The sequence below is a fragment of the Thermophagus xiamenensis genome (genome assembly GCF_900112795.1).
GTDB lineage: Bacteria > Bacteroidota > Bacteroidia > Bacteroidales > Marinilabiliaceae > Thermophagus > Thermophagus xiamenensis.
In genome coordinates this window covers 57,672-173,014 of sequence record NZ_FONA01000004.1, presented here as the reverse complement: position 1 = coordinate 173,014, position 115,343 = coordinate 57,672, and the positions used below count along the sequence as shown (strand labels likewise).

Genomic DNA, 115,343 nt, shown 5'->3' with positions numbered 1-115,343 from the left:
TAATATTGGATTTTATCTCCAATTCAATGGTGGTCAATAGTCCGTCCAGGGCCATTAAATAGTCCGTGTTATTAATGGATGTCAATCGCTCTTTTGTACCACTAAATGTAATCTCTAAACCACCCAAATAGTTTGGGCTTTCAATAAAATGTGATAAAGATTGAATATGGGGAAAATATTTTGTTAAATTATCGAATCGATAAAATTGATTTTGAGATAAGGCAAAGCGTATAATGTGATTCGGAATATCTTTTATTGAAATATCCTTTTGTTCAAAATTTCCTGTTGGCTCATAAACTTCATCTTGTGCAAGAATGCCGGTCATTTTCCCATGGCCAGAGGAGAGGGTGTGATTGTAATTTTTTTTCTTTACACCCAAGTCGGCAAATGAACTTACATTGTTATAGCCCTTTCTGACTTTTTTGTTAAATATTACCTTCCCGGTCTTGTAAAATTCTGTTGCCTTGAACGAAGATTTTAATTCCAGGTTAACAGTTAAACTGTTTTCTTCGTCTTCATATATTCCTGTATCTAGAAGAGCCTGTTTGAGTTCAGAGATGTATCGGCTATCTTCTTTGGTATGATAATAAAGCTCTTCTAGAATTTTTAGGTCATTGGACACATCTTCATCAAATTTTCTTGTATACGGATCTTGGCCTTCTTCTACCGAAAAAGGAAAATATCTGGCACCCCGACCAATTAATTGAGCTTCGGATATGGTGGTTTTGCCCGGTTTGCCGAAACGTCCGTCTCTTCCTTCGTATAATCGAACAATATCAAAAAGGTTCAGGACATCCCAGCCTTCATCAAGCTTTTTCACGGCAAAGACGGCTCTAACAGGGTTGTTCTCATCTTCCAAAGTGTTGAGCAATATTTGATTGGTCTCTGCTTCTGTATCATTGTTGGCGCTTATGCAGTTCTCCTTTTTGAAATTAGCTTTTATTCGTTGGGCTATATCGTTGAAGAAAAGACCCTTTGTTTCAAAAAACTGAAATGCCTTTTGCACTATTGGAACGGTAGAGGTTGCCCGGATTTTTTCAACCATTTCAGCTGACAACTCTTCAATCAGTTTGTGAAAATTAGCTTGGTTTTTCTTGGATTCGGCTATAGAACGTTTCGCTTTAAATAAAATGACTGGCTTTAAATTAATATTATGTGACGTGGCAAGTTCCTGACGATATAAATTTAAAATTAGTGCCTGGATAATTCGCTCTTTATCTTCATAATTTGAACGTATCAGGTTTATTTCTTTGGAATATTTATCTAAACGAAATTGGGCCAGGTCATATTTATAAATGACTTTGTTTTTGTATTTCTCGGCTAATTCCTGGCTTTCGTAATCTAAGGTAGCAGTAAATTCCAGCAGTAAATTATTAAGGTTTGAATTTAAAATTTTTAAAACAGTATCTTCCCAGTTACCAAACAAGATGCCACTTTTGGTTCCTGAGCTTAAATGATGAGCTTCATCGGCTATAAGTACCAGCGAGCGGTTTTCAAAATCTTCGTAGGTTACGCTATTTTCTTTGGTATTGTTTAGGTCAAGGTGCAGCTGCTGAATTGTGGTAAACTTAATGTTAATATTTTCTGAATCGGCTTCTTCAAAGCTTTTAATTTCCTTAATAACTACCTCGCGACCATCAATTACGATTTTGTTTTTGAACAGGTATTTGCTGGCTTGCGGATTAAGAAAGTTGTCCTTAGTCTTTTTTATTATGTTGTTACTGTTTACAAAGAATAAGAAGTTTCGGTATCCTTTTTGGAAAAGATATAGCATTAATCCGGCCATAATTAGCGTTTTCCCACTCCCGGTAGCCATATTGTAAAGAAGATGTATTGGTTTCGTCGGTTTAGGGTCGAAATCTTCACTATCTAAATATATGAAACGCTTAAATGCCTCCTGCTGATAGGGGCGTTGCTTAAATTTCAGATTATCGCTTATCCAGTCGGGTATTTTTATTTTTGCTAAAACTTGTCGTGCTATGGGATTTTCAAATATTTCGTACAAGTATGCCATTAAATAAATCCTTTTTGTGATATTATTAACTCGTTTCCCCAAAGTTTAACCAAATATGCAATATCTATCGGTACAAATGTGGATGAACCATCTCTATTGTACTTTACCGGACAAATTAATTTTCCATCCCGAATTTTACAGGTCATTTGTCCATTATCTTCTATTATTATTTGGTTGTTTTTTATTTTGTCGTAAACATTGCTTAAATCGATAACCGCAAATTTCACAAAATCGGTACACTCTCTATAGCGGATTTTGTAACAATTTGTTATGCCATAGGTGAAATAATCGGCTTTTATTTTGTAAAATTCTGAGGCACGTCGATTAATGTGGGCATTGTTATCACGTCGATATCTTATTGTGAAATCGGTATATTGCTGATAGGTTACATCTCTAAAGCACTCTTGAACTGTTTTTATTTGTCCATATTGGTCTCTAAAGATGTAATCAATCCCTTTATTAATATCGATAGTGGAAGCTAAAGTTTTGTTTAGACGAATTTGCTTCCATCTCCATGGAGTATAAATTTTAGGAAGGGCAAGATTCCTGTGAATGAAATCGGTAAAGGCTCTGTCAAATTCATGGGATGTCATTGGTTATAAATTGTAAAAATTTTTCGTTACCTCAATTTCGTTTGTAGTACATTTAAAATCCTTATCGTATAAAGATGATAGATTGACGTAAAGTTGATTTTTATCTAAAATTTCGAACAAAAATTGTTTCTGCTCGGCAAGGGATAAGGCTGTGAAGTCTTGTATTGCCGCATCCTGCCTCTGGATGTCAACATTATAATTGAGGAACGACCGCTCTTTCATTTGGTTCCATATTTTTAGCAACTCCTCGGTCGAGGTACTGCTTGCAATAGATTCAATAAAATTCTGATTGTATTTTTTGAGTTCCAGATAGGTAAATGAACCACCTCCTTGCCAATTAATTGTTTTTGAAATACCTGTGGGGTCGCCATTTATGACTTTTTGAAGTCTGACCACACTGTCGTTTTCCTTGTAATCCAACTGTTCAACGCCTATATATTGGCGATTCATTTTGTGGGCAACGGCAGCCGTGGTTCCGCTCCCTAAATGGTAATCGAGAACAATATCGTTTTCGTTCGTCGTTAATTCCATAATCCTTTTCAAAAGTTTTTCCGGTTTTTTCCCGCCAGGTAAATTAACACCTCCTTCATTTTGATTGGTCTGAAATATTTCATCATCCCACATATCTGAGATGAGCGTCCCAAAATAATACTTACCGTTATCTTTTACTAACCGTTCTTTTAATGGAATAAAGACACCCTTTTTATATATCAGTACTTTCTGATTGAAATTGTTGGTATATTCTATAACATCGTCAATATCTTGCGACTGACGGATAACTGCTTTGATTTTTTCACCCGCTTTTTTATTGTTTTTCTCGAGTGAATAAATGTTTTCCGGATTTTTTAATACGTATTCCTCTAATTCGGCATCGCTTTTAAACACCTTTTTTAAGTCTTTGACATGGTACTTGTTATTGACCTTTTTAACCTCGTACCGATAGTTTTTATTAAAGTTACTCTTAACATATATGGGTTTAAAACGATAGGTTGGATTTTTAGAATAAAACAATAAATATTCCTTTACTTTAAACAGCCGTTCTCCTCGCTTAACATTTACAGCGTTAACACCACTGGGCGTGCTGGTCTTAACAACAATGGTTTCTCTGTAATTCTCTTTACCAAAAACTTCATCCATCAATACCTTTAAATAAGCTTGTTCATGATCATCACATTGAACAAAGATCGCCCCATCATTATGAAGAAGGGCTTTAGCTACCTCTAACCGATTTTTCATAAAGGTAAGCCACGTAGATTGGTTAAAGGAATCGTTGTAATTAAAGCCATCGTTGCCTGTATTATAGGGAGGGTCAATATAAATCAGTTTAACCTTTGCAGCAAATACTTTTATTAACGAGTGGAGGGCCAGCAAATTATTGCCTTTAATTATTAAGTTGTCTGTGATGGTATCTAGAGGTAGTTCTCTTTTTCGGTTGAGCGCTGCATCCCTGGTGAAGGATTTAAACCTGTGTTCCCCCTCTATATCGTAAACTTTAGCATTGGTCAATACTTTGGGTTCCAATAGTTGAGTGATTTCATCTTGTGCCAATAGTTCATTAAAAAAAATTTCGTCTTTCTTTTGTTCTTCGCGTGATTGTCCACCCTCCAATAAGCAGTCTTTAAATGGCCATACCAACGCTACTTCATTATTTTGATTCAAAAATTTGTGGTTAATGATAAAGCCTACCTTATTTTTGTATTTTGTATAGCTATCGTTTAGGTAATTCTTCATCTCCAAAAAGGAGATGAATTTTTCTTGTTTAAAAACCAAAATGCCATCAACTTCTACAAAAAAGGCTTCTTTTAGTTGGGGGTGGTCCACTAGCAGTTTTAATAGTTCCGGGTCGTAATTTCTGGCCAGGTCTATTATGACCCATTTTTTTAATTCGCCATTGTCAGCTACCAATTGGGGGGCCTTTTTTAGCTGATGAACCACTATTTCGTATAACTTCATTTGTTCAGCTTATTTTCTTAAATTTCAAAATTGGAACCCAAAATTAGGAAAATTATATTTTGAAGGGAATGTTCTTGCTGTTGATTATGGTTGTATTTAGTAATATTACAGTTTAAAATCTGATTCTTATTGGGCTATATTGTGTAGAAGGTAGAATTGATTTGTCATGTCATCAAAATAGAAATCAAAAAGGATGGTGCTATACAACAAGAAGTAACTTTTTAGTCAATACATTTCTATGAGGTTTAATCCCAATATTCTAATCTTGGGAAAAGCATTTCAATTATAAATAATTTACCTATTACAGCCATTTGACTGCATAAGTATTTAATGATTAAATTGTGCTTCCTGACTAAAGAATTACATACATAAGTATTGCTTATATGCGCCTTTATTTAATCGCAGAATGGTAAGCTTCAATTTTCAAAACCTCTTAACTAAATTGATTGAAATTATTGATTTGATTGTTTGTTGAATAAGAAGTATTTAATAGAATTTACCTGTTACCCTTCAATCCAAGAATAGATTGCAAAAAAAAAATCAACTAAGTAGTTGATTAATAGAAAAATAAAGAAAGATCTATTGTGCCCAGAACAGGACTCGAACCTGCACGGCCTTTAACGGCCACCAGCCCCTCAAGCTGGCGTGTCTACCAATTCCACCATCTGGGCTAAATTTGCCTACTTAGCTTGAGCGGAAAACGGGACTCGAACCCGCGACCCCGACCTTGGCAAGGTCGTGCTCTACCAACTGAGCTATTTCCGCATGTCTTTTTCCTACTTCCTCACAAACCCTTTCCCTTAGCGCTTGCAAAGGTAAAAAAATTTTGTTTTCTCAAAACCTTTTTGCGTTCAAAAAATAACCCATTCTTTTTCTAAAATTTCTAGTTCCTTCATTTTCATCCGTATAAAATTTATCTAAGTTATTGGCCGGATGGATCTCGCATGGCTTAAGTTTATACATGTTCTTATTGTGACAAACTTTCCTGGTCATGCTCGTTTCATCCGTATAAAATGTACTTACTTCATTGATATATTGATTCTTAAAAGTAGTCAATGGTGGTTAGTTGTTAGTCACTAATTATTTAACACTAACCACTTGTTGACTAATGACTTCTTCTGCCTTCTGCCTGTGCACTTCTGCCTTTGTCTTTTATACATGTTCTTTTGTGGCGAAAGCCGCCATGCTCGTTTCATTCGTATAAATTTAGATTATGCAAAAAAAGGGATGACCCTCACAGTTGTGCGGATCATCCCTTCAATAGGGTGCCGCACCAGTTTGGATTATTTAAACTCCTGACGACAGGATTTGAGTACACCCGTTAAGCGGGGATCCTCCGTGTCCGAAGACAACCCGAAGGTTGAGGCCTGCCCTTTTAACGGATAGTTTAACTCGGTATGTTTGTAGTGTTGAGTTTAACAATCAAAAATCCGGTGCGGCATATTTTTTATGCTCTTCTCTTACTTGTCAATGATCTTCTATTGCAAAAATAGGCTAATCCGTCGTTGTATGCAAGACTTTGGGGCCTTTTTAATCATTATTTTTTCAATACATTTGCACCCATGGTTAAACCTCCCAGATATTCAGTTATTGACGTGGAAACTACCGGTGGAAAACCCGGGATAGGTCGCATTACAGAAATTGCTATTTTTCGGATGGAAGGAACCGAAATTGTTGACCATTTCACCTCACTTGTTAATCCGGAAATTACTATTCCTTATTATATAAGTAGGCTTACGGGTATTACTAACGAAATGGTGAAAGATGCACCCCGTTTTTATGAAATTGCCAAACGCATTGTTGAACTAACCGAAAATACCATTTTTGTTGCGCACAATGTTTCTTTCGATTATCATTTCATTCAAAAAGAGTTTGAATCGCTTGGTTATAAATATGAAAGGGACCAGTTATGTACAGTCAGATTGTCAAGAAAAATTTTGCCCGGTCGACCTTCTTATAGTCTTGGAAATTTGTGTCAAGAACTGAATATCCCTTTATCCGACAGACATCGTGCGGGAGGAGATGCACATGCAACAGCGTTGCTTTTAAAATACTTAATCGAGAAAAAGGGGGATTTTATATTCCCGCCTCAAGCCTTCGACACCTCTCACTTGCATCCCAATTTTGATTCTAACCAAGCCAAAAGCCTCCCTGAAAAAACCGGAATTTACATTTTCTTTAATGATAACGGAGAGGTAATTTATGTTGGCAAAAGCTGTAACATCAAAAAAAGAGTTTTATCTCATTTGCGTGTAAGAGATAAATCTAAACGTCAAATGGTTCAACAGCTGGTCGATGTTGAGGCCATTGTTACAGGCTCGGAATTAATCGCATTATTGATGGAGGCAGAGCAAATTCAAAAACATAAACCACCTTTTAATAAGGCACTTAAAAAGAATAATTTCGCTTGGGGTATTTATTACTATATCGACAGAAAAGGTTACATCCGTTTTTTTGTAGAACGTACTACAAAAATGACTAGTACCCCTGTAGCATCCTTTTCTTCCAAGTCGAATGCATGTAAATATTTGGCACAGTGGGTACAAAAAAACAGGTTGTGCCGTTTTTTGTCCGGATTAGAAGATACTTCAAACGGTTGCTTTGATTTTCAATTAAATCAATGTTCCGGGGCTTGCCAGGGCATCGAAAAACCTGAGGATTATAATCTAAGAGCTCTCAACCTGCTGAAGCAACAGAACTTGCCACATCACAATTTTGTGATTGTGGATAAAGGACGTCAATTACAAGAAAAATCTTTTGTTTGGGTCGATAAGGGCGAGGTAAGAGGTTATGGGTGGATAAACAATGAGGTTACAATAACCTCCCCTTACATGTTGGAAGATTTTCTGGTCGGCGGAAAGGATGACCGCCATGCTCGCATCATTATTCGGTCTTGGCTGTCGGCCAAAAAAGACCATGTGCAGCTTTTGACCTATTGATTTATTTTCCTTTTCTGCGTGGGAAATTACCACTGGTTCTGGCCAAACTTTTTACCGGAAAAACCCCTTGATTCGCAAATCGTACATCTTCAATGATATAAAAAGCTTTTGGATTATATTCTTTTATCAGGCTGGTGGCTTCCTTAAATCCTGAGCGTTTGATAACACAATATATTACTGTTACTTCACCTCGGGAACCATGGGCTTCATGCCAGGTAACTCCAAAGCCTTGACTTGCCAATTTTTTTGCTAATTCTTCGCCGGGGTTTTGCGTGATTATTTGCAAGTTAACATACCCTAATGCAAGTTTTTCTTCTATCTTGAGACCTATGTAATTTCCTGTTGCAAATCCGCCTGAATAGGCAATGAAATAAAACCAATTATCCAGATTTTGAAAGATTTTGGTCATCGCTATCAGCCAGATAAATATCTCAAAAAATCCCAATAGCGGTGCCAGCATCTTCAACCCTTTTGAGATGAAAACTATCCTGACGGTTCCAATGGTTACATCCGCTACCCTGGCTAAAAATATCATTGCCGGTATTAATACCCAGCTGTACCAAAAACTTTCTGTAATCATAAAATTTTAATCTAAATGATGTTATTTAATATGCTTTTATATAGGCTGTTATTCGATTTTTAGTTATCCTTTTGAAGTATTGCTGTATCTTGTTAGGATAAATGCCCCATCTTTTGTAATTATTTATTCCATTTATTACTTCAAAAGATTAAAATTCTGAAGTAAAATGAAAGCGGATGTTTTTATAGTTTTCTCGGGCCATGTCTAACATATATGCTGAATCGGCTAAAAATACATCCCGACCAAATTTGTCTTTGGCCATATATTGATGTTTTCGTTTTTTGAAATCCTCTAACTCCGCTGAATCCTGAGATTCTATCCAGCACGCTTTGTATAGATTAATAGGTTCGTACCGACAAGAAGCACCATATTCATGTAATAATCGATACTGGATAACCTCAAACTGCAGAGCACCGACAGTCCCAATTATCTTTCGACCATTAAACTGACTAACAAACAATTGCGCCACACCTTCATCCATAAGTTGGTCGATACCTTTGGCCAGCTGTTTCGATTTCATCGGATCGGCATTTTCTATATAGCGAAATAATTCGGGCGAAAAGCTGGGTAATCCTTTAAAATTCAGATTTTCTCCTTCGCTAAGACTGTCGCCAATTTTAAAATTACCGGAATCCGGAATACCAATTATATCACCAGGGAAGGCCTCGTCAATAATCGACTTTTTTTCTGCCATAAAAGCCGTTGGGCTGCTAAACTTCATCAGTTTTCCTAAACGAACATGTTTGTAGTTGGTATTTCGTTTAAAATGGCCTGAACAAATTTTTACAAAGGCAATTCTATTTCGGTGATTAGGATCCATATTTGCATGAATCTTAAAAACAAAACCGCTGAATTTCTCTTCATCGGGTTTCACTTCCCGCTCCTCAGCATGCGAAGGTCGAGGCGAGGGAGCTATCTCTAAAAAACAATGTAATAGTTCTCGAACACCAAAATTATTTAAAGCACTTCCAAAAAATACAGGCGCTAGCTTTCCTGCCAGGTATTCGTCTTTTCGAAATTCGGGATATACCCCTGTAACTAATTCTAATTCTTCGCGTAGTGTGCCGGCCAAACTTTCACCAATCTCTTCTTCCAGCTTACTGTCAGATAGTTTCAGACTTATACCTTCTTCAATTGTTTGTTTATTGGGATGAAATAAGTATAAGTTTTCTTCATGTAAATTATATACGCCCTTAAAATCAGTACCGTTTCCAATCGGCCAACTTAGTGGACGAACTTCTATTTTAAGCTCTTCCTCTATTTCGTCAAGAATATCAAAAGGGTCTCGTGAAGGTCGATCCATCTTGTTAACAAAAACTATTACCGGTGTATTCCGCATCCGGCATACTTCCATCAGTTTTCTTGTTTGGGCTTCTACACCTTTGGCCGCATCTATTACAATAATGACACTATCTACCGCAGTTAAAGTCCGATAGGTATCTTCGGCAAAATCCTGGTGACCGGGTGTATCTAAAATATTTATTTTGTATCCATTATATTCAAAGCCCATTACCGAAGTGGCAACAGAGATTCCACGTTGTTTCTCTATTTCCATAAAATCAGAGGTGGCTGTCTTTTTTATCTTATTTGACTTAACAGCCCCGGCTACATGAATGGCACCACCGTAAAGCAATAATTTCTCGGTAAGGGTAGTCTTCCCGGCATCGGGGTGACTTATGATGCCAAAAGTTCTACGCCTTTGTATTTCCTCTTTAAATGTCATTTTGTCTTTTTTTTCAGGCTGCAAAATTAGTCATTGTTATTAAACCCCAAAGCTATTTGAGCGCTTTTAATTTCAGTGGCATCAATTTGGAAAACCGTTCATGTGTAGCCCGGGATTAACCCCTTGCTTTCGCTGTCTGTAGAAATTTTTATAAAAAATAGGGAAAAATGAAAACTTATGACCGTGCTTTTAAAATTTTGCCAGCAAACTTATATTTGTTAAAACAATGTTTGGTAAATCTTTTAAATTGTAACATTTGTCATATATTCTTCGGTTTTTTTCTAAATTTGCTTTTTTCGATTTATTAATTCGTTTTTATAATTTCACTTTTGATTGGTCCAATCAAAATAAATTAACTAATACTTTAAATTAATAAAATATAATACTGTAAATTAATATTTTAAACTTTTAATGTAGTTTTAAAAGGTAGTAATTTCCTAAATAAAAAATCTATAATCAAAAAACAGGCAATTATCTGATGAAGGTATTAAAATTTGGAGGAACATCTGTCGGCACTGCCGAAAACATTAAAAAAGTTAAAGAAATTGTAGAGGGTCAAAAAGGCCAAATAGTAGTCGTCGTTTCTGCTTTTGGAGGAATAACTGACCGCTTGATACGTGCAGCTCATAAAGCTGCCGAGGGAAATCCTGTTTATGCTACAGATATTGATAATATTATTGATGATCATCTACAGATCATTGATACATTATTTCCTGATATAGCTGCCAATACAGCTATCCGAAATGGGGTAGAACCAATTTTTGATGAACTTAAATCTATCAACAAAGGGGTATTTTTAATACGCGAACTTAGCGAAAAGAGTCTCGCCAGTATTTCGGGAATAGGCGAGAGACTGTCTTCCAAAATCATAGCAGCCTATTTGGGCGCTCGCTGGTTCGACAGTCGATTATATATTAAGACATTTGTAGAATATGGCCGAGTTCATGCTGACCTCGTCTATACCTATAAACATTTAAGAGAAATACAACCACAGTTGGCTGATCTATCGCTTTTCCCAGGGTTTATTAGTAGTAATGCAAGAGGAGAGAATACAACCCTTGGGCGAGGTGGTTCCGACTATACTGCCTCTATCTTAGCTTCGGCTTTTGATGCTGAAATGCTTGAAATATGGACCGATGTGGATGGTTTTATGACGGCTGATCCAAAGGTAATTAGTCGGGCTTATTGTATCGAGCATTTAAGTTATGCCGAAGCTATGGAACTCTCGCATTTTGGTGCTAAAGTGATTTATCCGCCTACTATTTTACCTGTATACCAAAAGAATATACCTATTACTATAAAAAATACCTTTAATCCCTCGGCACCCGGTACTTTAATAAACGGTAGGCAAGAAACTGCAGGTCAAAGACAAATAAAGGGGATTTCTTCTATTAAGAGCGTATCACTTCTTACAATTCAGGGAATAGGGATGGTAGGCGTTTCAGGCATCTCTATGCGTTTGTTTGCGTCGCTTGCCGCGAAAAATATCAATGTTATACTTATCTCTCAGGCTTCTTCTGAAAACAGCATTAGTATAGTTATCGATAGTAGCCAAACTGAATTGGCTAAAATGGCTATTGAGCAAGAATTTAAGAGAGAGCTTTCAGAACGGCATATAAGTAATATTATCATTGACAATGAAATGGCAGTGGTAGCTATTGTTGGTGAAAACATGAAGCATACCACAGGTATTGCCGGATTACTTTTTAATAGCGTTGGAAAAAACGGCGTCAACGTTTATGCTATTGCTCAGGGAGCATCAGAGCTTAATATATCTTTTGTCATTAAAGAAAAAGATATCAAAAAGGCCTTAAATGTTATCCACGAGGCTTTCTTCCTTTCAGATTACTCACGTCTTAACCTGTTTTTGGTTGGTAAAGGAACAGTTGGTAGCCGATTAATACATAAAATTGCCACCCAAAGAGATAAACTCATAAAAAATAATAGTCTCAAAATTAGGTTGGTTGGTCTGGCAGGACGTAATTCAATGATTTTTGACAAAGAGGGACTTGACCCCAATACTGCTATTGAAAAATTGGAGAAAGAGGGTACGCCTGGCGATGTATCTCAATTTCGAGATAAAATTATTGAGATGAATATGGCAAATAGCGTTTTTGTAGATTGCAGTGCCAGTGATGAAGTTGCCAGCCTTTATCTCTCTCTGCTCGAAGCTAATGTGTCGGTTGTAACCGCTAATAAGATTGCTAGTTCTTCTTCCTATGAGACTTATCGCAAACTGAAAGAAACTGCACGTAAAAAAGGAGTGAAATTTTTCTATGAAACCAATGTAGGAGCAGGGTTGCCAATAATTGCACCTATAAATGATTTAGTGCGTAGCGGCGAAAAAATTTTGAAAATGGAAGCTGTACTTTCTGGTACGCTCAATTATATTGTTAATTCGGTATCTGAGAAAAAGCCTCTTTCTCAAGTAATCATAGAAGCCAAAGAGAAGGGGTATAGTGAGCCTGACCCAAGGATTGACCTCAGTGGTACCGATGTGGTCCGAAAAGCCCTTATTTTGGCTCGTGAAGCCGGTTATCCTCTTGAATCATCGGGTGTGGAAGTTGAACCATTTGTGCCGCAACAATATCTGGATTTGCCCTCGCTCGATTTATTTCTCGAAAAAATTGCCGAGCTTGACATTACTTTTGAAAAACGACGCCAAAAGGCACTTGCTGAAAATAAAAAATTACGGTATGCTGCGCATATGACGGCGAATGGTAAAGCAAAAGTAGGACTTATTGAAGTTGACCATAAGCATCCATTCTTTGATTTGGAAGGAAGTAATAATATAGTTTTAATTTGGTCAGAACATTATTTCGAACATCCTATGCAAATTAAAGGATATGGTGCGGGTGCTGATGTTACGGCAGCCGGGGTTTTAGCCGATATTATCAAAGTGGCCAATGTATAGCTCTTGATACCCCATAAAACAAAAAAAGCTGTCGAAATAGGACAGCTTTTTTTGTGAGCGGAAAACGGGACTCGAACCCGCGACCCTCAGCTTGGGAAGCTGATGCTCTACCAACTGAGCTATTTCCGCGTGATTGCTTTTTTTTATCACCTGCAAAAATAAAAAATTTTTCTTTTCGAATTTGTTTTGGGTATCCAATTTTTGGTTGATTTTTATATTTCAATCTTTTGCGCATTCTGTATTTGGCCCTTTTCACACTGTTTCAGCCATTTCTATCGAACTTTTTGAAAAATGTTTTATAAAATGATTTAATGTTTGAACAAAACAGGCTAAATTGTGGTTTTGATGAAAACCAAATGAACAACAACGATTTATTTTTATTTGGATTTGTTTTAAATAGATTAAATTTCTAATTTTGCAATTTGTATATTACAAAAATTAAACTCAATTGATATGTCAACATTTGAAATACTGATGCCCAAAATGGGTGAAAGCGTCGAAGAAGCTACCATTACCAAATGGTTTGTTAAAGTAGGCGATAAAGTAGAAGAAGACGACCCATTACTTGAAATTGCGACCGATAAGGTAGATTCTGAAATTCCTTCACCAGTATCTGGGACTATTAAAGAAATTAAATTTGATGTTGATGCCGTTGTTCCTGTGGGAACTGTTGTCGCGGTAGTTGCCTTAGAAGGTGAAGATTCAGATGTAGAGGAAATAACCACGGAAACGGCTGACAGTAAACCTGAAACACCAATCACAGAGGTTAAGGATAAACCGGTGGCAGCGGTTGCAGCTTCCCAAAAGCCTCTTAACAAGGAAGAAGAAACCATTAAAAGTGACCGTTTTTATTCGCCTTTGGTTAAGAGCATTGCAAAGGAGGAAGGTATTCCGCTGTCTGAGCTCGACAAAATTCCTGGCAGTGGGAAAGATGGTCGAGTTACCAAAGAAGACATGTTGAATTATTTGAAAACACGAAACGCGGAAGGTGTACGTCCATCCAAAGAAATTGTTGGAGCAACCACCGATAAACCTGTGACTTCTATTCAAGCTCCCAAAGTTTCTGCTGGTGCAGGGGATGAAATTGTTGAGATGGATCGCATGAGAAAGCTTATTGCCGACCATATGGTAATGTCTAAGCACGTTTCTCCCCATGTTACTTCTGTGGTTGAAGCTGATGTTACTAACCTGGTAATATGGAGAAATAAAGTTAAAAATCAGTTCCAGGAAAAATATGGCGAAAAATTAACTTTTATGCCGATGTTTGCTGAGGCGGTAGCAAAAGCTCTCAGAGATTTTCCCGGCATTAATGTTTCTGTTGATGGGTATAACATCATCAAACGAAAAAATGTCAATATAGGTATTGCTGTAGCTTTGCCTTCAGGCAACCTTATTGTTCCCGTTGTAAAACAAGCCGACCAAAAAAATATTGTGGGACTTGCTTCCGAAATTAATCGTTTGGCCGAAGCTGCCAGAAACAATAAGTTATCGAGTGATGATATTCAAGGAGGAACATTTACTATTACCAACTTTGGTTCATTTAAAAATACTATAGGTACACCTATTATCAATCAACCACAAGTGGCTATACTGGCTACAGGTACTATTGAGAAAAAACCGGCGGTAATTGAAACGCCTACAGGTGACGCTATTGCTATCCGGCATAAAATGTTTCTATCTCTCTCATACGACCATCGCGTTGTTGATGGTGCTTTAGGTGGTATGTTTTTACGGAAAATTGCCGACTATTTGGAAAATGCTGATGTAAACAGGGAAATTTAATCCCTGTTATTTATTTTTCGTAAAATTTCCGGGGATTACGGGTATGGACTTAAATTTAAATAGAAAAGTCAGGTTTATTTTTTAGAAAATCCTTAAAAATCTGGAACTTAAAATTTTGTTTTAATTTATGGGGTTTTATTTAAACCCGGGTCTAAAAGAAAACTATTGGTGCTTGCAGCAATAGTTAAAGTAATTGATTTTAAGTCTGTTTTTGTAGTGTTAATAAACAGGTTTAAATGAGATAATTTAAAAGTAAAGGAATCGTATGAAAAGTAATGTTCAAGAAAAATATTCGGTAAAAAAAACCGATAAAGAAACCCTGCTTAAGTGGTATTATTTATTATTCCTGGGACGCACGCTCGACGAACGTGCCCCTAATTATTTAAAACAGGCCATAGGGTGGTCATATCACGCACCGGCAGCAGGACACGATGGTATTCAGCTGGCTATCGGCCAGAAATTCCGTAAAAATAAAGACCATTTATTCCCATATTACCGGGACCTTCAAACTTGCGTGTCGGCAGGAATGACTGCTGAAGAAATAATCTTTAATGGTATTTCTAAAGATGCCGATGTTGCAGGGGGCGGACGACACATGTCAAACCACTTTGCCAAACCATCCTGGAATATTCATAACGTAAGCTCAGCTACGGGAAATCACACCCTTCATGCTGTAGGACTTGGACGAGCATTAAAAACCTATAATGTTACAGATGCTGTTGTCATAAGCTCACAAGGTGAAAGCTCTGTTTCCGAAGGTTATGTTTATGAGGCAATAAATGGTGCTTCTCGTGAAAAATTACCTGTGGTTTTTGTTTTTCAAGACAATGGGTATGGCATATCTGTGCCTAAAGAAGATCAAACTGCCAACAGAAAGGTGGCTCGCAATTTTGAGGGATTTAAACATTTAAGAATTATTTACTGTAATGGTAAGGATGTGTTTGATTCCATGAATGCCATGGAAGAGGCTGTTAATTGGGCCATGACACAGCAATCCCCTGTTGTAGTTCATGCCAATTGTGTACGGATTGGTTCTCACTCCAATTCCGATAGACATGAACTTTACCGGGACCAAAACGAATTAAATTATGTTAAAGAATATGACCCTTTGGCTAAATACCGTAGAATGCTTCTTCGTTACGGTAGAGCAACTGAAGAGGAGTTGAAAGAGATTGAAGAAAGGGTTGTCAAGGAGGTTAAAGAGGCCCACAAAAAGGCAATGAAAGCTCCGGATCCAAAGCCCGAATCAATTCATGATTTTGTTATCCCGGAACCGTATGTAAGCCAAAAATATCCCGACGGGACACATAATGCCGAAGGACAACCCATTAAACTAATACAAGCTTTAAATGAGACGCTTAAAGCAGAATTCCGTCTTAATCCCGATACTTTCATTTGGGGGCAGGATATCGCAAATAAAGATAAAGGCGGGGTATTTAACGTTACTAAAGGAATGCAGCAAGAATTCGGGAAAAAGCGGGTTTTTAATGCTCCTATAGCAGAAGATTTTATTCTGGGAACTGCAAACGGAATGTCGCGTTTTAACAAAAAAATAAGAATTGTTGTAGAAGGTGCGGAATTTGCCGATTATTTTTGGCCAGCCATGGAACAATATGTTGAAACAACGCATGAATATTGGCGTACCAAAGGTCAGTTCTCGCCCAATATAACCATTCGATTAGCTTCCGGTGGATATATAGGAGGTGGTTTATACCATTCTCAAACTACTGAAGGGGCATTGGCTACTTTCCCGGGAGTAAGAGTTGTTTATCCATCATTTGCCGACGATGCAGCCGGTCTGCTGCGCACATCTATTCGTTCAGAAGGTCTGACACTTTTCCTTGAACCTAAGGCGCTTTATAACTCACCTAAAGCGGCAACTGTGGTCCCGGATGATTTTGAAGTTCCGTTTGGGAAAGCCCGAATTAGAAGAGAGGGTAAACATATGACTATGATCACCTACGGAAATACCACGCATATGTGCCTTGAAGCCGCAGAGAAACTCAGTAAAGAAGATGGCATTGAAGTTGAAGTTATTGATATCCGTTCGTTAATTCCTTTGGATAAAGAAACTATTTTTAAATCCTTGAAAAAAACTTCCAGAGCGCTGATTGTTCACGAAGATAAAGTATTTGGTGGTTTTGGTGGCGAATTGGCAGCTACTATTGCCGAAGAAGCTTTTACATTTCTTGATGCACCCGTTAAACGCGTGGGAGCTGAATTTACCCCTATTGGATTTAACCGTATTTTAGAGGCAGCTATTTTACCCAATACAGATAAAATCCTCAATGCGGCGCGTGATCTGGCCAAATTTTAATTTACTATACTAGAATTACTGATAATTTCAATAACAATTGTTATGAAGAAAATAGGTATTTTTTATAACTTCCAGTCACATAAAACCAAACAACAAGTCAAGAAGATCATTAAGCTACTTGATGAAAAATCGGTAGAGGAAGTTGATGTTAATACTGCAACACATAAAGATTTTGAAAAATTTGAGAACTATATTTTTGCCGTTCCTACTTGGTTTGATGGTGAACTCCCTTATTATTGGGATGAGTTTTTACCAACAATAGAAGAGGACAATCTTAAAGGCAAAAAATTTGCTTTATTCGGAGGCGGCGACCAGGTACGATACCCCGATAATTTTGTAGACGGTTTGGGAATTATGGCCGAATTTATTGAACAACGTGGTGGCGAAATAGTTGGATATACCTCTGTCGAAGGTTATTCTTTCGATTATTCGAGAGCTCAAAGAGGTGACCAATTTGTGGGGCTTGCAATCGATATTGAAAACCAAGCGGCTTTAACTGATCAGCGGATTGAAAAATGGGTAGCTGATGTTAAGAAAGCTTTTATGGGGAAATAGCTGATATTCTACTTTTTTCTTTTTAATTTATAGGCCATGAAGGTTACTTTTCTCATTTTTATATTAAAACAGCTTTATCTGTTGCTAAACATTGCTTGAAATTTATTTTTATTTAACAGTATATAAACCTTTCCCTTAAAATGATTAATAATCATCAAGGGAAGAATGAGAAGATGGAAAGCCTTATCAGAATATAATCTGATAAGGCTTTTTTATTGATTATTTAAGGCCTTTTTCGATTGGATTATTAGAAAGTATTAAATCCTAAGATATTGTTTAAAAATGAGTGTCCGGACTGGAAAAAAGTCTTCAAAGCGTAGTTTTACAAACGAAATAAAATAAAAGCTTTAAAAAAGAGAAGACCTTATGGATTTTAAAAAGGAACAATTAACAGAGTTAATAAGCAATCATTTAACAAAAAGGAAAGGGCTACACGAGCTTCTGGAATTGATATTAGAAAACCTGATGGGTTCCGAACGTCTGAAATTTTTGGAAAATTTATAGCTGACACCTTGAACCTCAGTTTTTCGCTATATCGATACCAATACTTCTCTTTAGCAATCCTATTTACAATTGTAAATCAACTTAAATTGTTGTGCGTGATTTGTAAAAGCGTTATTGTTTTTGTTTTATAAATCACATTTTCAGAAACTTAAAGATGTTACTTAAATTATTGGAATAGATCAAAAAGGGGAATTATTGAATATTTATTCATTTTGACGATTTTCAGAACAAAAATTTGTACTTATATATTTAAAAAACAGTTTTTTAATTGATTTATTTAAAGTTTAATTTAAAGATTGCTTTTTTTCAAATTATTCTTCTTGATTATCAGAGGTAAATAGTTATTCTCTTTTCCTGCTTTAGCAGGTTATAATGAGTTCCAAGCGCTTTATTATAAAGCTTGGGTCATTTTTTAATATATTGTGTATAAAGCATGTATTTATTATTATATTATCTTTAATTAGGGGTAACACAAAATGGATTGATTGTGCAATTATGTATTTTCCGTAGTGTTTACATTTGAAAATCCAAAAAATTTAAAGTTGTAAACTGCCAAGCAATTACATATGTTTGAAATAATTATTACATTTGTAAATGTCTTGAGAGATTTTAAGTCTATTTAAACCAGAAAACTTATTTGATGGATTTGTATATTGATTTTAAGAAAATATTTGTGCAGGTTTCTTTTGATAATTTTTAAAACAATCATTTTCATTTATTCAATTTCAGGTCGGCTAATTTCAGGCGAATTAAAGTTTAGATAAATTTATTGTTACCAATGAAGGATCGATTGCAGAAAATTTTAAAACAAGAACATCTTACTCCTGCTCGTTTTGCTGAGTTGGTTGGAGTTCAACGTTCAAGTGTAAGCCATATTTTGTCTGGTCGCAACAATCCCAGTCTTGAATTTTTGCAAAAAATATTGGCTTCTTTTGAGCATATTAATCCCGATTGGCTTATTACTGGAAATGGGCCCTATAAACGTTCGGATTTGTTTCTTGACAATACAATTAACGATAAAAATGCTGAATCTAATGGCCAAATTCATTTTCCTGTAAGTGAACCTGTAAAGGATGAAAAGCAAAGTGAATACATGCGTAAAAAGTCTGGTTCTGTTCCAAGTCTAAAATCCGATAAGCCAGAAAATGGTAAATTTCCTGTAATTAATTCTTCAGATAGTAAACCGCGAAAAAAAATCATTAAGACTATCCTTATTTATGATGACAATACTTTTGATATTTTTTTCCCGGCTTAATTAAGTGGTAATGTTTTTAGATATCAAGTAATATTTCTACTGCATGTTTTCTTTATAATTGAATTAGTATTGTCTACTATTGCTTTTGTCCCTAAGAATGCAAAAAATTCAGCAGGATTCATATATTTGTACCGTCAAACTTATTATTATTGCTTTGTTTAAGTAGTTTACAATTGTAAATTTAAATTTTATCTTTAATCGATGCCGAAAAAATTTATAGAGGATTTTGTAATTCTCGAGAATAAGCGTCAAACATCAGAATTTGTTATTCTCACTTTACAACATCCCACGAATCTCCCAAAAATTTATCCTGGGCAATTTGCTGAAATTAAAGTGGAAGGCTCTCCAAACACTTTTTTACGTCGCCCTCTATCTATTCACGATGTAGATTATCAAAATAACACCATTAAATTATTGGTTCAAGAAGTAGGTGAGGGAACTCGACGTTTGGCGGCTATGAAACCTGGCGAATCTCTTAATTTAATTTATCCTCTCGGAACCTATTATTCTCTTCCTTCAAGTAATAAAGTCCTATTAGTAGGAGGTGGTTGTGGTGTAGCACCGCTTCTTTTTTTGGGCAGATTTTTACATGAAAATGGCATTAAGCCTCGTTTTCTGATCGGTGCTAAATCTTCTGCACAGTTGGTAGAGCTGGATGAATATCGAAAATTGGGCGAAGTTTTTATTACAACTGAAGACGGATCAGCCGGGACCAAAGGATTTGTTATTCACCATCCTATTATGAAAACTTATAAGCCTGATTTCGATTGGATTTATACTTGCGGTCCTGAAGCCATGATGAAAGTTATTGCCAAGTATGCTCTGAAAAGAAATTTGAATTGCGAAGTGTCACTCGAAAACATGATGGCTTGTGGTATTGGGGCTTGCCTATGTTGCATTACTCCAACTATTGAGGGTAATAAATGTACCTGTACAGATGGTCCTGTTTTTAATTCAAAATATTTAAAATGGTAGATTTATCGGTTAATATTGGTGATTTGAATCTTAAAAATCCCGTAATGACTGCATCCGGAACTTTTGGTTATGGTGTAGAATACCAGGATTTTATCGATATTAATTCTCTTGGTGGAATTATTGTTAAAGGTACTACTGGAAGTCCCAGAGAGGGAAATCCCTATCCGCGGATGGCTGAAACCCCACAAGGAATGCTTAATGCAGTAGGACTACAGAATAAAGGTGTGGACGCTTTTATTAATGAAATATGGCCTAAAATCAGGACGTTTGATACGAATATTATTGTTAATGTTTCTGGTTCTACTATTGAAGAATATGTGGAAACTGCTGAAAAATTGGCCTTAGTTCCTGATATTGTGGGAATTGAACTGAATATTTCTTGTCCGAATGTAAAAGAAGGTGGTATGGCTTTTGGAACCAGCTGTTCCTCTGCCAGACAGGTTACTCGGGCTGTCCGAAATGTTTTCCCTCGGCACCTGATGGTTAAATTATCGCCCAATGTCACGGATATTGTTGAAATTGCAAAAGAAGTTGAAGATGCGGGGGCCGATTCAATTTCTTTGGTAAATACATTTTTGGGGATGGCCATTGATGCAGAAACAAGGCGGCCATTATTATCTACCATAACAGGAGGATTATCAGGGCCTTGTATTAAGCCCATTGCTCTTAGGATGGTTTGGCAAGTTGCTGATGCGGTAAAGGTGCCTGTGGTGGGAATGGGCGGAATTTCTTCGGCATCTGATGCCATAGAATTCCTTCTGGCAGGTGCTTCGGCCATACAAGTTGGTACAGCTAATTTTATAAATCCCTCTATTTCTCAAGAGATTGTTAACGGTATTGCCGATTATTTGGTGCGACACAATTTTAATAGTGTTACTGAACTTATTGGCGCATTGGAATTGGATTGATTATTGTGAACGACTGGTTAATTTTATTATTTACAATTATAACCAACCATGATTTGCTTGTTAAAAATGAAGTTTACAAAACTGAATTTCTTAAGATTTAATGTTGTAACCCTGTCTTCTGAGTTTGTTTTCATTTGGAAAGTGTCTTGTATTTCTTTGTTGTTGCTTTATTTATTGCCCAATCAATTTTACGGTCAATCCATTCCTCAATTATCTGAACAAGCTTCTATTTCTGTGTTAACATGTGCTCCAGGCGATGAATTATATTCTCTTTTTGGGCATACGGCAATACTTGTGTCTGATCCTGAAAATAAAATTGATTATACCTTTAATTATGGAACCTTTGACTTTAACACACCATTTTTTTATCTGAAATTTAGTCAAGGAAATTTAGATTATTTGTTGTCTGTTACCTCTTTTAAGAATTTCCTTAAGGAATATTTTATTTCAGGAAGATCGGTATGGCAACAGGAACTAAATTTATCTTATGAACAAAAAAACGAGCTTTTTAAGGCCCTTATTATTAATGCTCGTCCCGAAAACAGAGCTTACAGATACGATTTTTTTTACGACAATTGCGCTACCCGCGTTGGCAATATTATTTTGGAACATATTCCGGGCGAGGTGGTTTTCAAAAATTCTCCGGATTCAATAAAGAATATAACATTTAGAGAGGCCATTCATCCTTATCTTAATAGAAAACCATGGATTAAACTCGGCATCGATTTGGTTTTGGGGGCTAAAGCAGATTTATTAACTGACTCGGTTTCTATTATGTTTCTTCCTGATCATCTTATGAGTCAAATTGCTGGGCTAAAATTTACTGATAGTTCGGGAAGATCACAGGATTTAGTAAAAACTCAGTCCTTAGTCTTAGATTTTTCAGATAGGAAGGTTATAGAGCCTAATTCAGTTTCTACGTCTTTATTTTTTTGGCTGTTTTTGTTTTTGTTATTACTTCTTTCATTTGGTGAGGTTTTGGGCGCAATTAACCTAAAATTATTTGACTTTTTTCTTTATTTGATTATTGGCATTACCGGTTTAGTTGTTTTCTATCTTGCTTTTGTTTCATTTCATATTGTAACCGGTTCTAATTGGAATTTACTGTGGGCTAATCCGTTGTGGCTCATTGCCGTTTTCTTGAGAAACAGAAAATTTACATCGGTAATCAGAGTTATTCTTCAATGCTTACTTTTGTTATTTTTTGTTTCTCTGCTTTTTACACCGCAGTATATTCCCAATGAATTTGTGGCAGTCAGCTTATTACTTTTTATTCGAATTAGTCCTGTTATTAATTTGATTTTATACAAAAAGGTTAAGCGCTAAATAATCCTTGGATCCCTGTGAATTCCCAATCAATCTATTGTTGTATTTCATTCTCCTTGCCTTAATTATGATAACTCAAGACTGAATCAAATTGAGGAAAACAACAATTCCCATAACTTTAAACAATCTTTCTTTGACCATAACGTTTCATTTTAATAAAAACGCTATTTTTGTAAAAAACAAGTTCTCAGGGAATTTTTTGATTTATATCCAAAATTATTAATTTATCCTTACAGATAATTTTGGATAAGGATTTTATATTGATTATGAAAAAATTTAGAGTAGTCTTCATAATATTCATTGGCGTTTTGTCAGGGTTACTCCTTAAATATTTAACAGGACCTTCTATTCAATCATTTGGAACTGATTTTACACCGCCCACACCAGTAGTATCATCTTTACGAATATCCGGTTTCTTTTCAGATGATCCGGCATTCTCTCAAATCGACCGATCCGTGGAACGGTTTCTCCAAGTAAATGAAATGGTTGGAGCATCGGTAGCTATTGCCAAGGATGGAAATTTAGTTTTTACTAAAGGATATGGTTGGGCTGATAAAGAAAACCGTATTCGAACCGAACCATATCATCTTTTTAGAGTTGCCAGTGTTTCTAAACTAATTACAGCAGCCGGTATAATGATTTTGGTGGAAGAGGGGAAACTAAATCTTGATGATTATGTATTTGGTCCTAAAGGAATTTTAAATGAATATCCATTCGATTCTTACCGTGACAAAAATGTCGAGAAAATCAAAGTAATACACTTGTTGAACCATTCTGGAGGTTGGACTAATCGTTGGGGAGATCCAATGTTTATGCCTCAAGTGGTAGCCCATGCTCTTAATAAAGATACTCCTGTGGATGTTACTGATATTATAAGATTTATGCTAGGAAAACGATTGCATTTTAAACCTGGCACACGCTCCTCATATTCGAATTTGGGATACGCCATTTTGGGGAAAATAATAGAACAAGTTAGTGGTGAAGATTATGAGTCTTTTATCAAAACAAATTTATTGTATCCCTTAGGGATTTTTGATATGCAAATTGGTGGTAGCTATTTGTCTGAAAGGGCTGAACTTGAAGTAAAATATTATGAACCTTCTGACTCTTATCTGGTAAGAGATTTTAGAAATGAAAATATTATGGTGCCTCGTTCATATGGCGGAAATGATATTAAAACATTAGGTGCTGCCGGAGGTTGGATTGCTTCATCGACTGATCTCCTTAAATTTATGTTGGCTATTGATGGAATGAATATCCCGCAAGACATTCTTTCCCGGGAATCTATTGAAAGAATGACAACACCTATGAAACCTTATTTGGATCCAATTGGATGGAGAGGAATCAATTCAAACTCTTGGTATAGAACCGGGACTTTGGCAGGAACTTCAGCTTTAATGGTTCGACGAAACGATGGAATTTCTTATGTGATTTTATTTAATAGTAGTACATGGAAAGGTCCTATGTTGGCTTCTGATATTCGCCGAATGATGGATTATGCTATCCGAAAAACCTCCGACTGGCCGCAATATAATTTATTTGAGTTAGCTAGTAATTGGAACTAATAATTTTTTTTCCAATCTTTTTATCTTCTTGTAACAGCACATCTAAAATTGGCGTCAGAATTATTTGTTCTTTGAGCAAATCCAAAAAACACCCTTGTCTTATAATTGACATTATGTTTAAAAAAATATTTTTAAGAAAAGCCGGACCATTTTGTCCGGCCTATCCTAATATTCTTTCCAAATTATTAGTTTCCTCTAATAGAATTTAATTTCGCAGTAACCTCATCATATTTATCGTTCATTTCAAATCGATAATACAAACTTTTCAAACTTTCAAGAACTGCAGTATCTTCAGGTCTTAATGATGAAGCCTTTTCCATAAATGGCAATGCTGATTTAAATAAACTATCTGCTTTAGCTTTCTTTTCCTTAAATTTAGCATGATCAGTTTCAGCATTGGCAATATTCATTTGCTCAACGCCTTTATTATAATAAATCACACCTAAATTATATAAAGGCTCAAAATAATCTTCTTTTAGCTCTAGAGCTTTTTTGTAGTCTGCAATGGCTTTATCGAACTCTTTGCTTTGATCTAGCAATACTCCTCTTGCATATAAGAAAGTTGCATTATTCGGATCCTTTTCTATGGCCTGATTCAAATATTCCAATGCCTGTTCATTTTGCCTTGTTTCCAGATAATAGTTTATCAATTGTGTTAATAGACGATCATCTTCCGGATACATTTCAAAACCATTTTTTAGGTTGGATGCCATATCCGTAGAATCACCCATATTTGAATAAACCTGATGCAATAATAAAACGGCATCTCCACCTCCATATTTATAGCTTATCGCCTTTTTTAAATAATCTGCTGCTTTTTCCCAATTTTTAGCATTATATGCAGCCAAGGCAGTATTGTAAATTATAGCGGTATCAACAGTTGGATTTTCTGCTTGAAATAACTCCAAGTCATTAATCTTCAGTACGTTTTCGAAGGCTATCATGGCATTTTCATATTTTTGCTCGTTAAAACCTTCGATACCTGCATTGGTCAAATCACTAACAAATAAGGTTAATGCAATTTTTATTTCATTTTCAAACCTTCCTTTATTTGCTTTATCAAGTTCCAATGCTTTTAAGTAATAATCAACTGCATTTTTTAGTAACTGAATGTCTTTACTTTTCTTGTATTTGGCAGTAGCTAGCTTGGCACTTACAATGTAGGTCTTGGGCCAATCTTTTGATTTTGGATGCTCCATAGCCGCATTGAGCCGGACCTCAGCTGCCTCGATATCTCCATTATCAAGATATGCTTCAGCAGCATTTACTTTTCCCTTTTGTGCGTATATTCCACCTGTTAAAAATAAGGCTAACGCAATAAATAAAAGCTTTTTCATCTTTATTTTCTGTTTTTAAATGATTTATAAATTAATGTACCTCTTATAAACTTGTACCGTTATCATTATCATCCTCTGATTGTTTTTCCAAAATTCCCGATTCCATAAGGTCTTCTTCTTGCATTTTAGATTCTGATATAACTTTTGTTACAGAGGCTATCATATCATGCTTTTTGCTTAAATTTATCAACTTTACTCCCTGGGTGGTTCGCCCTGTTACTCTAATATCCGATACTGCCACACGAATAGTTACACCAGATCTATTGATGATCATCAAATCATTATCGTCTGTAACATTTTTTATGCTAATTAAGTCACCGGTTTTTTCGGATATTTTCATGGTTTTAACGCCTTTCCCGCCCCGGTTGGTTATTCTGTAATCCTCTAGGCTGGACCTTTTACCAAAACCTTTTTCAGAGACCACCAATATGTCCTCATTCTTATTCTTAACACAAATTATGCCGATAACTTCATCTTTGTCCGAATCTAGTGTTATTCCTCTGACCCCTTGTCCGGTTCGGCCAATACATCTTACATTGGATTCATTAAATCTAATAGCGCGCCCAGACCGTGTGGCCATTAAAACATCATTTTTCCCATTGGTCAATCGAGCTTGAATAAGCTCATCGTCTTCTCTTATTCCAATGGCTATAACCCCTGATTGTCGAGGACGGGAATAATCGGCCAACAAGGATTTTTTAATGACGCCCTTTTTGGTTCCCATTAAAATATAATGAGAATTAATAAATTCCTCATTATTCAGGTGCTTAACTCTAATAAAAGCTTTAACTGCATCATCCGGATCAATCTGGAGCAAATTCTGGATAGCTCGCCCTTTGGAATTTTTGCTTCCCTCGGGAATTTCATAAACTTTTAACCAAAAACAGCGACCTTTCTTGGTGAAAAAGAGCATTGTATTATGCATGGATGCTGGATAGATATGCTCTATAAAATCTTCATCGCGAGTGGTACTTCCTTTTGAGCCTACTCCTCCCCTGTGTTGGGTTTTAAACTCAGTCAATGGAGTTCTTTTGATATATCCCATATGGGATATGGTTATAATCATTTCTTCGTCGGCATAAAAATCTTCCGGATTGAACTCCTCCGAAGAATATATTATATCGGTACGCCTGCTGTCATTATATTTTTGTTTAATCTCCAGCAATTCATTTTTTATTATTTCCATCTTTAAAGACTCATGCGCAAGTATATTCTTGAGCCGGTCAATCTCTTTCAAAAGAGAATCATATTCTTCTCTCAGCTTGTCCTGTTCGAGTCCGGTTAATTGACGCAACCTCATATCAACAATGGCACGAGATTGCACATCAGTTAAGTTAAAGCGATCAATCAACTTTTGGCGAGCTTCGTCCGGGCTTTGTGCTCCCCGTATTATTTTAATAACTTCATCAATGTTATCACTTGCAATAATTAGTCCCTCTAAAATGTGGGCTCTTTTCTCTGCCTGGTCAAGCTCAAACTGGGTGCGACGTGTGACAACATCATGCCTGTGTTCTACGTAATATTTAATTAGACCTTTTAAGTTGAGCAATTGAGGACGCCCATGCACCAAAGCAATACAATTGACTCCAAAAGAAGATTGCAATGCCGTATTTTTATATAAATGGTTTAAAACAACATTGGCAATTGCATCTTTTTTGAGGTCAATTACAATCCGCATCCCTTCACGGTCCGACTCATCATTTATATTTGAAATCCCTTCTATTTTCTTTTCATTAACCAAATCGGCTATCCTTACAATCAATTCGGCCTTGTTAACCATATAAGGAATTTCGGTTATAACGATTCTTTCCCTGCCATCCTTATCCGATTCAATCTCAGTTTTAGCACGTATGACAATACGGCCGCGCCCGGTTTCATAGGCCTCTTTTACCCCTTGATATCCGTAAATTATTCCTCCTGTCGGAAAATCAGGGGCCTGAATGGTCTTTATTAGCTCATCTATGGCAATGTCAGGATTATCAATATATGCCACAATGGCATCTACCGCATTTCCCAAATTGTGAGGCGGAATATTGGTGGCCATTCCCACCGCTATACCGGAGGAGCCATTTACCAACAAGGCCGGAATCTTCGTAGGTAAAACCGTTGGTTCCTGCAAAGAATCATCAAAGTTAGGCTGAAAATCAACCGTATTTTTTTCAATATCAGCCAGCATCTCTTCTGACAAGCGGTTCATCCGTGCCTCAGTATAACGCATAGCCGCAGGGCTATCTCCATCTATTGAGCCCATGTTTCCTTGGCCATCAATTAACAAATACCTCATTGACCAGGGTTGTGCCATCCGAACCATTGCATTATACACCGATGAATCGCCATGTGGGTGGTATTTTCCCAATACCTCTCCTACAATCCTTGCAGATTTTTTATACGGTTTATTGGGGGTCATCCCCAAATCATGCATTCCATATAATACCCGTCGATGAACTGGTTTTAACCCATCTCGAACGTCAGGTAAAGCCCTGGATACAATCACTGACATCGAATAATCGATGTATGCCGATTGCATCTCCTCTTCAATGTTAATTTTTATTATTCTTTCTCCATCAGCCATTTATATAATAATTTAGATGTGTCTGAAATAAAATAAATAAGGCCTTTTCGTGGCCCATTTTTGCCGCCCTAAATTAATCATTTCCGTCCGAACCAGAAAGCAACTGTTCCTTTTTTATTCTCTTTTGGAAGTTGGGAGATTTAGGCTTTTTATCGTATTTTTGAATCATAGTAATTTTAGTGGATCGATTAAAGTGATTTGCCTATAAATAAGATTAAATATTTTAATAAAACAAGTCCAGAGGTTTTCAAAAATTTATATGATTTAATTTTTTTGCCACAGGTTTTCTCCGAGAAGGGCGTTAAATTCAAAAAAAGATGGTTAATATTTTTCTTTTTAATCACATGAATTAATTATGGTTTTAATTGCTCATGATTGGTAGGTATATGAATTTTATTTTTCTGATCTTAAATTGATTTATTATTCCCATGTTTTCATTTAAATATTGCCAATAAAAATAAATATATCAACAATTTTATTTGAGTATAACTAATTCTCTGCTATATTGGCATAAATTAATTTGTTGCATAGTTTTTGTAAAAACCATACAACTGTTGTAGACGAAATATTATTTTTAAAATATGGATTTAAATTTTTCACCTAAGATAAAAGAAGTACTGACCTATAGCCGTCAGGAAGCCAGTAGGCTGGGAAATCCGTTTCTTGCACCGGAGCATTTGATGTTAGGTTTACTTAACAACCCTGATACTAAGGCAGCAAAGATTTTAAGCAAATTTAATGTAGACTTTGACTATGTTAGAGATTCTATTGAGCAAAGAATTAAAGAGAAAGTTCCATTGAACCAAAATGATCATTTACCTCTTTTAAAATCAACGGAACAAATTTTAAAGCTTGTTCATTTGGAAGCCAGGGCATTGAAAAGTGAAACCGTTAATACGCTGCATCTTTTACTAGCCCTGCTAAAAGACAGCAGCAATATAATTTCAGAGATTATGAAAGATTATAACGTTCAATACGATCAGATTAGAGCATTGGTTGAGAAAGCCTCGTTCGAAAGCAAGGCACAATTGCCTGACGATGATGACTCAGACTCTCCTTTTTCTTCTCAAGGAGGCGGTGGTGGTAGTCACGAAAGTGCTAAAGGGCCAAGTAAACCTGGTTCAGATACCCCCGTACTGGATAATTTTGGCATTGACATAACACGTGCCGCAGAAGAAGGCCGACTGGACCCTATTGTGGGAAGAGAAAGAGAAATTGAAAGATTGGCTCAAATTCTGAGTCGTAGGAAAAAAAATAATCCTGTTCTTATTGGGGAGCCTGGTGTGGGGAAATCAGCCATTGCAGAAGGACTAGCTCTTAGAATAATAGAAAAAAAAGTTTCCAGGGTTTTATTTGACAAGCGGGTAGTAACGCTTGACCTTGCCTCAATAGTTGCCGGCACAAAATACAGAGGGCAGTTTGAGGAACGTATTAAGGCAATCTTAAATGAATTGTCGAAAAACCCCAATATTATTTTGTTTATTGATGAAATCCATACCATTGTTGGTGCCGGCGGTGCGACAGGGTCGCTTGATGCGGCCAATATGCTAAAGCCGGCGTTGGCCAGAGGTGAAATTCAATGTATTGGTGCTACTACATTAGACGAATATCGCCAACATATTGAAAAGGATGGCGCTTTGGAACGTCGGTTCCAAAAGGTGATGATAGAACCTACTTCGGTAGATGAAACCATTGAAATTCTTAATAATATTAAGGAAAAATATGAAGACCACCACAATGTTTATTATACTCCCGAAGCTATTGAGGCCTGTGTTAAATTAACAGAAAGATATATCTCTGACAGACATTTACCGGATAAAGCTATTGATGCAATGGACGAAGCCGGGTCGAGAGTGCATATAAGCAACATTGTTGTTCCCGATGTTATTCTTGAATTAGAAAGAAAAATAGAAGAAACCAAAGAAAATAAAATAAAGGCCGTTAAACTTCAAAACTTTGAGCTGGCTGCCAGTTTTAGAGACAAAGAAAAATCACTACTAGATGAATTGGAGCAGTCTAAAGCCAAATGGGAAGAAGAACTTCAAAAACATCGTGAAACGGTAGATGCAGAGAAGGTGGCTGAAGTAGTGGCCATGATGACCGGAATTCCCGTCCAAAGAGTGGCACAAGCTGAAGGTGCACGATTAATGAAAATGGGAGAACAATTGAAAGAAAAAGTAATTGGGCAAGATGAAGCCATCACCAAAATAGTAAAAGCCATACAACGAAACCGTGCAGGACTTAAAGATCCGAACCGACCTATTGGCTCTTTTGTTTTTCTTGGTCCTACCGGCGTTGGAAAAACTCATCTTGCAAAAGTTCTGGCCCAATATATGTTCGATACAACGGATGCATTGATTCGTATTGACATGAGTGAATACATGGAGAAATTCAGCGTATCCCGTCTGGTTGGAGCCCCTCCAGGATATATCGGCTACGAAGAAGGAGGACAACTTACTGAAAAAGTCAGACGTCGTCCCTACTCTGTGGTATTGCTGGATGAAATTGAGAAAGCCCACCCTGACGTGTTTAATATTTTATTGCAAGTTCTTGATGAAGGAAGATTGACTGATAGTCTGGGACGTAGAGTTGACTTTAAGAATACAGTTATTATTATGACCTCTAATATTGGGACCCGCGAATTAAAGGATTTTGGTCGAGGTATTGGTTTTACGTCAGGAACTCAGAAAAACAACTCTGATTATGCTAAAAGCGTTATTGAAAAAGCACTAAAAAAAGCTTTTGCGCCCGAATTCTTAAATCGTATTGATGATGTTATCATCTTCAATAATTTAGGAAAGGAAGAAATAAGAAAAATCATCGATATTGAAATGAAGAGTCTTTATCAGAGAGTAGAATCGCTCGGTTACAAGATTGAACTCTCTGAAAAAGCCAAAGATTTTATTGTTTCAAAAGGTTATGATGCCCAATACGGAGCCAGACCGCTAAAACGGGCCATTCAAAAATACCTGGAGGATGAAATGGCTGAAGTTATTATTCAGGCTTCCATCAGTGAAGGGGATACAATTAAGGTTGACTTTGATGAAACAAATCAAAAGATAACCACTAATATTCAGCAAACTCACAAGGCAACATCCCCACCGCAAAAGGTTGATAGTGAATCGCCCCTTAACGATGTGAATAATAACGAAACAGATCAGAAAAATAAGCAAGAAAACAATTCTTAACCAACTACTTAATAAATGCGGGCTGTCCAGAAAATAAAGGACAGCCCGAATTTTTTCAATACAATTAAATCATAATATTTTTTGCGTGAATTCCTAAAATTTGGACATTAGCACCAAGTTTTTATCTTGCATCAGTAAATACAATGAATAAATGGTATAATTTCAATATAAGGAGTTTTGAGAATTTATTGGATATTCAATCTCTTTTAAGTTTTTCAACTCTCCATTTAACTTATTTGCAATTAAGCAAAGGTTAGGTTACAAACTCTACAATTCTACTAAATTAAGTCTCTTTTTTAACTATCATTGGATTCATATCCTCTAAAGGATTAAGTTCATACATACAGAATTATCAATGCCATATCCTCTAAAGGATTAAGTTCTTGCATACAGAATTATTAATATCATATCCTCTAAAGGATTAAGTGCTTGCATACAGAATTATCAATATCATATCCTCTAAAGGATTAATCTTTCACATGGGTTTAATTAGAGTTATATAAAATATTCTCGAATCATCATTCTTTTATTCGCATAAACGTATTGCTAAATAATTGGTGGAATGTAATATGCATAGTTTAACTTTATCTCTGTTCTACTTGCAGTATACCTTCTTGCCATACAAGCTAGTTTTATTTTCGGATTAACCCTGAAAAAATCATCTCGAATTGTAAAGAGGAAATAGTTGATTATTTGTCTTCTGTATAAAATTAGGATTTTAATTTACCCCGAAACTTTTTCCTTTCACATTGGCTTTGGCATTGAAGTTTTTTGAAAGGATACATTCGAAATCATATCCACTTTTTAATTTGGTAGCATAAGAAAAGGCTGCCCTATTTGGACAGCCCCTTTCAATGAAAATTTATAAGCCTTTTTATTGTAAACTTTTCAATTACCTTTTAAGGTAACCAAAACAACAGTTAATTATTTCTTATTTACTCATTTAATCTACTTTCAACCTCTTTTAGTGATTCTTTAGCACTTGAATTATTGGGGTCATATTTTAATACTTTTTCAAACCAAGGTTTAGCTTTTGCAAAAGATTCATTAGCCCTTTTCTTTATTTCGTCATATTGAGAAGGATCTGCATTTTGAGCTGATGCTAATATTTGCGAAGCTTCATTAAATGGTTCGGCGCCTTTTTTCAAATAATAAGTTACCAGCATTTTTTTCATATGCCCAAGATATTTGCTGGTTTTATATTTATCAATGGCTTTAACAAGCACCTTTTCCATATCTTCTTCTTTATCTTGCTTTTTATAGCTATAAGCAATGTAATATGATGCAATATCCCCTCTAAATCCCTTTTCTTCACACATCGTATAATATTTTATAGCTTTGTCATAATTTTCTATTCTTCGGGCGCAGGTAGCCATATTATAAATCATCGCATCATCTACAGGCTCTTCATCACCCCAATTGGCCAGAGCTTTCTCGTACAATTCCAAGGCAGACTTATAATCTTTATTCCTAAGTGCATCATTGCCCTCATTTTTAAATTCTGCTGCGGTTTTTTCCTGTGCTATAATGCTTCCTACACATACAAACAACACAATGCTAAGTGATAACAAATGCTTCATAATCCAATTAAATTTTAATGTTTTTATTTTTGTTTTCAATATTACTTTTCGAGGCCATAAAAATAGCCTTTTTAAAAAAATTAAGAAACAAAAAATAAGCCAAACCTTAAAAATTGTGATATTTTAATTTTTATTACACTTCTAATAATTTCTCTTTTAGTACATTATATGAAACAGGCATACTTTTCAATATGTTATTTGGAACTTTATCCGCTCCAAATTCTTTTATTAATCGTTCAGATTCTTGAGGAAGCACTTTTTCAATAATTTCTACAAATTTTACCGGATGTGCCGTAGAAATAAAAAAGCCCTTTTCATCATCATGTAACGATTGGTTTAAACAAAGAAACCCTGTAGATGAATGGGGATCAAGCAAATAATCGTATTGTTGCTTTACGGACTGAATTGTTTCAAGTATTTGTTTATCAGTAATCGAAATAGCCGAAAATATTTGCCGAAGTTTATCTAAATCCTTGTTAAACAAATGAAATAATCTGGGAAAATTATTAGGATTTCCCACGTCCATGGCATTAGCATAAGTTTCAATTGTTTGACGAGGGTCATAAATACCATCGTTCAAATATCTCGGAACCACATCATTAACATTAGTGGCTGCTACAAAACGTTTCACCGGCAATCCCATCCTAAAAGCCATTACTGCTGCTGTAATATTGCCAAAATTACCACTTGGGACACATATTACCGGATTAATGCCGGGCATTTTTTTTCTAAGAGCCGCAACACCCCAAAAATAATAAACCATTTGAGGTAGCAACCGACCAAGATTAATCGAATTTGCAGAAGTAATCATTACCTCCTTGCGCAATTCCCCATCATTAAAAGCGCGTTTTACCAAATTCTGACAGTCATCAAAAACCCCTTCTACAGCTATAGCATGAATATTATGCCCAAGACTTGTCATCTGATTTTCCTGATACGGACTTATTTTCCCTTTAGGATATAAAATGACCACTTCAATACCCGGTACTTTATAAAAACCATGTGCCACTGCCCCACCGGTATCGCCGGAAGTAGCCGTTAAAACAACCATTTTCCGTTTTTTTACCGGATGAAGATGACTCATTAGTCGCGATAGAAAACGCGCACCAACATCTTTAAAAGCTTGGGTCGGACCATGAAATAACTCTAATGAATAAATTGGTCCACAAATATTTTCCAATGGAATGGGAAATGAAAAGGTTTCTTGAACTATTTTCTTTAAAGCATCCCCATTCAACTCATCTTCAACATACGGCAACAATACATTATAGGCTATTTCCTGCAGCGACAAATCTGTAAATCGATTATAAAAGGAAGGGTCTAGAATAGGAATTTCTTCAGGCATAAAAAGACTTCCGTCATCTGCTAAACCTTTAAAGATGCCTTCCGATAGTGTAACAATTTGTTTGTCTTTTCCCAGGCTTATATATTTCATGCAATTTAGTATTAAATTTAACTGGAATCTATAGTTGTTTTCTAATCAACTACAATCAATTCTTATGAAAATATTTTTTGAAGCAGTTCACCATTCTTAAGTAAACCTAATACGCCATTTCGTACCGAAAATTCATCAAAAGATTTAACTTCATCCGGTGTTTCTCCGGGTTTTATAAGAAGAAAAGGTACCGGGTCAGCAGTATGGGTACGCAAAGCACATGGGGTTGGATGATCTGGTAATAATGCCAAAGTTACTTCTTCATCCATTTTTTGAATGCCATCCCATAAAGGCTTTAACAATCTGCTATCAAAGTCCTCAACGACCTTCTTTTTCAATTCTTTATCTCCTTCATGTCCGGCTTCGTCAGCAGCTTCTACGTGTAAAAAAACGAAATCTGATTTTTTTAATGCAGTTAACGCAGCAGCAGCTTTCCCTTCATAATTGGTATCGAATAAACCTGTTGCTCCTTCAACATAAATATTTTCCAATCCGGCCAAACTTCCAATTCCATGTATTAAATCAACCGCAGATATAACCGCACCGGATTCAATGCCCCATCTTTCTTGAAACGAAGGGAAGCCACCCGGTTTTCCCGGCGACCATGGCCAAATGGCATTAGCAGGTGATAGCCCTCTATCTCGCCTCTTTTGGTTTACAGGATGTGCATCTAATAACTGAATAGACCTTTTAATTAATGATGTTAATACTTTAGAAGTTTGATTGTCTCCATCGTTCCCGTGGGGCAATATAGTGTCCATTTTTTCACCCGGATGGTCGTGAGGGGGATGACAAACTATGTTGTTCCTCCCATTTTCAAGCATCATTAAATTTCGGTAGCTAACCCCTTGATAAAATCTAACCCCCTCATTTTTTAGGGAAGCATTTAAAAACTTAATTAATTCACCGGCTTCTTCATTTGATATATGCCCGGCCGAATGATTGATAAGCCTGTCATTTTCTACCGTAACAAGATTACAGCGAAAAACTAAATCGTCCGGTTTGATAGGAATATTTAAAGCAGCAGCCTCCAGGACTCCTCTTCCCGGAAAATATTGTTTAGGGTCAAACCCAAGAATATTCATATTTGCAATTTCACTCCCCGGGTGCATCCCCTCGGGTACCGATTGTAGCAAACCAGTTTGGGCTTGAGCACATAAATGATCCATAACCGGTTTATTGGCTACCATCAAGGGGGTTTTATTATTCCATTCCGGAATTGGTAAATCAGCCATCCCATCGGCTAAAATAACGAGATATTTCATGTTATTTTAATTATAGATAATTTTATGCTATAATCTCCACTATATCTTATAATTCAATATATATCTAATAGTTCTGGGTTATCTCTCTATCAGTAAAATTGAAAACAAGATAAAGTAAAAAATTAATATCCAATTAAATTATGAATTAATTAAACTAGTGGAATATTGTTTTCACTGCAAATACGTCTCATTTCATCAGACCAGATACTGGCCTGAATTTCCCCAATATGCGCTTTTCGAAGAAAATACATGCATAAACGTGATTGACCAATCCCTCCTCCTATACTTAATGGAAATTCACCATTAAGAAGACGACGATGAAAAAGCAATTCCTTTCGGTGTAAACAATTTTTAATCTTTAATTGTCGCATTAAGGCCTCTGCATCTACTCTGATACCCATTGAAGATATTTCAAAGGCTCTTTCCAGAACAGGATTCCATAGCAAAATATCTCCATTTAAACCAGGTAGCCCTGCTTCAGAAATTGTACTCCAGTCATCATAATCTGGTGCTCTGCCGTCATGTGGCTCACCATTGGATAGCGCCCCTCCAATTCCAATCAAAAAAACTGCACCATACTCTTTGCATATTAAGTCTTCCCTTTCTTTAGGTGATAATTGCGGATAACGCTGCAGCAATTCCTCGCTATGAATAAAGTGAATTTGAGACGGTAATAATGGAGTTAGTTGAGGATATTTTTCATAAAGGATAAATTCGGTTCGTTTTAATACCTCATAAATCCTTTTCACTATCTTTTTTAGAAACTTTAAATTCCTATCTTCTTCAGTTATAGATCGTTCCCAGTCCCACTGATCAACGTAAATGGAATGAGTATTATCTAAAATTTCATCAGGACGAATGGCATTCATATCCGTATATATACCATAACCTGGTTCTATATCGTAATCAGTAAGAACCATTCTTTTCCATTTGGCCAGGCTATGAACTATTTCTGCTTCCTGGTCACCTAAATCTTTGACCGGGAAAGTTACAGGCCTTTCTGTTCCATTTAAATCATCATTGATCCCTGTGCCCTTTAACACAAACAAAGGTGCTGTAACCCTTCTAAGACGCAATTCGGATGATAGCCCTGCTTGAAATGAATCTTTAATTACGGTAATAGCATGTTCGGTTTGCTTTAAATCCAGCAATGGTCGATATCCTTTAGGAATTACAAGATTATTTATCATAACAATTGAAATACACAATAAATGGTTGTTCAACTCGCAAAATTACGCAGCCAAATTACAATTAAAAAATTTTTAATCACAATTTTCTTCATTTTATTACAGGATCATCTTGTTTATTTATTAATTGAAACGTCTTTAGTGGATTTAATGTTACTTCATATTCCATAGAATAGATAGGTTCTTAACGAAGAAGAACATATCAATTTCATTATTAGCGGATTGATAGGTGTTTCCTTTGGATTACGTTCATACCAAACCTTCAGGCTCCGTTATGAACTTTGTCAAATTAGAATCAGAAAAGTAAAAATTGGTTGCATTAATTTTATATACACCATACACCAGGTTGATTGAAAAAAAGCACGAGGACAAAAGAAAGATTGTTTTAACAATTTCATCTTTGGATAAGAGATTCTTAAAAAAACTGGACCTTTACCAACAAAAAAATGCTGATCAATAGGTGTTTAAGGGTTAACATAAATTATTTATAGTTGCAATAAATACTAACTTAAAATACTTTGATTTCGAGCCCATCGTAGGCTAAGGCAATATTTTGAGGAAGAATTTTCGATACCTGGTTGTGAAATCCTAAATGGTGGCTAATATGTGTTAGATAAGCTTTTCGAGGTTGTAGTTTTTCAATTATATCGACAGCTTGCTCCAGATTAAAATGAGAAATATGTTTTTGAATTCTTAATGCATTAATAACCAAAACCTCACACCCTAGCAACTGTTCCATGCTCTCCTCAGGAATAAGGCTGGCATCTGTAACATAACCAAAATTACCTATTCGGAAGCCCAAAATGGGCATTCTATAATGATAAACCCTAATTGGTATTACCTTAATCCCAAAGACTGAAAAGACCTTATTTTCTTGAATTTCATTTAAAATCAATTCAGGCACGCCAGGATATTTCTTTTCTTCAAAAGCATAAGAAAATTCCTTTTTTAAGGCTTCCAAAGTACGTTTTTCAGCGAATAAATTTGTTGGTTGGTTATTGATCCAATTGAAAGCCCTAACATCATCCAACCCGGCTGTGTGGTCCTTATGTTCGTGAGTATATAAAATGGCGTCAAGAGACTTCGTATGGGAATCCAACATTTGCTGACGAAAATCAGGGCCGGAATCTATAACCAAAATATGCCCATCAATCTCTACCTTCACTGAAGATCGCTTTCGTTTATCCCTGGGATCTGATGAATGACATACATCACACGGACAAGCGATCATGGGAATACCCATAGAAGTACCTGTTCCTAAAAAAGTTATTTTCAAAATTCAAATGATTTGATTATACAATTATTGTGGCTTTACAATTTAACAAACTAAATAATGCTGCAAAATTAGTATTCATTATAGTTTCGTCAACATATTTTTTAATGAAACGAGCATGAACAACAATGGTTGCCACTACAAGATCATGGATAAATAGTGCTGAGGAAGAAGAAATTTTTAATGATTAATAAACTTTCGTTAGTGGTGGTTTTATCAGAGACTATAGACCAAAAACTAAAAAGTGACTTTAATTTCCGTCCTTCCACTTAGTTATTAAATTTTGTACAAAAAATCTTTATAGCTGTCTTCATAACTATTGGTAAAGCACAATTGCAATATCACGAAGTAATTTTCTATTTTTACCGTAATAAATAAAGAATCTCTTTTAATCAATATGTCGCATTTAAAAATTTATCGAGCATCTGCAGGGTCGGGTAAAACATACACTTTAACGCGTGAGTACATTCGCCTTCTATTCGCTGATCCAACGAATTACTCCCATATATTGGCTGTAACATTTACTAATAAGGCCACTACCGAAATGCGCCAACGCATTTTAAAAAAAATTCATGAGCTGGGATACAAGACTACCGGCAAACCAGATTATATGGATGAGTTGATGTCCGAAACAGGTTTGTCAGAAACTCAGATCCGGGGAAGGGCTAAGCTTTTATTAAGGTTATTATTGCATGACTTTTCTAGGTTTTCGGTAAATACTATTGATAGTTTTTTTCAGCAAATAATACGTGCCTTTGCACGGGATGCAGGCTTGCAGTTGGGGTATAAAACGGAACTGGACCACCAATCGATAATGATGCAGGCCATTGATAGAGTGGTGTTGGAAATAGATATGAAAGGACATGAAACATTAAAGCGCTGGTTACTTGATTTTGCCGAAAGAAAAATTTCAGAAGGAAAAAGTTGGAATATTAACCGAGAAATTAGTTTCCTTTCTGAAGAAATATTTAAAGAAGCTTTTCAGGCAGTTGCCGATTCTTTATCAAAAAAATTGGCTGATCGACGGTTTATGCACGATTATCGAGCCCGCTTACAGCATATCATTGATGACTATGAAAAGCATCTTCAAAAATTTGGTGCAAAAGGTCTCCAAATGATTCATGATCATCACCTGAATATCAGCAAAGACTTTAATTACGGCAGTAGAAGTAAAATACTGATATTTAAAAAACTGGCCGAAAACAAACCTTTTAATGAAGAACATCTTAATGCCCTTTATAATGATCTTTCATCATGGAAAAGAAAAAACAATCCGGATCACATCAATAATAACATTGAACGTTTATATCACGATGGATTGAACGACCTTCTGGGGGAAATAATAAATTTCATTAAAGAAAAAAAAGCCGATTACTTTACTGCGAAGGTTATCCTTAAGAATTTTTATGCGTTGGGAATTATCAATGATGTTAATCAAAAAATACAGGAAATATCCAGAGAACAAAATGTATTTCTTTTGGCTAGTGCCAATCATTTGCTTTCCCGGATCATTCATGAGGATGAAGCACCTTTTATTTATGAGAGAACAGGTACCAAATATTTTCACTATATGATTGATGAGTTCCAGGACACCTCGGCGCTTCAATATGGTAATTTTAAACCTCTTCTTATTGATTGCTTATCCCAAGATAAATTTGCCTTGTTGGTAGGAGATATAAAACAATCAATTTACCGGTGGCGTAATTCCGACTGGTCTCTTCTAGCCGACAAGGTGGAACAAGATTTTAAAACTTTTGGATCGGAGATCAAATCCCTTGACACAAATTGGAGAAGTAGCACCAATGTTATAGCGTTTAATAACCATTTTTTTAAACATGCAGCTAAAACTTTGCAAGCCAACATTCTTCAAAAGGCTTCAAATGGGATTGAGCTTGAACAATCACAATTAGAAATTGAAAATAGGATAATTAAAGCCTATCAGGATGTAGAACAAAAAACGCCATTAAAAAACCCTTCAGACAATGGCCATGTTTCTTTTTCATTTCTTTTAGCTGAAAAAAATGATGATTTTCAAAGTAAAGCAATTAAAGAAACCGTTTTACATATTTTTAATTTATTAAATAATGGATTTTCCTTGTCCGACATTTGCATACTGGTACGTAAAAAAAGCGAAGGAACAGCAATTACAAAAGCTTTACTTTCCGGTGAATACCATCCTCAAAACAAACCTTTACCGGTTATTAGTAATGAAACGCTTCAACTAAGTAGTTCCCCTGCAGTTTTATTTATCATTAATCATCTAAAATTTATCCAAAATCCAGATGACAAAGTACTTGAAGCTTTCATTCGTCTCCACTGGGAAAAATATCAATACCAAAATGAAAATAATTGGGTCAACGCTGCAGATGTTTTTCACGACCCTGATAAATCAACAATGTGGGAAAATTATCTTTCCGAATTGAGCAAAAAGCAGCCATTCCCTTTGTATGACCTAGCTGATGAATTAGTGCGTTTGATACCTCCTATTATTCGGGAAGAACAAGGTATATATATTCAAACTTTACTTAACAGAATTAATCAATTTTCATCGCATGAAACTTCAGATCTTGCACTTTTCCTTGAAGAGTGGGATAAAAACATTTGTAATGAATCGGTAACCCTACCTGAAAATCAGGAAGCCATTAGAGTGATGACGATTCATAAATCTAAAGGGCTTGAATTTAATGCCGTTATAATGCCGTTTTGCAACTGGGAACTGGATTCAGCACACCAACAAAATCTGCTTTGGTGTAGGCCGCTGAAACCGCCTTTTAACGATTTGGATTTAGTCCCGGTTAATTACGAAAAAAACTTAATTCAGTCTCATTTTGCAAAGGAGTATCTTCAAGAACTCACAGATCAGTATATCGACAATTTAAATTTACTTTATGTAGCGTTTACCAGAGCCCGGCAATCACTTACGGCTTTTTGTAAGCGTTCCCCAAAAATACCATCAGATTTAATAACTGTGTCGGACCTTCTATGGTTTCATTTTTCGAAGGATAATAATCGAATTGATCTGCCGGGATTATGGGATGAAGAAAATTTTCAATATACCCTTGGGGAACCTTCCACTGCATATTCCCAAATTGAAGAAGATAAAAAGAGTGAAGATTTACACAGACCTTTTGAAACATGTGAACTAAAAGCAGTTGAAACATATTCCTTTCGGGACCGAATATCTATTCATAAAGAAAGTGAAGATTTTTTTGATGATGACACTTTGGAACAAAGTATTTCTTTTGGAAAGATTATGCATCATTTGTTTGAAATGATAAAAACTCATGATGACGTTGAAAACGCCTTAAAATCCTTATGGTTTGAAGGGAAAATTGATGAAAATGAATTCGAAATTATTTATAACCAAATTAATGAATGGCTTAAACATCCTAAAGTAAAAAAATGGTTCGATGGCTCTTATAAAGTATTATCTGAAGTGTCCCTTCTTGATAATGATGTTCGACGTCCAGACCGAGTAATGTTAGGACAGGGAGAAATAATAATAGTAGATTATAAATTTGGGAAATTAGATATAAAGCAACACCAGACTCAGGTACGACAATATATGGATAGTGTAAAAAAAATGGGACATCCAAATGTTAAAGGATATATTTGGTATGTCCCATATAATGATGTTGTGGAAGTGGATGCAGACGTTGTTCAGGGAAAACTGTTTTAAAAACTAAAACAATTTTTTAAGCTTATCTTTTAATTCATCCACCTTTTCTTTTACTTCTTCATCTTCCAAAAGCTTGTTTACAGCTTTTTCAGCCTCTTTTTTTAACTCTTTCTTGGCCTGATCCTTAAATTCTTCATCCAATTTGAACTGGAGTTTGGGATCTTGCACAGATCCCTTCACTAATATGTCCACCATTACATTATCGACTGAAGAAGGAATAGATGCCCCAAAAAGTCCGGCTACATTATTTAATTCACTTCGGCTAACAGGCATTTTTATTGTATAATCAAGTGTTTGGTCTAATCCCTGAATGCCAGAAACAGTTATTTTTTTACCGAATAAATTAGTTGTAAAAGGCTTAACAATAACGTTTCCGTTTTGTAAAGCAAAATTTATAGATAAATCTTCGGCCCTGGCTTTTCGATATTTGTCGTCTTTAAGCATTGTTGCCAATGCATTTTGCACTTTGGCTCCAGAGATTTCTACTCCTTTAGATTTCAGTAATCCTCCTCCATTAATAGAGTTTAAAACCGGTGACATGTCCTGGCCTAACAGACTATTAAATTTCAAAGTTGTTGAAACCGTTCCAATCGCTTTTTTTGCTATTGGCATCATCGAATCAACAAGGCTGAAAGAATTTGCTGCCTGATGTATATCGATACTTTCTAAAGACATATCGAAATTTACAAATGGGCGAAGAGTATCTGATGTATTATATTCGCCTGAAACGAGCATCGCCCCGTTTAACATGTTAGATCTCAAACCATCCAGCACAATTTTGCCATCAATAATGCGAATAGAACCATTCACATCATTCATGACGAGTTTGTCGTATATCAACTCCTCAATATTACTTTTAAGCGTAAAATTCAGATTTTTAGGAACCACAACCAACTCAAAAGAGGTTGTATCCTCACTAACAGCGCTGGTGTCAGTGCTGGCTAATTGCATTAGCTGGTTGGTGTTTATAAAGCTTGAATTATGTTCTAGAACACCACGTAAGGTACCATCTTTTAAAACATAAGAAAGGTAGTTCTCTACTCTTCCTTTTAGTTTAAAATCGCTTTGGCCCAAAGAACTATCGAACGATTTCAATTCCATAAATTTAGGAGAAATGGACAAATTAGCCTGAGAGATGGTAAATCCTGCCGGCCAGTCAGTTGTTTTAAAGAAAAAATCTTTTAACTGAACCGTCCCGTTTGCCTTAATATTTTCGTATTGTTCATTTTCGACCATCTTATAATCACCATCTATAGCCACGTCCACAGTTATTAATCCTTTTAAATCCAAACTATCAAATGGAATAGCATCGCTCAATGAGGCCAAATCAATGGTCCCTTTCATTTTTCCTTTATAGGTGGCATTTGATACCGGCGTTTTAACAGAAAGCGATGCATCAAAAGGATTATTGCCCAGCTTAAAATAAAATTTACTGATATTGGTAATAGTTTGGTCTGCAGAACCTCCGGGATTTTCAACCAATGCGTTAATTTGAATATTCTCAATCGATTTGGGTAAATCAGGGTATTGAATACGTCCATCGGAAACATTCAAGGCCAAATCAAAAGCAGGCAAATGGTCAGAATCAGTATAGTGTCCAATGATATTGGCTTCTAAAGTCAAATTTCCATCAGTTTGTAAAGTTTCAAAATCTTTCAGATAGGCTTCGGGAACCATTGACAAAAGTGTTTTAAAGCTCGTTTCTTTAGTCGATAGTTTCAAATCCAAATCATAGCCTGTTTCCTTTACTCCTATTGAACCGTTAAAGCCTAAAACCAATTCATTAAAGCGGAATTCATTTTCTCCAAACGTGAACACCATGTTTTCCATGTCAGCGCCAATAAGTGCATCAAGTGACATGGTGGCATTATTAATATATTTGGTTTGGTCCATTTGAAGATTAAACCGGTCTATTTCGGCTAAAAAATCCAAATTGGTAGAAGCTTGCGATAAATCGCCCTTTAAATTCAGGTCAAAATCTTCAATGGAAGTTGCTAACGCCATCGTTTTGTCGTTATAATAAACATTAGCATCAACAATTTTAAACATTTTCAGGCTTACCTTAAAATCAGAAGAAGACAATGAATCTTCTACTTCTTCAGTGGATTCAGAAACAGGCATAACGTCCCAGTTGGTTATTGAATCCTGATTTACTTTTAACCATATATTGGGTTGATCTAAAATTATTGAGTTTACCTGAATTCCTTCCCCACTAACGGCACTCCATAAATCGACACTGGCTGTGAACGACCTAATATAAAGCAGCGTATCTCCTTCAAAAGGCTCTTTATTAGTAATTGTAAGCCCTTTTAACCCCATAGATAAATTGGGGAAATAACGGAACATGGAAAGATTAAATTTGTCAAATGATACAGTTGCTGAAATATTATTATTTATAGTTTCGGTAACTTTTTGTTCAATTTTACCCTTGAATAAAGAGGGGATTATTAATAAAAGCAAGATAATAAGTATAAAAATACCTGCTATTATTTGAAAGAACCGTTTCATAAAACCATCTGTTTTAAATTGTTCAAAATATTTTTTTAATCATTCGATATCAAATTTAAAAAAAGGAAAGAGATTTGAGGTATTTAATCGATTAAAGTTTAAATTAAACTTCAAAATTATCGTTATCTATATGACCATAAAGATCATATTCTTCGGCATCTGTAATACGAACATTATAAAATTGTCCTATTTCTACTTCTTCAGAAGCAGAAATTAAAACTTCGGGATCCACTTCGGGTGAATCGAAGGCTGTACGACCAACAAAATACCCATTTTCCTGGCGGTCGATAATAACTTTAAAAGTATTTCCTATTTTTTGTTGATTAAGATTAAAGCTAATCTCTTTTTGCAATTCCATTATTTCATCAGCTCTCTCCTTCTTGATTTCATCCGGAACATTATCATGATAATGTTTCCAGGCATAAGTATTTTCTTCATGCGAATAGGGGAAAACGCCCAATCTTTCAAATTTTGTACGCTTTACAAAGTCATATAGTTCATTAAAATCCTTTTCCGTTTCGCCCGGATGCCCGGTGATCAAAGTGGTTCTTAAATGAATCCCCGGCACTTTTGTCCTTATTTCCTTGATCAGACGGATGGTTTCATCCTTTGTGACATTTCGTCTCATTAATTTTAACATACGATCAGAAATATGTTGCAATGCCATATCCAAATAGGAACAAACTTTTGGATTTTGTGCCATAACATCCAACACATCTTTGGGAAAGCCGGCAGGATAAGCATAATGCAACCGAATCCATTCAATACCATCCACTTTTGAAAGTTCATCCACCAATGAAGCGAGCATTGGTTTTTTATAGATATCTTTACCATAATAAGATAAATCCTGAGCAATAATTTGCAACTCTTTCACCCCTTTTTGAGCTAAATTCCTTGTTTCTTCCAATAAATCATCCATTGGTTTTGAACGATGAATGCCGGTAATCAATGGGATGGCACAATAAGAACATGTGCGGTTGCAACCTTCAGATATTTTCAGGTAGGCAAAATGACCAGGAGTGGTTAGGGTTCTCTCATTGTCCAAATCCCACCTATAATTATTGCCTAAATCAGAAATTAGTTCCTTCCAGTTAAACTTTCCATAAAATTTATCGACTTCAGGAATCTCCTGCTGCAGCTGGGTTTGGTAGCGTTCCGATAAACACCCCATTACAAATAATTTTTGAATTTTCCCCTGTTTTCTCGCTTCAGCAAAATCTAAAATAGTGTCAATACTTTCTTCCTTTGCATCGCCAATAAATCCGCATGTATTAATAACAACAATCTCACCCTTGGGATCGGAAGGATCATGCTCTACTTTATATCCCTCTGCTTCAAACTGTTGAATTAGCCGCTCAGAATCTACCAGATTTTTAGAACATCCCATTGTTATTACATCTATTTTCTTCATCGGTTTTGGTTGCTATTTTTTAAACTTTATTAATAATGTTTTTTGAATTAATAAATCTTGGGCGGAAGTGAAATAAAAGAAAGAAAAAATATGAAGCAATAACTCTGAAAAAAATTATTTTAAAATCCTCAAAAAAATTAATGAGCTAAAGCTTATAGCAATTAATGAATAAAACCATATAATTTTGAAACCATTAACTAGCAATGACTAATTAATGAGGTCATGCTTGTTTTATTCATGCAAGTATTTAATAAATGGCCTACCCTTTCATCAATCTATTCTTCCCTAAACCTTATGAACCTTGTTGAATAAAAGAATTACCTAAAACTGGTAATCACTAAACTAGTGAAATAACTTTCTAAACGAAACAACATTATTCTTAATGGCAAAAGACGCTAACTTTGTTTTATTCGAAAAAAAACTTGTTCCTAAATTAAATAGACCAATAAATTTAAGGTTGTTAAATTATTATAATTAACAACAAATTGTTAATCACCAAATAATGAATCAACAAAGGCTTTTCTGTCAAAAACCTGTAAATCATCCACACCTTCACCAATTCCAATGTACTTAACAGGAATTTTAAATTGGTCTGACACTCCTATCACCACACCGCCTTTGGCTGTTCCATCCAATTTCGTTATGGCTAAGGCTGTTACTTCGGTAGCTTTAGAAAACTGTTTGGCTTGTTCAAAGGCATTTTGCCCGGTAGAACCATCCAAAACCAATAAAATTTCGTGTGGGGCACCCGGAATAATTTTATCCATCACTTTTTTTACCTTGGTCAGTTCATTCATCAAATTAACCTTATTATGCAATCTACCGGCAGTATCAATGATAACGACATCGGCGCCCTTGGATTTTGCCGATGACAATGTGTCGAAGGCTACCGAAGCGGGATCGGCACCCATTTTTTGCTTAATCAAAGGTACTTCTACCCTATTGGCCCATATTTCAAGTTGTTCGATTGCTGCAGCTCTGAAAGTATCTGCGGCCCCAAGAACCACACTTTTGCCCGCGCTTTTATATTTATGTGCCAGTTTTCCAATGGTGGTGGTTTTCCCCACCCCATTTACGCCAACAACCATTATTACATAAGGTTTTTTATCAGATGGCAATTCAAAATTTCCTGTTTCGCCATATTCATTTTCAGCTAAAAGAGCTACAATTTCTTCCCGAAGAATAGTGTTAAGCTCACTGGTATTAATATATCTGTCGCGGGCAACTCTATCTTCGATACGCTCTATAATACGAATAGTAGTATCGACTCCGACATCCGAAGTTATTAAAACCTCTTCTAAATTATCCAACACATCATCATCGACCTTTTTTTTGCCTACAACGGCCCTGGTCATTTTTTTTAAGACGCTTTCTTTGGTTTTGGCTAATCCTTTATCCAGAACTTCTTTTTTGTCTTTATTTACACTGCTAAATATTCCCATACAAAATTATTTTACACAACGGAAGATAATTTTCTCTGCTTGTATTTCAATTTTAAGGCCAAAGATAATCATTACTATTAATATAAATAATAAAGAACCTGTCAACAAACACAAAACAGTGCTGAAGACAGGTTCCTGATTTTCCAATTCGGAAACCTATGGTATAATCAAGTCAATTTATCCAAGAATTGAGATAAGCACTCCGGCTGCCACAGCCGAACCAATAACTCCTGAAATATTGGATGCCATACAATATTGCAACAAATGATTGCTGCTATCATACTTCAATCCCATTTCATTGGCAACGCGCGATGCCATGGGGACGGCACTTAACCCAGTGGCTCCAACTAAGGGATTGATTTTTTTCTTAGAAAACAAATTGTATACTTTTACCGCCAATATTCCACCTGCTATAGAGATTGAAAAAGCAAGAAATCCTCCCACAACAATACCAATAGTCTTTAAATCCAGGAATACATCAGCAGTCATGGTTGCCCCCACAGCAAGCCCAAGAAATATGGTTGCGGTATTCATAATGGGCCCTGTAGCGGCATCCGCCAATCGCTGGGTAGATGTTCCAATCTCTTTTACCAAATTACCAAATAATAACATTCCTAATAGTGGTACCGATGAGGGAACAATAAAAGCAATAATTACCCCCAACACAATAGGAAAAATGATTTTTACCGTTTTTAAATTTTTAATCTGGTATTTGGGTGGATAAAGTTTATCCTGCTTTTTCATGTTGATATGAAATTCTTTTTTCGTCATCAACAAGTTAGCAACAAACGGAATAATCACCGGCACCAAGGCCATATAGGAATAGGCCGCAATAGCAATGGGTCCTAATAAATGGGGCGCCAAAAGAATTGTGGTATAAATGGCTGTAGGCCCATCAGCTCCGCCAATTATTCCTAAAGAACCGGCTTCCTGGGGTGTAAAGCCCAGGGCTATGGCAGCAAAAAACACGCAAAAAATACCTAGCTGAGCTGCTGCACCAAAAAATGCCAATCTTAAATTCCTCAACATAGGTCCAAAATCAGTCAAAGCTCCAACACCCATAAAAATAATGGGCGGTAAAAAACCGGTTTTAATAAGGGAATAATATAGATAATTCATTATTCCATATTCATGGGCTATCTCAAAAAGATTCATATACCGGTGTTCAGGAAGCTCAATCATTTCGGCTGGAACTACTCCCATATTTCCACCCGGAAGGTTTGCCAAAATAATGCCAAATCCTATTGGGACCAATAGTAATGGTTCATATTTTTTGGCAATCCCCAGGTATAACAGAACAGCTCCTATTACTATCATTAACAACACACCGGGGCTTTCAGCTATTTGCCCCAGTGCTGTCATTTCATATAGTTGATTTATTATTTTCATAACAATATTTACCTAACGGAAGGAAAAAATGATTAAAACTAACTCACTGATTTTAACCAAGAATTACCAGTTCGTCATCTTCCTCCACATCACTACCGTTTTCTTTAAGTATTTGTTTGACAACTCCGCCTTTGTCAAAACGAATGGCATTGTAGGTTTTCATAGCCTCGACATATCCCAGGATATCTCCTTCTTTTACCGTATCTCCCACTTTAATTGCTTTTTCGGAGGAATCTTTCGTCAAATAAAATTTTCCTTCCAGGGGCGAAACAACTACAGTACCATTGGTATCGGGTTTTTCGCTTGAAGCATTTGGTGTAACGTTCTTAGAACCACTTTCTTTTTGCTGTTCATTTTCACCATAAGAAATCGTCACATCAAATTTTTCACCATTAACTTCCACAACCATTTTTGAAGGAGAAGTGTTTATGGGAGTAACGGATGAAGCAGTGGATGAGCCTTTTGAAACAGCCGTTTTTTCGGCTTTTTTCTTTTCCAGATCAGCTTCAAAAGCTTTCTTTGCCTTACCTGATTTATAATCCCTGTATTGTTCGGGATGCATAGCCAATTCAAACAACTCTTCGTCATCCTGGCCGTAATCCCAGCCATTCTCGTCCATTTCTTTTCTGAATTTATCCAGTGCATCAGGATAAGGCTCCTGAGGATGCCCTGTGAAAAATTCTTTTCCTTCCTTTTGTGCAAGCTCAATGATTTCAGGTGCTAACGGACCAGGTAATTTACCACTCTTACCCAGAATCATATCCCAGATATTATCTGCAATCATACTCCACCGTTGTCCACCCTTTTCTAATTGAATAACATTCATCAAAGCCAAGTTCTTAACATATTGACTAAAGGGTGTTACCAATGGCGGATATCCCAATTTGGGCCAGATGAACTCAACTTCTTCAAAAAGTTTAATTAGTAACTCATCCTGAGTAAGTTCTGGCTGGTTATGTTTTTTCTTCCACTTATTAAGGCTGGCTAAATTTTTTTCCAAGTCAGCCATTAAACTTCCCATCATGCCACCCGGCAGTCCTGAACCTATCAACAAGGAATTCATCAGACGGTTTTTGGGATTAATATAATACCCCAGAAAATCATCGATAAATTCCTGCGTAAGCTTTCTGACTTCCATATAGGCAGTCATGTTAATATCAGGAACCTCAAAGCCGGCATCTTTCAACATGGCCTGAACGGTCAAAACATCAGCATGACCTGTACCCCAGGATAACGGTTCCATTGCCACATCCACGTAATCAACACCGGCACGCGCCACTTCCAGAATAGTAGCTACCGAAAATCCAGGGCCAGAATGTCCGTGGTATTCAATAGGAATATCTTTATATTTTTTGCGAATACCTTTAACAATTTTCCCCAGCCAGGCAGGGCGGGCAATACCAGCCATGTCTTTAAGACAAATCTCATCGGCTCCGGCTTTAATTAACTGATCGGCCAGATCAATATAATAGTCAACCGTGTGAACCTCAGAATAAGTCAAACTCATGGCTGCCTGGGCAATCATTCCGCCTTCTTTGGCATATTTAATTGAATCTATGATGTTTCTTGGGTCATTTAATCCATCAAAAGAGCGGGCAATATCAGTCCCCTGTTTCTTTTTTACTTTAAACATTAACTTACGCACGTCAGCGGGGACAGGAGACATACGTATACCATTCAAGGCTCTTTCAAGCATGTGCGTTTGAATCCCTGCTTCATTAAATGGTTTAGTCCAGGCCCTCACCGCCTGATTGGGGTTTTCACCAAAAAGCAGATTTATTTGTTCAAATCCACCACCATTTGTTTCTACACGATCAAAACATCCCATATCAATAATGGCAGGGGCAACACGCACCAATTGATCTTTGCGAGGCACATACTTCCCCGATGATTGCCACATATCGCGATATAAGAGAGAAAATCCAATTCTTTTTCCCATAGCTCTATATTTTATTATTGTTTTTTCTTAATGTCTACTACATTTCCTCTTCCCCCGGTAATATGATTGACAGCCGCCGTAATAACAGCAATTTTTGAGGGTTCAATACCTCCCCTATAATTGGGGATATTTTCTTTTTGAGGCTGACCGGGGAAAAAACGATTGACCAAAAAAATAATTGAATTACCAATTAGGACTACTAAAAATAACACGGCAAAAACCGTTACCATTCCTACTCCCAGAAGCAGCCAAGCCTGTTCGAAATGTGCATTCATGTTACAATTTCGTTTTCAAATTAAAACTTTATTATTTTCTTTTTATCGAAAATGATGCAATTATAGTGGATTTTTATACATATTTATAAAATATCAATTGCGGAAATGTTTTATTTTTACATTTTAATCTTATCTAATAATTTAATTATCTGCTCAATAAAAATATTCTTAAAAAAGGTAAACATTTAAAGCATTATTTCTTTAATATTTTTTTGAGAGAAATTCATTTTTCTTAACAAACAACAGGGAAGGATTCGAATATTCTATGTACTTGTTTTCGGCCTATACAGTCATTTATTCCTTTCATGAATTTCATTATTTTAGCAATTAAATTTTAACCATAATAATCACAGGAAAAAATTAAGAGAAACAAAATGAAACCAACCCGAGAAGAGGCTCTAAAATTATTTAAAGAGTATAATCAAAGCCAAAGTTTATTTAAACATGCACTGGCTGTTGAGGCAGTAATGAAGACATTTGCCTTAAAATATGATGAAGATCCTGAAAAATGGGGAGTTATTGGATTAGTTCATGATTTGGATTATGAAAAATTTCCGGATCAACATTGTATTATGACTCGTAAAATTTTGGAAGAAAATGGTTGGCCAGAAGATTATATCAGAGCGATTGAAAGCCATGGATGGGGAATCTGCACCGATACAAAGCCGGAACATATCATGGAAAAGGTGTTGTATGCAACCGATGAATTGACCGGACTAATTGTAACTTCTACCTTGGTACGTCCCGACAAAAACCTTCATGAACTTAAAGTAAAATCGGTTTTAAAAAAATGGAAAGACAAACGCTTTGCCGCAGGGGTAGATCGAGATGTCATCCAAAAAGGAGCTAATATGATTGGCATAGAATTACCAGATTTGATAGCCGAATGTATCGAGGCAATGAAAAGCGTTGCCTCTGAATTGGAATTAGATGGAAATCGATAATACAAGGCCATTTAGGACCACCAGGCCTTACTTAAGCAATTAGGCTGCTAAATCACCATGCCAGTAGGCTACCAGGTCCTTAGACTTTTTATACCAACTTATATCCCTTTAAAATTTCTAGCTTTCTTAATCTGACATCTGGTTTCTAACATATGGCCGCTAACTATGGCGCTCCGAAACATCCCCTTTAAAGAACCAATAGGTAAATAATGGCTTTATCGGCGACTTGAGTTCTTTTGTTGGATTTTCTGCCTTTGCACTTTGAAATATATTTTTAAAGTGACAAAACCTCTTTCTTCTGCTATTTTTATCGTTTAAATTCTTTCACCGCCTCATACATAGCCAACACATTTTCGACTGGTGTTTCAACTTTTAATTTATGGGATGGCCCTAAAATAAAACCACCACCGGGAGCCATAATATTAAGTAATTCTTTTACCCCCTCCTTAACCCTATGTGGTGTTCCTTTTCGTAGAAGCAATTCTTCATCCAGTCCGCCAGAAAAAGTAATCATATTGCCGAAATCTTTTTTTAAGCCTTCGGGTGCCATTCCCGCAGCTCTGGTTTGTATGGGATCCAGCACATCGGCCCCTAACGAAATAAAGTCTGGAACCAGTTTTCGGACCCCTCCGCAACTATGCATGTAGAATTTAACACCTAATTCGGAAGGAAACTTTGTAAATTGTTCTATAGCTGGTTTACAATAGTTTTCCCAAGTATCTTGACTAATAATCAGGCCGCTTTGAGATCCAAAGTCATCCGCTATCCTGATCAAATCAACATTATTTCCGGTAACGGAAAAGAATTCATGGATAAATGCCAAATAAAAACTCTTGACTTTTTCCACTAAAACATTAAAAAAACGAGGATTATACATCATGGTTTCCAAAAAAGTATCTCTTCCAATCAATCGTTGTATAATGCGGAAGAGTCCTGGTGATGAATAACCAGGTGCGGTCATAATGGCATAATCTTTATATTTTTCGCATTGAGCTTTTAAAGAAGAAAAATCAAACAAATCAGTTGTTGGCCAGGGATAATCTTCTAAAACTTCCGGATCATTTATTCCTTGCAACGGATATTTATCCACCTCCCAATAACGTAGATCGCCGTGCCCTGCCAATTTATATTCTACCCCCCAAATGTCTTTTTTTATCCCTTCCTGGTAGTTCGTTAATGGCGGACCAACATATTGGGGTTCTACCCACCTAAAGTCAATATCCAAATATTCAAGTAACTCATCCATATTAGAGAAACCCAGTTGGGCAATCATTTTATTTGTGAATTCGGGAACAGCCCAATAAAAAACCGGCACCCGATCCGGCTCTTGGTGATTGAGAGCCGTTAATACTCTCTCTTTGTGGTTCATACTTATATTGTTTTCTGGTCCAATAATCCAACGACTAAAGCTTGCTTTTGGTCGCTATTTTAATCATTGTCCTTTGTGAGTATCTTAAAAGGTAGTCTTTTTGAGATATTTTGGGATAGCCTCTCCTGTTTTCAACGAACATTGCAAGTTAATTAAAATTATAATAGAATAATCAAAAATGGGTATCAAATTATACAATGCCAGTATTTATCCATTCCCATTTAATAAACGATTAGTACAAATATCTTTAATTTAAAGGATATATTTTATAACAACATCTAATTGTGGCTATTACAATGTTGTGAAATTAATGTTTCAAAGGTCTCTATTTTTTATCCGGTAAAATTTTACTTTTGCAGCTCGAAAAAACAAGAATATATAGGCAGAAGTGCACAGGCAGAAGGCAGAAGAAGTCATTAGTGATTAGTTAATTAGTCATTAGTTAATTAGTCATTAGTGTTGATTTACTAATTACTAACCACTAACGACTAACCACTAATGACTAATTTTAAGCACCAATAGTTCAATTAAATAAGTAAATTTTATTCGGATGAAAATAATTATCTGGCTCGACTATATAGGCACCATGGTTTTTGCTATAAGCGGAGTATTAACAGCCGGAAGTAAAAGGTTGGATTTGTTTGGTGCCCTTTTCATTGGGGTTGTAACAGCCATAGGCGGTGGAACAATAAGAGATCTGCTGTTAGGGGTTACACCGGTTACATGGTTACAAGGCTATGGCTATTTGATTGCCATAGGCACCGGTTTTTTGATTACCTTTTTATTTAAGAGGTGGGTTGCTAAATTACGGACAACGCTGTTTTTATTTGATACCATAGGGATAGGAATATTTACCATAATAGGCTTAGAAAAAGCTTTAAATTTAGGGGTTAATCCTGCCGTGGCAGTTATTATGGGGATGACATCAGCGGTTGTTGGTGGCGTTGTTAGAGATACGCTAACCAATGAAGTACCATTAATTTTTCACAAAGAAATTTATGCGACTGCATGCATAGCCGGGGCACTTTTTTATCTTGGTTTCCGATGGGTAGGACTTACTCAAAGCATTAATGAAATATTAACTGTTTGCATTATTATTGCCATTCGTTTATTGTCCATTCGTTATAACATATCACTTCCGGTATTTAAACATCCTGAGAGTTAATCTTTATCGTCAAGGTTCTCAGCTATATTCCAATATGTTTGAGCCTTATCCATTTCTCCGAGTCGTGCACAAACATCCCCCAACTTTTTATATATTTCTGGGTCAGCTTTCCGGAGTTTGGAGGCTTCAAGCAAATCTCTGTAGGCCCCGGTAAAATGGCGCAAGTGTATTCTTACCAATCCCCTTCCGTAAATAGCTTCGAAATGGGGTCGGGTAATTTTTAATACTCGGGTAAAATCTTTTTCGGCATTTTCCAGATCACCTGTCTTAGCTAACAAATTACCTCGACGGACCAATGCCTCCACAAACCTGGGATTCAGGCTAATGGCTTTATTCAGGTTAGCCAAAGCACTTCGTTGATCTTTAAATTTTACTTCACATTCATTAGCCATCAAAAAATATTCTCTGGCAAATTCTTTTACATCTTCTTGTTGGCGGCGTAGCTGATTTTCTAAGTCATCAATTCTTTTTTGCATTCGGTCTACGAAAGTCATTTGCCAGGCCATAAACCGCTGTATTTCTGGTCGGACAATAATTTCGGGACAATTTTCCACTGCTTGTCCTAGATGTTGGAAAGCATCCAACCATCTGCGCTGACGAAAATTTTTCAAAGCATTAATATAAGCTTCTTCTGCCTTGGCTTTGTTTAACTCTTTTTGTATAAGCTTTTGGTCATTTGCCGTTCGGGCAAACTTCTGCACTTGTGCGTTTACTATAATGTCGTTTAATGTAACCGGCGTTTTCAATATAATACCATTCAATGAACGACAACGGCTGAGGGCCACATAAAGTTGACCGCTGGCAAAGGCGCCACCATTAAAATCGAGTACTACCTTTTCAAAGGTTAATCCCTGACTTTTATGAATCGTTATGGCCCATGCCAATCGCAATGGATATTGTGTAAAAGAACCTATTTCTTCCTCTATAATCTTGTTATTTTCTTCATCATAACGATATCGAATATTTACCCACTTTTCCTTATTTACTAAATGTATCTGCTCATCCTCTGTTCTAACAAAAATACCATCTTCACTAATTTCTACAATCAGGCCCAATGAACCATTATACCACCGGTGATGCGGGTCATTTTTAACAAACATCACCTGGGCATTTTCTTTTAAAACTAGCTCTTTTAATGTAGGTAATGCCGATTCTTGAAACTCTCCCCGTATTTCGCCGACCAGTGTCACAGGATCGCCCAGCAATTCATTAAGTTTTTTTTCATTGATATAATCAACGGTATCCCGACGCGGGGCAAGGGTAATAAACATTTCATCTGCGGGTGGATCAAAGTTTCTGTTTAACCGTTCATTAATCAGCGAAATATCTTCGTAAGTGGCTTTATCAACCCTTATTTTATCAAGTATTTGAACAAATTTTTTATCCTTTTGCCGATATACTTTTTTTAACTCTATCTGGATTAATGGAATACGTTTAAAAACCCGTGCCGAGAAGAAATAAGGAGAGTCGTAAAAACGTTTTAAAATAGTCCAATCATCGGCTTTTACCACCGGTTCCAATTGAAAGGCATCACCAACCATTAAAATCTGCTTACCGCCAAATGGAAGTTTACTTTTCGTATATACCCTTAATACCTGGTCAATAAAATCCAAAGTATCGGCCCTAACCATCGACACTTCGTCAATGATAAGCAGCTCTGTTTCTTTAATCAGTTTAATTTTCTCCTTATTGTATCTCAGAAAATCATAAATCCGACCATCTTTTGTAGAAAGATCAGGATCATCTGGAAGTATGGGTCTAAAAGGAATCCGAAAAAATGAATGCATCGTTACCCCACCGGCATTAATTGCGGCAATACCTGTTGGGGCAACAACAATATATTTTTTATGTGTGTTTTTACAAATGTACTTTAGGAAAGTAGATTTTCCGGTACCGGCCCTACCAGTTAAAAACACCGATGTGTTCGTATGTTGAATCAATTGAAGGGCGTTAAGAAACTCCTCATTTTCAAGATCTATGTTTACTGGCAAACTACTCATCGTTCCTTTTCTTTTTCCAGATCAATTTCATATGAACCATACCGTTTGATAACGCTGTAGGCTTCAAAAACACCCAATTCACCAGCTTTACTAAGATCGAGGGTTCCTTCCGTTTTTTTGCCCTGATATATTCTGATCAACCCTCGGTTAAAATAAGCTTCTGCAAATTCATTATTTTCTTCGATAGCTTTGGTATAATTTTTTACAGCTTTATCAAAATTTTTAAGAAGGCTATTGAAATAACCTAGGTTAAACCACGCAAATTCAAAGTTGGGATTAATTTCTGCAACTTTTTGCAAGTCTGTTATAATCATTTCATAAGTCATGCGCGTTTGTTTACCCAACTCATCATTATCTTTATTGGTCATTATAAGAGATTGATCGGCTGCCTGTTTTTGTCTGTTTAACTCTTTTAACGTTTCCTCCATTCTAAAACGAGTAAAGGCTCTTGCAAAATAACCCAAAAAATAATTTGGACGTAGCTCTATTACTTGATTAAAATTATCAATAGCATTATTCAAATTTAGTACATCCAAATAAAGTAACCCTCGTTCCATTAAATAAATAATTTTTTCATCTATCGAAGACACCGAATCAATTTTTTTGTCTAAATCGGCAATGGTTTTAAAAATTTCAGCCGAGGTATCTCTGTCGGGTTCTATGGTAGCATTGGATATTTCCAGCGGATGCGAAAACAGGAAAGAGTTGCTCAATTCTTCAACCTCCTTTTTAAAATAGCGCACACGGTGTACCAAAGTGTCACCCGGGAAAAAGGTAATACCATAAGGTCTTTGAAGATCAATGGCAATGTTTCGATTTTGAATTTTACCCCGTAATGTATTGGGGGTTAATTGTTCCACCTGGTCGGTTCCAAAATCATCCAGTACAGCAATTTTATTATAATTCCGGATATTTCTGTCTCCTTCTTTTTTGGTAGCCTTTCGTTTTGGTATTTTTGATTTTTGTCCGGAATTATTTTGGTCATTAGCAGCCAAAGCATCTGCAGCATTTTGATCTATTTCGTTTCTTCGATCCATCTCAAGTTTCATGGCTGTATTATAGTCCAACTGAGCAGACTCGAATTGACCTAAAGCTTGTTTTACTTCGGCACGATTATAATATACCGGCGCAAAGTCGGGATAAGCATCGGCAACAATATTGAAATCGGATAATGCTTTTTCAAATTCTCCTTTTTCTTTATATAACATTGCCCGATAATAAAGGGTAGGAAGGTCGTCTTCGCGCAAGGCTAACACCCTTGAAAAATCCTCAATAGCTCCGTCTAAATCACCTATTTCGGCACGTAAAATACCGCGGTTATTATACCCCAACGCATTACGCGGCTCCATGGCTACAAATTTATCAAAATCGGCCATGGCTCCTCTCAAATCATCCAGTTGATATCGAATGATGGCTCTGTTCATATAAAAGGAAGATTCGTCGGGACGTAGTTTTATGGCCTCATTAATATCCGATAAAGCCCCTTCAAAATCGCTTTTATAATATTGAATCATGGAACGATTAACGTAACCATCAGGGATATAAGGATTAACATCTATGGCTTTGGAAAAATCCTCTAAAGCACCGGAAGTATCTTGGGCCGAAAATTTAGCAAGACCTCGATTTAAATAGGCTCTAATTAAGTTGGGAGATAATTTTAAAACATCGGAATAGGTTTCAATAGCCTTATCATATTGTTCGGTTTGAATATAGGCTATACCTAAATTAATCAACAAATTAACATTAAGAGGATCCACTTTCAAGCCTTGCTTAAAGTCGGTTACGGATGCTTCGGGCTTATTCAGTTTCTGATATAAAATACCTCTCAAATTATAAGCATCAACCAAGTAAGGATTTCGTTTCAAAGCCTCGTTGCAATCATTCAAGGCCCCATTAAAATCTTCCAGGTAATATTTACCTAATGCACGATAAAAATAGGGTTCTGCCAGAAAAGGCTTAGCTTTAATGATTTGATTAAAATATTGAATGGCAAGAATATAATCTTCAAAATAAAGCGCATTACGCCCTATTATTGTCATCCTGTCGGTATCAATCTGTGAACGAACACTTCCCACCCCCAACACCAGTAAAAATGAAATAATGTAGAATGTCTTTTGCATATTTATCAGTAGCTGAAATTGATTTCAATCTTGCTGTTATTACCTGCACCGTCCTCTGCTTCAAGAATCAACACATGGGCTTCTGTCTCAAGAAGCGGTATTTTTTCCAAATAGCCAATTAACAAATGTTTTTGGGCATCATATTCAAAAAGACTCCACCGCCCGTCAATGGTTGCTTTATAATGCGCAATACCTGAAAAATCATCTTTGAGTTGTACCAAAATTTTCTTTTTTTGTCTGTAATCCATTCTCGCCGGCGGATTTTTCAAGGAAATTTGCGGTGCTATTGTATCTCTTGTTATCAAATATTCTCCACATTCCCGTGTTTTTATAACAAAATACGTACCTTCAATGCTTCCTCCGGCATATTCCAATTTTTGGTTATCACCAATTTTAGCTCCACATAGTCCTTTCACACTGATTTGGCAGGTATCGATCGGAATTTTTATTACAAACGTTTTATGGACGGGAATGGTTTTATCTAATACCGATATTGCCGTTCCGGAAAGTGACACAAACGATTCTCTAACCGAAATATCACCATTAATATTCAGATAAAAACTTTCCGGTTCAAAGATAACTTTATGATTTTTATCTTCATAACTAAAAGGCAAAGAGGCATCAATCCGAAGTTTTGGAGTTTGTTTGGATGAAGACTGAACGGGTGACGCTTTTTCACCCATAATTCGAAAACTTAATTTAGATTCATTTCCCGAAACATCTTTTACGGTATATAAAAAATGTTTTTCCTCTCCCTCGAACATTTCCACCTCACCGCGTCGGTCATCAATCCGGTAAACGTCATTATGATTATAAGGGTCAACAAAACTTTTTTGAATAAGGCGACCACTTTTAATTTTTTCAGCATAGTCGATATGACTATTTAGGTAACGTGTATGGTGATAAAAAAAACGGTCGATTTTGTAGAAATATAGAGGTTGTCCGTTTACTTTAAGGTCAATACTATGTACGCCGCACTTTCGCCACGAGCCCGAATAATAATCAATCACATCAATACCTACACCAATTATACCTGAAGCAGTAATTCGTGGTTGATGTTTTAAATGAAAAGCCCCATCGTAAAACACCGCAGGATAATATTTTGCATTAGGTTTACCGTTAATTCGGGCATCCTCCGACAAAGGATAAATTTTAATGCCAGCAATATGAGGTCTTACATCATCCTTTACCGGATTGGGAAACAATAATGGATCCATCGGCCGTTGTTGTTCAGTCTCTCTGATTTCGAAGTGTAAATGAGGGCCACCCGAACTTCCCGTGTTTCCGGTATAGGCTACAACCTCCCCCCTGTTCACGGTTATTTCGCCGGGCTCAAAATAATGATTTATACTAAATGATTCCTTTTGATATTGAAGGGCCGTCACTACTGAATCTATATTCCCGGCAAAAGAGTTGAGATGGGCATATACCGATGTATATCCTGAAGGATGAGCTACGTACAAAGCTTTACCAAAACCATAAGGCGAAACAGATATTCGGGACACATAACCGGTATCAATGGCATATACAGGCAATCCAATTTTTCCTTGCGTCGAAAGATCAACCCCTGAGTGAAAATGATTGGTCCTTAGTTCTCCAAAACTACCGCTCACTACAATTTTATTGTCTAAGGGGAAAAGATAGTCCCAATGAAGCGTATCGGTTTGAGAAAAGGCATTTAAGCCACTCAAGATAATTAATACAATCAATGATAAGCGGATGACATAAACCCTGTACATGAACCTATGTTTTTCAAATTTTAAATCAACTATTTTTAAGAGATTGTGGATTAACCTTTGGTATTGATTATTTATTCTTATAAATTTTACTTACTTAATTGATATATTGGTTATTAAATTAGTCATTTAGTGTTTAGTCGTTAGTCACTAGTTATTTAACACTAACCACTTGTTGACTAATGACTAATCACTTTTTCTGCCTTCTGCCTGTGCACTTCTGCCTTTGTCTTTTCTACATGTCCTTTTGTGGCAAAAGCCGCCATGCTCGTTTCTTTTTATCCGGCTAAAATTAGGAAAATTTAAATGTTTGAAGCAAAATGAGGGAATTTAAACCCTTTATTAATGGGGAAAATAATTAATGTAACGCTCTATATCAAACAGTTAATAAAAAGTACATTTTTCTCATAAATTTACCCCCGTAAAACTATCAACCTGTTTGTGAACTGACCTATCGTTAAAGAGTGTTTTAAATTTTTTTCCTTGAAAAAAATCTCTGTTTTCAATAGACTCATGCAAACTTTTGAAAACCTTAATATTACTTTTAATTGGCCGAGGGGCGCCTAAAAAAATCAACATTTTTTTATGTCTTAGCTTTGGAAAACAACCAATATTTTCCATATCTTTGCAGCGCATTTGAGAAAAAGAGATACTCAAAGCACAAGGTTCCGTAGCTTAATTGGATAGAGCACCTGGTTACGGCCCAGGAGGTTGGGGGTTCGAGTCCCTCCGGAATCACAGATTAGAACCGCAATTCTTTCAAATACAGAGAATTGCGGTTTTCTTTTTGTTTAATTTGGCCGACATTTGGTACAACTTTTAAAAAAAGACAAGCCATCAAATCTGACGGATGGCCTTATCTTTAAAGTTATAACTTTCTCAAAAATACCCTGTCATAAATATTTTTCTACCCAAAATTAACTTAATCAATCTATTACAACCAGACCAGCCCTTGCAGTTGTCATGGGCATAATCGAATGGGAAACCATCCACCCGCAAATATGTGATCAGATGGCTATTTTCCTCTTCAGCCATCCCTTCTGTCTGTTTCTTTTTTATCGTGCAACCGATCCGCATTAAGTTGGTAATTTAACGTTTTCTTAAAAATCAATATTGACATATACACAAATTAATCAGTAATTTACAAACAATTCTATCAATCATGAAATGAAAGCTATCTGGAACGGGAAAATAATAGCCGAGAGCAACGATATTGTAAATGTGGAAGGCAATGCCTATTTCCCTATGGAATCGGTAAACCCAAAGTACTTAAAGAAAAGTAACACACATACCCAATGTCCCTGGAAGGGAACAGCCTCTTATTTTACCATTATGGTTGATGGCAAAGAAAATCCTGATGCAGCGTGGTATTACCCCTCGCCTTCCGGTTTGGCACAAAGCATTAAGGGAAGACTGGCTTTCTGGAAAGGGGTCCAAATAACCAAGGATTAACAATTAGATTTTGATGAAGTTATTGGATATCATCAAATAAGCCCATCATCCACCCTCAAAGAACACCTTTGCATTAATATCAAACAACTTAAAACCGCTGATTTTTATGATTCACGAAATCAATACAGCAGATTTATCCAGACTTTTAAAGGTGAAAAACGTAAAAATCATAGACGTTCGACCTACAGAAGCCTACAATGGATGGAAACTGGGCAGAGAAAAACGTAGAGGTCATATTGCCGGCGCCAAAAGCCTGCCCGCTAAATGGCTAAAATATATCGACTGGATTGAAATTGTTCGTCATAAAAATATTCTTCCGGTACATGACATCGTTGTTTACGGTTATTCGTCCCAGGAAACACTGGAAGTAGCCGACCGCTTTCAGAAATCGGGATATAAAAAAGTATTTGTTTATCATCATTTTGTAGATGAATGGACCTGTCATATTGGTTTGCCCATGCAAAACCTTACCCGGTATAAAAACCTGGTTTCTGCCGAGTGGGTAAACGAACTCATTAACGGAGGCAGACCTCAAGAATATGAAAATGATAAATTTGTTATTGTCCATTCCCATTATCGCAATCGCGATGCCTACCTGAGTGGTCATATTCCGGGCGCTATCGACATGGATACCCTGGCGCTGGAAGCACCCGAAACCTGGAACCGGCGCTCACCACAAGAGTTAAAAGCTGCTCTCGAAGCGCATGGTATTACCGCCGACACAACCGTAGTCCTATATGGAAAGTATATGTTTCCCGACAACAAGGATGCATTTCCGGGCAGCGCCGCAGGAGATATTGGTGCGGTACGAAACGCCCTCATCATGATGTATGCCGGAGTAAATGATGTGAGAATTTTAAATGGAGGCTTTCAATCGTGGCAGGACGCAGGATTTAAGATTGATTTCACAGATATTCCCAAAACACCGGTAAAGGATTTTGGAGTGGTTATTCCCCAAAAACCTGAGTTATTTGTCGATACGCCTCAGGCCAAAGAGATGCTGGTATCCCCCAAGGCCGAGCTGGTTTGCGTGCGCAGCTGGCCCGAGTACATCGGTGAAGTAAGTGGCTATAATTACATCGAGGCCAAAGGACGTATTCCCGGTGCCGTATTTGCCGATTGCGGCAGTGATGCCTATCACATGGAAAACTATCGCAACGTAGACCACACCACCCGAGAATATCATGAAATAGCCGATATATGGATGCTCAACGGCATTACACCCGACAAGCATCTGGCTTTCTATTGCGGTACCGGATGGCGCGGATCCGAAGCCTGGTTCAACGCCTGGTTGATGGGATGGCCTCATGTGTCGGTCTATGACGGTGGTTGGTTCGAATGGAGCAACGACCCCAAAAACCCAATAGAAACCGGCTTACCTAAAGAGCAACCACAATCTTTCAAATCTCTGACCCCACAAAAATAAATTCATTATGGAACCAAAGCTTCTGCTTTCTCAACTGGCTGCCGACACATTATCCGGGTTGTCTGCCTATCCTAAATATCTGCATTCCAAATATCTTTATGATCACCGTGGCAGTAAGATTTTTCAGGATATTATGGCCATGCCCGAATACTATCTCACCGATTGCGAACTGGAAATTTTTAATTCACATAAGGCCTCCATTATTGAGGCTTTTGGCCATCATAACCGGATGTTTAACATGATTGAGCTGGGCTCAGGAGATGGTTTGAAAACAAAAATCTTGCTCAGACAAATGGTAAAAAAACATATTAACTTTCAATATATTTCCATTGATATTAGCGCTAAAGCTAACAAAGAGCTAAAAACTCGTCTTAATGCAGACTTTCCAAACTTAAAAGTAGAGACCAAAACCGGCGATTTCTTTTTCACCCTAAAAAATCAAAATGGGTTCAATGCTTTGCCTAAAATCACATTATTTCTGGGATCAAACATCGGTAATTTTTCCGATAATGAAACACATGAGTTTCTTATGGATATCGCCTCTTTTTCTCAAAAAGGCGATAAAGTTCTCATTGGTTTTGATTTAAAAAAATCACCTCAAGTAATTATGAAGGCTTATAACGATCCGCACGGACATACTCGCCGGTTTAATCTCAACCTTTTGGAACGCCTCAATCGCGAGCTGAATGCCAACTTTAACATCGATAACTTTGAACAACATACCAGTTACGATCCCGCTTCCGGCGAAGTTAATAGTTTTCTGGTCTCTAAAATCCCGCAAACTGTTCATATAGGAGAACTCGAAAGGTCTTTTCAGTTCCATCAATGGGAAACCATATTTATGGAAAGATCCCGAAAATATGATATCCCCACCATCAATGAGATGGCTGCTCGGTACGGGTTTAAAGTGATGCATCATTTCACTGATAAACGCCGGTATTTTGTGGATTCACTGTGGGTTAAAGAATAGAACTTTTAGCTCGTTTTATGTATGGTATTCCCTCAAAAAAACAAAATCTTAGTTTATCGAATGCCTATATTTCAATTCTTATAAAAAATTAAAAATGGAAAAAACAGCCATAACGGCCGTGAGTGGTCAGCTGGGGAGAGCTATTGCGCAAAAATTTATTGCGACTCATGGGACAGAAAATCTAATCGGTATTGCCCGAACGCCGCAGAAAGCTAAAGATTTGGGAATTCCTGTCAGAAAAGCAGATTATAATAACCGACTGGAATTTGATGATGCCTTAAAAGGTATTGAAATTCTTCTTTTGGTTTCAAGTATGGACCAGCCACAAAACCGGATTCAACAACATCGGAATATTATCGAAGCTGCTAAGGCTAACGGTGTAAAAAAGATTGTCTATACCAGCATTATAGGCGACCCTGACAACAACGGCTTCAGTCCGGTAGTAAGAAGTAACCGACAAACCGAGGAAGATATCAAAAATTCCGGCCTTCAGTGGGTGATTGGCAGAAACGGACTCTACATCGACCCCGACCTGGATTATCTGGAACAATATATTGCCGACGGTGCCATCATCAATTCTGCCGGGGACGGCCTTTGCGCCTATACCAGTCGTAATGAACTGGCAGAGGCCTATGTTCATATGCTGACCGAGGAAGAACTCAACGGACAAATTTATAATCTGGTGGGTAATCCCATCTCTCAGTCTCAACTGGCCGAATATATCAATCGAGCCTTTAACACCCAACTGGAATATAAAGCCATTTCCGTCGAAGAGTTCCGGAACAATCGAATAAAGGATTTGGGAGAATTGCTGGGAACCATAATCGGCGGAATCTATGAAGGCATAAAAATGGGCGCTTTCAACGTTAAATCCGATTTTGAAAAGGCGGCTCATCGACCCCATAAATCGGTGCCGGAAATGATTGAGGAATATAAAAGGAATGGATGATAGATTATTAGATATGAGATTAATAGATGAAAGATTTTTAGATATATGATGAAAGATATTTAAGATGTAAACTAGAGATTAATGACGAAATATCAACCACTAATGACTGATCACTATCCACATAAATCTTTTTCAATATACACAATCTACCGAAGACAATAATATTCTGAATTTAACTTAAACAAATAATTCAATTAAAACCTACAATCATCATGAAAACAAAAACATTTATTTTATTAACGGGCTTATTTTTCCCCATATTAATTAATGCCCAGTTACCCGAAAAGGCAGAAGATATTTCACCTTTGCTGAATGGCGAAACAGTGCCGAATGCTATGCTTACATCACCCGATGGCAAAAAGTTCCAACTTAAGGAGATTGTCGGACAAAAGCCTACTGTTCTTTTGTTTTATCGTGGTGGATGGTGCCCCTTTTGCAATGCTCATCTGTTAGAGATTCAAGGTGTCCAAAACCAAGTGGTGAACCTTGGTTATCAAATCATTGCTATCAGTCCCGATTCACCTCAAAACCTTATTGCTACAGATGAGAAACAAGATTTGGCCTACAGCCTCTATTCCGATGCGGAAGGCAAATTAATAAAAGCCATGGGGCTGGCCTTCAAAGCACCCGAACGGTATTCCGGCATGCTATTGGAAAAATCGGGCGGACTGAACCCGGGATTTCTTCCTGTCCCTGCGGTTTTTGTGCTGGATACTTCCGGGAAAATTCTCTTTGAATATATCAATCCAGACTATAAAACCCGCCTGAAGGCTGACATGCTGATGGCTGTCCTTAAAAGCATCCAAAACAAGTAAATTATTGTAAGGCCCGGTAACTTTTTTTAAAATATTTGTTGACAACATTATTTCATAAACATTGCCATTACATTGACGTATAAATGAGATGATAGAACCGAATATCTTAACATTTAAATTTAACGAACCCGTAGGGTTCAAATATTTATAAAACAATAATACAAATTATACTTTCCTCTTAATGGTTTATAAAACCCATAGTTGCCGAAAAGAATAGCTTTTAAATGATTGCGGAAGGACTGAGATATTAAAGATAAAAAAACATAAAAAACATCATCTATCCGGACTATTTTTAAGTTTATCACAAAAATATAGTAAGGTTGCTCCGCCCCAATCCAATAAAAAATAGATTTTTATATATCCTTTCTTCTTCATGGTTGACAAACCCATTGTAGATGAAGAGGACGACTTTTGGATGATTGCCGAAGGTCTTAAGTTTACAAGCATGGGGCCTGTTTATTTCGACCTATACGTGACCAAGTTCGACAATGCCGGAAATGTTAAATGGACCTCCAGAATTAAGAAATTTACAATGATTCTCCCTGAACAATATTTTATAGGCTCATATAAAGCCCATCCTTTAAACGGAAAGCTAAATCTAACTTATATGGACGGTAGTTCCGATGAAAGAGATTTTGTTATCACCACCATTTCACCCGAAAACGATGTTCATCAAGAGGTGTTTGGTAATTTAAAAGATTATAAAACCCTTTTAAAAGTTAACAGTATGGGGACCTTTGGCAATAACTCCTTCTTTGTTTACGAAAGGGGGGGTATTTGAACAATAAACGTAAATTTATCAAGATAGACTTTAAATAACATATTTATTTAATTTGGTTTGCACTACGGTCAGTAAATAAATTGTTTATGCGCAATTAGTCTGCCCCAAAATATATTAATAAATGTATTTCAAATATTCATTACCCAATTCAAAACTGAAAATGCGTCAGTCGGCATCTTTAATGAGCGGCCCGAAACTGAAAATGTGTCAGCCTTCAACTTCAATGATTGACTTTAAACTGAAAATGCGTCAGCTTACGAGATCGTTGATTCAATTGAAACTGAAAATGTTTCAGTTATCGACTTCAATGATTGGTCTTAAACTGAAAATGCGTCAGTTTACAAGTTCAATGATTCACTTGAATCTGAAAATGTGTCAGTCGGCAACTTTAGTGAGCCGCCCAAAACCAAAAATGTGTCAGCCTTCAACTTCAATGACTGACTCACAACTATTAATGCGTCAGTCAAATTTTAAATAAGTTTTTAATAATCAACCAATAGTCACTGATTTTAACTGGACTAATGACTGATCACTATTCACTGAGAACCTCTTCTGTCTTCTGCCTGGGCTCTTGTGTCTGTGAAATATTTAAACATGCGCTATTGTAACAATCTTTCATTGGTCTCGTTGTATCATTCAGGAAAGCATCCCACTGCTGAAGATCATCCTCTTGATTTTCATTGGTTAATTGGAGAAAGTTGACCAACCCTTCCAGATTGGGATTGGGTCCTGTATTTAAGCCTTCCAGTTTAATATCTTTGACTTTCAGGATATCTTCTGCCCCTGCTTTTTGGAAGATATCTCTAAGGTTTTCAATATCGGAATCCTTCATGCCGTAAAAGGTGCTAAGGCGGTCTATGCGCCAATAGGCTAAATCCTGCTTTTGCATACCGGTAAGAGCTCTTAGCCTATCCCCTTCAGGTGTGCTTCCATGCGTAATAAAAAGGAACGTGCGGATAAGTAAAACATCTTTGACAATGGTAGCCATAAAGTATCCCATTTTAATGCGTCTGACCACAAAAGGGATTAAAATATATCCGCGGTAAAAAATGAAATTGGTCAATGGGGTAAGATTAATAAAAAATTGTAACGTCAAATAAAAGTTATCGAACAAATCAAGTCGGTGCACCATCCTAATAATGGCATGAGATTGAATGTAAACGGGCAATTCCTTTTTATTGCCTGAATAATAATTCTTGAGCTTTCGGGCGCTCACCTTTACCCAATCCATTCCATCTATTTTAGAGTATCCAAGACGATAGGCGGGACGGGCGTTACCATTAATTTTATAGGATACTTCCCGAACCGGATAGGCACTGAGCTTGATAATAAATTCTATGCGTGGTAATTTGCCGGCGCTAACTAAGAAATCCCGTTTCATGGAATAATAAATACGCACAGGATCATTATTTACTAATAGTCCCAAATAACAGGTGCGTGAAAATTCATCAATAATTTGCTGGAGCAGCAAAGAAGCAATATCCTTAATCAGTTTCACATACGGATCATCGTCGCCTCTTTTTTTTGAATAATAAAATTGTGTTCCCAAACAGAGGCTTAAAAAGAGACCTGCCTGATAAAAAGTGAGTTTACATCCCCCTACGTCGGTATGAGCATGTCGGTAATGATATTTTACCATAAACCCTACCCACTTTATATCTTTCGCAGAAATAAAGTCGTTACCTCGCTGGGGATTTTTTACGCGAAAAGATGATTCATAGCAAAAGCGTAATTGCTGTGGTGGCAGATCAAAGAGTTTATAGTCCAGCTTTAACAGCGCCAGGGTTTCCATCAGGTCCGAAACAAATTTTTTATATCCACCTTGCTGATTTGGCTGCGCTTTTTTCTTTTTTTTTGACTTGCCCATATAATGATTTAATATTTAATTATCAACTCATTATAAGAACAATCATTTAAAAACAACCATAAATTTATCCGGTCTTCTCAAAAATTACAAATCCGGAATTTTCAGATTCTGCCAGTCATTTTAAAATTATTTATTGGCCTTAAATAAACGAGCATAGTAACTTTGGCCACAAAGGGGCACGTAATAATGTCGAAACAAAAAGCAGAAAAAGTTTATAGTGATTAGGGAACTGTCATAAGTGTTAATGAACTAATAACAAATAAATAACCACCAACTTTTATATTCTATAAACCCAATAAACCTAATTTAATTTCACGAATAAAACGAAGCTGTCAAAATGTGGAAAAAAACCGCCCTTGCGGTACGGAAAACCGTAGCCTGACAAAGGGCGGTCTGCTCAAGCCAGCGAAACCATTTTCTGAAATATGTTACTACGTAAATAGCCCATAAAGCCAAATAGTAACAACGAATCCCACATAACACTGTTATTGATCAACAATAACCCTTGCCCGGGAATATTCATCATAGAAAACGGGGTCAGAGAGCTGATATCTGAGCATTAGTCCGTCCAGACTCTTTTTCAATAAATCACTGGTTTTGTCAAAGAGTTCATCCAAAGAGTTGATGGCGGCAAAGACACTGTTGCGGATTTCTCTGGGCTTACCAATTAAAGCTTTGAAATCATCGAGGGTGGTTTCCACCTCATTGATCATCTCTTCGGTAACCCCGTAATCGGCTAAATTTTCCAAATTGGAACGAACTTTTTCAATTAAAGGGGCAACGATGCTTTCCACATCAGCTTCACGGGCTTTAATAATATCGGTTTTGCTGATGTTTAAATTTTCGGGCAAGGGGGTATCTTCATTAAGCGCGTTATAGGCACGGATAATACCCGACAAAATAGCCACCTTAATGGCCAATTGTTCCAGAATCTGGTCTTTTTGAACAGTTACGACCTGGCTGTCGGCCACGGTTTCCTGGTCCAGGTTTTGTATTCTCTGGATTAATTCATCCAATTGGTTTTTCACCTGCACCATTACAGGTACTGTATTCCATTTATCCGTAAATTTATCCAATACCGACTGGGTATTAAGGAACATACGATAAAGTTGATTTTGTCTTGTATTCATAGCTCAATAGGATTAAGGGTTAAACAATCAACTTTTTTTTTAAGGGAATACAATTTCTGCTGTTGAAGCTCTAATTATTATAATAGTATCAATACCTGGTGAAAGTTACAGAGAATTGTGCTGCTTGAAAGGTGGAGGTTGAGCCAGATTCACCCGATAATAGGCCCACAATACATTATAAATATGTATCATTATCGAATTCATCATAGTATACCTCAATACCATAATGATTGCCCCTAAAATTAAAAAATTCATCTTTTTTAATCAACTTTAAATTAATTTTTCATGCAAATTTTTTTGTGCCTGTTTTGGAAGTACAAATTATTTTTCCTCCTGTTTTTCAGACTTTAATCATTGTTATACAACATATTAGTTCCCAATCTCGGTCAAAAGCAAAAATGAGGATAAATTATCACCTGCAAAGGGAAAGGGGAATTGAAAAAGAAAAATTCAAAAAGTAAATTTTATCAATTTTATTACCGTGGGATAAATAGTTATTACATAAATCCATACACAAAAGCTTTTTTTGGGGATGGCTAAGTTCATAGTAATTGGACAGTAATTCATTGTATAACCACTCATAAATACCTTAAAAGCAAAACATTAAATAAATTATTTGAGGATTGAATACCCGACCCTTGAAGTGCCATGAAAAATAATTTCAGAAAAAAACATCCGATTTATTTTTGACTTAATTAAAATCCATTTATATTTGTCCTGTTAATCCGACAACATTAATAGGGTTAATTAAAAAAGAAACAGCAACAATAATTAATTGCTAATTCACAAAGATTTATAAATTTAATATTAAAATTTAATTCATTTAAATTTAGTAGGAATTAAGCCATAACGTAACATAAAAGGAATAGCAATGAACCAACGACCTTCTGCAAATAAGATAATGGAAATGACATGTACCATGATGTGTATGTGTTGCGATTATCTATTGCAGAAGGGTAAACCAGATTAATTATTCGGACATCAACAATAAGTATTGCCCTCCCAAAAAGCCCTTCTGCAAAAGTAACGCGGAAGGGCTTTTTGTATGTTATGAAGTTTAAACACAACCCCGTCAAAAATGTTAACCATGCGAAAATCAACAGGAAAAAATTTTCTACCGATAGCTATAGATATTACAGGTGAGAAGATTTTGGTAATTGGTGGCGGTCAGTCGGCCTGGAATAAGATAAAAATACTGAAGCGGTTTGATGCCGATGTAGAAGTAATTGCACTGAAGGTATGCGATGAAATAAAGGAGAGTGGCATACCCTATCGGATAAAAGCTTATGAAAAGGCCGATTTGTCGGGTTTTTTAATGGTCTACTCATGTACCAACTATCCGGAAGTGGACCGGCAGATCGTCAGGGATGGACGCGAGGCCGGCGTTTTGGTAAATATTCATGACCAACCGGCACTCTGTCAGTTCATCTCACCGGCCATCTATCAAAAGGACCATTTGCGCATTGCGGTTACTTCTAACGGAACCGATGTTTACGGCACCATAGAAGCGCGTGACAGGATAAAGCATTATTTTGAAAACAACCAATAAAAAATCATTTACTATTAAAAAAGAGAAACAATGACCCTAAAATCATTGCCATTAAAAGAGCAGCAACAAAAAGCCCTGGAACAGTTAACACAAGGGATAACATCATCTGAGGCCTTGTGGTTAAGCGGCTATTTTTACGGGTTACATCAATCCCTGGCGACTGAAAGGACACAGCCTGGGCCCATTTCGGAAATACAAAACAACAGTTCTATCCCGCTAACAATTTTATACGGCACGCATACCGGTCGGAGTGCTGCCATTGCTCAGTCGTTGCATGAAAAGGCACTGAAGCTTAACATTAAAAGCTCAGTTTATCCTATGGACGAATATAACGTCCGGCAATTAAAAAACGAGAAAAACATACTGGTAATAGTAAGCACGCATGGTGAGGGCGATCCCCCTTTAATGGCAGAAGATTTTTATCAATACATTACCGGGAAGAGGTCCCCCAGGTTGGAAGGCGTCACATATTCGGTATTAGCCCTGGGCGATAAAAGTTATAAACACTTCTGCAAAACCGGCATCGATATTGACCGCGCTTTTTCCAGGGCCGGTGCATCGCCTATCCTACCGGTAGAAACCTGTGATGTGGATTACGAAGCCAAAGCCAATCAATGGATAGAAAAAACGTTGTCTATTCTAAACAAACAAAACTCTGTTTCCCAACCCATTGACACAACAACCGGGGACCAATCAGCAGATACACCCCCGGAATATAACCGCCACAACCCTTTTGAGGCAGAAATTCTGGATAAAGTGCGCATTACAGGGCGTGAATCGGATAAAGAAGTTTATCACCTGGAAATTTCCTTAGAAGGATCAGGCCTCACCTATGAACCCGGTGACGCATTAGGAGTCATTGCTCAAAACCCCCGGAGTCTGGTAGAGGATATTTTAAAGGAACTGAATTATCAAGGGTCCGAAAAAATTGAAACCCACGCCGGAAAAGTATCTTTACAAGAAGCATTGGAACATCATTACGAAATAACAGTTCTTACTCGAGATATACTTGAAAAATATGCAGCTCATACACAATTCGAACCATTGCAAGAGCTTTTAAATGATGAACAGGAACTTGAAAAATGGCTGTATGGGCATGACTTGTTGGATCTGCTCCACGAATTTCCTTTTCCTATAAAAGCGGAAAATCTCGTTCAATTGTTGAGGCCTCTTCCCCCGCGATTGTACAGTATATCCTCGAGCCAGGCGGCCGTGGGTGAAGAAGTACACATAACCGTATCAAAAGTTCAGTTCAATAACAAAGGCAGAACACGCGTAGGCGCTTGTTCCGGATTCCTGTCCGAAAACATAGAACCGGGCGATAAACTATTGGTTTACATAGAAAAAAATTACAATTTCCGACTTCCGGAGAATGGTGACCCCGTCATTATGATAGGTGCCGGAACCGGTATAGCCCCCTATCGCGCCTTTATGCAACACCGTAAAACTATGGGGCAAAAAGGAAATTCATGGCTTTTTTATGGCGACCGTAAGTTTTCTTCCGACTTCCTTTATCAAACAGAATGGCAGAAATACCTAAAAGAAGGGATTCTGGAAAAAATTGATCTGGCTTTTTCGCGCGACCAGGAACAAAAAGTTTACGTTCAGCATCGACTGCTGGAAAAACAGGAACAACTCTTTCAATGGATTAAAAAAGGGGCTTATATATACTTATGTGGCGACCGAAAAAAAATGGCTCCTGACGTAGAAAAAACCCTTACGGAAATCATCCAAAAACAAGGTGGAATGACCCCCGAAAAGGCCAAAGAATACCTTCATCAGCTTAAACGGCAAAAACGCTTTAAAATTGATGTTTACTGATTTTTAGTCGTTAGTGGTTAGTCGTTAGTGGTTAGTTATTGTGGTTAGTCATTTTAATTAAGTGGTATTGAGTATTTAGGCAAGCCAGAATAGAAACATTTATCAAACCTTTCGATGCTATCATGCAACAAAAAAACAATTATTAGCAACCAAAAACTCTGAACTAAAAAGCAAAATCATGAATCAACAAATTGACTGGAGCAAATTGTCTCAACTGGAAAAAATTAAATACGACAGCAATTATTTGCGCGGCACCCTCACCGATAGTTTAGGCGACCCTGTAACCGGTGCTATTGCCGATTCCGATACGCAAATATCTAAATTTCATGGCATCTATCAACAATTTGACCGCGACACGGAAAAAGAACGCAAACGGAGTAAGCTGGAACCCGCATTTTTCTTTTTGATACGTGTTCGTCTCCCTGGTGGCATAGCCACCCCGCAACAATGGCTGCAAATGGATGAGCTGGCCGACCGTTACGCCAACGGAACCCTAAAGCTCACGACGCGACAGGCGTTCCAGCTGCATGGTGTCATCAAGAAAAACCTGAAAACCACCATACAAGGCATCAACGAGGTGCTGCTGGATACCATCGCTGCCTGCGGAGATGTAAATCGTAATGTGATGTCGCATGCCAACCCGGCCGAATCGGCGCTACACGCGCAGGTGTATGAACTGGCAGGCGAAATATCCAGGCATCTTACGCCTCAAACGCCTGCTTATCATGAAATATGGCTTGATAAACAGCTGTTGGTATCTTCAAAAGAAGAAATTGAACCTATTTACGGGCGAACATATTTGCCACGGAAATTTAAAATTGGCATTGCCATCCCACCCTATAACGATGTGGATGTCTTTTCGCAGGATTTGGGATTTATAGCCATCGAAGAAAAAGGTGAATTGGCCGGTTTCAACGTTACAGCCGGCGGTGGCATGGGGTCTACCTTTGGGAATCCCAACACTTATCCCCGACTGGGCGATGTGATAGGATTTTGCCGCCCCGATCAGGTGCTGAAAGTTGCCGAAACCATCGTACTGATTCAGAAAGAGTATGGAAACCGTCAGGACCGCAAGCGAGCCCGTTTGAAATATACCATAGACGATCATGGCCTGGAATGGTTCAAACAGGAAGTGAACAAACGCCTGGGATTCGAGCTGGAATCGCCCCGTTCCTTTCGTTTTATCCGTAACGGCGACCGCTATGGTTGGAAACAAGGGACCGACGGGAAATGGAGTCTCAACCTGTTTGTGGAAGGCGGAAGGGTTAAGGATACACCTTCGCTTCGGTTGAAAACAGCGCTGCGCGAAGTAGCACAACAAGTTACGGATGCCAAATTTATTTTGACCGGTAACCAAAATTTAATAATTGCCAATACCGATAAAAAAGAAACAGTAGCCAAAATATTAAAGAAACATAATGTATGGCCAGCTACCCTATCAGGACTGCGGAAAAATTCCATTGCCTGTGTAGCGCTCAACACCTGCGGACTAGCCTTTGCCGAAGCCGAAAGGTATTTACCCGCATTGGTCGGAAAAATCGAATCTATTCTGAAAGAGTATGATTTGCTGAAAGAGGAAATCGTCATTCGCATGACCGGATGTCCGAATGGATGTGGTCGACCCTATCTGGCCGAAATAGGTCTTATCGGAAAATCTGTTGGCCACTACAACCTCTATCTTGGTGGCAACAAAAAAGGAACAAGGCTTAACACCCTATATCGTGAAACCCTTACCGAAGATGAAATACTGGAAACCCTTAAACCAATTTTTGCCGATTATGCCAAAAACAAAAAATCGGGAGAAGGTTTTGGGGATTTCGTAATCCGGAAAAAATATGTCAAAGAAACAGTGCAAGGAAAAGATTTCCGGCATTAAAAGACGTCTGAGTGGATTGGTAAGCCCCGTACCCAAATCAAAAGAAAAAAGTTTTATTGTGATTAAATCTTTATCGGGTATAGGAACGGGCTTACAAATCCCGAAAATAATGCGTTGCGGATTGAAAATCCACAACGACAGCGGGGTGCACCGGCAAACGACAGCAGAAATCAAAAACATCCGGCCTTAAATAATTATTAATAACCTAAAATCAGGAGCCATGAACAACTTAAAGCATCATCAACAGGAATATTTGCCCATATCGGTTAATATTACCGGGAAAAAAATTTTAGTAGTAGGAGGTGGCAATGCAGCCCTGTCAAAAGTTAAAAGTCTGCGTCGCTTTAATGTTTCGATCACCGTGGTCGGCATAAAAATCGATCCGGCGTTTTTGGAAATAGATAATATTCACATCATTCATAAAAGCTATGATCCTTCCGATTTGGATGGATTCTTCATGGTTTATGCCTGCACCGACAACCGCCATACCAACGAGATTATCCGCGAACATTGTCACGCCCGCAATATTCTGGTTAATTTGGCCGACAATCCGCGCCTTAGTGATTTTGTTTCACCTGCCATTTACCGTGAAGAAGACGTAACTGTAGCCGTAGGCTCTAATGGAAAAAACGTGAAACAGTCAATAATGATTCGTGATAATATAAAAAAAAACTCCGGGTCCGGCTTAGCCGGCTTGCCCGAACCCGAAAAACCGGGTATTAACGGCCAACCCAAGCCAACAGAAAATGTAAAAACAACGACTTATCCCAAAGTTGTTTTGGCAGGTTTTGGTCCAGGCGATCCCGAGTTAATCACACTAAAAACCCACAACTATTTGTTGGAAGCAGATATTATTTTTCATGATGCTTTGTTAGATGCTCAATTCCTGGAAAATTATCCTGCCCGTAAAGTTGCTGTCGGGAAACGTTGCGGGCGGCACCACATCGATCAGGAAGAAATCAATCAGTTATTGGTGGCGGCTGCATGGAATGGAAAAAAAGTGGTTCGTCTCAAAGGCGGAGACCCCCTCATTTTTGGTCGTGCCGGCGAAGAAATACAATTTCTTAACAGTCATAATATCGATGTGGAGATAGTACCGGGCATCACCAGTGCCTTTGCGGCGGCAGCACAATTTCAGATCCCACTAACCCATCGCGAAATAGGGTCTTCCGTCGCCTTTTGTGTGGGGCATAACCTGGCCGAACGGGAATTACCTCAGGCCAGTACTCTGGTCTTTTATATGGGGGCACGACAACAATGCGAAATTTCCAAGATACTGATAAAAAAAGGATGGAATAAAAATACCCCGGTTGCACTCATAAGTAATGTTTCCAATCCTCAATCAAAAGTAGTAATATCGCAACTCGACCAATTATGTCAACATCCGCTTTTACAAGAAACACCGCTATTGATAATAGTAGGACAGGTTGTAAAAAAGATGCCCGAATTTGAAGAGAGTAATCCTCCTAAAGAAAAAAAACGAGCATGACCAAATAGGTTTGTCACAATAAGAACATGTATAAAACTCTAAGGCAGAAGTGCACAGGCAGAAGAAGTGATTAGTCATTAGTCAACAGTCATTAGTGACAAGTGTTGATTAACTAACTACTAACCACTAACCACTAATGATTACTTTTAAGAACCAATATATCAATAAAGTAAGTAAATTTTATACAGATAAAACGAGAATGACTAAAAAGATTTGTCACAATAAGAACATGTATAAACTTTAAGTCATGCGAGTTCCATCCGACCAATGATTTAAGTAAATTTTATACGGATGAAAAAGAAACCTATTTTTGCGGTTTAACAATACAATTCCTATTTTTGAAATTCAATTTAGGGGTGCCTTACTTAACAGGCTGAGATCATACCCATTGAACCTGCACAGGATAATGCCTGCGAAGGGAAGAGATTTTATCGTATGCTCACCTTTATCAGTACCGCACTCCATAGATTTTTGATTGTCATCAAATGTCCAAGGCCCGGTGCGACCTCGACTGGGAAACTATGTACGAACTGGCCCTCGACCCCCAAATGGCCAGGAAACGAAAAAAAGAATCGGAAAGCAGCAATGAAGACCACTGCACCATGTGCGGGAACCTCTGTGCCGTAAAAAATGACAAGGCAGTTTGACAATTATTGGGGCATGAACTATATTATATAATAATCATTTTGCTTTATTCAGTTATTTTTTTTTTCTTTGTAAGTGCGGTCAACTTATCCACATAACCTCTTTTATGGAACAAATATCTTTAATGCAGATTACAGGGATTGTTTCATGCCAATTAAAAAAAAGATCACTTATTGCCGGCAAAAATATTCCTGACAGACGGATAAAAAAATTGCCGAAAAATGCATGTTCAATGCCATTTAGGCATTGCATGCTTTTTATCGTCATGCCCCTTCTGCTCTTCTCCTGGCCATTGCATTTATCTTTAGCCCAATCAACCCGGGATATTGATATCATACCAAAGCCGAATATAAACACACCTTTAAAATACCAACTTCCTTCGCTCACATTACAACAAGAAAACCAATTATTAAATCCTTATTTCGAATACAACGGTATCCGTCTCCAACGAAACTGGACTTTCGACAACAATTCTTTGGATTCCATTCCTCCAGCCGGGAAGATTTATTTTCAGAATACCGGAAGCATTATGCATTACCCTGCCTTCGGCGGTTACCAGCATTTCAAAAGCGATATCGTGTTTAAGCCGGTGAATAAGCTAACCGTTACTTTAGGCGGTAGCCTTCTTCGCATTGACACGCCCGAATCACCCCATCCGTCGCTTCAATATGGCATGCAGTCTTCGGTTCGGTATGCATTCAACTCTCACTTAAGTCTTTACCTATACGGACAAAGACTTTGGGACTTCAGCAAATCTCAAAAAAGCAGTTTTGCTATAATGAATCCATTATTTCCGCAAACGGAAGCAGGTGCCGGCCTGTCGGGGAACATGAAGAATATCCAAATAGATGTGGGCCCCAGGCTAATTTTTGATACAAAGTCCAATTTTCAAAAAATGAATTTAATAAACACAAATATTTCAATTGATTTTTAGGACAGAACTACATTCTTGCCGTTTTTTAAACTAATATTATCACATTAAACAAATTATGAAAAGAGCAGCATTTGTTTTAATTTATGTTTTTTTTATTTTTTCAGCTTTAAGCGCCCAACCCCACTCGGGAATAAAATTTTCAACTACATTTAGTGATACCAAATTAAAATCGGACGGAGAACAGGAGTTTATACAATACAGTGAGGGTTCCGGATGGGAATTGGGATATTCATTCCATATTCCGGCCATTAAAGTAATAAGTTTTCAAATTGAACCGGCAATAGGTAAATTGCCATTGGATTATTCTGATGATTATTTAACTAATTTTAGTGACATAGACCGCTCTATTTTCTATTTTTCCATGAATACCTTTGTTAACTCTATGGTGTACAAAGGTTTTAATTTACAGGCGGGACCCAGGTGGGAATATGCATTATTTGGGTCCCGAAAGTCAAACTTCAATGTTGAACTTTCTGCCGGCTTACTAAAACATTTCAAATGGGCCGATATTTATGCACGCTACTATTTCGGTCTTTCAGATTCATACGGATATGAACCTGTTCAGTCTTCGTATTATGGAGATAACGGACCCTCAAATAGTGAGTCTTTTGGTCCCGAAACAGAAGGCTACAGCCGACGTTTTGAGGTGGGTGTGGTTATCCCGTTGTTTAAATTTCTAAAAAAGAAATAGCGTACATGTACATGCCTGGCAAGCCCCTATCCTTTATCCTGTTTCTATTGTCTCTGAATTTAACGCTTTCCTGTACCAGTGAATTTGAAGGTGAATTTCCCCGGGAAGCACCCATGCCTGTTATTAATGCCATAATCACTGCTGACAGTACCATTTCGGTAACCCTGTCATGGACGCGCAGGCCCAATTCAATGGAGGCATTTGTCCCCATCACAGGTGCTGAAATTCTCCTTTGGGAAAACAACACTCTGCTAGACTTGCCACAGGAAACCGAGGAGGGGGTATATTTATTTAATCATTCAGCTAAAGCTGGATGTATATATCGTATTGAAGTATCGAAATCAGGCATGAAAACAGTCAGTGCGACAACCATTGTTCCAGAAAACATGGAAGCATCCGTTATTTTAGAGGAAAATCCGCTGGGGGAATGGGATAAAAATCATTTCAAACTGACGCTTGGTGGTCCAACCGATAGCATGAGAGGGTTATGGATAGTCACCACTTTAAATAATAACAACGGCACATCTGTAGAGCAGGCCTCGGGATTATACTGCAACTCAGTCCTTCCGGACGTTTTTAACAGAACGTACGACTCCTCCGTCCCTGATGGATACGTCTATGAATATGAGTTTTTTATTCGCATTGATGCCCAAAGTTTAAATACCACCTCCCAGGTTCTTTTTTTCAAACCGTGGACAATGTCTAGCCAAATAGATGTCTTTATCATCACTGCTTCGGAAGATTACGACAAATATTTCAAAACAGCGTGGGAACAAAAGAGTTGGGACCCGGAAGTGGACCTCCCCTTTTCCTATCAACCAATATTTATCTATTCCAACATTACCAATGGCTATGGAATTTTTGCCGGATGCAATATTCAGAAATTTCGGTTTTAGTAAATAGCTTAACACTATGCCCTACATTCACCGCCTTTTTCATGTAATTCTCATATTTTTTCCCCTGTTTGCAAACATGGCGAACGGCTATTCCCAGCAAAAGGTCAATGGCTATGTTCTGGATATAGAAACAGGCGAATCACTTCCCGGCGCCAATATTATTACGTATCCTTGGGGAACCGGTACTACAACCAATCAATATGGCTACTTTTCGTTGTCCCTGCCCAACCAAACGCAAAAGGTCACCATCTCATACATTGGTTATAAACCTATTGAAATATCAACCAGCGAACTTCCCGACAGCACCCTGATACTGTTTTTGGAGCCCGGGTATATCTTGAATGATATTACTGTAAAAACAAACACGCTTCAAAATTTTATTGCCACACCCAATTCACCAATACTTAAACTCCGCCAGTCTGAATTCAGGCAAGCCGGTTCCATATTCGGAGAACCAGACCTGCTAAAAAAAATTCAAACCTTACCGGGAATCAGCCAGGGAAAAGAAGGAGGTTCTGAAATATATGTACGTGGAGGTCATCCCGGTCAAAATCTCATAATGCTTGACGGTGCACCCGTATATAATATTAATCATGCGTTTGGTTTATTATCCATTTTTAATGTGGATGCCTTAAAAGAGGCCACCATATATAAGGGAGGCATTCCGGCCAGATTTGGGGGACGCCTTTCATCTGTAATAGATGTTTGGGGACGTGAAGGAAACGAAAACAAAAACCAAGGAAGTTTCTTTTTTAGCTCCATTGGTACAGGCCTCACCCTTGAGGGTCCTGTAGTAAAGAAAAAAAGCACATGGTTATTATCGGCACGGAGGTCATGGCCTGACCTTCTCTATTCAGGATTTCAGAGCCTCTCAAGCAATGGCCGTTTTGTTCCCGGCATTTCTTTTTCTGATATCACGGCCCGCGTCAATTTCAAAATAGGAACCGACAGACTGTTTTTAAATCTGTATCACGGGAAAGATAATTTCTTTGTACGCTCCGAAACCGCCACAAACAAAACCAACTACCATTTAAGTTGGGGAAATTATCTGGCATCGGCAGGATATACTAGTGTCTTGTCCTCCGACCTTTTTGCCCATGCCTTGCTTTATTTCAGCAACTACTTCGATAAAGAGGAAAGCGAAAACTCAAGTCAGGCATATAACGACTATTTTGAACGGCTATCTCTTTTCCGGGAACTGGGCACAAAGCTTTCATTGGATTGGCAAATAAACACAAATCTTCTTATCAAAACGGGAATAGCCGGAAGTTATCAACGTTTTAGACCTGCTAAAACAAATCAATCGCTTCAAGGGCAATATTACAGTGAGAATAGTCCCTACTCTGACATTAAAACCATCAATCTGTATGGTGAAGGTATCTGGTCAACAGAGCACTGGAACCTGCAAGCAGGTATCAGAACTTTAGGTGAAAAAAGAGATGGCAAAAGTATCACAGCTATTCTGCCCCGCCTGTCAATAGGGCATAATCTGTCAGAACAATTTGCATTAAAGGCAAGTGGAATGATTACCAGGCAATCCTTTTATGTTTTGAGTAAATCAAGCAGTGGCTGGCCCGGCTATTTCTATGTCCCGGTACCACCACATGTTGACAGTTCCATGGGCACAGACCTATCTGTAGGATTCAACGTATCTACAAACCGGAAATGGAACATTGATATTCAAGGCTACATTCGACAATACAAAAATATCGCCGCGAGCTATGAAATCCCATCAGATGCCTTTGCACAAATCGATTGGGCAGAAAAAATAAAGATTGGAGACGGTCGTTCTTCAGGCCTGGAATTTCTGGGTGAATGCCATTATCCCTTTGGTGCTTTGAAATTAGCTTATACCTTATCCCGAACACAGGCTAAATTTAACGAATACTATGACGGCCAATGGTTTAACGGGGATTATGACAGGCGTCATGACCTTCATCTAAATCTATTATTCAGTTTAAAAAATGATGCTACCAGGAAACGCCAGCTTTCCGTCAATTTCTATTACCGCACGGGCCAACCCCTGACACTTCCTTCTTCTGAAGTATCAGGCCTCTATCCGCCCCTTCTGAAGGAATCCTATTGGTATGATTTTTCTTTCATACCCCACTATTCGGGCCCCAATAATACCAGGATGCCCGATTATCACCGCTTGGATATATCATACGAAACCACTAAGAAAAAGAAACATGGGGCAAGGACACTTTCGTTTGGTTTGTATAATGCCTATAACCGTCAAAATCCATATCTGATTTATTTCGATAATGATGACAATGCATACAAACAATTAACGTTATTTCCGGTAATGCCCTTCATTATGTGGAAAAGAACGTTTTAATTCCCTTCTGTAGTTTTCTCAACTGCTTTGTCAACGAATTAAAACAATTCCATGACAATTTATGACAACATCTGAAAAAAGGGTGACACCCAAAGATATTTGCTGCCATACATTTGCTTCTGAGAATCAATCACTAATTGTATCACTTAAAATTTTTTATCATGAAAACTTTAATTATTTCTTTAGGAGCAATGTTTTTGGGAGTAATGATTGGAAGTGCCCAAAATCTGATGACCAACCATGTTGTCACCCATTCCGACACCATCTTTTGTGGGAAAATTGATGTTAGAACTTTTAAAACCAAATGTACGTTGGAAGATGGTAAAACCATTACTGTTTCCAACAAAGACATTGTAAGGTATTCAAAAGACGGCCGCCTCTTTGTAAAAATGCCGGTATATCGAAATAACCGTAAAACCGGCCGTTTTAGCATGATGGAACTGGTAAAATGCAAAAACGGCGTGATGGTCTTTAAAGATGAATATTACAACGGCGCCAAAGAATCGCTGGATGCTCATTTTTACTATTACAAAGACGGACAATGTCTAAATATTCAGAGCAATCCGGATGTAGATAATATTATGGCCTATTTGGAGAAATTCAGTCCGGATGAAGAATCCAAAAATGATGATAAAATGGCCCGGCAGTAAAGATGAAAGATATATCATTTATTTTTACCGGCAATCCACCCAAAATTCAAATAGTTTTTTTAGCTTTAATTTTCGAACCAATATATAAATCTTGAATGACCAAAAAGTTGCAAAAAATTTTAGCCGGAATGACAGTGCTGTTGCTGTTCCCCGTAGTCATTGCCACCATTTACGAATATGTAAAAATCAATGAAAACGAGGAACTCATCAGCACTGTTTATAAAGAGCAACTTGAAACCATCGTATCTTCCATTAATTCCTACACGTTGGATATCTCGGACACCTGGAGTACCCGACTGGAGTTGTGGCTTAAATATCCAACGGATAGCAACCGTCTCAAAAAAATGGTTGCCGAAAATCAATCGATTAAAGAAATCTATCTGGCAAAAGCCAACAAAACCTATTCGCTGGTATATGGTCGTTCGCCGCACCCCGACCTTTTCTCTAAATTAGATTCCATATTAAACAAATATTCCAAAGAGATAGAACAGTTAAAAACTTACTATCAAAACGGTTACCGCAAACTTATTTCGGTTCCCGGCCTGGATGATGAAACGTTACTGCTGTTTATTGCTGAAGACCGTGACGAAAAGCTGAACGTTTTTTTCGTAAACATTGATTTGCTTGCTTTTTTCCGGAATCAGGTAAGTCCGCGTATTCAATCCATTGCACAGGAGCATTTCCGCATCGATTTGGTGGACACAACAACCAATATTTTGCTGATATCGTCCGAACCCAATGCTTCACCAATGGAACAATACGACCAGAAAGGAAGCATGTGGTTTTTCCCAACCATTAAAATTGGCATCGGTCTCAAAAACCAATCCATTGCCGATATGGCCAATCGCCGCATTCGCGAAGGGTTAAGACTCATGGCTCTGGTCTTGCTGGTCATCTTTATCGGAATATGGTTCCTGTTTTTAAGTGTAAAACGAGAGATAGAGCTGGCTCGCATTAAATCGGAATTTATCTCCAACGTTTCGCACGAGATACGTACGCCTTTGGCCCTCATCAGCATGTACATCGAGACGCTGGAAATGGGACGCATTAAAACCATCGAAAAAGTTAACGAATACTACCGCATCATTGGCAAAGAGACCCAGCGACTGACCGGAATGGTAAATAAAATTCTCAATTTTTCGCGATTGGAAAGCGGTCGCCAAAAGTTTGATTTCGATACCTGCAACCTGAACATCATCACCCAAAAAGTATTGGACACCTATCAGTTTCATCTGAAAAACAAAGGTTTTGATGTCAAATATTTCCCGGCCGACAGGCTAAAGCCCATTCGATGTGACAGGGAAGCCATAGCCGATGCCTTGATAAATCTTATAGACAACGCTATAAAGTACAGCAGAGATATAAAGAAAATTGAAATTACCACCGGGACCAGAAAGAACTATACATTTGTTGAGGTCAAAGACCACGGCCCGGGAATCCCCAAAAAGAAACAGAAACTGGTATTTGATAAGTTTTACCGAATAACAACCGGTCACCTGGCCCATGAGGTGAAAGGCACCGGCCTGGGCCTGGCCATCGTTAACGAAATTGTTAAAGCCCATAAAGGGAAAGTAACATTAACCAGTAAGCCCGGTGAGGGATGCACTTTCAGGCTGTATTTTCCCATCTTATTCACCGATAAAGATTTAAGCAATAACAATATCTAAAAAAACGAATACCCCTAATGATAAGAGTATTAATTGCAGAAGACGAACTTCCCATGCTTCAGGGCTTAAAAGACAACCTGGAGTTCGAAGGTTACGAGGTAGCTACGGCCACCAACGGTACCGATGCACTAAAAAAGCTCATGACCAATCGTTTTCATGTAGCCTTATTGGATGTAATGATGCCGGGTCTTTCAGGTTTTGATGTTTGCAAACAGGCCCGGGCCAAAGGCAATAAGACACCGGTTATTATGCTTACCGCCAAAGCCGAAGAAATTGACAAAGTATTAGGTCTTGAACTGGGTGCCGATGATTATATCACGAAACCTTTCAGCCTGAGGGAACTATTGGCCCGTATCAGAGCCATCTTGCGGCGCACCGGCGCCGACGCAACGACAGAACAAAACCAAACGCATCAAGTCGGTCGGTTACTGGTAAACTTCACGGCCTACACAGCCTCTATCGATGGCGTGGAAACAAAACTTTCCTACAAAGAGTTTGAAATACTTCATTATCTGTTTACACATAAAAATGAGACCGTCGACCGTGATGAATTGCTCGACGAAATATGGGGTACCGACTATCAACCTACCTCACGAACCATAGATAACTTCATCCTTAAGCTTAGACAGAAAATAGAAGAAGACCCGAACGACCCCAGAATTATTCTTACAGTTCATGGTATCGGATATAAAATGGTGCTATAACGGTGACATTTCATGACATTTTATGATTTTCTGCTGACAGTTAAAACCTATTTTATTCCCATCTTTAAATTAGAAATCATTACAAAACCATTATTCATGAATTGAACATGATTAAGTAAGGTTATTACAAAAAATGCGTAAAAACATGGTCATACCAGTTCCATCGGGCAAACATCTTAATTAAACCAATTATGAAATCGTTCCGCATAATTTATTTTGGACTATTCCTTTTTCTGATGAACCAGTCGATATTTTGCCAAATATATCCGGTCGTTCCTCTGGACGGATATTGGAAATTCAATATCGGAGACCATCCGGAATGGGCGGCCAAAGATTTTGACGATAGTGAATGGGACCAAATCAAGGCCACCAGCAGTTGGGAAAACCAAGGTTATGTGGAATACAACGGATATGCATGGTATCGAAAAACCATTCATATTCCCGGAGATGTCCAACAAAGACAGCTCTACCTCTACCTCGACAGAATTGATGATGTCAATGAAACTTATTTTAATGGCACCCTGATTGGTCAAACGGGCCTCTTTCCCCCTCAATTCGAAACTGCCTATAACATTCAGGTAGCCTATCCCATCCCTTCGCATCTTATTCAATACGGTGGAAATAATACCATTGCCATCCGGGTATACGACGACGGCGAAGAAGGAGGATTGGTAGGAACCGAATTAAAACTGGGATACGATACAAACACGCAACTGTTGGCACTCGATTTATCCGGTCAATGGAAATTTAGTTTTTATTATACCCTTAGTTGTCTGAAACCGGATTTTAACGATACCGAATGGGACAACATCATTGTTCCCTCAACCTGGGAAAGTCAAGGCTATAACAATTATGACGGTCAGGCATGCTACCGTAAAACCTTTACATTGGATAAGGCGCTACAAGGTAAAACCCTTTATTTTATTGGGGGAAAAATAGACGATAAAGACCAGGTTTTCATCAACGGCAAACTCATCGGGTCAACAGAAAAAATGTACAAAACACCATTGGGGAACAGTTTTTGGGGCGACTGGCAAATCCGACGGGCCTACCCTATTCCAGAAGGACTACTCAACTTTTCAGGCAAAAACACCGTTGTGGTTTTAGTGGATGACCACGGCGGAATGGGTGGTATCTTTGAAGGCCCTGTAGGATTAATGACCAAAAAACAATATTTACAGTATGAAGATAAGTACGAAACAGAAGTATGGTTTCCCTTTCAAAAATTTATAAGATTGCTTTTCCCGGATTAATCCGACGTAAAAAAGAAATATGAGAACCTTTCTTACCATACTATATTTGACTCTTCTTTTCGGACCGATGGTTTATGCCTATCAGCCCCGGGAAGAGTACCGCCAAATCCTGAACCTGGAAGGCGATTGGAAATTTATGATTGGCGACGACCCGAAACGTGCCGAACCCGGCTTTGATGACCGCAGCTGGGAAACCATCCATGTACCTTCAAGCTGGGAAAACCAGGGTTTTCACGGTTACGATGGTTATGCCTGGTATCGCAAAACGTTTATTTTACCACCCGATTATAAAGATGCTTCTTTAATGCTGTTTCTGGGATACATCGATGATGTGGACGAAGTTTATGTTAATGGCCAAAAAATCGGGCATAAAGGGTCTTTCCCACCTTACTTTTTTACGGCCTACAATGCCGAACGAAGGTATATTATTCCTGCCGGATTGATTAATTTCAATGGATACAATACCATCGCCGTAAGGGTTTATGATGCTCAGTTAGATGGTGGCATCATGAAAGGCAATATTGGTATTTACCAACGCATCAGAGACCTGGTTCCCGACATAGAGTTGGAAGGTTATTGGAAATTCCAAACCGGAGACAACAAAATATGGGCATCACCCGATTATGATGATAGTCAATGGTTTGACATTTTAGCTCCGGGCCTTTGGGAAGACCAATACGGAAAGCATTACGACGGGTTCGCCTGGTATCGCAAGCAAATAATGGTTCCTGCGTCATTTTCCGGAAAACGTTTTGTGCTTATGCTGGGGAAAATCGATGACATCGATGAAGTTTACATCAACGGAAAGCTTGTGGCTCATACCGGACAAATGTACGATGACCCGTCCCGCAATCACGCCGACAGCGAATATTCACGCCAACGTTACTATTACCTTGACGAAAACGACCTAATACCAGGCAAAGTTAATACCATAGCCGTGAGAGTTTTTGATATCGGAGAAGGTGGTGGTATTTATGAGGGCCCCTTAGGACTGATAGAACTCAGACGGTTTGTCAGCTACTGGCGGTCAAGATAATTACTTTCTAAAAGACACAGACTAACCTCTAAAAGCTTCTTCTGCCTCTAAACTTATGTACATATTCTTCTGTGGCAGAAGCCGCCATGCACGTTTAATTAGAAAAGTAAACAAAACTTAAATCAGGGCTTAATTCTGTCAATTATCATATCCTATCGAATCATTTTTTATATTTTTGTCCCTTCCTACCTTTAATATCACAAGTATAACATTTTGAACCGAATACACATGATGAAAGTACTTTATTGGGGATTTATTATTTCCCTCATAACGGGAATTACAGGTCATTCAAGCGAGGCATTAGCCTGCACCAATGTTTTAGTAACGAAAAATGCCTCAGCCGATGGATCGGTAATGGTATCTTATGCTGCTGATTCACATGTTCTATACGGAGAACTCTACTTTTGGCCGGCACAAGATCATCCCAGCGGGGCGATGCTCGATATTTATGAATGGGATACCGGCAAATATTTGGGACAAATCAAACAAGTACCTCATACCTACCAGGTAGTAGGCAACATGAATGAATATCAGGTAACCATAGCTGAAACTACTTTTGGCGGAAGAAGCGAATTGCGCGATACCACCGGCATTTTGGATTACGGCAGTTTAATGTATGTAACCTTGCAGAGAGCCAAAAGTGCTCGTGAAGCCATTAAAATAATGACTTCATTGGTAGAAGAATACGGTTATTACAGTTCCGGCGAAAGTTTTTCCATTGCCGATCCCAATGAAGCATGGATTCTGGAGATGATTGGTAAGGGCCCCAACAATAAAGGTGCTGTTTGGGTAGCCAGAAAAGTGCCCGAAGGCTATATTTCAGCACATGCCAATCAGGCCAGAATTACCACATTCCCGCTGAACGATGAAGAAAACTGTCTCTATTCACATGATGTAATATCATTTGCCAGAGAACAGGGCTATTTTAACGGAAAAAACAAAGACTTTAGTTTTGCCGATGCCTACGCCCCACTCGACTATGGTGCAGTACGATTTTGTGAAGCCCGGGTGTGGAGTGTTTTCCGTCATGTAAATGAATCCGAAGCAGACCAGTATGAAGACTTTATTATGGGTCGTTCCACTGAGCGTATGCCATTGTTTTTTAAACCTACAAAAAAAGTTTCCGCAAGGGATATCATGAATATTATGCGCGACCATTTTGAAGGGACGCCTCTTGATATGACCAAAGATGCAGGAGCAGGTCCTTTCAAAGTTCCTTACAGATGGAGGCCTTTAACCTGGAAAGTAGATAGTGTGGAATATTTAAATGAACGAGCTATCGCAACCCAGCAAACGGGCTTTTCCTTTGTGGCACAGATGCGTAATTGGTTACCCAACCCGATTGGAGGCATTCTGTGGTTTGGCGTGGATGATGCCAATTCAACAGTCTATGTTCCCATGTATGCAGGCATAAATAGTGCGCCTTACGAATATGCCGAAGGTAATGGAAATATGTTGGAATTTTCGTGGGACGCAGCTTTTTGGGTCTTCAACTGGGTTTCCAACATGGCTTACAGTCGCTATAGCTACATGATTGAAGATATTCGCAAGGTACAAACCGAACTTGAAGATAAGTTTGAAAAGATGCAGCCGGCAATCGACCAGACAGCCAGCACATTATACAAACAAGATCCTGCACTGGCCAGAGAATTTCTTACCGAATATTCTCACAGCCAGGCCAGCATCACTGTAAACAAATGGCAAAAACTTGGACAATTTTTGATGGTGAAGTACCTCGACGGAAATATTCATCCCGAAAAAGACGGCGTATTCCTGAAAAACGAATATGGTAATCCCCATGATCCTATTTTCCCGGGATATGATAAAGAATACTACAGAAAAGTAGTGGAGGATGCAGGAGATAAACTTAAAATGAAACCCTTCCCCCCTGCTCAGGATTAAAAATTAATACAACAGAAGGTAATAATAGCTTTCCCGAAGCTTAATGGACCATATTTTTGGGAAGGATATTTCCTACTCTTATTACCCTAAAAGCTATATATCAGCTGGTTAAAACTTTTATTATTAATAATTGACAGCCATAAAGGAGAAGGCAGAAGAAGTATTTAGTGGTTAGTCATTAGTGTTAATGGACTAGTGACTAATTACTAACCACTAATGACTACTTTTAAAAAACAATATATCAATGAAGTAAGTGAAATTTATACGAATGAAACGAGAATGGCGGCTTTCGCCACAAAAGAACATGTATAAAAGACAAAGGCAGAAGTGCACAGTGAGAAGGCAGAAGAAGTCAATAGTCATTAGTTGAACTGTCATTAGTGTTAATGGACTAGTGACTAATGACTAACCACTAATGACTACTTTTGAAACAATATATCAATGAAGTAAGTAAAATTAAACGGATGAAGTTATCAGAGATCGGGGAATTTGGATTTATTGAACGATTAAGCAAAAAATTTACGGATATTTCCACATCCGGGAAAAAGGGAATTGGCGATGATTGTGCAATACTTCCAATGGATGAACGGTATGACCTTGTAGTCACTACCGATTTACTAGTAGAAGACATTCATTTTCTCAGAAATAAAACGACATCTTATGATTTGGGATATAAGTCGTTGGCAGTCAACCTCAGTGACATTGCAGCCATGGGCGCTAATCCCATAGCATCATTTCTTTCAATAGCCATACCATCTGACCTTGATGTTGAATACCTTGATGGGTTCATTGAGGGCTATAAAGACCTTTCCCAAAAATATGAGGTTGCTTTGTTGGGCGGCGATACGACCAAATCACCTGAAAAATTAACCATAAACGTTTGCGTGATGGGAAAGGTAGAGAAAGGGAAAGCACGTCAAAGATCATCAGCTCAACCCGGCGATATTATAGCAGTAACGGGGCCATTAGGTGACTCAGGCGGAGGATTAAAAATCCTTTTGGAAAATATTCATCCCCGAGATGCTTCTTATGACCAATTGTTGCAATGGCATCACCGTCCTGAACCAGCCATTAAAGAAGGCCGTAAATTAACATCCTTCCCAGGGATTGGAGCCATGATGGACATATCCGACGGACTGGCATCCGACCTTCAATACATTCTAAAAGCATCAAAATGCGAAGCGGTTATAGATTTGTCAAAGATTCCTATATCCGATGAATTAAAACATGTTTCGGCCGAACAGAAGTGGAATGCGGTGGAAATAGCCGTAACAGCAGGCGAAGATTATCGATTATTATTTTCTATTAATCCATCCTCTTTTGAGAAATTGGCCAGCCAATATAACCAGGAATTTTCACTTCCTTTATCCCCAATTGGCCATATTAAAAAAGGAGATAATCCAGGGAAGATTAATTGGACTGAAAAAGGGAAACCGATCAATTTTTCAGGACAGGGATTTAATCATTTCAAACATCAATAAAAATATTTCAAAAAAGTAAATGTTCACCCACCAACCGAAGTTAATATCGCAAGGTTTTTACGAAAATTTTTTACGAAAAAAGAAGGCAAGGATAACTAAAACAATTATAAGAGACCCGGCTATTTTGTTTATCCAATAAAGGCGCCGAAGATTTATCCGTGATCTGAATAAACTCACAAATGAAGTTAAGATTGTCCACCAAAGAGTAGCACCCAAAAAAACACCGGTAATAATAATCAAATGGCCAACCATTCCATATTCCGGCTTCAAAACCTGAAACCCGGCAAAAAAGGCAATAAATAAAAAGATAGCTAACGGATTACTAAGGGTAAGAAAAAATGAAGAAATAAAATCAGTAAAAAATGAATGTTTCCCTTCTTTTTGTTTTCGTAAACTAATAGCCGGGTTGGTGCGGAAAATTTTTATCCCCATAGCTGAAAGAACCAGTGCTCCTATTAACTGAATCCAGAACATTCGAGCCTCAATAAAAGTGACCACATAAGAGAGGCTAAAACCTGCAATAACAGCATATATTACATCTGACATCACTGCTCCCAAACCAGAAGAAATACCGGAAATTTTACCATTTTGCAAAGTACGTTGAATGATTAATAGTCCGATAGGTCCTATTGGTACCGAGGCAGAAAACCCAACCATTATGCCATCCCATAGTGTGTGCCAATACATGATTTTTTATTTTTGCCCTGCAAATATTGGAAAATTGCACTAATTAACTTTTATTTTTATCATCTTTTTCTTTTTCTTTCTCGTCTTTTTAAATAAATTGCTTTGTATAAAACAAAGGAAACGGGCATGCCTAAAAGGTTTAGCACAATAAAATATGTATAAAAAGCCAATGGCAGAAGCACACAAGCAGAAGGAAGAAAAGAAATTTTTATTTTTGATTAGAAGCAAATATTAATTTTGAGTTGACTTAAATTATTTCAAATTATCAATTGATTTAGAGCATTTTACCATATAGGCTTAACAATTCCTTAACACAGAATTAACGCAGAATAAATATGGCAGAGATGAATAGCTTGTATGTTTGCCAGCGAAAAAATTAAACTTCACTTTAACTAATGGAAACAATTTATTTAGTAATCGTAGGTGTTCTTTTTCTTCTTGCCATCTCCGACCTTGTAGTAGGCGTAAGTAATGACGCAGTAAACTTTCTCAATTCAGCCATAGGCGCACGCATTGCCTCATTCAAAGTTATCCTATCCATAGCTGCATTAGGAGTTTTTGTTGGTGCCAGTTTTTCCGGCGGAATGATGGAAGTGGCCAGAAAAGGAATTTTTAATCCACAGTTTTTTCTTTTTGAAGAGATAATGATTGTATTTCTGGCTGTAATGCTGACCGACATAATAATTTTAGACCTTTTTAATACCTTCGGTTTGCCTACTTCAACCACCGTATCAATAGTATTTGAATTGTTGGGAGCAGCTATCGGGGTAGCGGTAATAAAATCGTTTAAGAATCCGGAAATGGTTGTAGCTGACTATATAAACTCTGCAAAAGCATTAGCCATAATTTCCGGAATATTACTGTCGGTAGCCATCTCTTTTACAGTTGGAGTTATAACCCAATTTATAACAAGGCTTATATTTTCATTTAACTTTAAAAATCGTCTGAAATATTTAGGTGGCCTTTGGGGTGGTATAGCCATTACAGCCATAACCTATTTTTTAATTGTTAAAGGGGTGAAAAATGCCACTTTTATTTCCGATTCTATTCGAATATGGGTTACAGAAAATGCAGGAATAGTTATCAGTTATAGTCTAATTTTCTGGACACTCATATTGCAGGTTCTATATTGGTTATTTAATTTCAATATTCTAAAGTTTACGGTTTTGACCGGTACATTTGCCTTAGCAATGGCCTTTGCCGGAAACGATTTGGTAAATTTCATCGGCGTACCACTTGCAGGGTTGGAATCATTTAAAATTTTCAAAGCCTCAGGCGCCCCCACTGCCACCCTTTTGATGGATTCACTGGCAGGCGAAATACATACGCAGGCCTATCTGTTAGTATTGGCGGGTTTAATCATGGTCATCACCCTATGGACGTCCAAAAAAGCCAAAAAAGTTGTACAAACATCAATCGATTTAGGGCGGCAAACCGAAGGCGAAGAACGGTTTGGATCATCCTTTTTTGCCCGTTCCATAGTCCGGGGAAGTATTGCAGTATCCAACTCAATCAATCAATTCATTCCGACTGGAATACGAAATTTCATTAATCGCCAGTTTGATAGCTCAAAATATGAAGAAGAAAGGCAGAAATTGGGAAAAGAGGCACCTTCGTTCGATGCATTAAGAGCCTCAGTAAATTTGGTTGTTGCCAGTATTCTTATAGCCTATGCCACCTCTATGAAACTTCCGTTGTCTACCACCTACGTCACCTTTATGGTTGCCATGGGTACATCGCTCGCCGACCGGGCTTGGGGACGAGAAAGTGCTGTATACCGCATTACCGGTGTAGTTTCGGTTATAGGCGGCTGGTTTCTTACTGCTTTTTCTGCGGCAACAATTGCTTTTATGATGGCTACCATAATGATGTTTGGGGGAAATTATGCGATCATTGCTCTAATTCTATTGGCAGCCTTTATGGTTTATCGAACACAAGTAATCACAAAAAAACAAGAGAAAGAAATAAAACGCTTTCAGGAAATGGAAATTGAAGATGTTAACGGTGAAATATCTTCATTAAAAGTTCTTGAAAAATGTCAATTAAATATTTCCGAAATCATCAATGACCTGTTAAAACTTTATAGCAATACTTTAAGCTATTTTGAAGCCGAAGACAGAAAGCACTTAAAAGAATGTGTCAAAGAAGTGGATTCTTTAAATAAACGCACCAAAAAGCTTAAAGCCAACATTTATAATACGGTTCGAAAATTACAAGAAGATTCCGTTGATTCAGGTCTCTTTTATGTACAGGTAATTGACTACTTAAGAGAAACTGTTCATTCACTCACCTTTATTGTAAAACCTTGTTTTGAGCATTTAGACAACAACCATAAAGTTTTTTCTGAAGACCAATTTGAAGAGATCAATATTCTGGAAGGTAAAATCAGATCACTTCTCATTAAAAGCTATAACATGATTAATAAGTCTGATTTTACGCTTCTTCCTGAACTGGCAGAAGAACAATCCAATATAATAGAGGTAATTAAGGGAATGCGCAAAAAACAATTAAAACGCATCAAAAAAGAAAAAGCAGGTACCAAAATAAGTATGCTTTACCTCTCTGTATTACATGAAACTCAAAATATGTTATTGCACTTAATCAACTTATTAAAAGCACAACGCGACTTTGTTAAAGCTATTAAAGAAAAAAAGGAATAGGGTCTTGACATTCAAAAAATACCCTCTCTTTAGTATGGTAGGGAATTAATCATGAGGAAAACTCTTTAATATTTATATTTTCGCATAAATTATACCCCAAAATCATTCATTAGTCAATTTATAATTGCACACAGGACATAATTTATCATAAAATTGTTGGGAGATGCAGACCAAAAACTGCTTTTTTGTTCTTTTACTTGGGACCATTATATTATGTTGGCCCATGCAAGCACAAAAAACATCACAAACAGAACCATTTAAACCTTCCGGAAGAGTCTATGGAAGAATTTTTACAAACTTTAACACATCTCTTAGCGGTCCGGATAAACAAACCGCATTCGAAGTACGGCGCGCCTATTTGGGATATAAGCACTTTATATCACCTCAATTTTCAGCAGAGATAAAGCTTGACATTGGCTCTCCCAATGATGCCGAATACTCATTGCAACGCCGATTTGGTTATTTTAAAACCGCTGCGGTCTATTATTATCCTGTCGAAAATCTTGAAATCACTTTTGGCTTACAAGATGCGATGCAGTTTAAACAACAGGAAAAATTTTGGAATCGCAGGTATATTGTACGACCATTTATGGATAAATATGGTTTTGGCCCCAGTGCAGATATAGGCATTAAAGCTTGCTGGAATCATCAAAAATTAAACTTTGATCTAGCTTTTTTCAACGGAGAAGGCTATTCCAGTCTGCAAAATGATAATACCTTTAAAGGGGCAATGGGCATTACCATCTATCCTGTCGATGGATGGATTTGCAGAATTTATGGTGATTTATCCGCTAAATCTATCAACCAAACAACGGCTGTAGGATTTGTGGGTTACCGTCATAAACGATTTTCATTAGGTGGAGAATATGCCATGCATTGGAACCGGGACTTTCTGGAAAATCACAACGTTTATGGCTATTCCATTAAGAGTGATTTTCAGATACAGGAAAAAATTAAACTTTTAGCCAGATATGATAAAATTGATTCCAATATTTTGGAAGGGGAATCAATACCATGGAATTTAGCAAACGATGAATCAGCATTGATTGCAGGAATTGAATACATTGCTAATAAGAACATCAGAATCGCTGCTAATTATCAAGACCATTATCCCAAGGCGAAAAACATGGATGTTATTTCGGCTTTTTATATTAATCTGGAAGCTTCTTTTTAAATAAGTTGGAAATGAAAAACTATCCATTTATATACAAACTATTAATATGCTCAATCACAGGAATCCTTATTTTCGGATGTCGTGATTCGGAATACTTACTTCCTAATGACTATACAACCATTTATGATACGGGAAATGGTACCGGAACAGTAACCTGGACTGCAGACAAAGAATATCTGTTGGATGGAATAGTATTTGTTAATGAAGGCCAAATTTTGACCATAGAACCCGGAACCGTTATACGTGCTGAACCAGGGCAAGGCGAAAACGCCAGTGCACTTGTAGTTGCCCGCGGTGGCAAAATAAGAGCCGAAGGAACACCCGAAAAACCAATAATATTTACTGTAAAAGGGGATGACCTTAAAGGGGCAGTTCCAATTGAAAATAATGGGTTATGGGGTGGTGTCATCATTTTGGGCAATGCACCGGTAAACGCCCCGTCGGGCGAGGCCTTGATAGAAGGTTTACCTATTGAAGATTCCCGTGCCCTCTACGGAGGCAGCATCGAAGATGATAATTCAGGAATACTACGATATGTATCTATTCGCCATGCCGGCACAAAATTAGATGATGGGAATGAAATTAACGGCTTAACCTTGGGGGGAGTGGGAAGCGGAACAACCATAGAATATGTAGAGGTAATTTCTAATAGGGATGATGGCTTTGAATTTTTTGGAGGAACGGTAAATGTTCGTTATTTGCTGGCAGCCTTTTGTGGTGATGATGCCTTTGATTTTGACTTGGGATATCGGGGAAATTGCCAATATATTGTTGGTCTTCAGGCAGGTTCAACGGGTGACCTGCTTATCGAAGTAAGCGATCGTTATGGTTATCCCCAGACAAAACCATATATAAGTCATGCCACATTAATTGGACGAGGAATGGACGAAAACGATACCATTGCTAAATTTGGTAATGGTTCTGCCGGAACATTGGTAAATTCAATTATCCTTCATCAAACCGCCGGGATTTTTATTGAATATTCGGACCATAATTTGGATAGTTACCAACAATTTACTGACGGTCATATTAACATTCTGAACAATGTATTTTACATGGTAGGTAAAAATTTAGATGAACAAATTTTGGGTGTCTATTCCAATTTAACCAATTATTCGGCTCAAGATTCTTTAGTAGCGGCATCTTTTAACTCTGGCAATAATCAACTCAAAGATCCGGCAATAATTTATAATCCCCAGAATATTGATGTAATGAATTTATTGCCGGAAAATTCTCAATTGGGGGACGTATTTTTACTAGAGCATGAATGGTTTGAAAACCCAAATTTTAAAGGAGCATTTGGGAATTCAAATAACTGGTTAAATAGCTGGAGTATTTTATATACAGATGGTTTGTTTGGTGAAAATTTCCAATAATATTTCGTTCCAAACACATTTATTTTCCATTTCTGGATTTCTGAAGATTGATTTCTATACAAATCTTTTGTAAATTATTCTTATTTTGAGATCAGGTTAATATCATTCATTAATTTATCTCGGTACGATTTACCAATGGGAATCACTTTAGTTCCGCTATCGGTTTTAATGACTACCGAATTATCCTCAATAACCTTGATTTTGCTGAAGTTTACAATAAACGACCTGTGAATACGCATAAACTTATCGGAAGGCATTTTATCGGCAATAGCCTTCATGGTAAAATGAATAGTATATTTTTCGTTGAAAGTATTTAAAACCACATAATTTTCCAATGCTTCAATCCAAAGAATATCATCATATTTAATACGCACTAATGAGCCATTATTCTTAATAAAAATTTCTGTACTTTCCTTTACCGGTTTCTCTTTTCGCTCAAAACGTTCTCTGGCACGGTTCACAGCTTTAATAAATCGCCCAAATTGAACAGGTTTCAATAAATAGTCAGTAACATCATATTCATACGATTCCAAAGCATATTTTTCCTGGGATGAGTAAATAATTACCTGAGGAATAATATCCAAAGAATCCAGAAACTCAATCCCCGACATTTCTGGCATTTCAATATCTAAAAAAATCAAATCTACTTTTTCCGCTCCGGTCTGAGTCAATGCATTAAACGCTTCTACTGCGCTAGAAAAAGAACCGGTCAAGTTCAATCCTTCAGTTCGACCCACAAACTCCTCAATTATTTTTATTGACAGCTTGTCATCATCAATAATAATACAATTCATACTTATAACCTTTATAAAATCTTAGCCATAATTTAATCTTACATAAATACCTTTTCTTCTGTTTGAAATAGAAACACATTCAATAAATTAATTCTGGACGTTCAAGCTTCTTTGGGATTAATTAAATTGAAACATTTCTACTTTTTAATTATTCTATGCTGCCTGACGAATGAAATTAGCCTGACAAAATTAAAATTTCTTAATTCCTCCTTTTTAAATGTTATAACAATAAATAATGATGCTCGGTTCTATAAGCAAATTCAAAATTTAAGCTATTTAATCAACTTCAAATGTAATAAATAAACCATTTTTAAACAATTCATTCGCAGTTTAAAAAAGAAATAATTCGAAAGCAACAGCGAATTCGGTCTGTTTATTTGCATTTTTCAACCAACAATTGTTTTTCAAAATCACAGAAGCAGTTATAATTCTTTTCACCATACAACCTAATCATGTATTATCAGCTCATAGGCAATAAGTGAGCAACCATCTTAGTCAAGGTCGTTTCATTTTTGCTTTTTATTAAAAGCCTTTTCAATCAAATCGGCTTTTTTAATGGTTTTTCTCATCCAATTAAGCAATAATTGCTCACGATAATCATTATCAAGTTCCCAAACACTTTTGTCTAAATACTTACGAATATGAGAAGAAAAATGTTGCAACATAATAGCTGCAGCAACAGAGATATTTAAACTTTCCGTAAAGCCCACCATGGGAATAGTAATCAATCCATCGGCCAACTCTCGAGTACTATCAGAAATACCCTCTTTTTCATTTCCAAAAACAAGAGCAATAGGTCCTTTACTTACATCTATCTCTGAAAAGGCAACGGCTTTATGGTCAGGGACCGTAGCAAAAATCCTATATTTTTTACTTTTTAATTCATTTAATACAAATTGGGAAGAATTTCCCATTCCTTGGCTATACTTATGGATGGAAAGCCATTTAAAAGCTCCAAGAGCAATTTCGGGATTTACTTCATAATTCTGGTTATCATCAATTATATGAATATCCTGTATCCCAAAACAATCGCAACTTCTAAGGACTGCAGAAATATTATGAGGATTAAAGATGTTTTCAACAACAACCGTTAGATAATTTGTTCTGCATTGTAAGACCTTTTCAAATAACCGAAAACGTTCTGGTGTCAAAAAATCTGATAAATATCTGATAAGTTCTTTTTCCATAATTCGATAAAAAAGGGGCATTCCCAACAGAAACACCCCCATTTAATTCTTTAAACCAAAAAAGAATTAATTTACAGCATCGTTAAGTTCACTGCCAGCTTTGAACTTAACTACTTTTTTGGCAGGAATTTGAATTTCCTTGCCGGTTTGAGGATTTCTTCCGGTACGGGCACTCCTTTCAGAAACAGAAAAAGAGCCAAAACCGACCAGTGCAATCCGGTCACCTTTTTTCAATGCTTCGCCGGTTACTTTAATAAAACCATCTAATGCTTTCTTAGCATCGGCTTTGGTCAAACCTGATTCGCCGGCAATTGCTTCAATTAATTGAGCTTTGTTCATAATAATAATTAATTTTAGGGTTATAAACTAGGTTTCCCAATCTTCCATGCACAAATATAGACGGTTTTTGGTGTTTACCAAATTTCAAAGCATAAAAATTGCACTAAAATCTATTTTTTTTTGAACAACGATACAAAATTGTAGTTAAACAGGCTAATTTTAACAATTCATTGCCCTACATATGTTCAAGCTTTATTGCAATGATACTTTAATGACTTTGAATTATTTTATGATCAATTCAAATATTTTATTCGATTTGTTTATATATGGTTAGAAAATTGACATAAGTAATATTGATTTTGACTGGTGTAAAATTCAATTAACTTACTGACCAAATGTTTTTTATAATTAGTTCATAGTCTTTATTAAAACCACCTATAATGACTATTAACTATTGACTGATCACTAATAACTTCTTCTACCTGTGCACTTCTGCCTATATAATTTTTACATCTACTAATTGTGGTACATTTTAGTGGTCATGTTTGTTTCCTTCTACATTCCAGGCCAGCCGATCATTAATCATGCGAGAAATATACTGCTGTATAACCGCTTTCAAGAGTTTTTCGGCACTCGGTTTATCAACTTGTCCTATTAAGTTATGCTTTTGCAATGGATCGTGCTCTAAATCATAAATACCAGTTACATTTTTCCCATCAAAATACAAGGCATAATTCTCATACAAAAACTGAAAGGATTCGTTAAAATAATTAATGACAAAGCGCTTATTATTTTTTGCCGACCAAAGATCATTACCAAACGCAACAAAAGGATAGGGATAGTCGATAAATGACATTACCGTAGGAAGAATATCGGTTTGTTGCGCCAGCGAATTATCCATACGTGGTTCAATTTCGTCGGGTTTATAGAAAAGTATAGGTATTGCAAAACTTTCAACAGGTGTTTTGTATTCTTCATGAAAAGGGATGGTACAATGATCGGCGGTAATAATAAATAAGGTATTTTTAAACCATGGTGCTTTGGCTGCCGATTCAAAAAAGCGCCGAAGGGCCATGTCGGTATACCCCATGCATTTATGCAAAGGAAGTGGTCCTTCGGGAAATACACCCTCATATTTTTCTGGCACTTTAAACGGATGATGTGAGGAAAGAGAAAAAATAGTAGTAAAGAAAGGCTCATTAAGCCGATTCATATCTTGGGCAAAAAATTGGAAAAATGGCTCATCCCAAATCCCCCAAATACCATCAAACTCACCATCATTATTAAATTCATTTTTCCCTAAATACTGATCATATCCTGCCATTTTGGTAAAAGCCAAAAATCCCATAGAACCATTTGGAGCCCCATGATAAAATGCGGTTTCATATCCAATTTTTTTTAAAAGATGGGCCATCCCATTGATTCTATTATTAGCATATTCCGAAACAATGTAGGGTTGAACCAACGAGGGCACGGATGCCACAATCGATGGCAATGCGTCGATGGATTTACGTCCGTTGGCATATGCTCTATTAAAAGCCCAGGATTGAGCAATCAAGCTATCAAGAAAAGGGGTATAACCTTTATAATTGCCGTCTTCTAAGTTTTTATTAAGTGCACCAATATGTTCACGGCCAAAACTTTCAAGAATAATTAAAACAATATTGGGCCGTTTTTCTTGAATTATGTGTTGATTAAAAGAAGCAGAACGCTTAGGGTAATGAACTGGTGAAAAAATACTATCCAGTTCCTCGGATGAAAAGTATTTTACTTCTTGAAAAGTCGATTTATCGAAGGTACGAAGAATGGCAAAAGGAGTATTAAGAACAATGGGGATTTCCTCAGGCCGTTCCACATATTGAGCGGCATTACTAATATTAATTGGTCGGGTACTATGTCTGAATCCTCCCCGCATCCCTCCTATCGTCAAACCTCCAATTATTGCCAAAAACAATATTCCAACCATCGAATATTGCCATCTATTCCGAAACCCCATTGGTCTGGGTTTAAACCGAGAATATCCCCACACCATAACACCTATTAAAACCAACCACAATAGTGTTGCATACCAATAATCGACCAGAAATCGTCCCCATAAGAGCAACAGATTCTCTTCGTGACTAAAGATTTTAAATACACTGGCTGTGGTTCTTTTCAATGTAAACCTATAGTAGATAATATCCGAAACGTTGGCAGCTAAACCAATGGCATTGGTTACAATAAATAACCATTTCAAAAAGTTCTGATATCCAATCCGAAATTTTATTTTAAATGGAATAAGGTATAGTAATAAGTATAACGAATTAATATAAAGTACCGCACTCAAGTCAAACCTTAAGCCACCATAAAGTATTCGCTTGAAGGTTTGAAAGGATAAATTTTCAAACAAATCAGAATTAAAAAAATAAAATGCCAAACGGCAAATGGTATAAAGAAGCATTATTAACCCAAAACGGAATAGTAAAATAAAATATTCATTCCCTTCTTTAGAGTGTTTCATCTTTTATTTAAAAATTTATAATAACTGTGCAAATTTAAAATAAAAACCATGATTTCTTTAACAAGGGTGTTGAGAAGTGTAACAAGTGATACTAATAACTTATTGGTTTATCCCGTTTGCTAAGTTGATTCCTGTATAATGGGCTATTTTTTGGATTTAACACAATAATCCAATTGTCCTGAAAATTTAATTTAATTCTTTTCGCAATCACAAGTTGTTGTCATAAAAGGATGAAACAACGAAAACTAAGAAGGTTTGTCACCCAAAACAATTATGGAAAATGCACAGGCAAGTTGGAAGAAGTTAAAAAAATCACATCCATAATTAGCAAAGAAGAAAATATTTACATTCAACCAGCCTCAGGAGGAACCAATAGGTTACGACTTGAGCCTGGCTGAATGCAAATAAAAAGATACCTTTGGGACTTAAAAAGATTTAGCCTTTTAAATTAGGCCATACAAGTTCGTCTAACAAATGAATAGGAACGAAAAAATTACAAAAATCTATTTTCTTTTTCTTGCTTTGTCCCTAATTTCATCAATACGCGCAATAACCTCTCTTAGGTTATCGGGATAAGATTCATCCTGGGTATTTCTGTTTTTCAATTTAGAAAGATTGGTTTCATGAATTAGATTTTTAGAATCCCTATCCAATTGAGGTTTAAGTTCAAAATTGGGATAAATCCTTGGCTCCGAAAAATTCTCTACTTCTTCATAATCTAAAAAATCCAAATACCTTAACAACTCTTCGAAAAACTTTGCTTTATCGTCTCTTACTTTTATTCTATAATGTTTCATATCTGTTAGCTTTTTAATTTTTATTCAACACTTTACTGTAAAATCCACATCCCTAATATTTTGAAAAAGCAATTTTAATTAATCTACAAATTCCATACCACATAATTAAAATTAATTATTTTTGCAATTCATATTCTAAATTTAATTATTAGAACATAAATTCTTATTTTCCTATCAAAAAATCAAGAAAGATGTTCTGGAATTGTCAATTCTAAACATAATTGTCGATAATCACTTCCATAAATTTACAAATATCATCATCCATAAAATAAATTTTCATTATCTTTCTTTTTTCAAAACTAACAATAAAAAAACTGAATATTAATTCTATAAAAAACCACTCGCAACAAAATTCTTAATTTAAGACTGCATTAAAATTAACATATTTTTTTTAAGAATAATTTTTACAAATTGCCATTAGGTAAATTTACATAAATAATAAATTTAAGAAAACAATAATCTTTTCTCCTTAAAATATTGCAAAAACAAGTTTTTACTATATTCACAAAATCATTTACCAAACAATTCTATTCATCGAATTATTGAAAAAACATGAATGTGTATCTTTTTGTTTGTAACTTTAATTGCAAAAAAATAAACTAAATTTATAGTCCGAACAACAGTTTCTAATGGATTTAAATTGGACAGACTAATTAACAATTACCAGCGAGCCTGGAACTTTATTAAAGAATCAACAGTAAAGCAGCTATGAAACAAAATTTAAAATTAGCCACCGAACTCATTGACTTTATTCATGAGAGTCCAAGTCCTTTTCATGTTGTAAACAGTGCGTCTAAAATGCTTGAAAAAGCAGGTTTCCAAAAACTAAACTTACAAGATAAGTGGAATATTGAGAGAGGTAAAAAATACTTTACCACTCGAAACGGCTCATCCCTTTTTGCCTTTATAACGGGAACAGAGCCAGCTTCGGAAAAAGGGGTTCGATTAATTTGCGCACATAGTGACTCCCCATCCTTTAAAATTAAACCTTCTCCTGAAATAGTCGGAGATGATTATTATTTGTCTCTGAATACAGAAGTGTATGGGGGGCCCATTTTTATGAGCTGGCTCGACCGCCCGCTATCTATATCAGGAAGGGTTGCATGCCAGAGTGAAGATGTGTTAAACCCACGAATATACTTGGTTAATTTCAACCGTCCCATGGTTGTTATTCCCAATTTAGCAATTCACTTAAATCGCCAGGTAAATGATGGGGTTAAACTAAACCCTCAAAAAGATCTGTTGCCAATTATGGGAATATTAAATGATGAGGGTGTACAAAAAGGAATATTAAAAGAGTTAATTGCAAGAGAAATAGGCACAGAAACCGACAAAATACTTGATTTTGATCTAACACTTCATGAATACCATAGAGGATGCATTTGGGGCGCTAATAACGAATTTATATCAAGTCCGAGGTTAGACGATTTGGCTATGGTACATGCCGGCTTAAAAGCGATACTGGAAGCATCTCCTACAGGATCGACCCTAATGTTGGGTATTTTTGATAATGAAGAAGTAGGAAGTCAAACTAAGCAGGGAGCCGGCTCTCCCCTATTTAAAAATATTTTTTACCGCTTACTCAGTTTATTAGGAAATGATGAAGAAGCCATTCAACAATGTATTTACCAATCTTTTATGATATCAGCTGATATGGCCCATTCGGTTCATCCAAACTTCCCGGAAAAACATGATCCTAAATTACATCCCCTAATAAATAAAGGTCCTGTAATAAAAATTCATGCAAATCAGAAATACACTACTGATGGCGACAGCGGTGCAGTATTTGAATCGTTGTGCCGGCAAGCCGGTGTTCCCTGTCAACGATTTGTAAACCGAAGCGATATGGCCGGTGGGTCAACCTTAGGGAACATTTTAACTTCTCAATTGGATATTCGATCGGTAGATGTAGGCAATCCTATGCTGGCAATGCACTCGGTCAGAGAATTAGCAGGTGTAAAAGACCACTATTATATGATAAGGGTATTCGAAAAATTTTTTAATGATTAAGAATAGCTTTTATAAGTCATTTATAAAACAAAGGGGGAAAATTTAGTTTAAAAACCAATATTCCTCCTTTGTTTTATCATTTTCCCACTCAAACTTTTCATTAAAACCAATAATAGAGTTATAAATTATATCTTGGATAGTTGTCCGATAGTTTTCCTCTATAAGTTTTTTATTATATTGATTTGGATGCACTCTATTAGAAAGAAAAACGTAAACAATTCCGGTTAAGGGGTCGGCCCATGCAAGGGTTCCGGTAAATCCACTGTGTCCGAAAGAAGCTGGAGATGCAAAGGATGAGACAGGATTAACTTTGGTGGTGTCGGATTCAGGTTTATCAAAACCTAGACCTCGACGATTTTTGTCGTTATGGCGACTCGTAAACAATTTAATGGTATTAGATTTAATGTATTCTTTCCCACCATAATGACCTCCATTTAAATACAACTGCATCATTTTAGCGATATCCAAAGCATTGGCAAACAAACCTGCATGTCCGGCCACCCCTCCCATCATTGCAGCACCAGGATCCTGTACCCACCCATGCAATAATTGTTTACGAAAAGCTTTGTCATTTTCAGTAGGTACTATTCTTTCTTTTTCGAAGTGTTCAAGGGGTCTAAAAGCTGTATTTTTCATACCCATCGGACCATAAAAGTATTCATAAGTAAAAGTATCCAATGAGCTATTGGTGAGTTCAGTTATCATTTTGCCCAGTAAATAGAACCCAAGGTCACTATACCGATATCTTCCTTTTTGATGTAAGGGCGATTCTAAAACTTGCTGCATTATGGAATCAAGATAATTTTTATTCATAAACCAGTTTTGAGCCACAGGCACTGAAAACAAAGTATCAGGTTTATGGCTGAAAACATCTTTTCGGTATGTAACGGTTCGATTCAAATAAATATAATCATCCAATTTAATGTTGTAAAGCCATGAATATCTATTGGCAAATAATCGACCTTTCAATTTGGTTTCATCAACAGCTTGCAGATAAAAAGGGATATAAGAAGCAAGGCCACTTTCATGAAGCAACAGTTCTTCTATAGTTAATGATGCCTTTTCAGTAGAATTTAATTGTGGCAGAAATCTACCTAAAGTATCCTTCAATTCCCACTTATTATCATCATACAGTTTCATTAGTGCTGGTACAGTTGCTGCAATTTTTGTTATGGATGCCAAATCATAAATATCAGAAGTGAGCACCGGTTGTTTTTTTTCATATGTGTGAAATCCATATGCTTTGTTCCATACCACAACTCCATTACGTGCCACCACTATTTGACCACCGGGAAGCGCCTTTTCTTGAATGGCCTTCAACATCAATGAGTCGATTTTAATTAAGCTGTCGGTAATCATGCTTACTTCTTCGGGCACACCAAATTTTAAGCGACTTTTAATAATTGACAACGAAAATGAACGAATACCTTCATACCAATCTTCAAAATTACGCACTTCTTCTACATTAATGCCGGCAAACAAGGCTTGAGCCAGGAATTCCCAAACCATATCCCATTCGGAAGTACCTGTATAAAGGGCATCTATCTCTTCGGGGAAGCCATTCACCTTAAAATAATCAGATGGATCAGCAACTAGCAAGGCAATTTTTGCTTCAGGATTTTGCAGGCGAATCTCTTGTGATTTTTTACTTATATTCGCTTCAGTTATCTCTTGTTTTTCACATAACCAAACTACATAATTGACTGAAACCGAATCGTTCTTCTCAACAGTAAAATGATTCTGAAGCATAGCAATAAAAGGGCTGTAATATTTATCGGGAACATCCGAAACAATTTTAATTTTTACTGAACTTAAATCGGTTGGTAAAAATGGTTCTTTTTTCTGCCCAAAAAAACGGATACCCTTTTCAAAAGCACTTCTTCTTGCATATTCTATTATCGAAAGATCAAAAGATTTCCTATCAGATGGTTTTACAACACTTCCACACTCTAAAATATGCTTTAAAATTATACTGCATCCGATATCAAGATCCTCTTCATTTAGTAACCTGTTTTCGTAAGCCCTGAGCAACCGTTTAAAATCCTCAGCATAATCAAATGTCAAGAAAATCGTTCCTTTTTTTACTCTCTCTTCAAAGCTATCTTTAACTTTTTGTGTCCTATTATTATGCTTTTTTACAATAAATTCACTCGTATCATAATCTCCAAGTCTTTTAATGGGACGGAGATAAGAAAAGAAATTATTAGTTAATGGAACAGCAGGAATACATCTAAAATTACCTTCACTTTTAGAGAAAAGCCATAAGGCTAACGAATTTTGGGAATAAACAGACGGCAAATGGTTCTTTGCCACCTCAAATAAATATTTATTTGAGGCTAAAATACCGACTATCTGCTTCCTTGCCATATATTGCATTAAATCTTCTCTCAAGATATCCCTAAGAAAAGAATCTTTGACACAACCCACAGCCCGAACGTCAGGAAACGGCGCTAAAATATTTGAAGTTTTAAAACCATTTAAGCCATTCAAAAGAGGAATATTAGACCAACCACCTTGGGGAATACTTTCGGCCTTAGGAAAAATCACTGTACCATCCCTTTCATGTATCATTGGAAACAGAATTAAACTAATTTTTTGGGACAGATCCATGCTTTTCACCCTCATTAACCAGTCAGTAGTTTCCTTATCTGATGCTCTAACCACCAATCTTCCTTTAGTCAAGCACAATACAAATACAATAAGAAAGATCCTGAAAGTCATTCTCCTCCCAATCATTGGATTCCCCCGGTTATTTTTGTTGATAGATAAAAAAGTTATTTTTTCTTTTTATCTCAAAACAACAAAAAAAACCGTGAACTAACTAACGATTTTTCCAAAAACATATTTATTGATAATTTTTCATCGAAAATGAAGAGATGTTTAGAAATAAAATATTAATTTGGTCTTTCTAATCAAAAGAAATAGATATTGTCAATATTCAATTACCGGATCAGTTATGTTGGACTCAGATTTAAGCAAAGCCCTTAACCAAAATTGGGGCGATAAAGTAATTTTAGTTGTTGAAGATGTTGATACCAATAAGATATTTTTTGATGCAGCCTTGCGTCGAACCAATGCTAAAATATTATGGGCTAAAGATGGGCAACAAGCGATCGATCTCTTTAAAAACAACGCTGTGGATTTGGTGTTAATGGATTTGCAGCTGCCTATAATGGATGGATATACCGCTACACGTGAAATAAAAAAAATCAATCCTAACGTTCCGGTTGTAGCTCAAACTGCCCACGTAATGTCCGGTGAACGGGAAAAATGTATGGAAGCCGGATGCGACGATTATTTAGCCAAGCCTATTCGCTTGCAGGTGTTGATGGATACACTTTCTAAATTTTTAAATAAACCCCAATAATAGTTTTAATAGCTTTTATACAATTATTGCTCTTTGTAAATTTTTTTCATTTTAAAAGGGCAATGCTGTTTCATCGGTATAAAAATTACTTAAGTTATTGGACCGATTATACTCGCTTGGCTTAAGTTTAAACATATTCTTGTTTTGGAAGACCTTCTTGATCATGCTCGTTTCTTCCGTATAAAACTCACTTACTTCATTGATATATTGTTTCTTAATAGTAGTCATTAGTGGTTAGTCATTAGTCACTAGTCCATTAACACTAATGACTATTTAATTAATGACTATTGACTTCTTCTGCCTTCTGCCTGTGCAATTCTGCCTTTGTCGTTTATACATGTCCTTTTGTGGCAAAAGTCGCCATGCTCGTTTCATTCTTATAAAATATACTTATTTCACTGAACTATTGTCTCTTAAAATCTATCATTTGTCATTTGTGCATAGTCATCAGTCTGTAGTGTTTTACACAAAGCACTAAAGATTAATTACTAACCATTGATGAATAAAAAACCCTTCTACTTGTGCACTTCTGCCTATATATATTTATCCATGTTTTTATTGTTGAAAGCCTTCTTGGCATTCTCGTTTCGTATTATTCTTCATTGAAGTAAAACTTCTTTTTATTGAAAGAATCGAGTACATATTGGAAAAAACAATTAGCTGAACAATTTTCTCTTATTTTTGCTGTTTCTAAATACATCCATAATCTGTGGACTGAAATATTGCAAATAAATTTTCATGAGAAAACAAATATATTTTTCGCTATTCCTACTTTTTGGCCTTATTAATGGCCCAATAGTTATATCTCAAATTTCCATTCATACCACTCCGGCCAGTTTTAACCAAGAAGCATCTCTTAAGGGAACACACAAAATTCCTATTCAGATATTAGATTCCATTAAAGTTGATTTACAGAAAGCATTGGACGAAAAAAACGGAATACCCAATCGAATGGGTATCGTTCAAAAAATTGCTATTAACCTAAGAGATTCAGCACTTAAAACAACCATTGGTGGTGTGCAAATATGGCGTTACCGGATTCATTGTCCGGATGCAGTTTCTCTGGGATTATTTTTCAGCAGCTACTTACTTCCTCCCGGTGCCGAGTTATTCGTTTACAATGCTGACACAACCACTTTAAGAGGAGCATTTACTGAAATTAACAATAAGAAATATAGAAAATTATCAATTGCGACTGTTCCAGGAAATTCGATAATTATTGAATATAACGAGCCTGTTGATGCGCAATTCGAGGGTGAACTATTTTTAGAGTCAGTGTTTACAGCATATCGAAACATGGTCACTACTGACAGCCCTTATATCGATATTAATTGCGAAGAAGGCAACGATTGGAAGGATCAGAAACGTTCCGTATGCCTGATGACTTTCGCTGAAGGACGGGATTGGTATGTTTGTACCGGTGCTTTGGTTAATAACACCAGGGAAGATGCAACACCCTTCTTTCTAACGGCCAATCATTGTATCTATTCAGAAGAGGTTGCCCAAACTTTAATCACTTATTTTAACTATGAAAATTCGGTTTGCAATGGCTCTGACGCCTCGCCAGACCAATCTCTTTCCGGCGCTGAACTTTTAGCTACAAGTGATTATAACGATTTTACCCTTTTAAAATTATCGGAAGATCCGCCAGATGCCTATCAACCCTATTTTGCCGGGTGGAATGCCAATGACACAATTACTACAACTTCGGCCACATGTATTCATCATCCGGAAGGAAATCCCAAAAGTATTGCCATTGATTATGATGCCCCTGTCAGCTATGATTATAGAGTGATATGGGATGATGACCTCATTACTGATGCCAATACACACTGGATGGTTCAGTACGATAGTGGCGCCGATGCGAGCGGTTCTTCTGGAAGTCCTCTGTTTGATGACAACCATAGAATAATAGGGCAACTGCACGGTGGCGATGATGACATCTCTTTATTCGGAAAGTTTTCACTTTCCTGGGACTATTATTCTAATGCAACAGCTCAATTAAAGTATTGGCTCGACCCGATAAATAGTGGAATCAAGGTATTAGATGGCCTTGATTATAATCGTACCCCTACTGCCAATTTTGAAACAGATGTCTCTTTGGCTTGCCTTAACACTACTGTTTACCTAACAGACCAAAGCAAGGGAAGTCCCGAACAATGGCACTGGGAAATACAACCTTCCACCTTCGCATTTGTAAATGGCACTAATGAATACACTCAGAATCCGGAAGTTATCTTTACAGAAGAAAATATTTACACTATAACTTTAATTGTTTCAAATGAATTTGGGACTGATACCCTTCAAAAAAATAATATAGTTGAAGCCAAATCGACATTTAACGTTTCCTTTATCAATTTAAGTGATGAAATATCCATGTGCGGAAAAAGTATTGACCACATTGAGTGGCAAGCACAAGGGGCCGAAAATTACTCCTTTTGGGTGTCGCAAGACAATCTTATCGATTATGAATACAATGACAATGTCATAACTCTTGCAACCAATGAATCTGCCCGGCAAAACGGTTCGTTTGACTCTTATGTCGTAACAACCGGGGGACATGGAAGCTGTCTTTCTTCTGATACCGTACTACTCCATGTTTTATACCCTATAAACGACAAGATAGAAAATGCCATTCCTCTTTCATTGGGTTATAACGGTAGCTTTTCTATTGATTGCGGTACTGTCAATACATTGGAACCGGCACCTCCCGCCACCGAATGTTCTCAAAATCAAAATTGCTTCACTACCACTGCAGATGAAAGTGACAATTCAGTTTGGTTCAGTTTCAAAGCTCCTTCCAATGGTCAAATATCCGTCTATGCCGATGGTACACCAATGCAATTATCCGTATTTCAATCTAAAACCTATGATGACATTACAACCACCAATAATGACTTCTCATTAGTCGCAGCCTCCGGATATTCAACCACTCCGTCATTGGGTAATTTAATCGTCGAGCCATTTAAACAATATTGGCTGCAGGTTTACTCCGACCAGGAATACGGGGATATCGAAATAACCCTTTTAAGTCATACCATTGAGGTATACCCAAATCCTTCTGACGGGATATTTCATTTAACCATTTCGGGTGTATCGGATGAACAGACTTTTAACCTTTCTGTTTTATCTGCTACCGGGAAAAAAGTTCTTTCCAAAGAAATTTCTATCAGTCCACAGAACACAACGTTCGATTTGAATTTGACTGGTATTCCCAGTGGCATATATTATATCCATGCAACTAGCAATCAAGACAAACTGACAAAAAAAATTATAATTAGACCTTAATCTTACTGCACCAAAAAGGTTCTATCATTTTATCAGGAACAGGTTGCTGCCATACACTTCAAGTCCATAATTATCGAAAGCTTTAATTTCAATTTTACCGGTATTCACCTCTATAGTATCAGGAATATATCCCAACCATAAATGAGGAGAAGAAGAACTTCTTAAAGCCGATTTTCTACTGAATTTTGTAGGGAAAACATTACTTCTGTTCATAGCAATTATACGCGCCACTTCCGGAGCTATCATTCTAATTGGCTCCATGGCCTGCCAACCATTATTATTAATATTCATAAAAACTTTCGTACGCTCTGAGCCAGCATATACATTTACAATAACACTATTTTTATCAAGTTCTTTCAATGTTTTAACATAAGTATCAATAGTGTCCTGACCGTTTACCCAAATATTCATTTGCTTTGAATCATCCATTCCTACCCCTTTGAATCGAAAAGAATAATCACTGCCATCAAAATCAATAATAAAATAATTTCGAGGGGACCCATCCTGCATCAAAGCATGCGGTATTCCACAGAAGTATCTCTCACCTGTCCACCATCCTCCACATGATGCACCTACCCCCAACTCACTAATATTATCGGTATAAAAATGTCTTTCAACCCGATGAGTATGTCCTGAGAGAATTAACACTTTTCTAGAATCACCAATCACAGAAAATAATTCTTCCTTATTTCTTGTATAAGCCATGGGAATGTGTTGGCAAAGCACAACAAGCTTATTTTCTGGAACCAAAGCAAGGTCATTTGCCACAAATCGAATCTGTTCAGGCGAAAACAGCCCTTTATAGGCCCTTCCACCATCTGACCATACATTATTTAAAACAATAAAATGTACTTCCCCGTAATTAAAAGCATAATGGGAAGCACCAAAATAACTATTAAAAGTACTATCTTGATGCTTAGCATCGTAATTTCTGTCATGATTACCATAAACCACCCAGGAAGGTGTATTTAACTGTTTCAGCATGCTTGAAATAATTGGTTCCATTTGACTATCGCTATTGACCATATCGCCGAGAAAGATATGGAAATCCAAATCATTTCGCGATAAAAGTTCAGCCATTATTGTTTTATTGGCATAAAATGCTTCCTGAAGGTTGTCAATTTGCACATCTCCCACCGCACCAATTCGGAATTTCGCATTTATTTCTTTTTTTATAAGGGGGAATGAAATAAAAAAAGACGTATTCTCAGTCAATTTGTCAAAATATTGAAATGCCGAGTTTTTTATTTTTTGAGCGACATCATATCCCGAAGGTAGTATAGGGAACAAACTTTTGCCAACCGAAACCTCAATCTCAAACTCGCCTTTATTGCTGCTCAAAACAATAGTATCACCATTTGATAATGGAATATTTTTTAATAATCTGTCTCCTCTATCAAACAGATTGTTCCCATTTTTATCCCAATAAACCCTTCCCGAGACTTTTGTTGATTGTCCTGAAAGGAGAGAAAATTTAAATATAATTATGGTTGTCAAAAAAAAATAATATCGCACCATTGATATTCAGTTTTATTAGGTCAGTTGTTATATTTCTCGGTAAAAATTTTCAAACCATAGTGAAATTATACAAAAACAAGAAAGGGTGCCTTTCCAAAATTTGATACAGCACCCCTTCTATCAAAATATTATTCTATTAATTATTCTTGCGGGATATCATACTTATAAAGCATAGTATTTTCTAAACTAGTATTTGTAAATATCGCATATCCCACACCATTAGGTGCAAAATCAAGGTAAAGAGATTCACTTTCCACATTTTCAAGAACATCAGGATTGGACCAATCCTGAGTAGTTTCATCAAAAGCAACCATTACTGGATACATATTTTCATCTCTATAGAGCATGCAAGGTATTCCTGCAGGTGAAATGGCAAGACTAAATTCCCGACCGACTTTTCCATCAACATTAATTGGCGATCCTAAATCAACCCATGAGGATGTTTCCTCATTATACTTGATAACCCGTGGGCGTACGATATCTTCACCCAAGATATTATCGGCTAAAGCAACATAAATATTCCCACTGGCATCAACATCCATATCAAAATCCCTATAGTAAATACCTGTTGCTCTTTCGTCACTATAACCCTCAGAGATGGTTGTCCAACTTCCATCAGTATATTTATAAACAGAAATAGTTGATTCACTTACATTTAGTACACCCACAATAACGCTATTTCCATAACGACAGGCTTTAGGATAATAAGTATTGGTAGTTGGACGCCCGGGAATAGTGATAGATGTTTGCCATGCGGAACCGTCATATAGCGAAATATTTAAGTTCCTTCTTTCAATTGCCCCATCACGCCCATCATTTACTGCAACAAGCATCGGGTTATTATCACTCAAAAGCACTAAATCATTATAACCAATTTCAGTATCTGTAATGCCTTTTCCCAAAGAGCCTCCCACATAATTCCATGCCGAACCGGTAAAAGACATAACAGAAGCACTTTTATTTTCGTTAGAATAATCGGTAAATACAACATATGGAATACCATCGGCGTCGAAGGCCAGATTTACATCGCTGGCTCTTGCTTCTGAAAGGGTGCTGCCCCCCAAAATAGTTAGTTGTGTTCCATCCAGCATCAATACTCCGGCTTTATAATTATCCGAATCATCAGCTGATTGGACATAAGCAATATAAGGTATTCCTGTTACCGGATTAACTTTCATCACTGTTTCCCTCATATCAGTTGTATCGCTGGCCAAAGGCGTCCAAACAGCATCAGGCAGATCTTCTATTGTTACGGTGTATAATGAATTGCTGGTACCTTCTGTTACCAAATAGTCAACAGGTGTTGTAAAATCATTTGCACTCACACCACTTTCCTGAATCACCCCATTTACAAAAACCGTATCATCGTCTGTAACCTCAAAACGAGCAACCAGTGAAGTTTTATCTACATATTGAGGTAAAGCGACAGAAATATCGCCGGTAATATTGTCCACGACGTAATCATTCAATAAGTTGCCAGGGTTATCTTCGGCATAAAATCCAAAGCTAACAAATTCGGCATCACCGTATTCCGGTAATTTAACATCGTTTTCATCGTCTTCACACGATGAAAAAAAGTTACCCATTAAAAGTAGAGTCAAAAAGAAATAAATGTTTTTTTTCATAATATTGATTTTTAAGATTAAAAATAATTATCCACTCAATAGCTACCCTGCTACATATCATTTTTTTCTTCAATACAGGCTATTAACATGGCTATCATTTTTTTCACCATTCAAAATATTGTCATCGCTCGTAGCAACATCTTCACATGGATTTAATATGGCTTTTATTACCGGTAATCTTAAAAGGTTATTCTTAATCATAACAGCCAACTCTTCTGCCGTTACAGCTTCCACCAATTTATCGTAATGAATAATAGAATTCCAGTCTTTTTCTTCGTAAAACAACTGGTTTCTAATGGCTCTGGACCAATACATATTTTTTTGCATATTTGTAGACCAATCTTTCACAAAGTTTTTCTTTACATCTACCAAAATCGAATTAATTAGATCCGTATCATCAGAAAGTAACTTCAACTCCTGAAAGGTTCTATCAATTAAAACATTTACATCTTCAGGTGAGCAGGAAAAACTAATCGAGGACCTTCTAAATTTTCGTGGAAATTTGGTAGCTGCGGACATTACTCCCACGCTATAAACCTTTCCCATATCTTCTCGCAATATCTGAAGAAGACGAGCTCTAATTACCGCTTTCATCATTTCAGCTTTGATGCTGTAGTGACTCAACGTTCCAGGGTAATTGTAATCCTGAAAAACTAAAGAGACCACCGATCTCGGATTATTTCCGGCATTTCTTTCAATGCTTTTTTCAACACCAAGAAGCCTTGGACCTTTGTAGACAAATGGATTGCCTCCCTCTCCCTTAGGAAGACCACCAATATATTTTTTAATTAAAGGCTTTACATCGTCCAATGAGAGGTCGGAAAGAATAACAAACTTAAACCCGGTTGCATTTCCAAAATTTTGTTGAAATACTGGCAGCATCCTTTCAAAACGCAGTGACTTTTCTAAAACAGAATCACTCAATTCTTGGCGAACATAACTTCGACCATTTAATAAAACATTTAAGTCCTGATAAAATGTATCCTGCGCTGTTTTATTGGATGTCAAATACTTCTCTATTGTTTTGGCTTTTATTAGACGGAACACGGAAGAATCAGCTCGAGGTTCATTCCATTTAAGATAGAGCAATTTAAAAAGCGTTTCAATATTTTTGTGATCTGACCGACCTACAATGCCGGAACGATTTTTTTCAATGACAAAATGTAATGAAAGGGTTTTATCAGCCAGAAAATGGTTCAAAGCCTCACGTTGAAAAGCACCGGCACCACTTAACGGCACCAATGTTCGGGCAATAATACCGTTTACATAGTCACTACTGTCTAACGCATATAATCCCCCTTTACGAAAACCACTAAGCGCAATATAGTCCCGGTCTCTTTCTGAATATTTGTAATAAACCTCGGCACCATTTTCAAGAATAATACGATGGACTCCGATTTCTTTAATCTCTTCTATTTTCGTGATTACTCCTTCATTCGGTTCTTTTTGCATCAACCGGTCAGGAACACTAAAAGTTAATTTATAAGGCTCTATTCTACATTCTGCTATTGAATCAAATATGAACTGCAATTCCTTTTCAGAAGGGATTGTTTTTGAGGCATCATCAAAATAAGACAACAGATAATGAGTTTTGTTTAGATCTCTAATTTGTTGCAGCCGGTTAACGATAGATGCAGAATCAATCAAGCTGCTATATTTTTTCGCCAGTTGGTATTCATAATCAATATCAACCACCATGTTTCCTGCAAAAAAATCATTATATATTTCAGGAACAAACGAGCTTGATTCTTTTGGAGAATTTGACTCGGCCTTATTAGCTAAAGCATTTAAATATTTGGTTTTTATTTTCTCAATTTCCAAGGAAGTAAAACCATATCGAAAAATTTGTTCAACATCCCTGGCAAACGTGATTATGCCTTCTTTAATGCGCCCCGGAATCAATTCAACCGATCCCATTAATACCCCTTTCACATTTATAAAACTGCTCAGAGAATAACTCCCATCATTATAGGGTAGATCTTTAAATGAAAGATTGGCAAAGCGTTCTTTGAAAAGTCTATTTATTAATTGTCGTTGCAAAT

The 115,343-nt window shown here is 37.0% G+C and carries 76 protein-coding genes, 4 tRNA genes and 1 riboswitch (2 of these 81 cut by a window edge); of the genes, 43 read left to right on the top strand and 37 right to left on the bottom strand.

Going from position 1 to position 115,343, the window contains the following annotated elements; all coding sequences use genetic code 11:
* The 5 genes from BM130_RS03600 to BM130_RS03580 all read right to left on the bottom strand — a co-directional run.
* On the bottom strand, positions 1-2,014 hold the 5' portion of the coding sequence (locus BM130_RS03600) for a DEAD/DEAH box helicase family protein (RefSeq protein ID WP_010528249.1). It extends 536 nt beyond the left edge of the window; 2,014 of the gene's 2,550 nt are visible here — the first part of the coding sequence; the start codon lies at positions 2,012-2,014; its stop codon lies off the left edge, out of view.
* Positions 2,014-2,607 (bottom strand): hypothetical protein, encoded by a 594-nt coding sequence (locus tag BM130_RS03595; RefSeq protein WP_010528248.1) that lies wholly within the window; start codon positions 2,605-2,607, stop codon positions 2,014-2,016. Before BM130_RS03595 ends, BM130_RS03600 begins: the two co-directional genes overlap by 1 nt.
* Positions 2,608-2,610: 3 nt before the next feature.
* Positions 2,611-4,560 carry a DNA methyltransferase gene (locus tag BM130_RS03590; RefSeq protein ID WP_010528247.1) on the bottom strand — a complete coding sequence of 650 codons (1,950 nt, stop codon included), beginning with the start codon at positions 4,558-4,560 and terminating at the stop codon, positions 2,611-2,613.
* 585 nt (positions 4,561-5,145) lie between these two features.
* Positions 5,146-5,231: transfer RNA gene (locus BM130_RS03585), tRNA-Leu, on the bottom strand.
* A 21-nt stretch (positions 5,232-5,252) separates the two neighbouring features.
* Positions 5,253-5,325 (bottom strand) — tRNA-Gly (locus tag BM130_RS03580).
* Between the two features lie 797 nt (positions 5,326-6,122).
* On the opposite strand from BM130_RS03580, the gene BM130_RS03575 reads away from it, so the two are divergent.
* Positions 6,123-7,499, top strand: a complete 1,377-nt coding sequence (locus BM130_RS03575) for a 3'-5' exonuclease family protein (protein ID WP_029626677.1) — start codon at positions 6,123-6,125, stop codon at positions 7,497-7,499.
* A 1-nt stretch (position 7,500) separates the two neighbouring features.
* On the opposite strand, the gene BM130_RS03570 is transcribed toward BM130_RS03575, so the two are convergent.
* Entirely contained in the window at positions 7,501-8,079 is a 579-nt protein-coding gene (locus tag BM130_RS03570; RefSeq protein ID WP_010528245.1) for a DUF2179 domain-containing protein, read from the bottom strand.
* Between the two features lie 148 nt (positions 8,080-8,227).
* Positions 8,228-9,802 (bottom strand): peptide chain release factor 3, encoded by a 1,575-nt coding sequence (locus BM130_RS03565; RefSeq protein WP_010528244.1) that lies wholly within the window; start codon positions 9,800-9,802, stop codon positions 8,228-8,230.
* Positions 9,803-10,280: 478 nt separating this feature from the next.
* Between BM130_RS03565 and thrA the strand changes: the two genes are divergently transcribed.
* Positions 10,281-12,716, top strand: a complete 2,436-nt coding sequence (gene thrA, locus BM130_RS03560; protein WP_010528243.1) for a bifunctional aspartate kinase/homoserine dehydrogenase I — start codon at positions 10,281-10,283, stop codon at positions 12,714-12,716.
* Between the two features lie 56 nt (positions 12,717-12,772).
* On the opposite strand, the gene BM130_RS03555 is transcribed toward thrA, so the two are convergent.
* A tRNA-Gly gene (locus BM130_RS03555) sits at positions 12,773-12,845 on the bottom strand.
* A gap of 324 nt (positions 12,846-13,169) precedes the next feature.
* Here BM130_RS03555 and BM130_RS03550 point away from each other — a divergent pair.
* From BM130_RS03550 to BM130_RS03515, 8 genes are all read left to right on the top strand, one after another.
* A complete protein-coding gene (locus tag BM130_RS03550) occupies positions 13,170-14,498 on the top strand; it encodes a dihydrolipoamide acetyltransferase family protein (RefSeq protein ID WP_010528242.1) in 1,329 nt (442 codons plus the stop codon).
* Between the two features lie 265 nt (positions 14,499-14,763).
* On the top strand, positions 14,764-16,815 hold the full coding sequence (locus BM130_RS03545) for an alpha-ketoacid dehydrogenase subunit alpha/beta (protein ID WP_010528241.1): 2,052 nt from the start codon (positions 14,764-14,766) through the stop codon (positions 16,813-16,815).
* Positions 16,816-16,857: 42 nt separating this feature from the next.
* The gene (locus BM130_RS03540; RefSeq protein ID WP_010528240.1) at positions 16,858-17,370 is read left to right on the top strand and encodes a flavodoxin; all 513 of its coding nucleotides are present in this window, start codon (positions 16,858-16,860) and stop codon (positions 17,368-17,370) included.
* A 1,282-nt stretch (positions 17,371-18,652) separates the two neighbouring features.
* Positions 18,653-19,129: a helix-turn-helix domain-containing protein gene (locus BM130_RS03535; RefSeq protein ID WP_010528239.1), complete on the top strand. Its 477-nt coding sequence runs from the start codon at positions 18,653-18,655 to the stop codon at positions 19,127-19,129.
* A 201-nt stretch (positions 19,130-19,330) separates the two neighbouring features.
* Positions 19,331-20,104: a dihydroorotate dehydrogenase electron transfer subunit gene (locus BM130_RS03530; RefSeq protein WP_010528238.1), complete on the top strand. Its 774-nt coding sequence runs from the start codon at positions 19,331-19,333 to the stop codon at positions 20,102-20,104.
* Positions 20,098-21,012 (top strand): dihydroorotate dehydrogenase, encoded by a 915-nt coding sequence (locus BM130_RS03525; RefSeq protein WP_010528237.1) that lies wholly within the window; start codon positions 20,098-20,100, stop codon positions 21,010-21,012. The genes BM130_RS03530 and BM130_RS03525 overlap by 7 nt, the downstream gene beginning before the upstream one ends.
* A 66-nt stretch (positions 21,013-21,078) precedes the next feature.
* Positions 21,079-22,338: an Lnb N-terminal periplasmic domain-containing protein gene (locus BM130_RS03520; protein WP_010528236.1), complete on the top strand. Its 1,260-nt coding sequence runs from the start codon at positions 21,079-21,081 to the stop codon at positions 22,336-22,338.
* Between the two features lie 266 nt (positions 22,339-22,604).
* A complete protein-coding gene (locus BM130_RS03515; RefSeq protein ID WP_010528235.1) occupies positions 22,605-23,903 on the top strand; it encodes a serine hydrolase domain-containing protein in 1,299 nt (432 codons plus the stop codon).
* Positions 23,904-24,088: 185 nt separating this feature from the next.
* On the opposite strand, the gene BM130_RS03510 is transcribed toward BM130_RS03515, so the two are convergent.
* Together BM130_RS03510 and gyrA are read right to left on the bottom strand one after the other, a co-directional pair.
* Positions 24,089-25,240, bottom strand: coding sequence for a tetratricopeptide repeat protein (locus BM130_RS03510; RefSeq protein WP_010528234.1), 1,152 nt, complete (start codon positions 25,238-25,240; stop codon positions 24,089-24,091).
* A gap of 43 nt (positions 25,241-25,283) precedes the next feature.
* The gene (gene gyrA / locus BM130_RS03505) at positions 25,284-27,812 is read right to left on the bottom strand and encodes a DNA gyrase subunit A (protein ID WP_010528233.1); all 2,529 of its coding nucleotides are present in this window, start codon (positions 27,810-27,812) and stop codon (positions 25,284-25,286) included.
* Positions 27,813-28,393: 581 nt separating this feature from the next.
* Here gyrA and BM130_RS03500 point away from each other — a divergent pair.
* A complete protein-coding gene (locus tag BM130_RS03500; protein WP_010528232.1) occupies positions 28,394-31,000 on the top strand; it encodes an ATP-dependent Clp protease ATP-binding subunit in 2,607 nt (868 codons plus the stop codon).
* 935 nt (positions 31,001-31,935) lie between these two features.
* Here the strand turns inward: BM130_RS03500 and BM130_RS03495 are convergent.
* The 5 genes from BM130_RS03495 to BM130_RS03475 form a co-directional block, all read right to left on the bottom strand.
* The gene (locus BM130_RS03495; protein WP_010528231.1) at positions 31,936-32,580 is read right to left on the bottom strand and encodes a tetratricopeptide repeat protein; all 645 of its coding nucleotides are present in this window, start codon (positions 32,578-32,580) and stop codon (positions 31,936-31,938) included.
* A 133-nt stretch (positions 32,581-32,713) separates the two neighbouring features.
* A complete protein-coding gene (thrC, locus tag BM130_RS03490) occupies positions 32,714-34,015 on the bottom strand; it encodes a threonine synthase (RefSeq protein ID WP_010528230.1) in 1,302 nt (433 codons plus the stop codon).
* A 62-nt stretch (positions 34,016-34,077) separates the two neighbouring features.
* Positions 34,078-35,280, bottom strand: a complete 1,203-nt coding sequence (locus BM130_RS03485) for a cofactor-independent phosphoglycerate mutase (protein ID WP_010528229.1) — start codon at positions 35,278-35,280, stop codon at positions 34,078-34,080.
* Between the two features lie 149 nt (positions 35,281-35,429).
* Positions 35,430-36,470 (bottom strand): aspartate--ammonia ligase, encoded by a 1,041-nt coding sequence (gene asnA / locus BM130_RS03480; RefSeq protein WP_010528228.1) that lies wholly within the window; start codon positions 36,468-36,470, stop codon positions 35,430-35,432.
* Between the two features lie 505 nt (positions 36,471-36,975).
* Positions 36,976-37,743, bottom strand: a complete 768-nt coding sequence (locus BM130_RS03475) for an MBL fold metallo-hydrolase (RefSeq protein WP_029626675.1) — start codon at positions 37,741-37,743, stop codon at positions 36,976-36,978.
* Positions 37,744-38,137: 394 nt separating this feature from the next.
* On the opposite strand from BM130_RS03475, the gene BM130_RS03470 reads away from it, so the two are divergent.
* Positions 38,138-41,419, top strand: coding sequence for a UvrD-helicase domain-containing protein (locus BM130_RS03470; RefSeq protein ID WP_010528226.1), 3,282 nt, complete (start codon positions 38,138-38,140; stop codon positions 41,417-41,419).
* A 3-nt stretch (positions 41,420-41,422) separates the two neighbouring features.
* Here the strand turns inward: BM130_RS03470 and BM130_RS03465 are convergent, their stop codons facing one another.
* From BM130_RS03465 to BM130_RS03440, 6 genes are all read right to left on the bottom strand, one after another.
* The gene (locus tag BM130_RS03465; RefSeq protein ID WP_010528225.1) at positions 41,423-43,927 is read right to left on the bottom strand and encodes an AsmA family protein; all 2,505 of its coding nucleotides are present in this window, start codon (positions 43,925-43,927) and stop codon (positions 41,423-41,425) included.
* A gap of 103 nt (positions 43,928-44,030) precedes the next feature.
* Positions 44,031-45,338: a 30S ribosomal protein S12 methylthiotransferase RimO gene (gene rimO, locus BM130_RS03460; protein ID WP_010528224.1), complete on the bottom strand. Its 1,308-nt coding sequence runs from the start codon at positions 45,336-45,338 to the stop codon at positions 44,031-44,033.
* A 488-nt stretch (positions 45,339-45,826) separates the two neighbouring features.
* Positions 45,827-46,780, bottom strand: coding sequence for a signal recognition particle-docking protein FtsY (gene ftsY, locus BM130_RS03455; RefSeq protein WP_010528223.1), 954 nt, complete (start codon positions 46,778-46,780; stop codon positions 45,827-45,829).
* Positions 46,781-46,957: 177 nt separating this feature from the next.
* Entirely contained in the window at positions 46,958-48,169 is a 1,212-nt protein-coding gene (locus BM130_RS03450; protein ID WP_029626674.1) for a sodium ion-translocating decarboxylase subunit beta, read from the bottom strand.
* A 52-nt stretch (positions 48,170-48,221) separates the two neighbouring features.
* The gene (locus BM130_RS03445; RefSeq protein WP_010528221.1) at positions 48,222-50,108 is read right to left on the bottom strand and encodes a biotin/lipoyl-containing protein; all 1,887 of its coding nucleotides are present in this window, start codon (positions 50,106-50,108) and stop codon (positions 48,222-48,224) included.
* A gap of 14 nt (positions 50,109-50,122) precedes the next feature.
* Entirely contained in the window at positions 50,123-50,383 is a 261-nt protein-coding gene (locus tag BM130_RS03440) for an OadG family protein (protein WP_010528220.1), read from the bottom strand.
* A 374-nt stretch (positions 50,384-50,757) separates the two neighbouring features.
* On the opposite strand from BM130_RS03440, the gene BM130_RS03435 reads away from it, so the two are divergent.
* Positions 50,758-51,327 carry an HD domain-containing protein gene (locus tag BM130_RS03435; protein WP_010528219.1) on the top strand — a complete coding sequence of 190 codons (570 nt, stop codon included), beginning with the start codon at positions 50,758-50,760 and terminating at the stop codon, positions 51,325-51,327.
* Positions 51,328-51,634: 307 nt separating this feature from the next.
* On the opposite strand, the gene BM130_RS03430 is transcribed toward BM130_RS03435, so the two are convergent.
* A complete protein-coding gene (locus tag BM130_RS03430) occupies positions 51,635-52,696 on the bottom strand; it encodes a uroporphyrinogen decarboxylase family protein (protein ID WP_010528218.1) in 1,062 nt (353 codons plus the stop codon).
* A 550-nt stretch (positions 52,697-53,246) separates the two neighbouring features.
* Here BM130_RS03430 and BM130_RS03425 point away from each other — a divergent pair.
* The gene (locus tag BM130_RS03425) at positions 53,247-53,861 is read left to right on the top strand and encodes a trimeric intracellular cation channel family protein (RefSeq protein WP_010528217.1); all 615 of its coding nucleotides are present in this window, start codon (positions 53,247-53,249) and stop codon (positions 53,859-53,861) included.
* On the opposite strand, the gene BM130_RS03420 is transcribed toward BM130_RS03425, so the two are convergent.
* Genes BM130_RS03420 through BM130_RS03410 form a run of 3 tightly spaced genes read right to left on the bottom strand, consistent with a single transcriptional unit; the run spans position 53,858 to position 59,720 of the window.
* Complete coding sequence (locus BM130_RS03420; RefSeq protein WP_010528216.1) at positions 53,858-55,861, bottom strand: AAA family ATPase; 2,004 nt, start codon at positions 55,859-55,861, stop codon at positions 53,858-53,860. The genes BM130_RS03425 and BM130_RS03420 overlap by 4 nt on opposite strands.
* Complete coding sequence (locus BM130_RS03415; protein WP_010528215.1) at positions 55,858-57,981, bottom strand: tetratricopeptide repeat protein; 2,124 nt, start codon at positions 57,979-57,981, stop codon at positions 55,858-55,860. Before BM130_RS03415 ends, BM130_RS03420 begins: the two co-directional genes overlap by 4 nt.
* A 5-nt stretch (positions 57,982-57,986) precedes the next feature.
* Complete coding sequence (locus tag BM130_RS03410) at positions 57,987-59,720, bottom strand: M23 family metallopeptidase (protein ID WP_010528214.1); 1,734 nt, start codon at positions 59,718-59,720, stop codon at positions 57,987-57,989.
* A 661-nt stretch (positions 59,721-60,381) separates the two neighbouring features.
* On the opposite strand from BM130_RS03410, the gene BM130_RS03400 reads away from it, so the two are divergent.
* The 7 genes from BM130_RS03400 to BM130_RS03365 all read left to right on the top strand — a co-directional run bounded on the left by BM130_RS03400 (position 60,382) and on the right by BM130_RS03365 (position 66,110).
* Positions 60,382-60,455: transfer RNA gene (locus tag BM130_RS03400), tRNA-Arg, on the top strand.
* A 429-nt stretch (positions 60,456-60,884) separates the two neighbouring features.
* Positions 60,885-61,169, top strand: coding sequence for a DUF427 domain-containing protein (locus BM130_RS03390; RefSeq protein WP_010528212.1), 285 nt, complete (start codon positions 60,885-60,887; stop codon positions 61,167-61,169).
* 106 nt (positions 61,170-61,275) lie between these two features.
* Complete coding sequence (locus BM130_RS03385) at positions 61,276-62,595, top strand: rhodanese-like domain-containing protein (RefSeq protein WP_010528211.1); 1,320 nt, start codon at positions 61,276-61,278, stop codon at positions 62,593-62,595.
* 7 nt (positions 62,596-62,602) lie between these two features.
* Positions 62,603-63,565, top strand: a complete 963-nt coding sequence (locus BM130_RS03380) for an L-histidine N(alpha)-methyltransferase (RefSeq protein ID WP_010528210.1) — start codon at positions 62,603-62,605, stop codon at positions 63,563-63,565.
* 94 nt (positions 63,566-63,659) lie between these two features.
* Complete coding sequence (locus BM130_RS03375; protein ID WP_010528209.1) at positions 63,660-64,514, top strand: SDR family oxidoreductase; 855 nt, start codon at positions 63,660-63,662, stop codon at positions 64,512-64,514.
* Positions 64,515-64,726: 212 nt separating this feature from the next.
* A complete protein-coding gene (locus tag BM130_RS03370; protein ID WP_010528208.1) occupies positions 64,727-65,329 on the top strand; it encodes a peroxiredoxin-like family protein in 603 nt (200 codons plus the stop codon).
* A 373-nt stretch (positions 65,330-65,702) separates the two neighbouring features.
* Complete coding sequence (locus BM130_RS03365) at positions 65,703-66,110, top strand: hypothetical protein (protein WP_010528207.1); 408 nt, start codon at positions 65,703-65,705, stop codon at positions 66,108-66,110.
* A 532-nt stretch (positions 66,111-66,642) separates the two neighbouring features.
* Here BM130_RS03365 and BM130_RS03355 read toward each other — a convergent pair.
* Both BM130_RS03355 and BM130_RS03350 read right to left on the bottom strand, forming a co-directional pair.
* Positions 66,643-67,977 carry a hypothetical protein gene (locus BM130_RS03355; RefSeq protein WP_010528205.1) on the bottom strand — a complete coding sequence of 445 codons (1,335 nt, stop codon included), beginning with the start codon at positions 67,975-67,977 and terminating at the stop codon, positions 66,643-66,645.
* A 485-nt stretch (positions 67,978-68,462) separates the two neighbouring features.
* Positions 68,463-69,107, bottom strand: coding sequence for a hypothetical protein (locus BM130_RS03350; RefSeq protein WP_138956923.1), 645 nt, complete (start codon positions 69,105-69,107; stop codon positions 68,463-68,465).
* A 1,087-nt stretch (positions 69,108-70,194) separates the two neighbouring features.
* Between BM130_RS03350 and BM130_RS03340 the strand changes: the two genes are divergently transcribed.
* The 16 genes from BM130_RS03340 (at position 70,195) to thiL (ending at position 90,039) form a co-directional block, all read left to right on the top strand.
* Entirely contained in the window at positions 70,195-70,656 is a 462-nt protein-coding gene (locus BM130_RS03340) for a precorrin-2 dehydrogenase/sirohydrochlorin ferrochelatase family protein (protein ID WP_010528202.1), read from the top strand.
* Positions 70,657-70,686: 30 nt separating this feature from the next.
* Positions 70,687-72,477: an assimilatory sulfite reductase (NADPH) flavoprotein subunit gene (locus BM130_RS03335; protein ID WP_010528201.1), complete on the top strand. Its 1,791-nt coding sequence runs from the start codon at positions 70,687-70,689 to the stop codon at positions 72,475-72,477.
* Positions 72,478-72,655: 178 nt separating this feature from the next.
* Positions 72,656-74,353 (top strand): NADPH-dependent assimilatory sulfite reductase hemoprotein subunit, encoded by a 1,698-nt coding sequence (locus BM130_RS03330; protein ID WP_010528200.1) that lies wholly within the window; start codon positions 72,656-72,658, stop codon positions 74,351-74,353.
* 220 nt (positions 74,354-74,573) lie between these two features.
* A complete protein-coding gene (gene cobA, locus BM130_RS03320; protein ID WP_010528198.1) occupies positions 74,574-75,842 on the top strand; it encodes a uroporphyrinogen-III C-methyltransferase in 1,269 nt (422 codons plus the stop codon).
* A gap of 342 nt (positions 75,843-76,184) precedes the next feature.
* A riboswitch (TPP riboswitch) is annotated at positions 76,185-76,280 on the top strand.
* A gap of 47 nt (positions 76,281-76,327) precedes the next feature.
* Entirely contained in the window at positions 76,328-76,489 is a 162-nt protein-coding gene (locus tag BM130_RS03315) for a phosphomethylpyrimidine synthase ThiC (protein WP_010528197.1), read from the top strand.
* 230 nt (positions 76,490-76,719) lie between these two features.
* Positions 76,720-77,421, top strand: a complete 702-nt coding sequence (locus BM130_RS03310) for a hypothetical protein (RefSeq protein ID WP_138956922.1) — start codon at positions 76,720-76,722, stop codon at positions 77,419-77,421.
* Between the two features lie 55 nt (positions 77,422-77,476).
* Positions 77,477-78,112, top strand: a complete 636-nt coding sequence (locus tag BM130_RS03305; protein WP_010528195.1) for a hypothetical protein — start codon at positions 77,477-77,479, stop codon at positions 78,110-78,112.
* An 11-nt stretch (positions 78,113-78,123) separates the two neighbouring features.
* Complete coding sequence (locus tag BM130_RS03300) at positions 78,124-79,008, top strand: DUF4249 domain-containing protein (RefSeq protein ID WP_029626671.1); 885 nt, start codon at positions 78,124-78,126, stop codon at positions 79,006-79,008.
* A 76-nt stretch (positions 79,009-79,084) separates the two neighbouring features.
* Positions 79,085-81,346: a TonB-dependent receptor gene (locus BM130_RS03295; protein ID WP_157998112.1), complete on the top strand. Its 2,262-nt coding sequence runs from the start codon at positions 79,085-79,087 to the stop codon at positions 81,344-81,346.
* A 161-nt stretch (positions 81,347-81,507) separates the two neighbouring features.
* Positions 81,508-81,996 (top strand): hypothetical protein, encoded by a 489-nt coding sequence (locus BM130_RS03290; RefSeq protein ID WP_074964260.1) that lies wholly within the window; start codon positions 81,508-81,510, stop codon positions 81,994-81,996.
* A 128-nt stretch (positions 81,997-82,124) separates the two neighbouring features.
* Entirely contained in the window at positions 82,125-83,663 is a 1,539-nt protein-coding gene (locus BM130_RS03285) for a sensor histidine kinase (RefSeq protein ID WP_237706154.1), read from the top strand.
* Between the two features lie 17 nt (positions 83,664-83,680).
* Positions 83,681-84,367 carry a response regulator transcription factor gene (locus tag BM130_RS03280; RefSeq protein WP_010528189.1) on the top strand — a complete coding sequence of 229 codons (687 nt, stop codon included), beginning with the start codon at positions 83,681-83,683 and terminating at the stop codon, positions 84,365-84,367.
* A 191-nt stretch (positions 84,368-84,558) separates the two neighbouring features.
* Entirely contained in the window at positions 84,559-85,620 is a 1,062-nt protein-coding gene (locus BM130_RS03275; RefSeq protein WP_010528188.1) for a beta galactosidase jelly roll domain-containing protein, read from the top strand.
* A 19-nt stretch (positions 85,621-85,639) separates the two neighbouring features.
* The gene (locus BM130_RS03270; protein ID WP_010528187.1) at positions 85,640-86,656 is read left to right on the top strand and encodes a beta galactosidase jelly roll domain-containing protein; all 1,017 of its coding nucleotides are present in this window, start codon (positions 85,640-85,642) and stop codon (positions 86,654-86,656) included.
* Positions 86,657-86,884: 228 nt separating this feature from the next.
* Positions 86,885-88,558 (top strand): dipeptidase, encoded by a 1,674-nt coding sequence (locus BM130_RS03265; RefSeq protein WP_217645605.1) that lies wholly within the window; start codon positions 86,885-86,887, stop codon positions 88,556-88,558.
* Between the two features lie 464 nt (positions 88,559-89,022).
* Entirely contained in the window at positions 89,023-90,039 is a 1,017-nt protein-coding gene (gene thiL / locus BM130_RS03260; protein ID WP_052298963.1) for a thiamine-phosphate kinase, read from the top strand.
* 57 nt (positions 90,040-90,096) lie between these two features.
* On the opposite strand, the gene BM130_RS03255 is transcribed toward thiL, so the two are convergent.
* The gene (locus BM130_RS03255) at positions 90,097-90,726 is read right to left on the bottom strand and encodes a LysE family translocator (protein WP_010528184.1); all 630 of its coding nucleotides are present in this window, start codon (positions 90,724-90,726) and stop codon (positions 90,097-90,099) included.
* A 395-nt stretch (positions 90,727-91,121) separates the two neighbouring features.
* Between BM130_RS03255 and BM130_RS03250 the strand changes: the two genes are divergently transcribed.
* The 3 genes from BM130_RS03250 to BM130_RS03240 all read left to right on the top strand — a co-directional run bounded on the left by BM130_RS03250 (position 91,122) and on the right by BM130_RS03240 (position 95,936).
* Positions 91,122-93,386, top strand: coding sequence for an inorganic phosphate transporter (locus tag BM130_RS03250; protein WP_010528183.1), 2,265 nt, complete (start codon positions 91,122-91,124; stop codon positions 93,384-93,386).
* 163 nt (positions 93,387-93,549) lie between these two features.
* Entirely contained in the window at positions 93,550-94,560 is a 1,011-nt protein-coding gene (locus BM130_RS03245; protein ID WP_010528182.1) for a putative porin, read from the top strand.
* An 11-nt stretch (positions 94,561-94,571) separates the two neighbouring features.
* Entirely contained in the window at positions 94,572-95,936 is a 1,365-nt protein-coding gene (locus BM130_RS03240; protein WP_010528181.1) for a beta-helix domain-containing protein, read from the top strand.
* 80 nt (positions 95,937-96,016) lie between these two features.
* On the opposite strand, the gene BM130_RS03235 is transcribed toward BM130_RS03240, so the two are convergent.
* The 5 genes from BM130_RS03235 to BM130_RS03215 form a co-directional block, all read right to left on the bottom strand.
* Positions 96,017-96,730, bottom strand: coding sequence for a LytR/AlgR family response regulator transcription factor (locus BM130_RS03235; protein WP_010528180.1), 714 nt, complete (start codon positions 96,728-96,730; stop codon positions 96,017-96,019).
* Between the two features lie 506 nt (positions 96,731-97,236).
* Positions 97,237-97,917, bottom strand: a complete 681-nt coding sequence (locus BM130_RS03230; RefSeq protein WP_052298962.1) for a TrmH family RNA methyltransferase — start codon at positions 97,915-97,917, stop codon at positions 97,237-97,239.
* Positions 97,918-97,983: 66 nt separating this feature from the next.
* The gene (locus tag BM130_RS03225) at positions 97,984-98,256 is read right to left on the bottom strand and encodes an HU family DNA-binding protein (RefSeq protein WP_010528178.1); all 273 of its coding nucleotides are present in this window, start codon (positions 98,254-98,256) and stop codon (positions 97,984-97,986) included.
* 472 nt (positions 98,257-98,728) lie between these two features.
* A complete protein-coding gene (locus BM130_RS03220; RefSeq protein WP_010528177.1) occupies positions 98,729-100,696 on the bottom strand; it encodes an LTA synthase family protein in 1,968 nt (655 codons plus the stop codon).
* A 503-nt stretch (positions 100,697-101,199) separates the two neighbouring features.
* Positions 101,200-101,493, bottom strand: coding sequence for a hypothetical protein (locus BM130_RS03215; protein WP_010528176.1), 294 nt, complete (start codon positions 101,491-101,493; stop codon positions 101,200-101,202).
* Positions 101,494-102,201: 708 nt separating this feature from the next.
* On the opposite strand from BM130_RS03215, the gene BM130_RS03210 reads away from it, so the two are divergent.
* On the top strand, positions 102,202-103,503 hold the full coding sequence (locus BM130_RS03210; protein WP_010528175.1) for a M18 family aminopeptidase: 1,302 nt from the start codon (positions 102,202-102,204) through the stop codon (positions 103,501-103,503).
* A gap of 42 nt (positions 103,504-103,545) precedes the next feature.
* Here the strand turns inward: BM130_RS03210 and BM130_RS03205 are convergent, their stop codons facing one another.
* On the bottom strand, positions 103,546-106,074 hold the full coding sequence (locus tag BM130_RS03205) for a serine hydrolase domain-containing protein (protein WP_010528174.1): 2,529 nt from the start codon (positions 106,072-106,074) through the stop codon (positions 103,546-103,548).
* Between the two features lie 385 nt (positions 106,075-106,459).
* Between BM130_RS03205 and BM130_RS03195 the strand changes: the two genes are divergently transcribed.
* Together BM130_RS03195 and BM130_RS03190 are read left to right on the top strand one after the other, a co-directional pair.
* Positions 106,460-106,870, top strand: coding sequence for a response regulator (locus tag BM130_RS03195; RefSeq protein ID WP_010528173.1), 411 nt, complete (start codon positions 106,460-106,462; stop codon positions 106,868-106,870).
* A 738-nt stretch (positions 106,871-107,608) separates the two neighbouring features.
* Positions 107,609-110,158, top strand: a complete 2,550-nt coding sequence (locus tag BM130_RS03190; protein WP_010528172.1) for a T9SS type A sorting domain-containing protein — start codon at positions 107,609-107,611, stop codon at positions 110,156-110,158.
* A gap of 24 nt (positions 110,159-110,182) precedes the next feature.
* Here the strand turns inward: BM130_RS03190 and BM130_RS03185 are convergent, their stop codons facing one another.
* From BM130_RS03185 to BM130_RS03175, 3 genes are all read right to left on the bottom strand, one after another.
* A complete protein-coding gene (locus tag BM130_RS03185) occupies positions 110,183-111,676 on the bottom strand; it encodes a calcineurin-like phosphoesterase C-terminal domain-containing protein (protein ID WP_010528171.1) in 1,494 nt (497 codons plus the stop codon).
* A 140-nt stretch (positions 111,677-111,816) separates the two neighbouring features.
* The gene (locus BM130_RS03180) at positions 111,817-113,301 is read right to left on the bottom strand and encodes an SGBP N-terminal domain-containing protein (protein WP_010528170.1); all 1,485 of its coding nucleotides are present in this window, start codon (positions 113,299-113,301) and stop codon (positions 111,817-111,819) included.
* A gap of 69 nt (positions 113,302-113,370) precedes the next feature.
* On the bottom strand, positions 113,371-115,343 hold the 3' portion of the coding sequence (locus BM130_RS03175; protein WP_010528169.1) for a M16 family metallopeptidase. It continues 892 nt past the right edge of the window; the window shows 1,973 of its 2,865 coding nt (coding positions 893-2,865); its start codon lies off the right edge, out of view; its stop codon occupies positions 113,371-113,373.

What these genes read in the sequence shown, in the direction of transcription:
- BM130_RS03245 (WP_010528182.1), top strand. Translation starts at nt 93,550, where the DNA reads ATGCAGACCAAAAACTGCTTTTTTGTTCTTTTACTTGGGACCATTATA.
- BM130_RS03250 (WP_010528183.1), top strand. Translation starts at nt 91,122, where the DNA reads ATGGAAACAATTTATTTAGTAATCGTAGGTGTTCTTTTTCTTCTTGCC.
- BM130_RS03180 (WP_010528170.1), bottom strand. Translation starts at nt 113,301, where the DNA reads ATGAAAAAAAACATTTATTTCTTTTTGACTCTACTTTTAATGGGTAAC.
- BM130_RS03210 (WP_010528175.1), top strand. Translation starts at nt 102,202, where the DNA reads ATGAAACAAAATTTAAAATTAGCCACCGAACTCATTGACTTTATTCAT.
- BM130_RS03575 (WP_029626677.1), top strand. Translation starts at nt 6,123, where the DNA reads ATGGTTAAACCTCCCAGATATTCAGTTATTGACGTGGAAACTACCGGT.
- BM130_RS03370 (WP_010528208.1), top strand. Translation starts at nt 64,727, where the DNA reads ATGAAAACAAAAACATTTATTTTATTAACGGGCTTATTTTTCCCCATA.
- BM130_RS03190 (WP_010528172.1), top strand. Translation starts at nt 107,609, where the DNA reads ATGAGAAAACAAATATATTTTTCGCTATTCCTACTTTTTGGCCTTATT.
- BM130_RS03550 (WP_010528242.1), top strand. Translation starts at nt 13,170, where the DNA reads ATGTCAACATTTGAAATACTGATGCCCAAAATGGGTGAAAGCGTCGAA.
- BM130_RS03315 (WP_010528197.1), top strand. Translation starts at nt 76,328, where the DNA reads ATGTCCAAGGCCCGGTGCGACCTCGACTGGGAAACTATGTACGAACTG.
- BM130_RS03225 (WP_010528178.1), bottom strand. Translation starts at nt 98,256, where the DNA reads ATGAACAAAGCTCAATTAATTGAAGCAATTGCCGGCGAATCAGGTTTG.
- BM130_RS03470 (WP_010528226.1), top strand. Translation starts at nt 38,138, where the DNA reads ATGTCGCATTTAAAAATTTATCGAGCATCTGCAGGGTCGGGTAAAACA.
- BM130_RS03525 (WP_010528237.1), top strand. Translation starts at nt 20,098, where the DNA reads ATGGTAGATTTATCGGTTAATATTGGTGATTTGAATCTTAAAAATCCC.
- BM130_RS03255 (WP_010528184.1), bottom strand. Translation starts at nt 90,726, where the DNA reads ATGTATTGGCACACACTATGGGATGGCATAATGGTTGGGTTTTCTGCC.
- BM130_RS03355 (WP_010528205.1), bottom strand. Translation starts at nt 67,977, where the DNA reads ATGGGCAAGTCAAAAAAAAAGAAAAAAGCGCAGCCAAATCAGCAAGGT.
- BM130_RS03265 (WP_217645605.1), top strand. Translation starts at nt 86,885, where the DNA reads ATGATGAAAGTACTTTATTGGGGATTTATTATTTCCCTCATAACGGGA.
- thiL (WP_052298963.1), top strand. Translation starts at nt 89,023, where the DNA reads ATGAAGTTATCAGAGATCGGGGAATTTGGATTTATTGAACGATTAAGC.
- BM130_RS03450 (WP_029626674.1), bottom strand. Translation starts at nt 48,169, where the DNA reads ATGAAAATAATAAATCAACTATATGAAATGACAGCACTGGGGCAAATA.
- BM130_RS03280 (WP_010528189.1), top strand. Translation starts at nt 83,681, where the DNA reads ATGATAAGAGTATTAATTGCAGAAGACGAACTTCCCATGCTTCAGGGC.
- BM130_RS03430 (WP_010528218.1), bottom strand. Translation starts at nt 52,696, where the DNA reads ATGAACCACAAAGAGAGAGTATTAACGGCTCTCAATCACCAAGAGCCG.
- asnA (WP_010528228.1), bottom strand. Translation starts at nt 36,470, where the DNA reads ATGATAAATAATCTTGTAATTCCTAAAGGATATCGACCATTGCTGGAT.
- BM130_RS03420 (WP_010528216.1), bottom strand. Translation starts at nt 55,861, where the DNA reads ATGAGTAGTTTGCCAGTAAACATAGATCTTGAAAATGAGGAGTTTCTT.
- BM130_RS03205 (WP_010528174.1), bottom strand. Translation starts at nt 106,074, where the DNA reads ATGATACATGAAAGGGATGGTACAGTGATTTTTCCTAAGGCCGAAAGT.
- BM130_RS03185 (WP_010528171.1), bottom strand. Translation starts at nt 111,676, where the DNA reads ATGGTGCGATATTATTTTTTTTTGACAACCATAATTATATTTAAATTT.
- BM130_RS03515 (WP_010528235.1), top strand. Translation starts at nt 22,605, where the DNA reads ATGAAAAAATTTAGAGTAGTCTTCATAATATTCATTGGCGTTTTGTCA.
- BM130_RS03330 (WP_010528200.1), top strand. Translation starts at nt 72,656, where the DNA reads ATGAATCAACAAATTGACTGGAGCAAATTGTCTCAACTGGAAAAAATT.
- BM130_RS03570 (WP_010528245.1), bottom strand. Translation starts at nt 8,079, where the DNA reads ATGATTACAGAAAGTTTTTGGTACAGCTGGGTATTAATACCGGCAATG.
- BM130_RS03410 (WP_010528214.1), bottom strand. Translation starts at nt 59,720, where the DNA reads ATGTACAGGGTTTATGTCATCCGCTTATCATTGATTGTATTAATTATC.
- BM130_RS03415 (WP_010528215.1), bottom strand. Translation starts at nt 57,981, where the DNA reads ATGCAAAAGACATTCTACATTATTTCATTTTTACTGGTGTTGGGGGTG.
- BM130_RS03295 (WP_157998112.1), top strand. Translation starts at nt 79,085, where the DNA reads ATGGCGAACGGCTATTCCCAGCAAAAGGTCAATGGCTATGTTCTGGAT.
- BM130_RS03275 (WP_010528188.1), top strand. Translation starts at nt 84,559, where the DNA reads ATGAAATCGTTCCGCATAATTTATTTTGGACTATTCCTTTTTCTGATG.
- BM130_RS03235 (WP_010528180.1), bottom strand. Translation starts at nt 96,730, where the DNA reads ATGAATTGTATTATTATTGATGATGACAAGCTGTCAATAAAAATAATT.
- BM130_RS03495 (WP_010528231.1), bottom strand. Translation starts at nt 32,580, where the DNA reads ATGAAGCATTTGTTATCACTTAGCATTGTGTTGTTTGTATGTGTAGGA.
- BM130_RS03300 (WP_029626671.1), top strand. Translation starts at nt 78,124, where the DNA reads ATGCCTGGCAAGCCCCTATCCTTTATCCTGTTTCTATTGTCTCTGAAT.
- BM130_RS03590 (WP_010528247.1), bottom strand. Translation starts at nt 4,560, where the DNA reads ATGAAGTTATACGAAATAGTGGTTCATCAGCTAAAAAAGGCCCCCCAA.
- BM130_RS03230 (WP_052298962.1), bottom strand. Translation starts at nt 97,917, where the DNA reads ATGGAAAAAGAACTTATCAGATATTTATCAGATTTTTTGACACCAGAA.
- BM130_RS03445 (WP_010528221.1), bottom strand. Translation starts at nt 50,108, where the DNA reads ATGGGAAAAAGAATTGGATTTTCTCTCTTATATCGCGATATGTGGCAA.
- BM130_RS03305 (WP_010528195.1), top strand. Translation starts at nt 77,477, where the DNA reads ATGAAAAGAGCAGCATTTGTTTTAATTTATGTTTTTTTTATTTTTTCA.
- BM130_RS03540 (WP_010528240.1), top strand. Translation starts at nt 16,858, where the DNA reads ATGAAGAAAATAGGTATTTTTTATAACTTCCAGTCACATAAAACCAAA.
- BM130_RS03365 (WP_010528207.1), top strand. Translation starts at nt 65,703, where the DNA reads ATGGTTGACAAACCCATTGTAGATGAAGAGGACGACTTTTGGATGATT.
- BM130_RS03565 (WP_010528244.1), bottom strand. Translation starts at nt 9,802, where the DNA reads ATGACATTTAAAGAGGAAATACAAAGGCGTAGAACTTTTGGCATCATA.
- BM130_RS03390 (WP_010528212.1), top strand. Translation starts at nt 60,885, where the DNA reads ATGAAAGCTATCTGGAACGGGAAAATAATAGCCGAGAGCAACGATATT.
- thrC (WP_010528230.1), bottom strand. Translation starts at nt 34,015, where the DNA reads ATGAAATATATAAGCCTGGGAAAAGACAAACAAATTGTTACACTATCG.
- BM130_RS03435 (WP_010528219.1), top strand. Translation starts at nt 50,758, where the DNA reads ATGAAACCAACCCGAGAAGAGGCTCTAAAATTATTTAAAGAGTATAAT.
- BM130_RS03285 (WP_237706154.1), top strand. Translation starts at nt 82,125, where the DNA reads ATGACAGTGCTGTTGCTGTTCCCCGTAGTCATTGCCACCATTTACGAA.
- gyrA (WP_010528233.1), bottom strand. Translation starts at nt 27,812, where the DNA reads ATGGCTGATGGAGAAAGAATAATAAAAATTAACATTGAAGAGGAGATG.
- BM130_RS03535 (WP_010528239.1), top strand. Translation starts at nt 18,653, where the DNA reads ATGAAGGATCGATTGCAGAAAATTTTAAAACAAGAACATCTTACTCCT.
- BM130_RS03270 (WP_010528187.1), top strand. Translation starts at nt 85,640, where the DNA reads ATGAGAACCTTTCTTACCATACTATATTTGACTCTTCTTTTCGGACCG.
- BM130_RS03195 (WP_010528173.1), top strand. Translation starts at nt 106,460, where the DNA reads ATGTTGGACTCAGATTTAAGCAAAGCCCTTAACCAAAATTGGGGCGAT.
- BM130_RS03545 (WP_010528241.1), top strand. Translation starts at nt 14,764, where the DNA reads ATGAAAAGTAATGTTCAAGAAAAATATTCGGTAAAAAAAACCGATAAA.
- BM130_RS03530 (WP_010528238.1), top strand. Translation starts at nt 19,331, where the DNA reads ATGCCGAAAAAATTTATAGAGGATTTTGTAATTCTCGAGAATAAGCGT.
- BM130_RS03220 (WP_010528177.1), bottom strand. Translation starts at nt 100,696, where the DNA reads ATGAAACACTCTAAAGAAGGGAATGAATATTTTATTTTACTATTCCGT.
- BM130_RS03290 (WP_074964260.1), top strand. Translation starts at nt 81,508, where the DNA reads ATGAAAACTTTAATTATTTCTTTAGGAGCAATGTTTTTGGGAGTAATG.
- BM130_RS03465 (WP_010528225.1), bottom strand. Translation starts at nt 43,927, where the DNA reads ATGAAACGGTTCTTTCAAATAATAGCAGGTATTTTTATACTTATTATC.
- BM130_RS03385 (WP_010528211.1), top strand. Translation starts at nt 61,276, where the DNA reads ATGATTCACGAAATCAATACAGCAGATTTATCCAGACTTTTAAAGGTG.
- BM130_RS03380 (WP_010528210.1), top strand. Translation starts at nt 62,603, where the DNA reads ATGGAACCAAAGCTTCTGCTTTCTCAACTGGCTGCCGACACATTATCC.
- BM130_RS03485 (WP_010528229.1), bottom strand. Translation starts at nt 35,280, where the DNA reads ATGAAATATCTCGTTATTTTAGCCGATGGGATGGCTGATTTACCAATT.
- BM130_RS03425 (WP_010528217.1), top strand. Translation starts at nt 53,247, where the DNA reads ATGAAAATAATTATCTGGCTCGACTATATAGGCACCATGGTTTTTGCT.
- thrA (WP_010528243.1), top strand. Translation starts at nt 10,281, where the DNA reads ATGAAGGTATTAAAATTTGGAGGAACATCTGTCGGCACTGCCGAAAAC.
- BM130_RS03350 (WP_138956923.1), bottom strand. Translation starts at nt 69,107, where the DNA reads ATGAATACAAGACAAAATCAACTTTATCGTATGTTCCTTAATACCCAG.
- BM130_RS03520 (WP_010528236.1), top strand. Translation starts at nt 21,079, where the DNA reads ATGAAGTTTACAAAACTGAATTTCTTAAGATTTAATGTTGTAACCCTG.
- BM130_RS03335 (WP_010528201.1), top strand. Translation starts at nt 70,687, where the DNA reads ATGACCCTAAAATCATTGCCATTAAAAGAGCAGCAACAAAAAGCCCTG.
- BM130_RS03310 (WP_138956922.1), top strand. Translation starts at nt 76,720, where the DNA reads ATGCCATTTAGGCATTGCATGCTTTTTATCGTCATGCCCCTTCTGCTC.
- BM130_RS03440 (WP_010528220.1), bottom strand. Translation starts at nt 50,383, where the DNA reads ATGAATGCACATTTCGAACAGGCTTGGCTGCTTCTGGGAGTAGGAATG.
- BM130_RS03510 (WP_010528234.1), bottom strand. Translation starts at nt 25,240, where the DNA reads ATGAAAAAGCTTTTATTTATTGCGTTAGCCTTATTTTTAACAGGTGGA.
- BM130_RS03240 (WP_010528181.1), top strand. Translation starts at nt 94,572, where the DNA reads ATGAAAAACTATCCATTTATATACAAACTATTAATATGCTCAATCACA.
- rimO (WP_010528224.1), bottom strand. Translation starts at nt 45,338, where the DNA reads ATGAAGAAAATAGATGTAATAACAATGGGATGTTCTAAAAATCTGGTA.
- BM130_RS03340 (WP_010528202.1), top strand. Translation starts at nt 70,195, where the DNA reads ATGCGAAAATCAACAGGAAAAAATTTTCTACCGATAGCTATAGATATT.
- cobA (WP_010528198.1), top strand. Translation starts at nt 74,574, where the DNA reads ATGAACAACTTAAAGCATCATCAACAGGAATATTTGCCCATATCGGTT.
- BM130_RS03215 (WP_010528176.1), bottom strand. Translation starts at nt 101,493, where the DNA reads ATGAAACATTATAGAATAAAAGTAAGAGACGATAAAGCAAAGTTTTTC.
- ftsY (WP_010528223.1), bottom strand. Translation starts at nt 46,780, where the DNA reads ATGGGAATATTTAGCAGTGTAAATAAAGACAAAAAAGAAGTTCTGGAT.
- BM130_RS03500 (WP_010528232.1), top strand. Translation starts at nt 28,394, where the DNA reads ATGGATTTAAATTTTTCACCTAAGATAAAAGAAGTACTGACCTATAGC.
- BM130_RS03595 (WP_010528248.1), bottom strand. Translation starts at nt 2,607, where the DNA reads ATGACATCCCATGAATTTGACAGAGCCTTTACCGATTTCATTCACAGG.
- BM130_RS03375 (WP_010528209.1), top strand. Translation starts at nt 63,660, where the DNA reads ATGGAAAAAACAGCCATAACGGCCGTGAGTGGTCAGCTGGGGAGAGCT.